Here is a 113,400-nt window from a genome sequence, read left to right on the forward strand (position 1 = left end):
CGCCAGCACATTGACCGACACCGCTTCCGGCATCGCCCACCTCCACAACATCATCCTCGCGGGGTGACACCAGCACCCATGCCGGGCAACGCCTTCACCGAGTTACGAGACATCCTTTAGGGCGCCTCGGTCGGCGATGGTCGCGGTGCTTGACGGTCAGGGGCGGCTGTTGCTGATGCGGCGGCACCGGTTCGTGTTCGACCGGTGGGTGTGGGAGTTGCCCGGTGGCTACGTCGATGAGGGCGAGGATCCGGCGGCGTGCGCGGTCCGGGAGGTTGAAGAGGAGACCGGGTGGCGTCCGGGTGAGGTAGAGCCGTTGCTGTCGTTCCAGCCGTGGGTGGCGACCGCGGACGCGGAGAACCTGCTGTTTCTTGCCAGGAGCGCGGAGCACATCGGTGCGGCGGTGGATGTCAACGAAGCCGAGCAGGTCGCGTGGATTCCGTTGGAGGAGGCTCGGCATCTCGTCTTCCAGGGTGAGATCGTGGGTGCCGGTACGGTGATCGCGGTGTTGGATCTGGTCGCGCGCAAGGCCCGGGGCGAGTTGTAGTCAGCGGCGTTGGCCGAGAGCCGCGTCGATGCGGGTGATGAGGTGTCGTACAGCTGGTCGGCGGCGGTGTGGCATGAGGTCCGTTTGTAGGTCGCGGATGTAGCGGACGGCGCGGGCGGACTTCAGTTGGGTGGCCAGGGTGAGGGCTTGCCCGCCGATGATGCTGGCGCGGTCGGGTTCGTCCTGGCGGGCTTGGGAGGTCGCCAGTAGTGCGAGGTTGAAGGCTTTGCCGCGTACGTAGCGTTCGTCCATCTGTAGGGATCGGGCGGCGAAGCGTTCGGCTTGGCTGTGTTGGCCGAGGGCGTTGAAGCAGTGGCCGAACTTGGCGGACAGGTATGCCTCGTCGAAGTAGCCCAGCCACTGCGGGTCGCCGCTGCGGTCGGCTCGGTCGAGGGCGTGTTCCGCCTGGTGTAGTGCGGTGGCGCAGGCATGTTCTTCGCGGGCGGCGGCGTGGGCGTGGGCTTCCATGACCAGCGCCTCGGCGGTCAGCACGGTGATGCCGGCGCGCTGGGCGGTCTGTCGGGCGGCCCGGGCGAGGTCGACGGCGGTGGCGGTGTGGCCGAGGTAGGTGGCTTGGTGGCTCATCGCGGCGAGGATCTCGGCACCCAGGCCGGCGTCGTCGGCGTTCCGGGCCAGGTCGAGGGCATGCGTGAGGTAGCGCTGGGCGAGGCCGTGTTCGGCCATGTCGTACGCCTGCCAGCCGGCGAGTTGCGTCAGCTCGGCGACGGCGGCGAGCAGCTTGCGGCCGGTTGCCGGATCGTATCGGCCTTCAGTCACCAGGGGCGTGACCTCGTGGTGGAGGTAGCGGGTGACGTTGGCGCGGGCGTGGCCGCCGCCGTGCTGGTTGTCGAGTCGCCGGTAGGTGGCGGTCATCTCGCGGATGGTGTCGATGTCGGGCTGACCGACCGTTCGGCGACCTTCTTGTGTGACGGGTTGGGTGCTGGTTGCGGTGAACCAGCGCAGGGCGGGCAGCGTGTACGCGGCGGAACTGAATACGGTTTGGCGGAGTAGTTCTCGACGGTTCACGTCGCCTTCCCATAACTGCGTGGCAGCGCAAACGTCCTCGCGCCAGGAGCGGTTGGCCGGTAGATCACTGTGGCGGGTGTTCCGGTGGTCGGCCATGGCGGCGCGATATGACCGCTGGCGAGGCGCGAGGCCGAGCGTCATCCGTGCCTCGTCAGGCATGGCGCAGCCGTCGGCGATGCGCTCCAGCACGTCGATGGAGGACACCTTCCGGCCGGCGATGATCCGACTGACGTAGCCCTGCTCCAAGCCGACGGCGGCCCCGATGCGCGTCTGACTCGCGCCGGTGTGCCGAGTAAACAGCCGGAACAGGGCACCGATGTCGCGGGCAGCAAGAGCCGCACATATGTCCTGGCGCGACCAGAGGTCTTCGGGGATCCGTAAATGATCGAACGGCACAGCGGCTCCAAGCGTCGTCGGACGACTACTCATGGTGCTCGATCTGGAGCCTAGGGATGTTGTCCGGGCAGGTCGAGGCCGCCCATGTCACGGTGACATGACCAGCCGACATGGCCGCCGCGCCTAGTCCGGCGGAATCGTCTCGGACATGTTCTTCGATGCCGACAACGTGCTGGGGCTGGCGTGGGCAGGCACCCTCCACGATTCAGAAGCTCCCGTCGAGTCCGCCCTGTCGGCACTTGGCGAGGAGGCGGGATCGTGACGCTCCGACCGAACCTGTACGTGCTGATCCGGTGGCTACTGCGGCAGCCCGAGCCACCACCGCCGCCGGGGACCGGACAGCAGTACCAAGACGCCGAGCAGGCGGCAGCCCAGCGACGGCTGCTCGACCAGGCCGCACGCCTGCGCTCCCACGACAGCCACAGGCCAACGTGGGGCCTGCCTACCGATCGATACAACAAGCCTGGGCCGGGGAGACTCTCATGAGCCGAACCGTGGCCGGTACAGCAGGCCGGGCAACTCCCAGCAGCCGGCGGGTCTCGTACGACGAATACCTCTCGGCCACCGCGTTGACTTTCGCGCGGCGGCACCGGCCGGTCTGGTCCTGGCAGCACTGGCGGCGAATCTGCTGCTGCGGAGCCGATCTGCCCTGCCACGCTCGACACCGCATCCCCATCAACCGTGGCCACTGGCCGGGAGAGGAGGAGCAGTGAAAGACGACCAGGAGCACGCAATCCTGGCCGTACACATCCGAGGGCTCGACGGCATGTGTGCTGGTTGCCGGGCGTGGTGGTCGCGGCTGGCCCCGTACCCGTGCTGGCAGGTGGAGTGGGCGACCAGCCGGCGGGCCCGCGCGAGCGTCGCCCGGTTCCTGGGCGGTGTGCAGTGACCACCCACGGCCCGGTCATGCCGATCTGGCACTGCGGCGGCTGCGACCTGCCCTGGCCCTGCCCGACCCGACGCCGGGAGCTACGCGCGGAGTACGCCGACGCGCCCGTGTCGCTGGCCCTCTACCTCGGTGCCTACCTCGTCCGGGCCGCCGAAGACATGCCCTGGGCACCGGCCGGCGCGCTCCACCGACGCTTCATCGGCTGGACCAGACAACCGCCAGCAGTACAGCAGCGAAGTACAGCAACCGTGCCAGCCGAACCCGGCCGTGAAGCACCACAGCAGGACGGTTGACCTCGAATCAGACCGCAGAAGCCCGGCTCGCCGGCAATCCATAGGTTCAGGGTTCGGATCCCTGACAGACCGCTGCGGACCTGCGCCTGAGAGGCGGGCGAGCGAGTATGAGTGACTGGTCACTTATCCGCTACTCGCTGTTGACCAGGCGAACATGGGAAGATCAACGAAACAGCTGCTCGTTCGATCGCTCGGCACGGCCATGACGAAGCGATGGGCCGGATGCGAGGTGGACGGAGATGACGGCCGGGCTGGTAGGGCGTACCGATGAGTTGCTCCTTCTCACGAGCTTCCTCGATGACGCCGCCGGGAACGGCGCTGCTCTGCTTCTTACCGGCGAGCCCGGTGTCGGCAAGACGGCGCTTCTGGACGCCACTGCCGAGCTCGCTACCGCCCAGGGGATACGGGTGGTGCGCGGCAGCGGTGTCGAGTACGAGACGGAGATCAGCTTCTCCGGCCTACACCAGCTCGTCGGTCCACTCTCCGCAGAGCTCGCGTCTCTGCCGCCACCGATGCGTTCGGCGCTCGAGGTCGCGCTCGGTTTCGGCACCGGGCCTGCGCCGGCCGAGATGACCGTCCTGCACGCGGCTCTCTCGCTGTTCGGCGAGGCTGCCCGGGAGAAGCCTCTGCTGCTGATCGTCGATGATCTGCATGTGCTGGACCGGGCGAGCCGGTCAGTGATCGGCTTCGTCGCCCGCAGGGCCGGTGGTCGTCGCATCGGAGTGCTGGCGGCCGTCCGCACCGAAACCACGGGGTCGTCGGGCATCGGTCTGCCGGAGCAGGAGATCCTGCCGCTCTGCGAGACGGACGCGCTCCGGCTGCTGTCCGACCGGTTCACCCGCCTCCCTTCCCGCGCGCAGCATGCGGTGGCACAGCAGGCGCAGGGTAATCCGTTAGCGTTGCTGGAGTTCGGCGCCTTCGCCGGCACCGATGATCCGTTGCCCGGCACCGGACCCGCCAGGGACGTCCGCGCCCTGTACGCCGCTCGTGTCGCGCGGCTTCCGTCGCGTACCCGTGAACTGCTTCTGCTTGCCGCCCTGGAAGGTTCCGGGGACATCTGTGTGCTGGAAGCTGCCAGCGGTCTCGAAGGACTCGACGGGTTCGACGCCGCGGAGCGGGACGACCTGATCATCGCCGCCGCGGACGCGCGCACGGTGCGTTTCCGGCATCCTCTGGTCAGGTCCGCCGTGGTGGAGGCTGCCACCCTCGACCAGCGGCGGTCGGCTCACCAGCGGCTGGCCGACGCGCTTGTCGATCAGCCCGAGCGCCGCGCGGATCACCTGTCGATGACGACTGCGGCGCCGGACGAGTCGATCGCCCAGATCGTCGAGGACAGCGCCCACAGCAGCATGCGTCGCGGCGATGTCCTGGGCGCCGTGGCCAGACTGCGGCGCGCTGCCGCGTTGAGCTCCGACCGTGTCGCCGGGAGCCGTCGCCTCGCGCACGCCGCCTACATCGGCGCGTCCGTGGCCGGGCACCTCGCGTTGTCCCATCAGATCATGGCTGAGCTGCGCGCCAAGACACCGACGGACCGATCTTTACCTGCTGCTGCCGCTGCGGGGTGGCTGTGCCTGATGGACGGCGATGTCGTGACGGCTCACCGACTGCTGGTCGACGCGATCGAACGGAATGCCGTCGACTCCTGCCCGAACCTCGACGAGCTCACACCGCCCCTGCTCACTCTCACGCTCGTCTGTCTGTACTCCGGGCGCGCGGACTACTGGGTGCCGCTACGCAAACTCGTGGCGACGCTGCCGGATGTTCCCGCCAGCTCGCCCATCTCCCTGGTCCGGATCCTGGAAGACCCGGGTTCCATACCGGACGCGCTGCTGCGGGATCTCGACGAAGGGCTGGCGCAACTCGACGAGGTGACCGACGCCGACGTGATCCACCGGACCGCGCTGGCCGCCTCCAACCTAGATCGCCTCGCCTACTGGCGCAAGCCCCTCGCCCGATTGATCGGCGACGCGCGGGACGCCGGGACGCTGGGCGGGGCCATCCCCGCAATGATCATGAGTGCGCTCGCCGACCTCTACGCCGGTCATTGGGACGATTCGCAGACCACCGCCGACGAGATCCGCGAGGTCGGCCACGAGACGGGGCATCACACTCTCGCCCATGTCGGCCACTACCTCGCCGGCCTCATCGCTGCCCACCGCGGTGACTCGCACACGTGCCACGCGCACTGCACGGCGCTCTTGGACTGGGCGGCGAGCCGCGGTCTGGGTCGCCTGGAGCACTGGGCGCACCATGCGCTCGCCCGCGCGGCGCTCGGCTCGTCCGACTTCGAAACCGCCTTCGTCCATGCCTCGGCGATCACTGCGCCGGGTGTGCTGTCGCCGTTCAGCATCGAGGCGCTCTGGAGTGCCCTGGACCTGACCGAGGCAGCGCTCTACTCCGGTCGGGTCGAGGATGCGCTGCGGCATGCTGCCGCCATGCGGGACGCGCAGGTGAGCCGTATCTCACCGCGCTTCGCGCTCCTGACCGCCGCGATGACGGCGATGACCTCGGCTCCTGAGGACGCGCCTGCGCTGTTCGAGGAGGCGCTGGCGTTGCCGGGCATCGACCAGTGGCCGTTCGAGGTGGCCCGGGTGAACCTGGCCTACGGTGAGCGGCTGCGCAGGCTGGGGCACAGCCGCGAGGCACGGGTCCAACTTTCCACCGCCCGCCAGAGCTTCGAGCGACTCGGAGCGGTGCCGTGGACGGCCCGAGCCACGGCCGAGCTACGTGCGACCGGGATGACCCGAATGCCTCGTGGTGACGCCGGAGCTGGCCTCACCCCGCAGGAGCTGGAGGTTGCCCGGCTGGCCGCCTCCGGGCTGTCCAACCCGCAGATCGCCGCCCGTCTGGTGCTCTCGCCGCGTACCGTCTCCACCCACCTGTACCGGGTGTTCCCCAAGTTGGGCATCACCTCGCGCGCGGCCCTGCGCGACGCCTTGGCCGACTGCGCGGAGGGGTCAGGAAGCCGGGGACCGGCCTGACTGACGCGGTGTCGTACGTACGTGGGCGATGCGCAATGTCAGTCAGTCGACGGACGCTGCAGGCCAGGCGGTACCGCCAGGCTATCGGGGCAAGACCAACCCGATCAGATGTCCGAGGAGGACCACATGTCCGCAAACCCGCACAACGTCTCGCTCGAGCCGGCCGCCCAGGCGTTCGCCGAGGCCACTGTGAATCCGCCCTACCTCTACCAGCTCGACCCCGAGGAAGGTCGCAAGACCGTCGATGGGGTCCAGGACAGCCCCATCTTCAAGCCCGACGTCGAGGAAAAGTGGATCACCGTCTCGGGCGGGCCGACCGGCTCGGTGCGGACCCGTATCGTCAAGCCGAGGGGCACGACCGGTCCACTGCCGGTCGTGATCTACACGCACGGCGCCGGGTGGGTGTTCGGCAACGCCCACACTCACGACCTCCTCGTACGTGAACTCGCCGTCGGCACCGGCGCGGCCGTGGTCTTTCCCGAGTACGACCTTTCGCCCGAGGCGAAGTACCCGGTGGCGAACGAGCAGTCGTACGCGGTTGCGGCCTGGGTCGCCGCGCACGGCGCCGACGAGGGCCTGGACACTTCGCGCATCGCGATCAGCGGCGACTCGGTCGGCGGGAACATGGCCATCGCCCTGACCCTGATGGCCAAGGAACGCGGCGACGTCGACTTCCGGGCGCAGGTGCTGTTCTACCCGGTCACCGACGCCGGGTTCGACACCGACTCGTACCATCGCTGGGCCGAGGGCTACTGGCTGACCCGTACCGGCATGAAGTGGTTCTGGGATCAGTACACCACCAGCGAGCAGGACCGGGCGCAGATCACCGCGTCGCCGCTGCGCGCCACCCCCGACCAACTGCGCGGCCTGCCGCCGGCGCTGATCATCAACGCCCGTGAGGACGTGCTGCACGACGACGGCGCCGGGTACGCCGACAAGCTGCGCGCCGCGGGCGTACCCGTCACCCACGTGACGTACTCGGCGATCATCCACGACTTCGTGATGGTCAACGCGCTGCACGACACGAACGCCGCCAAGGCCGCGGTCGCGCAGGCGGTCTCCTTCCTCAAGGAGGCGCTGCAGGCGTGAGCAGCGAGGTCCCGACGCTGCGCAACGTGCCGGTCGCCCTCACGGCGACCGGCACCCGCCGCGAGTTCGACAGCATGGGCACGGTCGAGGTGCCCGCCGATCGCTACTGGGGCGCGCAGACGCAGCGCTCGCTGGCGCACTTCTCGATCGGCGACGACCTCATGCCCAAGGAGGTGTACCACGCGTACGGCTATGTGAAGAAGGCCGCAGCCCTGGTCAACCAGGCTGCCGGCCGGCTGCCTGAGGGCAAGGCGCGCGCGATCGTGCAGGCGGCTGAAGAGGCCATCGCCGGCCAGCTCGACGACCACTTCCCGCTCTACGTCTGGCAGACGGGCTCGGGCACCCAGAGCAACATGAACGTCAACGAGGTCCTGTCCAACCGGGCTATCCAGCTGCTCGGCGGCAGGTTGGGCTCGCAGGAGCCGGTCAGGCCGAACGACGACGTCGACATGGGACAGTCGAGCAGCGACTCGTTCCCGACCGCCATGCACATCGCCGCGATCACCGAGCTCGACGATCGACTGCTGCCGCAGGCCCGACGGCTGGCCGAGGTCATCGAGCGCAAGTCCGAGAAGTGGATGGGTGTCGTCAAGATCGGCCGTACGCACCTGGGGGACGCGGTTCCGCTGACGGTGGGCCAGGAATGGTCCGGCTGGGCCGCCCAGCTGCGGTCCTGTATCGCCGAGATCGAGCACAGCCGGCAGGGTCTGTACGAGTTGACGCTCGGCGGCACCGCGGTCGGCACCGGCCTGAACGCGCCGCAGGGTTTCAGCCGGGACGTGGCGGCGAAGCTCGCCGAGCTGACCGGCAAGCCGTTCGTCACCGCGCCGAACAAGTTCGCCGCGCAGGGCTCGTTGGACGCGATGGTGCGCGCTCACGGTGCGCTGCGGGGCCTTGCCGTCGCGCTCATCAAGATCGCGAACGACATGCGCTGGCTCGCGTCGGGCCCGCGGGCCGGCCTTGCCGAACTCCTGCTGCCGCAGAACGAGCCTGGCTCGTCGAGCATGCCCGGCAAGGTCAACCCCACGCAGTGCGAGGCGATCGTGATGATCGCGGTCCAGGTGCTCGGCGCTGACAGCGGCGTGGCGTTCGCCGGCTCGCAGGGCAACCTGCAGCTCAACGCGATGCGACCGCTCATCATCAACAACTTCCTGCACTCCGCCCGCATCCTCGGCGACGGCATGGAGAAGTTCCGCACCTTCAGCGTCGAAGGAACAGAACTCAACACCAAGAGGATCTCCGGGTACGTCGGGGAGAGCCTCATGCTGGTCACCGCGCTCAGCCCGCTCATCGGGCATCAGAACGCGGCGCGGATCGTCGAGATGGCCCTGGCGAACGACCTGACGCTGCGTGAGGGCGCCCTGGCCTCCGGCAAGGTGACCGCCGAGCAGTTCGAGCAGATCGTGCAGCCGGAGAAGATGGTCGGCCACGGCGTGGACGGCGCCTGACAACGGCCACCCCGACGGCATCTGGACGCCGCGCTGATCGATCGCACGCTCGAACGTGCGCGGCCAGATCGTCCAGGCTGTCGGGGTGGCTGCGCGCTCGCAGTTATCCTCTTCAGGTGCTGGCCCGTGTGGAGATCGTTGACGCGGGTCCGGCGCTTCGAAGGGACTAGCGACATGCCCCGTGTGGTACCGGCAGTCAACCGCGCACTCGACGTCCTCGAACTGTTCCTGGACCACCCTCAACTGTCGGCCCGTCAGGTGATGGAGCGGCTCGATCTGCCCCGTACCACGGTCCACGAACTGCTCGTCACGCTTGAGGCCCGCTCGTACCTGATCTCCGTCCCGGGCCAGCCGGTGCAGTATCGGCTGGGCATGCCGTTGTTCCAGCTCGGCGCGGCGTTCTCCGGCCGACTCGACTTGGTGCGTGAGGCGCAGTGCGTGGCGCGGGACGTGGCCGCCGCGTGTGACGAGGCTGTCCACGTGGCAGTCCTCGACGGCGCCGATGTCATCTACCTCGTTAAGTTCGACAGCACGCACCCGGTCCGGATGGTGTCCGCGGTGGGTCGGCGGTTGCCTGCCCACTGCACGGCGGTCGGCAAGATCCTGCTGTCGGGTCTCGACAAGGCAGGCCTGGACGCCGTATTGGCGAAGGGCGACCTGCTCGGCATGACGCCGGCCAGCATCACCGATCCGGATCTGCTCCGCGAGCATCTTGATCGTGTCCGGGCTGAGAGCGTCGCGGTCGACGTGGGCGAGTCGGACACCGCCATGCGTTGCGTCGCCGCGCCGGTTCGGGACCATTCCGGCGCGACCATCGCCGCTATGAGCCTGTCCGCGCCGATCATCCGCTGGACTCCTCAGGCGCACGTGGAGTGGGCCGGACTGGTTCGCGAGGGCGCTGCCGCGCTGTCCGCCCGGATGGGCTACCGGGCCCCGACCCGATAGAGCGCCGCCGCGACGAGCACTCCGACGCCCGGTAACGCGGCGGCGAGTTGCGCCGTCCCACTGATCCGGGCGCCGGTTTGCCGCCTTCCGTCGGAAACCGCATCGAAACATTGACATCACTTGCGCCGTTGCTCTAGCGTCGCGTCCACCCGATACGGTATCTCGAACTCGGTTCGAAATTTCGAACGGCGACGGCCCTCGCGGTCGACCGAACTGGCACCTCAGCACCGCTTTCTCAGCTCGACCGCGCCACGCACGTGATGGGTCTACGCGAACTCACTGATCGATGCGGGTGACTCAACTGTGGTCGCCCGGACAGAGACAGACAAGCAGGGGCATCGCGACGTTTCGTCAACTACGCCAACTGCGCCATCGGCGTGCAGCGATGCCGGGAGATGAAGGAGGCACATGTCCATGAAGGACAACCCGGTCTGGTCTCGGCGCGGCTTCCTGGGAGTAGGGGTGGGGGTGCTCGGCGCGACCGGTCTGGCCGCGTGTGGGGGCACCTCCGAATCGCCCACCAGGGTCCAGCCGGAGGTTCCACAGGAGCTCATCGACGCCGCCGCGGCGATGAAGGGCTCCTCGATGGGGATGCTGTCGCAGAAGCTGTATTCGACGGCGGCGAACGAAGCCCTCGACAGCTCGATCAAGAAGTTCGCCGACACCACCGGCACGAAGATCGAGAACAGCCTGGTTCAGGCCGACGCCGGTGACGTGGTGGCCAAGATCGACGCCGAGGTCAAGGGCGGGGTCGCGCGTGACCTGGCGTTCATGACCGACTCACGGTTCGTCGCGCAGTTCCAGGCGCTGGGCGACCTGGAGGACGTGACGGACGTCGTCCAGGCGCTCACCGCGAAGTATGGCGAGCCCTGCGCCGAGGCCAAGAACTTCTGCGTCTTCGACGGCAAGTGGTTCGCGATCCCGTACCACTTCATCGGGATCGGGTCCTTCCTGCGCAAGGACTGGATGCAGGACAAGGGCATCACCCCCAAGGACATCTACAGCTGGGAAGAGCTGCGGGACCTGTGCCTGGAGATCTCCGACCCGGCCAAGCGCCGGTTCGGCTGGGGCATGACGGTGAACCGGTCCGGTGACGGCAACGGCATGATCGAGGCGCTGATCAACGCGTACGGCGGGTCGATCGCCTCCAACGACGGCCGGAAGGTCACGTTCGACTCGCCCGAGACGGTGCAGGCGGTGACCTTCCTGGGCGACATCTACACCAACCCCAAGTACAAGCCGATGCTGCCGCCGGGGATCGCGAGCTGGACCGACACCAGCAACAACGAGAACTGGCTCGCCGGGATCCTCGGCTACACCCGCAACCAGTTCAGCGTCTACGCGGACTCCAGGACCAAGAAGAACCCGGTGTACGAGAAGACCCACGTGTTCTCGGACTGCATCGGGCCGGCGACCAACAACCCCCTGCTGCTCGGCCAGTCGCAGGGCTTCGTCGTCTTCAAGGGTGCCAAGAATCCCGCCCTCGCCAAGCTCCTGGCGCAGTACCTGGTCAGCGCGCCCGCGCTGCTCGGGGTGGCGAAGGAGGCCCCCGGCCTGGTCATGCCCGCCTGGGAGAAGGTCTGGGACGCCGACCCGTTCTTCACAAGCGGCGACCCGGCGTTCCCCATGCTCCGCAAGATCACTGAGCTGAAGCTGCCGCTGAACACGAAGAACGGCCTGTCCTTCCCGCAGAAGGCAAGCGCGGGTCAGCAGGCGGTCGGCGCAGCGTACGTCCTCACCGACATGATGCAGCAGGTCGTTCAGGGGACGGCTCCTGCGCAGGCAGTGAAGGCCGCCCACACGAAGATGGTGCAGATCTTCAACCAGCAGGGGCTGCCGCAGTGAGAACGGTTCGCCCTGCGCGGGTCCCGACGGCGAGGATTTCCCCGCCGTCGGGGCCCGGCTCACTCACGCCGACCCAGCGGCGGCTGGGTCGCGACTGGCGGCTCGCGGCGCTGTTCCTGGCGCCCATGGCCCTGCTGGTCGGCAGTCTCGTCATCGTGCCGATCGGCCGGTCGATACTCACCAGCACCACGGAACGGCACGGGCAGGACACCGTGTTCGTCGGCCTGGACAACTACCTCGCCCTCGTCGGCGACGACCAGTTCCACACAGGCGTGGTGAATTCGTTCGTCTTCACCGCGTACGCCGAGATTTTCAAGGTTGTCCTGGGTCTGGCCGCGGCCCTGCTGCTGCACCACAGGCGACGCGGGCGGGCCGTGCTGGCCGGGTTGCTGCTGGTGCCGTGGGTGGTGCCGACGGTGGTCACGGCGTTCAGTTGGCGTGCGCTGCTCGACCCGATCTTCGGCAGCGTCAACACGCTGCTCACCACTACCGGGATCGGGCCGCTGCTCGTCGACCTGCACCTTGTCGACAGTTGGCCGGCGGGCTGGCTGTCCGACCCGAATCTGGCCATGCCATCGGTGATCCTCGTGAACGTCTGGAAGGGCGTGCCGTTCTTCACTGTGTGTTTCCTGGCGGGGTTGAAGGCCATCCCGGCGGACCTCTACGAGGCGGCGACCATCGACGGCGCCTCGTCGTGGCAACGGTTCGCGAACGTGACGCTGCCCGGACTACGCCACGTGCTCACGGTGACGGTGACCCTGTCGTCGATCTGGACGTTCAACAACTTCGACCTCGTCTGGCTGCTGACGCAGGGTGGTCCGGGCGACGTGACCGCACCGTACGTGCTCGTCGCGTACTCGAAGGCGATCCTGCAACTCCAGTACGGCGCTGGCGCGGCGGTCACGCTCGTCATGCTGCCGATCATCGGCGGGCTGGTGTTCGTCCTGGTCCGGTTGTTGCGCCAGGACTCGGGTGCCAAACTCCCCCGAGGACGCCGGGCAGCGCGGTGGATCGAGGCGCAGCGGTGGGCCGGGACGGCGCGCAGGGCGATGCCGTGGGTCGTCACCGCATTGGTCACCGGTCTGCTGCTCTGGGCGTCGCCGCAGATCTTCTGGAAGGCGGCAGTGGTCCTCGGCGTGATCCTGCTGATCGCGGCGGCGGTCGGCCGGGTGGTCTCGGCCCTGAACTCCCGGGGCGGTCGCCGATCGTCGTCAGTCGTGTCGGGCGTCGGGTCCTGGGTCGCGCTGGCCGGGTTGCTCCTCTTCGTGCTGGGCCCGCTGTACTGGATCGCCGTCACGGCCTTCAAGTCCGAGGGTCAGGTCGTCATGCGCACTGACGACCTGTGGCCGACACCGTGGACGATGGAACAGTTCACAGCGCTCTTCGCCAACCAGCCGTTCGGCCGCTGGTACCTGAACACCATCCTGGTGTCCGCCGCCTCCACGACGGTGGCGCTTGTCTGCGCCGCCCTCGCGGGTTACGCGCTGGCCCGGCTGCGGTTCCGTGGGGCGCAGGGCTTCACCGTCACGGTGCTGCTCACCTACGTGATGCCGGGCGCCCTGCTGTTCATCCCGCTGTACCAGATGCTCATCGGCGCGCGGCTCACCGACTCGTTGTGGTCCCTTGTGGTCACGTACCCGACCTTCACGCTTCCGTTCGCCACCTGGCTGCTCGTGGGCTACTTCTCGTCGATCCCCATCGAGTTGGAGGAGGCCGCGCTTGTCGACGGCTGCACCCGCCTCCAGGCGTTCGGCCGGGTGGTGCTGCCGCTGGCCAAGCCGGGTCTGCTGGCGGTCGCGCTCTTCACACTGACAAACGCCTGGAACGAGTTCCTCTTCGCATTCGTGTTCATCACGAAGGACGAGTACAAGACGCTCCCCGTGGGGATGCAGTCGATGATCGCCGGAGACGTCGTGCCGCAGGGCCAACTCGCTGCGGCGTCGCTGCTCGTCAGCATCCCCGTGGTGATCATGTACGCCCTCGGGCAGCGCTTCCTGACCGAAGGGCTCACCGCGGGCGCGGTGAAGGGCTGAACCCACCCCCAAAGGAGCCGGTCACTGTCCTAACGTCTTCTCGAACCAGTGGTGGGCGTAGTGCTCGGTGTTGTACGCCTCGATCTCCCGGTAACCGGTCGCCCGGTACATGGCGATCGCCTCGGTGAGGTTGCGATTGGTGTCCAGTCGGACGGCGGCTGCTCCATGCTCGGCGGCGTAGCGTTCCAGCTCGCCCAGCAGCCGCCGTCCGACGCCGAGCCCTCGGACGGCGTCGGCCACCCAGACGCGCTTGATCTCGGCGGGTGCGTCGCCGTGGAGTTTGACGGCACCGCAGCCGACGGGCTCGCTGTTGAGGGTGGCGAGCAGGAGCACGCCGTTGGGTGGGACGAGCGCCTCGTCGTGCACCGGGTTGCTGAGCGCGGGGTCGAAGCCGTCGTCGAATCGTCGTGCGATGTCCCGGGCGTACGCGCGCAGGCACCCCCTGGCCCGTGGGTCACTCGGCGGGCACGGCTCGATGACGACCATCGAGCCGATGAGCAGTCGTTCGACCTCGGCCATGGCGGCGACGAGTCGTTCGCGGCGGTGGTCGGTGAGAGGTTCGAGGATCGAGGCGGCGAGCGCGTCGGACCGCTTGTCGAGTTGGTTCCACTCAGCCCGGCCGGCGTCGGTGAGCTGGGCTGTACGTACCCGGCCGTCGCCGCCCGCGTGGTCGGCCGGCCCCACGGTGATCAGCCCGTCGTTCTCCAGGGCGCGCAGGAGTCGGCTCAGATATCCCGAGTCCAGACCGAGGCGGGCTCGCAGTGCCGCGACCTCGGCGCCGGCGGGGCCGATCTCCCAGAGCAGGCGGGCCTGCCCCAGCGGGCGCCCCTGGGCCATGTATTCGTCGTCGAGGGCGCCGACCCGTTGGGTGACAGTCCGGTTGAACCGCCGGACGGCGGCGATGAGCCCAGAGTCCATAAGCCTGACTTTAGTCAGAGGATCGTGTGCGGCGGTAGGACATGATGCCGGCGCGGTCCAGCACGACCACCACGAGCAGCACACTGACGGCGGTCGCGCTTACCGCCACCAGGGGCAGCCGCAGGACGACCGACGCGCTGGCCAGCACGAACAGGGCGGCCACCCGCGACCACGAGAGCCGCCGGTGGATCGCCAGCGAGAAGAGGATCCGCCCGGCCAGGAACAGCATCGGACCGCCCACGATGACGACGACAGCCGTCGTGTCGCCGGCCTGCGTGGGGTGGGCGATGCTCAGTTCCGCCCCGACGGCGGTGACCACCAGCCCGGCGATCATCACCAGGTGCAGGTACGCCGTGATGACGCCGAGCCGGGACGGGTCGGCATGCTCGATGGCCGTACCCAGACGCAGGCCGGCGGGCGTTACGTAGAGCAGACCGATCAACACGGCGGTGGCGAAGACCAACAGGAAGGCGGCGGTCGCCGGGAGGTGCAGGCTTGTGTCGGCGTACGTGAGGCCGGCGACCAGCACAAGTTCGCCGAGCGCGATGATCATGATTTGCTGGTACCGCTCGGCGTAGTGCTCGCCGGCGAGGTGTAGTTCCCGCTGCCGGGCGCGTCCCAGCATAGGAGTGTGCCAGCCCAGCCGCGGCCCGACGAGGTCGAGCGCGAGGGCGAACACCCACAGCGGCACCCGCCAGGCCGGCAGGAACGCGCCGGCCAACCACGGCACGGCGGAGACGCTGAACCAGCAGAAGATCCGCAGGGTACGGCTCTGTAACGGATGGCCGCGCAGCGCGAAGGTGGTGACCGCGCCCCGGGCGACGTGAACCGCGACGTACGCGCCAGCGAAGAGCACGGCCCGCCCGTCCAGCGCCTGCGGAGTCGCCACCCCGGCCAGCAGGCTGCCCAGCGTGGCACCGATCAGCAGCGACCGCACCGCCGGGCTCTCCGGGTCGTACCAGTCGGCGAACCAGGCGGTGGTCACCCAGATCCACCAGATCCCGGTCAGCAGCAGCGCGGTACGCAGCGCACCGGCCACGGTGAGGTCGTGCAGCAGGTGCTGGGCCAGCTGGCTGAGGGCCAGGACGAACGCCAGGTCGAAGAACAGCTCCAGGAACGAGGCGCTGAGCGGGGTGTCGCTTCCCCGCAGCAGCCGGTCGGGCCTGCTCGCCATCGGCGCTCCTCCCGGGTGGCACGCACGCCCTGCGTCCGTCGTACCACCCGGAGTTCGCCGTCGACGGCGAAACGGTCAGCGGCGGACGCCGACCCCGGCATAGCCGTGCGAGTCCACGAGATCCGGCTCGGTGTCCGGCCGCCACTGGGTGGTCTCCACCAGGCCGGGCTCCACCAGGTCGTAACCGGCGAAGAAACGCAGCGTCTCGGCGTGGGTACGGGGCACCAGCGGAGCACTGCTGTTGCGGTAGATCGCCTTCCCCCGCTCGGCCAACTCCGGCGGAATGCCGTCCAACGTCAGGTGCGACAGCGCCAGGTGGCTGCCGGGCACCGTGGCGTCCCGCAGCCGGGCAACGGCACCCCACGGGTCGTCGTCATCCGACACGAAGTGCAGCACCGCGAGGAGCAGCACCGCCACCGGGCGGTTCAGGTCGAGCGTGCCGCGTAACGCCGGGTGGTCGAGCAGGTCGTCGGGCCGCCGCAGATCGCCCCGCACGACAGCAGTGCCGGGCACGTCGACCAACAACCTGCGGGCGTACGCGACAGCGACCTCGTCGTAGTCGACGTACACCACCCGGGAGTCGGGTGCCACGGCGCGCACCACCTCGTGCACGGTGCCCTGGGTGGGCAGGCCGGCACCGATGTCCAGGAACTGGCGTACGCCCTGCTCGGCGGCGTAGCGGACGGCCCGGCGCAGGAAGTGCCTGTTGGTCTGTGCGGCGGCCCCGGTCTCCGGAAAGATCTCCAGGACCCGTTGGGCGGCGGCCCGGTCGACGGCGAAGTTGTGGCTGCCACCGAGGAAGTAGTCGTACATCCGGGCGACGTTCGGTTGGGCGGTGACGTCGGCTGTGTCGGGTGCCTGATCGCTCACGAGGGGTCCCTTCGACGCGGTCCGAACTCGATGTCTAACACCCGAGGCGACGACCCGCTGACCCCTCGTGTCGTTGATCCGGCTGCACCCCTGGTCAACGCCGACCACCTTGGGGGCACCGCCGCACCGGGGAGGGACGCCGATGACCACTCAGCGGGAGACCGTGCGGGTCGACCACGACCTGTTCCGCGCCGTGTACGACTCGCCCGCCTCGTTGCCCGGCCGACACCGGTGGACCACACCGGAGTCGGACGTCCGGCGGCTGGAGAAGTTGCTCGGCATGCCGGCGCGCAGCATCGGCGCACCGCTCTGGGTAAGCGGCGACGAACCGGACTGCCCGAAGTGCGGCAGGCGGGTCACCTGGTACGACATCGTCTCGTCGGCGCTCTCCGGCCTGCACGACAAGAACATGATCGCCACCGTCATCCTCGGCGAACACAAGTACGTCAACACCGAGGTGCCGGCCGCCATCCCCGGCGTACGCTGCTCCGACTGCCACACCGCAATCGACGGTCTGCGCAGCTTCAAGTGCCACAACTGGGCGTACGCCTTCGAGGCGCTGGAGGCCGTCCGCGAGCGGATGGCCGGCGGCCTGCCGCCCGCCTGAGGGCGGGCGGCGAGGCGGTCAGGCGGCCGAGCGGCGGTCGGGGCGGCGACCGGGCGGGGAGGGCGGCTCCGGCCCGGGGTCGGGCACCGGCGGCATCGGCCGGGTGACCGGTTCCGCGCCGGTGACCCGCAGGTGCTCACCGTGGTGCCACAGCTCGACTGTGGCATCGGACGCGGCGTCGGGCAGCTCGTAGCGGACCTCGGCCGGCGTCAACGTGACCCGTAGCCGGTGGCCGCGCCAGCGCAGGCTGAACGCCAGCCGATCGATCCGCGAGGGCAACCGGGGGTCGAAGGAGAGCACCCCACGGTCGTCGCGCATTCCACCGAAGCCCTGCACCAACGCCAGCCACGCCCCGGCCAGCGAGGCCAGGTGCAGCCCGTCGGCGGTCTTGTCGCCAAGGTCGGCCAGGTCCTGCGTGACGGACTCGGCGAACAGGTCGTACGCCAGGTCGAGGTGCCCGACCTCGGCGGCAAGCACCGCCTGCGGGGCGGCCGACAGGGACGAGTCGCGGACCGTACGGGCCTCGTAGTAGGCGAAGTTGCGGGCCTTCTCCTCGGCGGTGAACTCGCCCGGGCAGTGCTGCATGGCCAGCACCAGGTCGGCCTGCTTGACCACCTGCTTGCGGTACAACTCCAGGTAGGGGAAGTTCAGGAGCAGCGGGTAGTCGTCCTCGTCGGTGTCGACGAAGTTCCACTCCGGCTGCCTGGTGAACCCGGCGGCCTGCTCGTGCACCTCGCGCTCACTGTCGTACGGGATGAAGACCGCGTCGGCGGCGGCCCGCCAGCCGGCGATCTCGGCCGGGTCGACGCCGAGCCGCCCGGCGGCGTCGGAGTGGCGCTCGGCGGCGTCCGCCGCGCCCCGCAGGTTGCGCCGCGCCATCAGGTTTGTGAAGACGTTGTCGTCGACGAGCGCGGAGTACTCGTCCGGGCCGGTCACCCCGGGCAGGTGGAACGCGCCGGTGTCCGACCAGTGGCCGTAGCCGTGCCAGAGCCGGGCCGTCTCCACAAGCAGGTCCAGCCCTGCCTCGGCGAGGAACCGCTGGTCGTCGGTGGCCGCCACGTAGCGCAGCACCGCGTCGGCGATGTCCGCGTTGACGTGCAGCGCGGCGGTGCCGGCCGGCCAGTAGCCGGAGCACTCCCGGCCGCCGATGGTCCGCCACGGGAACGTCGCACCGGTAAGCCGCAGCTCGGCGGCCCGCTCCCGGGCCTCCGGCAGGTGGCTGTGCCGCCAGGCCAGCGCCGAGCGGGCCACCGCCGGTGCCAGGTAGGTGAGCACCGGCAGCACGTACGTCTCGGTGTCCCACATGACGTGACCGTCGTAGCCGTTACCGGTCAGGCCCTTGGCCGAGATCGTGCGGTCGCCGTCCGGGCGGCCCGCCTGGATCAGGTGGAACATGGCGAACCTGATCGCCTGCTGGAGTTCCGCGTCGCCGTCGAGCAGCACGTCGGCGACCTGCCAGGCGGCATCCAGGCTGGCCCGCTGGTCGGTGAGCAGGGCGTCGAAGCCGTCCGCACGGGCGGCGTCCGCCTCGGCGACCACCATGTCGGCCAACTCGTCGACCGGCGGCCCGTCGACAGGCCCACACTCGTACGCGGCGAACTTCGTCAGCCGTACCCGCTCGCCCGGGTGCAGCCGACCGGCCACTGTCAGGCGCACCCGGTCGGGGATGTCGTCGCAGGTGGCGGCCACCGTGTCCGGTGCGTCCAGCAGGTGGCTGACCGCCACGGCGACGCGCTGCTCACTGCGCCCGGTGCGGTGCACGAGCACCCCGTCGAGGCCGTTCGTGTGATGCGCCTCGGCGGTAAGCGGATCGGTGGGCACCGAGGCTGCGCGCGGGTCGTCCGAGCGTTCCGGCACCCGCTCGTTGGCCAGCAGGTCCGAGCAGACACGCAGCTCGACGGGGGCGTCCAGTGGCTCGACCTCGTACCGGACGGCGGCAACCGGCCGACGGGGCAGGGACACCAGCCGGGTGCTGCGGATCAGCACCCTCCGCCCGGCGGGCGAGGTCCACTCGGTCTCCCGGCGCAGCACACCGGTGCGCAGGTCGAGCACCCGCTCGTGTCGGTGCAGCGTTCCGGTGCTGATGTCCAGCAGCTCGTCGTCCACCCACAGCCGGATGAGCGCGGCGTTCGGCGCGCTGATGACTGTGTCGTTGGCCTGCGGAAACGCGTACCCCTCCTCGGGGTAGGTCTGTTCACGCCGCTCGTGCAGGCCGTTGACGTAGCTGCCCGGCATCTCACCGGGCGCCCCCTCGTCGAGGACGCCTCGCCAGCCGACCCACCCGTTGCTCAACGCGAAGATCGACTCCGTCTCGCCGAGCCGGTCCAGATCGGCCCCGCTACGCCTGATCTGCCAGGTTTCGTCGTCCACCGTCCCAGCGGTGGGCGGCGGTTGGTCGGTGGCCGAACTGGTGTGCACGAAGCCTCCTGGGTGCCGACATCTTCTGACGAGCCAAGCAGAGACGCCTGTGCGGTTGCTGGACGAAGGTCGTGGGGTTGGCCTGACCTTCGGCTCCTGCGGTGCCCGCTGGCGCGTTCCTACGTTGTCTCCAACATCAAGGCGGTATGAACATCAGGTGAGGTGATTCATGGCCGACACCGGCAGCATTGACGTTCCGAAGATCAGCGAGGAGTGGTACCACGACGTGGTCGACGCCGCCGCCGACAGCCCGCAGGCGGTGCAGTGGTTCGTCGGGCACGCCACCGAGGGCGTGATCCTGCTGCTCGGCGCGCTGCTGTTGGTCGCCGCGCTGGGCCGCCTGGCCGGCGGCCCGCACAACCGGGCACTCGCCCTTGTCGCGCCGCTGCCGACCCTCCTGGCGTACGCGGGCAGCGAGTGGCTCAAGACCGTGGTGGACGAGGACCGGCCGTGCCGGACGATCGGGCAGGCGATCATCGCGAACGCCTGCCCACCACCCGGCGACTGGTCGTTTCCCAGCAACCACGCCACAGTCGCGGGAGCCCTGGCGGTCACCACGCTGCTGCTCTCCCGCCGACTCGGCCTCCTCGCACTGCCGCTGGCAGCGCTCGCCGCCTTCTCCCGCGTCTTCGTGGGCGTGCACTACCCGCACGACGTGGTCGCGGGTGTCCTGCTCGGCGCCCTGGTCGCCGCGGTGGTGACCCCGTTGCTGGCCCGCCCGGCCGCCGAGGCGCTACGCCGTAGGGCCGACCGCGCCCGCCGCCCGGAACCCGACCTGGCAGGCCGATCACACCGCTGACCCTCCCCGGGCCGCCCGATCCTGGTTGCCGCCCGATCCTGGTTGTAGTGGCTTTAGCCGCGAGCGATGCCACTGGATCCTGGATCGAGGGCGGTCAGGTGGACCGAGGTGGTCAGGTGGACCGAGGTGGTCAGGTGGACCGAGGTGGTCGGGCAGATCGGGGGTGGTCAGGTGACCAGCAGGAGAGCGCCCGCCGTGCCGAACAACAGGAACGGGCCGAACGGCAGGTGGGTGGACCAGCACGCTCGCCGGGCCGCCAACAGACCGATGCTGACCAGGGCGGACAGCCCGAAGGCGAGCAGCAGCCCGAGCACCACTACAGGCCAGCCGTACCAGCCCAGCAGCGCGCCCACACTGAGCGCCAACTTCGCGTCGCCGAGCCCGAAGCCGCGCCGACCGAGCAGCAGCGTGCTGGTGGCGAAGAGCAGTGCCAGCCCGGTGCCGGCGGCGACGGCCCGCAGCCAGGGTGCCGGCTCAGCGGCGACCAACGCGGCAGCACCGAGCAGCAGCCAGGTGCCGGCCGCCGCTGGCAGGGTGAGCCGGTCGGGCAACCGGTGCACGGCCAGGTCGACGAGCACCGCCGGGATCGTCCACCCGAGCCACCAGGCAAGCGCCGGCAGCGCCCCGGCGGCCGGGCCGACAAGCACCAGCAGCACCACAGCGGCGAGCGCGGCCACCTCGACGATTCCGGGCGGCGGTCCGACAGGGGCTCGACACCGACCGCAGCGGCCGACCGGGGTGAGCGCCGGCCAGGGCCGGGTCAGCCCGACCGGTTCGCCGCAGGCGTCGCAGCCGGTCCGGCTTGCGGTGCCCGACGGTACGGCGTAGCGCAGGGCGGCCAACCGCAGCAGCGGGCTGAACGACAGGACGGCCAGAACGGTCGAAAGCCGGACGGCCGGGCTCCGATCGGGCCGACGGTGCTGGCCCGGTGCGGCCGTCGAAGGGCCGGTCAGTGCCATGTCGGTCCCACCGACGGGTCGACATGCCCCGCGAAGGCGAACACGTATCGTGACGCAACGATCGCTCTGGTGTAGCGGATGGCGCGGAAAGCGACCTTGAACTTCGGGCGGCCGACGACACCGTGGACCGGGTCGACGCCGGCCACCGAGCCGGACCGACCCCCTCGCCGATCGACCCCCAACCCCGTCGGGATGCCGGGATGAGGGCGCGATGTCCCACTCCCGAGCCCACCGGAGATCGTCCGGCAGACGACTCCGACCCGGCAAGGCCCGAGCGCGGCCCGACCTCCTGCCGACCGTTGCCCGCAGCGCAGCACGGACACCCGCCACCACCACCCATCATCACGCAGCGTGTTCACTTGAATTGCCTCTGTTGCATCAGCGGACGTCAGCTTATGCTCGCCCCTTGAGTGTGACGCAAGCCTCACTCCATCGACCGAACAGCACGGGACATTGCATTTGTAAAGATCCGTAACGGTGAATGTGGAAGCGCAATGAACGGCTTCGGATGGGCTCATCCGGGCGCGCTCCCGCATGCCCTGCGGCGGTGACCCCCTCGCCGCAGGGCGATCACGAGGAGGGCTCGACGGTGCGCGGACGGCAGCTCAGAAGAGCGGCAATCTGCCTGCTAGTGGCCGCCGCAGCGGTGCCGACCGCCGCCTGTGGCAGCGAACGGGAGACCGTCGAACGGCCGACGGTGCCACGAGGCGCGGACCGACAAGCAGATTCGGGCGCCGATCGACTCGCTGCGGAAAAGGCGGCGCTCGACGCATATGCCGGCTATCTCGCGGCTTCACGCGCGGCGAGTGGGCGCAGCGATCCACATGCGCCGGAACTGTCCCGCTTTCTCGCTGATCCACTACTGACCCGGGTCCAAATGTCCATTCTCCAGGCCAAGGAGCACGGCGCGATGCGTACCGGGACGTTGAAATCCGACCCGACCGTCACCTCGGTCAGCCTGGACTCGAAGCCGGCCACCGTGGAGATCCAGGACTGCCTGGACGCGACCGGCTACCGACTGGTCTACGCCAAGGACCGACGGGTCGTCCCCGGCAGCGGCGGCGGCAGGCACCTGGCCACCGCCACTGCCACCCGCTACCCGGACGGCCGATGGCTGATCAACTCCGGCGCCGCACACCAGGACCAGCCGTGCTGACCCGGGGAGGAAAGGGCACCCCGGTCGGTCGGATGCTCGCCGGCGTCGGCCTTGCGCTGCTGCTGGTGGTCGGCACGACCCTGCCGGCTGCCGCCGCCCGGCGCGCCGACCCCGGCGTGGAGTGCCCACCCGGCCAGCCCGACTGCAACGTCTGGGACGACGAGCCCGGCACCCCCGGCGGTCCCGGTGGCGGCGGCGACAACGGCGGCGGGGACTCCGGCGGCGGCGGAGGCGGAGGTGTCTGCCAGTGGGCGGGCCGGACCATCCCCTGCTACCACGAGACGCTCGGCTGGTTCGACAACGGCAGCGGCTGCTACTACAAGCTCGCCCAGCCGCAGAACGAGGCGCCCGAAGGTCAGCAGTGGTACGTCGAGACCTGCAACGGCGGCGACCTCGGTGCCCAGAACGTGGTGCTGCGCAGCACCCCGCCCCCCGGGTTCGGCGCACCACCCGACCCGGAGGAGTTGGCCCGCAGGGCACTCGCGTCGATCAAGCTGCTGCCCGCGCGGCTGCGGGTGGCACCCCGCAAGGACATCGGGCCCGGCCTGGTCGGCCTCCCGGTCTGGATGTGGGCCACCCCGAGCGAAAGCTACTTCGGGCCGCTACGCGCGTCCGCGTCCGACAGGGGGTTGACAGTCACCATCGAGGCGAAGGTCGACCGCATCGTCTGGGACATGGGCAACGGCGACAAGGTCACCTGCACCGGCCCCGGCACCCCGTACGACGCGAAGGGCAAGCACGCAGGCCGACCCTCCCCGGACTGCGGCTACCGCAACGGCTACCCGAAGGCCGACACGTACCAGGTGGGTGCCACAACGTTCTGGACGGTGCGCTGGTGGACCGGTAGCGGCGTCGAGGGCGAACCGATCGCCCAGACCCGGACCAGTGGCACCGTGCCGGTCCAGATCAACGAGCTCCAGGTGGTGACCAGGTGACAAGCGAGCGAACGGAGCATGACCGGTGAGTCTGGCGACGCGTAACGGGGCCGGGCAGGTGGACGCGCCGGTCAGCCCGCCGAAGGTGGTACGGCAGCGCCGGGTTCGCCCCGGGCTGCTCGGCCTGGCCGTACTCCTGATCGCCCTGGGTGGTCTGGGCGCCGCGTTCGCGGTCACCTCGGTCCGGGCAACGGGCAGTTACCTCGCGGTGGCTCGGCCGGTGGAGGTGGGGCGGGAGATCAGCGCCGACGACCTGATCACCGTCCAGGTCGCCGGCGGGCAGGGGCTGGACCCGGTGCCCGCCGCCCGGCTGGACGAGGTGGTCGGCAAGCGGGCCGCCGTGGCCCTGCTGCCCGGCACCCTGCTCACCCTCGGGCAGGTCACCGACGCCCCGCTGCTCGGTCCGGGTCAGCAGCAGATCGCGCTGGGCCTGAAGCCCGCTCAGGTGCCGGCGCGTGAACTGCACCCCGGCGACAAGGTCCTGCTGGTCAGCACGCCGGACGACAACGCCACCGGGGCGACCGCCACGGGCACCCGGTTCGCAGCCACCGTGATCGACATGATCAGCCCGACGGACAACGAGAGAGTGCTGTACCTGGCGCTTCCCGTCCGGGACGTACCCGCGGTGGTGGCGCTGGCTGCCCAGGAGCGGCTCGCCGTCGTGCTCACCGAGGCGGCCTGAGGATGGCGATCATCGCGCTGGTGTCCGCGAAGGGTTCGCCCGGGGTGACCACCTCGGCGCTGGCCTGCGCGCTGGCCTGGCACCGCCGACTGGTCCTCGCCGAATGCGACCCGGCCGGCGGATCGATCCTCGCCGGATACCTCGGCGGCCAGTTGGACGGGCCGCGCGGGATCGGCGAACTGGCCGTCGGGGAGCTGCGGGACGGCAACCTGGAGACGGCGTTCTGGTCGCAGCTTGTCGACCTGGACGCGCCCCGCCGGGAACGGCTGCTGTTGCCCGGCATTGTCGACCCGGCCCAGGCCGGCAGTGTCACACCGCTCTGGCAGCGCTTCGCGGACTACTTCACCGCCCTGGACCGCGGCAACCCCGGCTACGACGTGCTCGTCGACTGCGGTCGCCTGCATGTCACCGGCCCACCGTTGCCACTGCTGCGGGCCGCCTCGGTGGTGCTGCTCGTGACCCGCGCCCACCTGCCGGACCTGTCCGGAACGCGGGCCGTGGCCACCGCCCTCGAACGGGACTTCGCCGACCACCGGGTGCCGCCGGGCACGCTACGGCTGCTGCTGGTCGGCGACGGGCACGGACGTACCGAGATCAGCCGCGCGTTGAAACTGCCGGTCATCGCCCGACTGCCGCACGATCCGCGTACCGCGCAGGTGCTGGCCCTTGGTGGCACGGTGCGGTCCGGACGGCCGCTGCTGCGCGCGGCCGCCGGGTTGGAGGTGCCGGTCGGCGCGCTGCTGGAACGACGGCGGGCGCGACTGGCCTGGCCGGTACAGCAGGTGGTGCCCGATGCGGTTTGAGCCGGTCTCCGCCGACCCGCGCCAGCAGCCGCCGGGTGCGACGTCCACGGCACCGCCGCTGCCCACGCCGAACGGCCGGCACCACCCGCCGATGCCGACTCCGGTCCCCGCCGTCACCGCGCCGCCGGAGCAACCCCGGCCGCGGACGGATTTCCAGGTGGTACGGGAGCTGCGCCGCGAACTGACCGAACGCCTCACCCTGTGGCAGCGCGGCCGGGAGTTCACAGTCGACGAGGAGGACACCGAACGGGCGCGGCTGGCCGTCGCGGTGGTCGCCGAGTACGCCGACGCGGTCCGCCGGGCCGGTACGCCGATGGCCGCCGGCGAGGAGCGCCTGCTGCTCGATCAGGTGACGGCCGAGCTGGTCGGGCTGGGTCGGCTACAGACCCTCCTTGTCGACGACACCATCGAGGAGGTACACATCCTCGGTTGCGACCAGGTGCGCATCACCAGGCACGGCGGTGGGGTGGACTGGGCCGAGCCGATCGCCGACAGCGACGCCGAACTGGTGGAGATCCTCCAGGCGGCGGCCCGGCGAGCCGGCGCGACCGAACGGTCACTGTCCACTGTGAAACCGACACTCGACCTGCAACTGCCCGACGGCAGCCGGCTGGCCGCGGTGTTCCTGGTCAGCCACCGCCCGTACGCGGTGATCCGCAAGCACAACACGCTCGACGTGAGCCTGGACGACGTGGCCGGCGCCCGGGGCGACCTGGACGAGATGATCGATCCGCTGCTGCGCGACTTCCTCCGTGCGGCGATGCGCGCCGGGCTGAACATCATGGTGGCCGGGTTGGCCGGTGCCGGAAAGACCACGATCATCCGGGCGTTGATGAACGAGATCCCGCCCGACGAGCCGTACGTGCTGCTGGAGGAGAGCCGGGAGCTGTTGCCGGCCCGACGCCGGGAGCGACACCGGGCGGTGATGAGCTTCGAAGCCCGTGAGGGGCACGGCGAGCGCGGCTTCGACGGCCGGCCGGCGGGCGAGGTGACGATCGCCGACCTGATCCCGCTGTCGCTGCGGATGGGCGTACTGCGGATCATCGTGGGCGAGGTGCGCTCCCGGGAGATCGTGCCGATGCTCCAGGCGATGACCACCAGCCGGGGTTCGATGTGCACGATCCACGCCCGTACGGCCTCCGGGGTCGGTGAGCGGATCGTCGAGCTGGCGCTGGCCCACGGCCGCGAGATGACAGTCGACCAGGCCCGGCGGATGGCCGGCAACGCCCTCGACCTGATCGTCTACGTCACCGTCGAGGACGAGACCGCGATCGGTGGACGCAAGCACCGGTTCGTCTCCCACGTGGAGGAGGTGATCGGGGCCGGTGAGGCCGGACGGATCACCACCACAACAGTGTTCGGGCCGGGCCCGGACGGCCGCGCGGTCCCCCGGCACCTGCCCGAGCGGGTCCGCGACCAGTTGCTGCGGGTGGGCTACGACGCACGGCTGCTGACCAGGTGGATCGAGGCCGGCACCGGAGCGTGGCGCCGCCCCCGACAGACCCGACTGGCACGGCGGTGACGTGATGGGAAACAGCCTGGAGTTGATCGCCGTGGTCTCCGGGGCCGCCTGTGTCGCCGGACTGCTGCTGGCCGTTGTCGCGCTTGTGGGCACCCGCCGGCCCGCCGGCCCCGGTCCCGGCGCGGGCCCCGGCCTTGGTCGATTGTGGCGCGGATCCAGCCCCAACCCCGCCGAGCAGCGCGCCCATCAGGCATTGCTGCTCGCCGCAGTGGTGGCCGGCGCGCTTGCCTTCCTGCTGACCGGGCTGCCGGTGGTGGGTCTGCTGGTGGCGGTGGCGGTACCCGGCACGCCGTGGCTGTTCGCGGTGGGCAAGGCCGAGCAACGCGCCATCGCCCGGATCGAGGCGGTCGGCGAGTGGACCCGCCGCCTCAAGGACGTCTCCGGCATCGGGCAGGGCCTCCAGCAGTCGATCATCGGCACGATCGGCAGCGTGCCACCGGGCATCGAGGACGAGGTACGGCTGCTCGCCGCCCGGTTGCAGGCCGGCTGGACGGCGCGTACCGCGTTGCTGGCCTTCGCCGACGAGATCGGCGACCCGGTCTGCGACCAGGTGGTGGCGGCCTTGATCCTGCACCTGAGCGACAGAGGTGAGCGGCTCGGTGACGTGCTCGGCTCGATCGCCGGCGCGGCTGCGGCGGAGGTCGCCACCCGCCGGGAGATCGAGGCCAAGCGCACCCAGCCCCGGTTCGCGGTCCGCTTCCTCACCGGCATGACCCTGGCGACCCTGGCGTACGGGCTGATCAACACCGAGTACATCAAGCCGTACGGCACGACGACCGGCCAGGTGGTGATGGCAGCCCTCGGCGCGGCCTTCATCGGTCTGCTGGCCTGGGTCCGTTCGATGAGCCAGCCGCAGCGCCCGGCCCGGTTCCTGCCGGCGCCGGACCCGCAGGAGGTGGTGGCGTGAACGCGAGCAGCACGGGCCCGCGCGGCGGAGGTGAGCGCCGATGATCGTCGTCAACTGGCACCTCGCCATCGCCGTGTGCGGTGGGGCCACCATCGGGTTGGGCCTGTTCCTTGTGATCCGGGAACTGGTGCCGGCGACCCCGGCGCTCGGGCCGGCGCTGCGCAGGTTGCACCAGCCGCCCAGCCTCGGCCGGGTCGCCGCTCCCACGTCCCGGCAACCGGACTGGTTGACCGGGCTGGCCCGCTGGCTGCGACCGCCGCACCGACAGCTCGCCCTGATCGGGCAGACCTCCGAGCAGTACGCGCTGTCGGTGCTGCTCTCCGCGCTGATCGGGCTGGCCACGCCGACCCTGCTCGGCGTCGCGCTGTTCGTACTCGGCATCTCGTTTCCCCTGGTCATACCGGTGCTCGGCAGCCTCGGCATGGCGCTGGTCGCCGGGCTGCTGGCGCACCGGTCGGTGCTGAGCAAAGCGGATGCCGCCCGGGACGAGTTCCGTCAGGCCGTCTGCACCTACCTGGACCTGGTGGCGTTGCAACTGTCCGCCGCGCACGGGCCTGTGCAGTCGTTGGAAAGGGCCGCCGCGGTCTGCGACGGCTGGGTCTTCGACAGACTCCAGGAGGCCCTGCGGATCGCCCAGATGCAGATGCACGCGCCCTGGGACGAACTGCGCGACCTCGCCGACAAGATCGGCATTCCGGAGCTGGGGGACGTCGGCGCCATCATGCGGTCCTCCGGCAGCGAGGGCGCGCAGGTGCACGAGACCCTGCGCAGCCGGGCCGACTCGTTGCGCGACCAGATCCGCACCGACAACCTCGCCCGCGCCGAGGGCGTGACCAGCCGACTCGACATCCCGGGCGCACTGCTCGTCTTCGTGCTGCTCGGCTTCGTCGTCTATCCGTTCCTCGCCCGAGTCTGACCACACCCCGAGAAGGAGTACGCCATGTCCCTCATCAGCTACCTGCACGTCGTGCTGACGACGCGCCTCGCCGAGGTGCGCCGCGACGGCGAGCGCGGCGACAGCCCGGTCCCGACCGCTGTGATCATCTTCGGTCTGGTCTTCGTGGCGACAATCGTCACCGGACTGGCCCTGAGCAAAGCCAACGACTGGATGACGAACATTCCGACCCACACGAACCCGAAGTAGCAAACATGCGCGGAGCCGCGTACCCGTGCTGGCGCCGGGCGGTGTCGACCGCCCGGCGTCGGCTCGTGGCCGGTGACCGGGAGCGGGGTGCCAACCCTGTGGAGTTGGCAGTGGTGATGCCGCTGATCCTGCTGCTGTTGTTCGCGTCGATCCAGGTCTCGGCCGTCTTCCTGGCCCGCTCCACGGCGTTGAACGCCGCGCAGAGCGGGGTCAACGCCGAGCGGCTGTATCAGGCGCCCGAGGGCGCCGGGGCCGCCAGCGCCACACGGTTCCTGACCGCCACCGGCGGCTGGCTGGTGGGCTGGGACAAGAACGGCCCGAGCTGCGTCACCACCGAGGTCGAGGTGACCTGCACGGTGCGCGGCCGGTCCCTGTCGGTGGTGCCCGGCGTGGACTTCGCGGTGCAGCAGACCGCCCACGGGACGGCGGAGCGGGTGACCCAGCCGTGAACCGTCCCGCCGAGCGCGGCTCGGTCTCCATCGAGGTGGCGGTGCTCGCGCCCGCGTTCATCGCGCTCATGGTGCTGGCCGGTGTGGCCGGGCGCAGCGCGGTGGCCGCCGAGGCGATCGACGCCGCCGCGCACGACGCCGCCCGCGCCGCCTCGATCTCCCGGGACGCCGGCACCGCCCGCGCCCAGGCGCGTGATGCCGTCAGCAAGCAGCTTGATTGGCGAGGGCTGGCCTGCACCGACGCCCCCACGCTGACGTTCACCGGCTCGGTGCAGGGCCGGGCCAGCAGCTTCGACGACGCCTTCCGCAGCCCCGTCGGGCAGGACGCCACTGTCACCGTCCGGGTCGCCTGCCGGGTGTCCTTCCGGGACCTGCGGCTCGCCGCGCTGCCCGGCATGCCTACCGACAACCGCATCGTGGCGAGCTTCACCTCACCCCTGGACCGCTACCGGAGCCGGCGATGAGCACCCCGACAGCTGTACGTCCGCTGACCGACGACCACGGCCGGGTCAGCATCTTCCTGGCGGTGGCGATGATCGGCGTACTGGCCATCATCGGGCTCTCCTTCGACGGCGCCGGGCAACTACGCACTCTGCAACGCGCTGACAACCTGGCCGCCGAGGCGGCACGCGCGGGCGGGCAGGCCATCGACCGGGCAACAGCGATCGAAGGCGGGCCGAAGCGGATCAACGAACCACAGGCACGCGTCGCGGTCGCCAACTACCTGTCCGCCGCAGGCACCAACGGCCACACCGTGAGCTTCCCGCGCATCGCCGGGGAGACCGTCGTCCAGGTACGCGTCACGATCACCTACCGCCGCTCGATGCTCGGGCTGTTCGGCTTCGCCGACCGGGTCACCGTCACCGGCGAGGCCACCGCGCGGGCCATCACCGCAGACCCGTAGGAAGGGAAGGCAGCCATGTCCGCATCGGATCAGTCCGCGGTACGCCGGACCGGACGTATCCTCACCGGCTTCGGCGCGCTTGTCGTGCTCTGCGCCCTGGTGGTCGGCGCGCCGATCGCGCTGCTCGCCTTCGCCGGCAATCCCCTGCCCGATCACCTACCCACCTTCGCCGAGGTGGGCACGGCGCTGACCAGCCGGGACGACGGTCAGCTCTTCCTGCGGGCGTTGGCGCTGGCCGGCTGGTTCGGCTGGGCCACGTTCACCTTCTCCGTCCTGGTCGAGCTTGGCGCGCAGACCCTGCGCCGGCCAGCGCCGAAGCTGCCCGGAATGAGCCGCCAACAGAAGGCCGCCGCCGCGCTTGTGGGCTCGGTCGCGCTGATCCTTGCGGCCAGCCCGGCCGCCGCCAGCGCCGCAGCCGTTTACGGCACCCCGGCCTACGCGAGTCCGGACGCAGCGGCCGCCGCCACCCTCTCCCCGCCGAACCGTCCGAGCGCGACCCACGACACGGCGGTCCCGCTGACCCGGACCGGGTTCACCGCCCCCGGTGACTCCGTCGCGGGCGACGAAGCTGCGCCGATGTACCGGGTGGCACGGGGCGACTACCTCGGCACGGTGGCCGAGCGTTACCTGGACGACTTCGGCGACTACCGGCAGCTCGCCAAGCTGAACAAGATCGACGACCCGGATCGCATCCGTCCCGGCCAACTGCTCCGGCTTCCCAGCGAGGCCGCCGACCAGGGCACACGGCGACACGCCACCGGAAAACTCGTGGGCCCGCCCGCCGCCCCCAAGCCGCCGGCACCGCGACCGGCCCCCGAACAGACCACACCGGAGCAGGCGGCACCGGAGCAGCCGGCACCGGAGCGGACGGAGACGACACCCCGCAGCGGTACGGAGCCGGCAGGCCAGGCACCCACGATGACGGTCGGCGCAGCCCGGGCCGGTGACACCGACGGGGTCAACCGACCGCTGGCGGTGTCCGCCGTGTTGGCCGTCGCGAGCATCGTCGGAGCCCAGATCGGTGCGGTGCTCGGACTGCGGCGCCGCCCGGCCACCGCCGGGGCGACTCCCCGGTTGGCCACGTCCTCCCGCACACCCCGCGCCAAAGCACCAGCAACGCGCTACAACCGCACAGCGATCGGCAGCGGCGCGGCAGCCCGCGACGGCAGTTCAGCGTCCCGCGACGGCAGCGCGAGGGCTCGCAGCGGCCGTGCAGTGTCGCGCGATAGCGCGGTAGCACGCGACGGCCGTGCCGTATCCCGCGATGGCGGCGGGGTAGCTCGCGGCGGCGGCGCGGTGCCGAATGGCGGCGGGATCGCACCAACCGGCAGCACGGCACCTGCCGGCCGCGGCACGCCGCCCACCGGTGCGCCGAGTTGGAATGGTGACGACGGTTGGGCTGGCGACAGTGCCAGAGGCGAACTGTTCGCCACCGGGCACGACCTGGACTCCGTACCGGACGGACCATCGGTCGGCCGCCACCGACGCAGCTGAACGGATCGTCGACCCGTCGGCACCGACGCAGCTGATCGAACGCTGAAGCCGGCGACGGTGCAGACCGCCCGCCGAGGGGTCCCGGGGCCAGGTGTCTGGAGAGCGTGATGTCTCTGAGACATACTCATGTCTCACAGACATCATGGCCATCGACAACACCGCCGCCCCGGCGCAAAGCGCCAGCGTCGGGCAGGGCAAGGCCAGCCAAGCCGGCCGTGCAAGGGCCAGGCGGTGCAAGGGCCGGCAGGGCCAGGCAAGCCAGCCAGGGGCCAGGCCGGGTCGGGTCAGGGCAGGCGGGTCTGGAGCACGCCGTTCTGGACGCGGGTGGGCAGGATCTGCTGGTCACTGCCGGAGGGTCCCTGCACTACCTCGCCTCCGTTGAGCCGGAACGCGCTGCCGTGCCACGGGCAGACCACGCAGGCGTGGCCGTCGATCTCCTGCACCTCGCCCTCGCCGAGCGGCCCGCTCTGGTGCGGGCAGCGCTCCAGCATCACTGTGACCTCGTCGCCGTGGCGGTAGAGGATCACCGAGACGTCGTCGACGTCGCGGGTGACCAGCGTGCGCTGCGGCAGCGTGGCCATGTCGACCAGCGAGTGCCAGCCGTCGCTCATCCGGTGCAGCTCGGAGATGCTCTGGTTGACCTGGGCTCCCTGCTTGTACGCGAGGTGGCCGCCGATGTAGGCGCCGAGGCTCACGGCCGAGAGCCCGAGGAAGCCGAGGGCCCTGCCCACGCCGTGCCGCCCGGCGAGGCGCGCCGCCAGTGAGCCGGCGTAGAGGCCGACGCCGACAGTGTTCGCGGCGGCGTGCACCAGGCCCACCCGACGCTGGTCCCGGGAGAGCGCTGCCCAGTCGTTCAGCCCGGCGACCGCCGCGGGCAACGCGCTCACGGTGCCCAAGCCGACGAGCACGGTGGCCGGCCGGCGCTGGCCCGGCATCAGGTCCAGCACTGCGGAACTGATCCACGCACCTACCGGCACCTGCACCATCGCCGGGTGCAGTGGATGCCCCAACGGCACACCGTGCAGCAGGTCCCGCAGCCGCCGCGGACGCAGCGTGCTCAGGACCACCCGCTGCAACCGGTCACCCGTCCGGTCCAAGCCGGCTGCCTGCTCAACTTTCGTCAGAAGTGCTCGCACCCGTACCGACTTCCCAGCGAACGCGGTCGCAAACCGCCCAACAGCGGCAATCCCCCACCCCTGCCACCCAGTCCTCGTCGGTCTTGCAGTTGCTGCCCCGACATCACGTACACCTCGGGCATTTGGGCGACCGGAACTGCAAGATCAGCGTGGGTGGGGGTGGGTGCCTTGCGGACGGGGTGGGCATGCTGGGTTTATGGGTGTGGTTGTCGAGCGTTCGGGGCCGGTTACGACTGTGGTGCTGGACCGGCCGGAGGCGCGAAACGCTGTGGACGGGCCGACCGCACGGGCTCTCGCTGACGCCTTCCGCGCCTTCGACGCCGACCCGGACGCGGCGGTCGCCGTGCTCTGGGGAGCGGGCGGCACGTTCTGCGCCGGTGCCGACCTCAAGGCGATCGGTACGCCGAGCGGCAACCGGGTCGAGCCGGAGGGCGACGGTCCGATGGGCCCTACCCGGATGGTGCTGGGCAAGCCGGTGATCGCGGCGATCTCCGGGTACGCGGTGGCCGGCGGGTTGGAGTTGGCGCTCTGGTGTGACCTGCGGGTCGCCGAGTCCGACGCCACGCTCGGGGTGTTCTGCCGCCGTTGGGGAGTGCCGTTGATCGACGGTGGCACGGTCCGGCTGCCCCGGCTGATCGGGGAGAGCCGTGCCCTGGACCTGATCCTCACCGGACGTCCGGTGCCGGCCGACGAGGCGTACGCGATGGGGTTGGTCAACCGGTTGGTGCCGCCGGGCCAGGCGCGGGCGGCGGCCGAGGAGTTGGCTGCCCTGATCGCCAGGCACCCGCAGTCCTGCCTGCGCAACGACCGGGCGGCGGTGCTGGCCGGCGCGGGTCGGCCTGAGTCGGAGGCGCTGGCGACCGAGTTGGCGTACGGGATGGATTCGCTTGCCACCGACGCGGCGGCCGGCGCGGCCCGGTTCGCCGCCGGCGCCGGCCGGCACGGCACCCCGGCGGACTGACGCCGGACCAGCGGCGCGGCGCAGCGGCGGACTGACGCCGAGCCGGGCGATGCGGCCACCGCATGTCGAGTGGCCGCACCGCCCGGGAGATCAGCCGCCGATGAGGGCGACCGGCTGGATCAGTTGCGGTTGATGGTGAACGTCGAGGTCGGGTTCTGGATGTCCACCGCGTTGTTGCTCAGTCGCAGGTTGTTGAAGGTGACCGACCCGACGGCTGGACCCTGCCCGGCCTCCGGCATCGGGTTGGCCCAGATGGCGAAGCCGGACTTCGCGTCGTAGGCGTCACCGCTCTTGCGCGCCCCGCTGATCGACACGTTTGTGAAGACCGTGTCGGTGATGGGGTTCTGCGGCTGCCCGCCGACGTAGTTCGTCTGGAACATGATGCCGCTGTAGGTCGGGTCGACGATGTCCACGTCGCTGACCCGGATGCCCTGGAACACCTTCGAGGCGGAGAAGACCCAGATCGCCGGGAAGGTCTGCGCGCCCCAGAAGTGCCCACCGGCCCTGACGATCGAGATGTTCTCGAACCGGGTGGGCGGGCTCGCGCCGAAGCCGTTCATCGGGTAGCCGAAGTCGAGCGAGCTGATGGTGATGCCGGAGTAGACGAGCGTGTCCGCGATGTAGATGTTGCGGAACGTGTTGCCGTAGCCGCCGTAGACGGCGACACCGGCGGCCCGCCAGGTCAGCGTCGACGTCAGGTTCTCGTAGACGTTGTCCCGCATGTCGGCGCCGCCCGCGTCGATGGCCGAGAACAGCGCGAAGCTGTCGTCGCCGGTGGCTCGGGCGTCGTTGTTGCTCACCAGGTTGTTGGTGCTCCCGTTGGTCATGTTGATGCCGTCGGCGAACATGTTCCGGATCCGGGAGTTCTTGATCGTCATGTAGTCGGTGTTGGCGCCCCAGTAGAGGCAGACCATGTGCTCGTTCCAGATGTTGTCGATCACGATGTTCGACACGTTGGCGAAGTCGAAGACCTTGCCGGGGCCGTCGATCCGCGAGGTGTAGTTGCCGAAGTAGGCGAAGTTCGCGAAGGACGATCCGGCCGCCGAGTTCTCGGCCCGGAACCCGATGTCGGTGTTGTCCTGCCCGGACGGGGCGTTGAACCGGGTGTACCAGGGGCCGGCGCCGGTCACCTTTACCGCCTTGCCGTACACCTGGAACTTCGACGAGGTGGAGTAGTTGCCGGCCGGCAGGTACACGCCGATCAGGTTGCCTGTGGTGTCCATCCGCACCCGGTCCAGGGCGTTCTGGACGTCCTGGTGGGTGAAACCGGTCGGCGTGGTGTAGCGCGCCGGGTCCGGGTTCGCGATCGGTGCCACCTGCTCGGTGTTGATGAAGTCGATGGCGTACGTGGTGGTGTTGGCCGGATCCTTCTGGAGGCGGATCGTGCTGCCGGCCGGGATAGTCGAGTTGAGCATGACGTTTGCTTCGTCGTAGATGTGCCGTGGGCTGCCCGCGCTCGGCGAGTTGCCAGGGCTGGCCTCGTTGCCGTAGAGCCAGGCGTACCGGGACGTCAGGTCGATGGCCTTGTGGAACGTGCCGTTGACGTAGACGTTGAGCGTCGAGTTGATCCCGCCGCCGCCCGGCGCGTCCGGAATGGAGAACCGGGTGACAAGGGTGTTGGTGCTGGCCCTGGTGGTCCACTCGACGTAGCTGCCTGTCGAGTTGAGGGTCACCGCGCGCCGGCCGGACGCCTCACCGGCCAGATCGCCGACGGTACGGTTCGGGCCGACGACCGTCGCGCCGCCGCCGACCACGCCATCCTCGGCCTCGTACATGTCGTACGGCATGTTGGCGCCGCGCCCGACGAAGAGCGGACGGTCACTTGTGTTGTTGCCCTGCTTGACTGGCAGTTCGTTGCCGTCGGCGGCGAGTACCACCCGGACCGTGTACTTGCCGTTCACGGCGGTCCAGGTGCCCAGGTTGACAGGGCCGACGGTGGCCCCGGCGTTGATCACCCCGGAGTACGAGCCGGTCAGGTTCCGCACCGCTGTGCCGGCCTCGTTGAGCACCGTGAGCGTGATGCCGTGTGCCCCGGAGGCGGACGCCACGCTGCCGGCGTTGCGTACCGACACCGAGAAGGTGACCGTGTTGCCGGCTGCCGGGTTGCCCGGTGACCAGGCGACCGCCGTGGCGACCAGGTCGGAGGAGGCGACCGCGCTGACCACGAGCGGGCTGGGGTTGGTGTAGCTGTTGTTCGTGTCGTCCTGCTCGACGACTGTGTTGCTCTCGTCGACCTTCGCGCTGAGCGGGTAGCTGCCCGCGTCACGGGTACCGATGTTCGCGCTGACAGTTGCCGACGCGCCGGCCGCGAGGCCAGCGACGGACGCGGTGCCGACCCGGGTCGCACCGAGGTAGAAGTTGACGTTTGTGGCGCCGGAGGCCGCCGAGCCCGCGTTGCGTACGGTTGCCGACAGGGTGACCGCACTCGTCTCGACAGGCGCGGACGGGCTGAACGACATGCCGGTGACGGTCAGATCCGGGTTCGGTGCGGGAGTGCCGATGACCTGGAACTCGGCCACCTGCCCGGCCGGCGCGCCGGTGTTGGAGGCGATCGAGAGCCGTACGTCGGCAGCCGCGCCCGACACCGGGATGGTCACCGTGTTGCCGGTGGCCGGGTTGAAGGTGTAGTTCGCGGCGCCCACCAGCGTGGTGAACGTCGACGAGCCCTGGTCCCGGCCGAGGACCGTGATGTTCTGGGTACGCGTGCCCCAGGCCGAGTCCGGGTTGAGCTTCAACACGACCTGGCTGAGGCTGGCGTTCGCGCCGAGTTGCACGGTGAGCGTGCTCGGGTTGCCGTTGCCTTCCCAGTAGGTGGCCGTGTTGTTGTCGTTGGCGTTTGTGGCCACGAACGTGTGGACGTACCCGGAGGCGGTGATCGGTTTGCCGACCGCCAGGTTGGTGCCGACCGGGTTGCCGGTGCCCGTCCGGGTAACGGTGTTGCTGTTCGCCGACTGGTTGCCGGCCGCGTCCCTGGCCCGCACGTAGTACGAGACGGTGGCGCTGTCGGGCTGGCTGTCGGTGTAGGTGAGCGTCGAGCCGCTGACGCTGCCGCGCAGCGCGCCGCCCGCGTAGATGTCGTACCCGGTCACCGCCACGTTGTCGGTGGACGCCGACCAGGTGAGCCGGATCTGGCCGCTTGCGGGCTGGGTGTAGGCGAGGTTGCCGGGGACGCTTGGCGCCTGGGTGTCGGGGCTGCCGGCGGCGCCGTACACCTCGACCTCGGAGAACTGGGCGGCGGGCCAGCCGGTGTTGCCGGTGACCTGGACCCGCACGTAGCGGGTGCTGGCCGCGGTGAAGCTGGCGGTCGCGGTGTTGCCGGTGCCCGGGTCGAAGGTGTAGCTGCCGGACGCCTTCAGTGTGGTGAAGGTCGAGCCGTTTGTGGAGCCGAGCACGGACAGCGTCTGGGTACGGGTCTGCCAGGCCGACGACGGCGGCAGCTTGAGCACCACCCGGTCGACGCTGACGGTGGCGCCCAGGTCGGCCTGGATCCACTGCGGGAACGCGTTGTTCGCGCTCTCCCAGTAGGTGTCGGCGTTGCCGTCGTTGGCGTTGGCCGCCACGTAGTTCTGGCTGTAGCTGCTGGCGCTCATCGTGGCGGAGAGCCCGGCGAGCACTGCCGCGCGTGCGGCGGACGCGGACGCGTCGACAGCGGGGGCCGCGCTGGCCACTGGGGTGAGGGCCGGGGCGGCGGCGAGGAGCATCCCGGCGAGCGCGCCGGCGAGCAGCCGGCGGTGAACGGGTCGCCAAGCCGTGTGGGTGGTGCGGGGACCGGGCGTACCGGTCGGTGGGGTGCCTCGTCTGGTGCCGTTTCTGGACATGGGGTCGCTTACACCTCTTTCGGGGGTGGTGGGGTGCGTTGCGTTGCCCGGTGACGGGTGCAGGGGTACGCCCGTCGTGCCGCGACAGGTGGAGACGGTGCGATGTTGGGTGGGCCCGTGTCGGTGCGGCGTCGCAGGTTCCTCGGCTCTCCTCTCTCTCGATGGGTCCGCCGGCCAGGTCAGGTCGAGGCGGTACCGTCCGCCGCGCGCGTCCCGCCAGCCAGTTCGGGGGTACGCAGCCAGACGGCCGTGTCGGACGGCAGCAGCCCGTCGTCGAGTGGGCCGCTGGCCAGCAGCAACTCCCCGTCCGGTGGCAACGGCACAGCAGTGTCGGAGAGGTTGACCAGGCAGCGGAAGCCTTCGCCGCGGCTGAAGGCGAGCACACCGTCCGGGGCGGGCAGCCAGGTCAACTCGCCGTCGCCGAGCGCCGGTTCGGCCCGCCGGAGGGTGAGTGCCGCCCGGTACAGCTCCAGCATCGAGGTCGCGTCGCCGGTCTGCGCCCGGACCGTCCGGTCCTTCCAGTCGGCCGGTTGGGGTAGCCAGGGTGCCGCCGCGCCTTCGGGGCTGAACTCGAACGGCGGCTCGTCACCGGCCCACGGCAGCGGCACCCGGCAGCCGTCCCGACCTGGGTCGACCCGACCGGAGCGTTCCCACATCGGGTCCTGGCGCAGCGCGTACGGGATGTCCTCGACCTCCCACAGTCCCAGCTCCTCGCCCTGGTAGACGTAGGCGGCGCCGGGCAGCGACAGCGACAGCAGCGCGGCGGCCCGCGCCCGGCGGGTGCCCAACTCCAGGTCGGTGGGGATCCCCTCACGCTTGGCGGCGAAGCTGAACGTGGTGTCCGCCCGGCCGTAGCGGGTGACGTGCCTGGTGACGTCGTGGTTGGACAGCACCCAGGTGGCGGGCGCGCCGACCGGGGCGTGCGCGCTAAGCGTCCCGTCGATGCTCTCGCGCAACGCCGAGGCGTCCCAGGCGCAGCCGAGGAAGTCGAAGTTGAACGCCGCGTGCAGCTCGTCGGGGCGCAGGTAGTTGGCGAACCGTTGCCGGTCCGGCAGCCACACCTCGCCGATCAGCGCCCGGTCGCCGGGGTACGAGTCGGCGACCCGCCGCCAGCCCCGGTAGATGTCGTGTACGCCGTCGAGGTCGTGGAACGGGTGCGGCTGGTCCGGCCGGACCTCCGGCAGCGTCCCGTCCTTGACCAGCAGCCCGGCCGAGTCGATCCGGATGCCGTCGACCCCCCTGTCGAACCAGAACCGCAGGATGTCCTCGAATTCGGCCCGCACCCGGGGGTGGTCCCAGTTGAAGTCCGGCTGCTGCGGGGCGAACAGGTGCAGGTACCAGTCTCCGGGGGTGCCGTCCGGGTTGGTGGTGCGGGTCCAGGTCTCGCCGCCGAACTCGCCGACCCAGTCGGTGGGCCGCTGATCGCCGTTCGGACCACGGCCGGGGCGGAACCAGAACAGGTCCCGCTCAGGTGCTCCCGGGCCGCCGGCCAGCGCCGCCTGGAACCACGGGTGCGCGTCGGAGCAGTGGTTTGGCACCACGTCGACGATCGTCCGGATACCCAGCTCGTGCGCCTCCGTGATCAGCGCCTCCACCTCGGCGAGGGTGCCGAAGACCGGGTCGATGTCGCGGTAGTCGGACACGTCGTAGCCGGCGTCCGCCATCGGCGACGGATACCAGGGGCTGAACCAGATCGCGTCGACGCCGAGCGCGGACAGGTGGTCGAGCCGGGACCGGATGCCGGCGACGTCGCCGATGCCGTCGCCGTTGCCGTCGGCGAAGCTCCGCGGGTACACCTGGTAGATAACCGCCCCACGCCACCACGGACCTCTGTCTGCTGTGGACACGAGCACCTGCTTTCTGCGTCAGTACGTCGACGTGCTCGCCGACCTGTCTCTGTCTCGGAGCGGACCACCGTTGGTCGCCGCGGTGTTGCGGTGGTGGTCATCCCTTGAGGCTTCCCGCGGTCAGACCGGACATGATGTTCCGCTGGAAGACCAGGAAGATGATGACGGTCGGGATCGCGGCGATTACCGACGCGGCGATCACCACGTTCATCGGCGTACCGCCCGCGAAGGTGTAGATGCCGACGCTCACCGTCCTGGTCTCGGGTGACGGCATGACCAGCTTCGGCCAGAGGAAGTCCTTCCAGACCGCCGTCACGGCGAAGATCGAGACGACCCCGAGGATGGGACGCGACAGCGGCAGGATGATCGACCAGAGCGTACGCAGCGGCGTCGCCCCGTCCACCAGGGCCGCCGCCATCAACTCCTCGGGAATCGAGTCGAAGAACCGCTTCAACAGGAAGATGTTGAACGCGTTCGCGACCATCGGCAGCCAGATCGCGAACGGCGAGTCGAGCAGGTTGATGTGCAGGATCGGCAGGTCGAGCACTGTCACGTACTGCGGCACGATGAGCACCATCGCCGGGATCATCAGCGTCGCCAGCATGAGGGCGAGGATCGTGTTGCCGAAGATCGGTCGGAGCTTGGACAGTGAGTACGCCGCCGCGCTGTCGAAGACGAGTTGGAACAGCACCGCGCCGGCCGCGTAGTAGAACGTGTTGAACAGCAGCTTGGCCAGGGCCAGGTTGTTCCAGGCGTCGATGTAGTTCTGCGGCTGGGGGTCCTTCGGGAACAGCGTCGGCGGGGTCTGTGCGATCTCCTGGCCGGACTTGAGCGCGCCGGTGACCATCCAGTAGAGCGGGCCGAGGAAGACGAGCGTGAAGCCGGCCACGACGATGGCCAGCAGTGCCCAGTAGATGACCCGACCGCGCCCCCTGCTGAGCTGGGCATGGGAGATGAGGGTCCGGGTCCCGGAGTCCTGTGCCATTCTCGCCGTCCTAGTCCTGTTTCGCGGTCAGCCGCACGTACACGGCGGAGAAGCCGGCCAGCACCACGAGCATGATCACGCCCAGTGCGGCGGCGCCGTTGAGATCGTTCTGGAAGAACCCGTGCTGATAGATGAGGTACGCCACCGATGTCGCGGAGTCCTCCGCGCCCGCGCCGTTGGCGAGAATGAGTGGCTCGATGAACACCTGCATGGTGGCGACGATCTGGAGCATCGCCAGCAGCGCGAGGATCAGCCGGGTCTGCGGGATCGTCACATGGCGGATCCGCTTCCAGATCCCGGCGCCGTCCAACTCGGCAGCCTCGTAGAGCTCGCCGGGGATGTTCTGCAACGACGCCAGGTAGATCAGCACGGCCCCGCCCATGTTCATCCAGGTCGACGCGAGCACCATGGCGGGCATCGTCATCCCGGGCGACTGCATCCACTGCGACGTGGGCAGGTGCAACGCCTTCAGGATCGCGTTGAACAACCCCGCCTCGCTGGGGTCGTACGCGTAGAACTTGAACAGGAACAGCGCCGAGGCCGGGGGCAGCATCACCGGCAGGTAGACCAGGATCCGCAGGTATCCCTTGGCGTGGCGGAACTCGTTGAGCAGGATCGCCACAAAGAACGGCACCACGTACCCGAGGGCGAGCGCGAGGACCGTGAAGTAGGCGGTGTTCTTCCAGGCGGTCCAGAAGCTCGGGTCGTCGACGATGCGCAGGTAGTTGTCCCAGCCCACCCAGGTCGTCTCGCCGCGCCGGGTCCGCTGGAAGCTCATGACGATGCCGCGGATCATCGGGTACCAGGAGAAGACCACGAAGCAGAGCACCGCGCCGATCAGGAACGCGTGCCCGGTGAGGTTGTCCCGTACCTTGCGGCCGAGGCTGGTGCGCTGCGGCCCCACCGGGTACGGCGACGTCGGGCGGCCCGGTTTGCTGGGGGTCTCCGGGACGGTGGTGATCGTCAAGGCAACTCCAAGTCAGTGACGCGGACGGTGCGGCACGGGGTGTGGGGGCCGGGTGCCACGGCCCCCACACCTGCCGGTCAGCTCTGGGCGGACAGGAGCTGGTTGACCTTGTCCTCGGCCGTCTTGAGCAGCGCGTCGATGTTCGAGTTCGGGTTCGTGAGCACCCCGGACATCGCGGCGTCGAGCACCGCGTAGATCGCCTGCGCGTTGCGGGGCTCGCCCTTGATCGGGATCGGGGTCGCCTCGAAGATCGCGAAGTTCGCGGTGTCGACGTTCGCGTTCGCCTTGCGCAGTTCGAGTTCCTGCTTCTGCGCGTCACTGCCGTTGGCGAAGAGCAGCGGCTGCGGCAGACCCACCGGGTAGTTCTGCGGCTTGGCCCGCACGTAGTCGAACTGCCCCTTGCCCGGGGTCAACTTCTGGTACGCGATCCACTTCAGACCGGCCTTTACCTGCTCGGGGGTGAGGCCCTTCTTGAAGAAGTAGCCCTCGCCGCCGCCGAGAGTGCCCTTCGCCAGGCCGTCCTGGCCGGGCAGCGGGCTCATCGCCCAGTCCTGGAACTTGCCCTGGAACTGGCTGACGATCGCCTGGGTGGCGTCCGGTGCGCCGATGAACATGCCGACCTTGCCCGCACCGGCGTTGGTAAGCAGGTCACCCCACTGGAGGAGCTGGCGGGCGCCCATGCTGTTGTCGCCGTACCGCATGTCCTTGAGGTTCTGCAGGACCTGCTTGCCCATGGCGTTGTTGAAGTCGGCCTTCTTGCCGTCCTCGGTCAGCACCCGGCCGCCCTGCGAGTAGAGCAGGGAGGTGAAGTGCCAGCCGCCGGTGTTGCCGGCGCTGTATTCCGAGTAGCCGGCGATGCCGTTGCCGAGCGCGGAGATCTTCTTGGCTGCGGCCCGGACGTCGGCCCACGTCTTGGGCGGGTTGTTCACGTCGAGCCCGGCCTGCTGGAACAGGGCCTTGTTGTAGACCAGGCCCATCGAGTAGTTCTTCACCGGGACGGCGTAGAGCTTGCCGCCGTCGCTGAAGACCTCTTTGAGCGCCGGGTCGATGCTGTCCCAGGTGGGGACGGTGTCTTTATTCGCGTACTCGGAGATGTCCATCGCCTGACCGGAGTCCAGCACCTGCTGGAGATCGGTCATGTACCCGTAGAAGACGTCCGTCACGGTGCCGCCGGCGAGGCGGGCGGTGAAGTCCGGCGGGTTGTTGCACTGCTCGCCGACGCTCACGCTCTTGATGACGATGTCCGGGTTCTGCCGCTGGAACTCGGCGACATCGTCGTTCCAGTTCTTCAACAGCTCTTTCTGCGCGCCGACGGGCTGGCAGTCGACAGTGATGGTGACCTTGCCGCCAGCGGTCGTGTCCTTGTCGTCGCTCTTCGTGGAGCACGCCGTGAGGCTGAGCCCCAGGCCGGCCACGAGCGCTAACGCCGCAGCCCTTCGGTATTGCGGTACGGACATCTGTCCATCCCTTCGGGAACGGGTGTCTCCATGACGTCGCTGAATCTGCGGTGGTGAGACCTGACGCCTTGTAGCTGCGCCGGTGCCAGGTGTGAGTGACGTCACTGTAGCGATGAGAACTCGCTTCAGCAAGAGTGCGACTGCAACATGAAAAGACACGACATCTGAGTGACAGATAGGGATAGTGATGCGGGGCTGGGGTGACCTTGAGAGCTTTTGCCGCTCTTTGACCAGGTGGCGCTCAGGCTGCTGCCGGCGAGGGCCGGGCAACGACGAAAACGGCCGCCGACCGCTGGTGAGCGGTCGACGGCCGAACGTCGTCAGATGGGTACGGGTCGGTACCCCGGCAGCGTCAGCGCACGGGCGTGGTCAGCGACCCGGGGCCGGTGCGGTGGAGCCGCGAACAACCAGCTCCGGTTCGAACAGCAACTCGTCCTGAAGGACGCCGACGCCCTCGATCTGGGTGACGAGCAGGTCCACAGCGGCCTGACCCATCGTCTCGATGGGCTGCCGCACCGTGGTCAACGGCGGGTCGGTGCAGGTCATGAACGCCGAGTCGTCGAAGCCCACAACCGAGATGTCGGTCGGCACCGCACGACCCAGCCGCCGGGCGGCCCGGATGGTGCCCAGAGCCAGCACGTCGCTGGCACAGATGATGCCTGTCACGCCACGTTCGACAAGTTTGGTCGCGGCGACCCGTGCGCCCTCCATCGAAAAGCTCGAACGCTCCACGCACTCACGCTCGGCGTCACCCCAACCGGCGGCCTGGACCATCGCGTCCAGCTTGCGGCGCGACGGCACGTGCCCCTCCGGGCCGAGCACCATCCCGATCCGCTCGTGACCGAGCGAGCGCAGATGCCCGTACGCCTGCTCCACCGCCACGGCGTCGTCTGTGGAGACCCGCGGAAAGCCCAACTCGTCGACGCCGGCGTTGACAAGCACCACCGGAAGGCCCCGATCGGTCAGCCGGCGGTAGTGGTCGTGGCGGGCGTCGGCCAGCGCGTACGAGCCACCGGCGAAGATCACGCCGGAGACCTGGTGGTCGAGGAGCATCTCGACGTAGTCCATCTCGGACACACCACCGATGGTGCGGGCGCAGAGGGCGGGCGTGTAGCCGCGCTGGGCGAGGGATCCGGTGACCACCTCGGCGAGCGCCGGGAAGATCGGGTTCTGCAACTCGGGCAGCACCAGCCCGACCAGCCGGGCGCGCTCGCCACGCAGCTTGGTCGGTCGCTCGTAGCCCAGCACGTCAAGCGCGGTCAGCACGGCCGTCCGGGTCGCCTCGGAGACCCCGTCCCGACCGTTGAGCACCCGGCTGACGGTGGCCTCGCTGACGCCCGCCTTCTTGGCAACTTCAGTCAACCGCTTGGTCACGGCCGCAATCGTACGTCACATTACTGAAAGAAATGAACAGCAGGATCGTCGGGATTTGCCGTTCCGCTGCGGTGTCTTGCCGCCTTCACCAGGCAGCGCCTCCGCGCCTCCGCGCCGGATATCGGTCAATGCTATGAGCTTGATACCTCAGAGTCATCAATATGACTCTGAGGTATCACGCTCATCAGAGCACTCCAGGGCCGCGTGCGAGCAGAACGTGGGCCAGAGGCACGGGGAGCGGCAACTCCACTTACGGTGGCCTGATGCACGCGCGCTTCGCCCCGGTCCGGGACTGCTTCCACGACCTGCTCAGCTCCGGTCGGGAGACCGGGGCCAGCCTGGCCATCTGGTACGACGGTCACCCGGTGGTCGACCTGGTCGGCGGGTCACGGACCACCGACAGGCCCGACGGCGGGTCACGGACCACCGCCGGGAACGACGGCGGGACGTGGCGGCACGACACGCTCGTGAACGTCTACTCGGTCGGCAAGCCCGTCGCGGCACTCTGCCTGCTGATGCTCGTCGACCGGGGACGGATCGACATCGACGCGCCGGTGACGCGGTACTGGTCGGAGTTCCGTACCCCGGCAACCGTGCGCCAGGTGTTGTCGCACACCGCCGGACTGCCGGCCTTCCCGGTGCCCCGGCCGGCCACGGCGATCACCGACTGGGCGCTGCTCACCGGCGATCTGGCCGCCGCCGACCCCGAGTGGACGCCGGGCTCGGTGGCCGGTGAGCACGCGTGGACGTACGGCCACCTGGTGGGCGAGTTGGTCCGCCGCGTGGACGGTCGGTCGGTGGGGCGTTACCTGGCCGACGAGATCGCCGGCCCGTGGCGACTCGACCTCGGCTTCGGGTTGGCCGCGGCGGATCAGCGGCGCTGCGCTGACCTGCGCTACGGCGACCCGCAGTGGCCGACCCGAGCGCTCGGTACGCCGGGCTCGTTGCGCGCCCGCGCCATCGGCAACCCCGCGGGTGGGCTCGACCTGGCCGTGTTGAACAGTCCGCTCTGGCGGGGCGCCGAGGTGCCGGCGGTCAATTTGCACGCCACCGCCGCCGGCCTGGCCCGGCTCTACGCCGGTCTGCTGGCCGGCGGTGTCCTGGACGGCGTACGCCTGGTCAGCCCGGACCTGGTGGCGGAGGCGACGAGGGTCCAGTACGACGGGCCGGACCTGGTGCTGGACCGGGTCGCCCAGTGGACGCTGGGCATGCAGTGGGAGCCGGACGGCAGTTGGGGCATGGGTGGCATCGGCGGCAGCAGCGCGTGGGCCGACCCGGGCCGGGGCTACACCTTCGCGTACGCCACCGCCACGCTGGCCGAGCACGATCGTGTCGACGAGTTGGCGGAAGCCCTGCACTCCTGCCTCTGACCGCTTGTTAGGAAGGGCCCCTTCTACAACACCAGGCGTTAATAAGGTGCCCTTTCTTGCAGTGCAGCTGGCGGTTAGCGGGCGGCCGGCTGGATCGTCGGCCCGGGAATCGTGACGGGGGTGCCGGTCGGGGTGAGCAGTGCGCGGGCGGCCACCGCCATCCGCCGTCGCTGCGGCACGAGGGCACGCCGAGCGAAGACGTCGTAGTTCTGCGCGGCCACCTCGTCGAGGATGCCGCCGTAGAGCGCGTACGCGGTGCGCATGCAGGCCTGCGAGGCAGGGGCGAGCATGGTGATGCCCGGTGCGGCGGCGGCGTAGTGCGCCTGGGCTCGGGTCACCTCGTACTCGATCAGCTCTCTGATACGGGGCGTGCCGCGCCCTCGGTTGCGGGCCTCGAGCAGGTCGTCGCGGGTGACGCCGAACTTCGCAAGGTCCTCGTCGGGCAGGTAGGTGCGGCCCCGGTCGAGGTCCTCGGCGACGTCCCGGATGAAGTTGGTGAGCTGGAAGGCGAAGCCGAGCTGCCGGGCGGGCTCGCGGGCAGCGGCCGGGTCGGAGCTGCCCAGGATCGGCAGCATCATGGTGCCGATGACGGCCGCCGAGCCCTCCATGTAGTCGAGCAGGTGGTCGTACGTCGGGTACGCCGTGACGGTCAGGTCCATCGCCATGCTCTTGAGAAACGACGCGAAGTCGTCCCGGTCGAGATCGAAGATGGCGATCGTGTGCAGGACGGCCGGCAGCAACGGGTCGTCGACCTGCGCGCCGTGCAGACCGGCCACGAACTGGCTGGCCCAGTCGTCGAGCAGGGCGGCCCGCTCGGCCGGCGGAAGGTCCTCGGTGCGGTCGACGATCTCGTCGGCGTACCTGGTGAAGCCGTACAGCGCGTGCACGTGTCGCCGTTTCCAGGCGGGAAGCAGTCTGGTGGCGAGATAGTAGGTGCGGCCGTGGCGTTTGTGCAGCTCACGGCATCGGTCATAGGCAGCGGTGAGATCCGTGTCCACCGGACCCTCCTCAATTATCGACGCACCAATCGACGCAACTCGTAGCCTAGGGTACGCTCGCCCACATGGCCAACGACGCAGCGACGGGCAACGCGATCCGTGTGGCTCCGACAGAGCCGGGCGACAGGGACGATCCGGTCCGTGCCGTCCTGGCTGCGTACACCCACGATCTGAGCACCGCCGTCAACGACACCCTCACCACTTTCCTCACCGCCGAGGTCGAATCCCTCGCTCAGATCGACGCAGCGATGGGCGAATTCGCGGCAGCCGCACGGGACGCAGTCCTGGTCGGCGGGAAACGTCTCCGGTCCACGTTCGCGTACTGGGGCTGGCGGGGCGCGTCCGGCGGCAGCGAATCACTCCCACCGGTGTTGCCTGCGCTGGCCGCCCTCGAACTGCTGCACACCTTCGCGCTGGTGCACGACGACGTGATGGACGACTCCGCCACCCGGCGCGGCCGGCCCACGGCGCACGTCGCGCTCGCCGCCCAGCACGTCGCCGCCGGCCACCGGGGCGATCCAGACCGCTACGGCGAGGCTGCCGCTGTGCTCATCGGCGACCTCTGCATGGTCTGGGCCGACCGGCTGCTGGCGCACGCCGCAGTGCCGCCGGCACGGCTGCTGGAGGTCCGCCGCTGCTACGACCAGATGCGGGTGGAGACGATCGCCGGGCAGTACCTGGACGTGCTCGGCGAGAACGACGCGGCCAACTGGACTGTCGACCGGGCGCTGCGGGTGGCCCGCTACAAGACCGCCAGCTACACGGTGCAACGACCGCTGCTCTTCGGCACCGCCCTGGCCGGAGTGAGCACCGACGCCCCGCTCGTCGCCGCGTACACCCGCTACGGCCTTGCCGTCGGCGAGGCGTTCCAACTCCGCGACGACCTGCTGGGTGTCTACGGCGACCCGGCCACCACCGGCAAGCCGGCCGGCGACGACCTGCGCACCGGCAAGCCCACCACACTGCTCATGCTGGCCCGGCAACTGGCCACGCCCGCCCAGCGCAGAGCGTTGGATCAAGCCGACACCGGGCCGGTCGACGAGCTCGCCGAACTGGTAGCCGACACCGGCGCGGTGGCGCGGGTGGAACGGATGATCGCCGAGCGGGTGGGCGACGCGCTGGCCGCGCTCGACGCCGCGCCCGTGGACCGGACGGCGCGGACCGCGCTGACCGGGTTGGCCACCGCCGCCACCGACCGGCGGGCCTGATGAGCGACTTTTTCAAGGAGGTCACGTGCGCACGGTGACGGGACGAACGGATCGGGTGGTTGTCGTCGGCGCCGGGCTGGGTGGGCTGGCCTGCGCGCTGCACCTGGCCGGCAGCGGCCGGCAGGTGACAGTGCTGGAACGCGAGCCGGTGCCCGGCGGCCGGGCGGGTCGGCTCTCGGTGGACGGCTACGACTTCGACACCGGCCCGACGGTGCTCACCATGCCCGACCTGATCGCCGAGGCGCTCGGCGCGGTCGGTGAGGAGCTGCACGACTGGCTCGACCTGACCCCGCTCGACCCGGCCTACCGGGCGTACTACCCGGACGGCTCCACGCTTGACGTGCTCACCGACACCACGCGGATGGCTGCCGAGATCTCCCGGGTCTGCGGGCCGCGCGAGGCCGACGGCTACCTGCGCTTCGTCGACTACGCGCGGGAGTTGTGGCGGCTGGAGCGGACCGACTTCATCGAGCGCAACCTGGACGCCCCCACCGACCTGATCACCGGCAACCTGCTCAAGTTGCTCACCGGCGGTGCCTTCCGCCGCCTCCAGACGAAGATCAACCAGTTCTTCCGTGACCCGCGTACCCAGCGGATCTTCTCTTTCCAGGCGATGTACGCCGGCCTCGCCCCGCACGACGCGCTGGCCATCTACGCGGTCATCGCGTACCTCGACTCGGTGGCCGGTGTCTACTTCCCGCGCGGCGGCATCCACGCGGTCTCCCGGGCCATGGCCGGCGCCGCCGAGAAACACGGCGTGCAAATTCGGTACGACACCACAGTGACCCGCGTGGAGACCGTGAACGGCCGGGCCACCGGCGTGCTCACCGCCGACGGCGAACTGGTGCCGGCGGACGTGGTGGTGCTCAACCCGGACCTGCCGGTCGCCTACCGGGATCTGCTACCCGCCGCCCCCTCGCGCCGCCTCACCTACTCGCCGTCGTGCGTCGTCCTGCACGTCGGCTCGCGGCAGGGATATGCGAAGATCGCCCACCACAACATCCACTTCGGCCGCGCGTGGAAGGGCACCTTCGATGAGGTCATCCGCAGGGGTGAGCTGATGACCGACCCGTCATTGCTGGTCACCAACCCGAGCCGGACCGACCCGTCGGTTGCCCCACCGGACCGGCACACCTACTACGTGCTCGCACCGGTGCCCAACCTCGACCGGGCGCCGTTCGAGTGGCGTGGCGACCTGACCCGGCGCTACGGCGACCAGTTGATCGGCACCCTCGAGGAGCGCGGCTACGTCGGCTTCGGCGACGGGGTCGAGGTGCTCCAGGCGATCACCCCCGCCGAGTGGGCGGAGCAGGGAATGGCCGCGGGCACCCCGTTCGCCGCCGCGCACACGCTCTTCCAGACCGGTCCGTTCCGCCCGTCGAACCTGCACCGCGACCTGGCGAACGTGGTCTTCGTCGGCTCCGGCACCCAACCGGGGGTCGGTGTGCCGATGGTGCTGATCTCCGGCAAGCTGGCCGCCGGTCGGATCACCGGGGAGGGCCGATGAGCAGCCGCGAGGAACACCTCGTCGAACTGGTCGACGACGCGGGCCAGGCCCTCGGTGCAGCCACGGTGGCAACAGCCCACCAGCCGCCGGGGCAGCTCCACCGGGCCTTCTCGGTGCTGCTTGTCGACCCGGACGGCCAGGTGCTGCTGCAGCGCAGGGCCGCGGTCAAGACCCGGTTTCCGCTGCGGTGGGCCAACTCCTGCTGCGGCCATCCCCAACCGGACGAGTCGCTCACCGAGGCCGCCAACCGGCGGCTACGCGAGGAGCTGGGCACCGGCCCGGTCGAGCTGACGGAGGTCGGCGTCTACGTCTACTACGCCGAGGATCCGACCACCGGTCGGGTCGAATTCGAGTACGACCACGTGCTGCGCGGCGAGTTCCTGCCCGCCGCCCCACTGCAACCGGACCCGGACGAGGTGGCCGAGCTGCGCTGGGCAGATCCTGCCGCCCTCGAAGCCGAGCTGGACCGCGACCCCCGGTCGTACGCACCGTGGCTGGGTGGGGTGGTGAACCGGCTGTTGCGCCCCTCTGGCGAGACGCCGGGCGCACCCGGCCCGGCCGTGACCCCGTCCGGATCGTCGGCGGATGACGCGGCGGAGCGGTCGGGTGGCCGATGAGGCGCTGAGCGCTGGCGCCGTCGCGCGGCGGCTGGGGGTGGCAGTCACCACGCTGCGCACCTGGCACCAGCGCTACGGGCTCGGCCCGAGCGAGCATGTCCCGGGCCACCACCGCCGGTACACGCCCGCCGACCTGGCCCGCCTCGAGATCATGCGGCGGCTCACCGCCGAAGGTGTGAGTCCTGCCGAGGCGGCCCGGTGGGCACGCCAGGCACCGAACCAGGTGGCCGCCGACGTCGCTCGTAACGGAAATCGGCTCCGCCCGCCCCACCGGGACGGCGGCGGATCCATCCCGGTGGGTCGCGCCGGCCCGGCCGCCCGAGGGCTGGCCCGCGCCGCCATGCGACTGGACGCCGCCGCCATCAACGAGACGATCGCGCACGCCCTGACCGCCAGCGGTGTCGTCGCCACCTGGGAGAACCTGCTGCGTCCCGTACTCGTCGGCGTCGGCGAGCGGCACGCCGCCACCGGCGCCCTGGTCGAGGTCGAACATCTGATTTCCCGCTGCGTGTCGGAGGCGTTCGCGGCGACCAGTCGGGCCCACGCGCCCACCGGCCCCGCCCGCATTCTGCTGTCGTGCGCCGACGAGGAGCAACACAGCCTGCCCCTGGAGGCGCTGGCCGCCGCGCTCGCCGAGGTCGGGATCAGCTACCGGATGCTTGGTGCGCGGGTACCGCTTGCCGCCCTCGTCGAGGCGGTCACGCGAACCGGCCCGGCCGCCGTGGTGCTCTGGTCGCACACCCGGGCCACCGCCGATCCGGCCCAGCTCGTCGCCCTGCTCGCCGCGCCCCGACGCCCACTGCTGATCCTCGCGGCCGGCCCCGGCTGGCAGGCCGACACACTGCCCGCCGGGGTGGTGCGACCGTTCGACCTGGCCGAGGCGCTCTCCCTCGCCGTCGCGGTACGCGACTCGCTGGACCAGTCGACGGGGACCTGACCGGCCCTGTCGGCTCGGGGTGGCTTCCACTACCGTCGGTGGTCCGCCTGCCCCGACCCCCGGGAGCGAACAGATGCAAGCCCGCGCCGCCCTGGCGTCCGTCCTCGCCGTGGTGCTGGCCCTGTCCGGTTGCGCGCAGCCGCGCGGCAGCATTCACGCCGCCGGCGGGCCACAGCCGATCGAGTCGACCACGCCGCCCACACCGACGCCGCGCCCCACACGTACCAAGCCGCCGAAGCCGCCGCTGCGACCGCTGCCGTCCACCCTTCCGTCCGGCCTGCGGCGCACCACCGGTGTGAAGCCGGTGGCCTTGACCTTCGACGACGGCCCGAACCCCACCTGGACTCCCAAGGTGCTCGACCAACTGCGGGCTGCCCGGGTGAGCGCCACCTTCTGTGTCGTCGGCCACGAGGCCCAGCGCCACCCCGAACTGATTCGACGGATCGTCCGGGAGGGACATCAGCTCTGCAACCACAGCTGGCGGCACGACCTCGATCTGGCCCGTCGACCGGTCGCCGAGATCCGGGCCGACCTGACCCGGACCAACAAGGCCATCCGGGCGGCCGCCCCGAACGCCCCGGTGCCCTTCTACCGCCAGCCAGGCGGCCGCTGGACAGCGGAGGTGCTGACGGTGGCGAAGGAACTCGGCATGCGCCCCCTGCACTGGACCGTCGACCCGCAGGACTGGAACAAGCCGACCGCCAAGACGATCGCCAAGCGCATCCACTCCGCCGCTCGCCCCGGAGCCATCGTGCTGCTGCACGACGGCGGCGGCGACCGGGCTGCGACGCTCGCCGCCTGCCCGCACCTGATCGCCGACCTGAAGCGCCGCTACGGCATCGCCCGACTCCATTAGAACGCCCTGACCTGCGGTTATTCGCCTCGCTGGAGCTCCTGCGATACCGGTTTTGTCGACCGACCAGGCATCACGTATGCTTTCCAAGCCTCCGGCGGGGCCGGATGGGAGCAAGTCCGCTTGAAGTTGCGAGTGTGCAATGATGGCGGGGCCGCCCTCATCGTCTAGCGGCCCAGGACGCCGCCCTTTCAAGGCGGTAGCACGGGTTCGAATCCCGTTGGGGGCACGACCGGCGCAAGCCGGAGCAACACAAGCTAGGTCCTGTGGAGCAGTTGGAGTGCTCGCCGCCCTGTCAAGGCGGAGGTCGCGGGTTCAAGTCCCGTCAGGACCGCAGCGCTGACGCCGCGCCCCGCGCGGCGTTCTGCGTATCGGAGCGTGTGACCCTGCCGCTGATTCGTCAGGTCGGCGGGTAGCATGAGCCGAGTAACACGGCCAGGTAGCTCAGTTGGTACGAGCGTCCGACTGAAAATCGGAAGGTCGGCGGTTCGACCCCGCCCCTGGCCACATAGCCTTTCGCCGGGCTACAGAGATCCCCACCAGCGGAAACGCAGGTGGGGATCTTGCTTTTTGTGCTCCTGCCATATCGGCCACCGTTGGCCGTGGTTCACCGCCCTCGCTCCGTGATCACCGCCACAAGTTGCACGCCCGCTGCACGGCGTCCGCGGCTCTCCAGGCTGATCGTTTCCGCACGCGCGCTGAGCTGACACCCCCTACGCCTGAGCCTGCCAGACCTAGCGCCGCGACCGTGTGCACGCTTGACGCGCATGGGCCACTGATTTACCCTCGGATTCCTACCTAAAAATCTGGGGTAAAGATGCTGTCAGGGTTGAGTCCAGGCGACCGGCTCCCCCGCCGTGAAGTCCATGCCCGCTTCGGCGGCCGGAGACAGGGAGGGATTTCACCCTCTCGCGAAGCCCCCGTCGTAATGTTCTTCACCGACCCCCGAACTGGGCATCAGCACGGGTACTACGACGGCTGGGATGAAGAGGGCCTGCTGAACTATGTCGGCGAAGGCCAGCAGGGGGATCAAAGGTTTACTCAGGGCAACAAATCGATCTTGCTTCATCGGGAAGAAGGGCGAACGCTCGAAGGATTTCTCGCCAACAGCCCGGAGGTTACTTACCTCGGGGAGTTCGAGCTCGTTGACACCTATCTGCGAGACGCGCACGAGACGGGCAACGAAGACGCCCTTCGACAGGTGATCGTCTTCCGGCTCCGCCCCCGCAACAAGGTCCCCGTCGAGTTGCCCAGCACACCCATCACGCCGACCGCGGCACCAGTCGTCGACACGGTGCCCGTCGAGGAGCAGCACACTGAGCGTAGCTTCGTGACACCCAACCGGGAGCCGTACGAACTTGAGCGGCTCGAAGCCAGCTTGGTACGCCGCTACCGTAACCATCTACAGAGCCAGGGACACTCGGTGGGGCGTTTGCGAATCATCCCGCCTGGCGAAGGATCACCTCTCTACAGCGACCTGTGGGACGAGACAAGGCGCGAACTTGTGGAGGCCAAGGGCAGCGTCACTCGTGAACAGCTACGTAACGCCGTAGGGCAGCTGCTCGACTACGGCCGCTTCGTCGACGCCTCAGTTTCCAGCGTCCTCGTTCCATCCCGTCCCCGCCGAGACCTACTCGACTACCTGCGGCACGCCGGGGTCAACGTGATCTATCCCGATGGTGACCGCTGGGTTCGCGAATGAAAACTCCATTCAGTCCCGGCAGGCGGCGCCCCCATGGCTGAGATCGCGGTACTGATTGCAAAGATCGCCGCGCGGCCGCCTGTCTTGTGGCGCCTCGCCTGGCTCCTCTTTTGCCTGCTCGTTCTCCTACTCTTCGGTGCTCGGACGCTCCAATTGATCACTCCATCGGTCATCGCCGGGGCTACCGGCTCTTCATCGAAGGCGGTGTTATCAGCTTCGCCCGACCCGCGACTTGAGGGCTTTGGTCCGATGGCTACCTACGTTCTGCCATCGATCGCCTGGCTCTTAATCGTTGTCGCTGGCGCCATGCTGATCTTCTAGGCTCCTGAGAAGAGCTGGCGCCTACCGGCTGGGCTCCGCATGGCGGCGCCTGAGAAGTTGGCACGCTGACAGCAGTAGGAAGTAGGTCGCCTTCGCCGCGTTCACAAACTCCTGGTCATTGATAACGAACTGCACGTTGGCACCACCCGGGATCTGGGCCTCGACCTTCCGGGTGCTGCCACTCAACAACGCCCACCCGAGGCCGTGCTCGAACCCAGAAAGCAGGCGCCACGTCGCCTCGAACAACGGAGCCGTCTGACGTTGGCCCTTGACGAAGGTCAACTTGGGTAGCTCATCCGTGACGTTAATCTTCTGGTGCACCCTGTCCCATCGCTGTCCGAGCGCAGCCGCCTCCTCCCGATAGGTCTTCAGCGAGCCGCGCTCGGCATCCTCGCGGTCGCTCTGCTCAATCAACTTTTTGGCCTCAGGAAAAGCCACGAAAGCCGCACGATGCTTGCGTCGCTCGTAGTAGTCGTAGACCTCGCACCGAAGCCCACGCGTCCGACGCTCTCGACCATCCTCAGGGTCCAAGAGCCACGATGCAAAGAAGGATGTCTCAAAGGTTGGCCGAAGCAGACTCCACGGCGCCCACAGGGTCGCGCCGTGGTGCTTCAGCAGCGCGAGCAGTGCCACGTGATTGTCCCTGGCAACACCCAGGTATCGGGTGGCCGCCATGTATGGACGATGTCCAGCTACCTGCGACTGGTCGAACGCCCGCGCAGACAGCAGGCGCTCCGACTCCAGAGAGGGCAGCTGTTCGATCGCCTCAAACTCCTGCTCAATGAGCTGCCAGTACATGTCCAGATTGCCGAGGTCCATCTTCTCGCCGGTGGGGAAAGGCTCTCGCACGCCGCACAGCGTAGGCGTTAGCCCTCTCCCTGGCCTACCCGGTTACGCCAGGCCAGCTGCGGCTGGCTGCTCGCCGTGTTGCTCTATGCAGGGCCGCCTGGGCAAGTCCGCCAGCGCTGCCAGCCGCGCGGTCAAAACTTGGAAGCCACATGGTTCCCCGACTAGCCCGAGGCTTCGGTGATCGGTACGCTACGAAACGTGTCGGGGGAAGAGACTCAAGCCAAGGGGGCAGATGGCGCCCGACGCGCGAAGGTCTGGCTAGAGTCAACCACGCGCGTAAACGTTCAATGGGTCAATCCTCACCCTGTCGCCATACCGAAACTCACATTCAAGTGGCACACCGGCTCGCCTTTCTCATTTGATCTCGGCGGGATACTTCTGGGCGAGGAACTCCACGGACAAGAGTTTCTAGCCGAATGCAAGAAATACGAGAAGCCGTCGGATCAGGGAACGCTATACGTCAAGTATCTGGCGCAGTGCTATCGCGCATACAGTGAGCGCCCTGACCGGTGTGACAATTTTTTCTGGATCACCTGGTCGCCCTTCAGCTCCACTCGCTGGGATGAATTAATGACAGCGAGTTACGTTCGTGAAGCTGTGCTTGCACATCACAAAAGAGCGCTTGGCACGGAGAGTGCAGACGAAGCCAGGGATGAAGTGAGCGACGATCTATGTAAGGATGTCGCAAACAGGCTGTGGATGATAGTCTTGACGGATCGACAAGAGAAGCTCCAGCTCACTCGGGAGCACCTCGGCGTAATCCGAAAGTTTGACACCGAGAGGGGGTTGTAGTGAGACAGCTCGAGTATTCAGGCCAAATTGCGCAGGCTCTTTCTCTGGAGCAGCCCAGCGATAGTGTTGAGGGCGTCAAAGAGACCGTCATTCGTGAACTCACTACACTTGACCCTCGCATGGTCATCCGACGGACTGACTACTTCAATCACTCCTTCATTCCAGACCTAGTGGCGTCTTGGCCTGACAACGCTCGGGCAGGCGAACGGTACATTTACCTGAAGTTCAACGACGAGATTGACTATCTCCTTGACGACATGACTCTAGTCAAGGATAGCCAACCAATAATTTTCGGATTAAGCGATACGCCTCGTGAACCAAACGGAAGTCGAGCCCAGGATCTCTTCGAGACATCCGCACAGAGCAACACCTTGGTCACGGACGCGGCTGGCGTCGAGACGCTCATTGACCGCGGCAACTCCCGCTTTCTAGACCTCGCTACCTCCACTTTGACGCGAGGTGGCCGGGGCCTTGTAGATGCCCCTATAGCTGCTAGTGCGGTCGAAAACCTGGCCGAGGGATTCGAGGGTGCGCGCCACACTGACAAGCTCCTAACTCGACGAGCGACCAGTACAGTAGAACTGCTTTTCGACCCGACTCATGCGGATCGTCTAAATCGTCTACTGCAAGCGGTTTGGATTGGATCCGGCGGCCATCTCGAAGACTTCCCAGGTCGCCGCAACGAGACGGCAGAGCTTCCGGACGACATCCTTCAGTTTCTACTCGACTACGAGGAGATCCCGGATGATGATTTCTGGCGTAGGCTCGGCAGGCGGGTAACCGTTGGGCAACTTTGCAGGCTAGCAATTCCGGATGGCTCACGGAACCTCGACCGCCTAATGGGCGTAAACGCAAAGACGTACTGGTCTCGCGCGTGTCGGATTAGGCGGCATGGGGCGGCTCTTCTTACCAGTAAAAGTAGTTCCCCGCACTGGGCAGTCGACCGCGGGTTGTTGGCATATCGCGCTTCGCTCTATGCTGCATACCTGGCGGAAAGCATCGAGCACTTGGATGAAGTCACGCCGGATCAAAATCCCGGCATCCTGGTGGAAGAGCTAAGACGTCGCGCCGATGGCATCGCCTTGAATGCCCTAGATTTCTCGGCAGGAGGCAGAGTCGTTAAGTACTCCTCAGAGTCGGAAGAGGATATTGCCGACGACGATGCAATCGAAGAAATTGAGAGATCGCTGCACGGTGATGTTTTGATCAAGAGGGCGAGCGTTACCTTGAAGAACGGTCGCCGCCTCTCATGCGACTTCACCACTAACACGATTACTGGTCGCACCACAAGCAAGCCTAAAATTCCCGAGCTGCTCCACGCGGCAATCATACTTCTCCGTGGGAATGATCCAGCCGAGCAGGCTGTGCTTGATTCCATCCCAGGACTAGATGAGGACGAACAACTTAGTTTTGATTTCGGCAAACCGGCTGACCTATAGGCGGCGTCTATACCATTGTTGCCATCCCGTCTGCCGCCGACCCACACACTGTGGAGCGGGCCAGGGCCAGGGTGACAAGGTGGAGCGCCCTACCGGACGAACGACCTTGTCGCCCTGGCCCTGGTCTGCTCGGCTTGCCTGGGTCGGTGGCTGGCGGGATGGCATCCCACCTCAACCACCCTCGGACCTGGACCGTTCGGCAACTCCATCTCGGAGTCGTCTGGCCCCCGCCGGAGGCACAGCTCTAACCCGCCCTCTCCCTCACCTCCCACCCCCACACCACCTCTACCCATTCCCTGGTGCCTGGGCGACCGTGCGAGCCGTTCGGCAACTCGTCCGCCGCGGTCGGCCCGTCGGATCTCGTGCTGCTCCGAGATCGTCGAAACCGCGTGAAAACGTGTCCGCCTGGCCCTGGTCGTCCTTCGGAACTCGTCACTGGGTCCTTCACTGACCCCAGGTGTGACGCGCGGGGCGGGGCGTGGGGCTCGGGCCGGCTGACTTTCCGCCCCGGCGCCGTAGGTGCCGGGGCGGCGGCTCCGCAGGAGCCGTTTGCCGCGCCCCGGCCCGCGCCGCGCGGAGCGCGCTTGATCTAGTACAGGCCAATTCGGCAACAGATCACAGGCAGCTCTGTCCCGTCACGGGACATGCTTGACACTCGCGTCCCACCACATGCTTGACACCGCTGACTGAGAGCGTGTGAAGTCGGCCCGGCTCGTCGGTGCGACCCGGAGGTGATGCGTGGACTCTCGCCAGCTGGAAACCTGGCGCGAGGATCTGCGGAAGGCCATCGCCTCCGCGGTGCTCGACTTCGAAGGTCGCTACGGGTACCCGCCTGGCGAGAACGCCGTCAGCGAGCCCGACACAGCCGCTGCCACGCGGCTCGCTGCTGTCCGCCCCGATCTTCCCCCCGACCTCGTAGACCTGTACGCCGCAATCGGCGCCGTAGACCTACCGGACATCGGTAACGGGTTCTTCCTGCACACGGCCTCCGACGTGGCTTACGCCCACAAGTCACGGGACCTCTGGCACGTAGGTGGCCGCCACGACGCCGATATTGTCGTCTTCGCCAGCGATGGCGGCGGCACCCAGTACGGGCTGGCCATGCCGGCAGGATCTCCCGTCTACCGCCTCCCACCGGACGCTCTCCTCAACGGCGCCTACACCTCGGAGGACCCGCGCTTCGACGTGGCCGCCCCCGACCTGCCAACCTTCCTCGACCGCTTGCTCCAGGCCGTGAAGACGTTCGCTGCATCGAGCACAACGCCGAGCCTGTGATCGATTACCTAGGCCAAGCGTCAAGCATGTGCCGGGACGGATCCGTCAAGCATCAGGTGGGACTAGACAATCACAGGCAGCTCCTATCCTCCGTCCCTGATGTGCGACAGGCGTCCGCCGACTGATCCGCGACACCTACGCATACTGATCGCGGCACGAGAGTTCACAGGAGATGCTGCGTGGTCGTAAATCAGGACCACACATGAAGGATCAATAGGATGCTTTAGGCGTTTATCACATACTGGAATGAATTGGGCAACTGTCTATCGAATCGACTTGTCGCGCATCCCATTCAGCTGGTCGTTGACTCGCGAAACTCCGGCCTGCTTGCGCTAAGATCGAGCGATTCGTGACGCGCATCTGCGCTGGTGCGAGCGGTGGCGCACTAAGGCAATGGAGAGGGAGCCGGTGGATCCGATCGATGAATTCATTGGGCGGTACCTTCGAGAGTATGATTTCTATGCCGAGGCTGCTCGGCTTGCCTCCGATGCAATCAAGCTTGACTTGGATGCTGCGGGAGTTCGTGCAATCGTAACGCACCGAGCAAAAGAATCTCGACGGCTGGAGGCAAAATGTCGGCAGCGCGATCTCGCTACACCGTACGAATCGGTCGCTGATATTTACAACGATATCGTGGATCTAGCGGGCATCCGGATTGCGCTCTACTTTCCTGGGGAGCGCGACCAGGTGGATAAGTCCGTGCAGAAGTTATTCAAGCTTGCGGAGGCGCCGATATTTTTCCCGAAGCCGGGTAAAACTCGGGCCGGAAAGCGCTTCACAGGATACTCTGCAGTGCACTACCGGGCTCACCTGCGAGAGGATTCGTTGACCGAATCCACTCGCCGTTACTCTACTGCGCGGGTGGAGATCCAGGTGGCGTCCGTCCTGATGCATGCGTGGTCCGAGGTAGAGCATGACCTTGCATATAAGCCGCTGGAAGGTTCGCTTTCCGAAGAAGAAGAGGCGATCCTCGACGAACTGAATGGGCTTGTTCTGGCCGGAGAGATAGCGCTTGAGCGACTGCAAAAGGCAGGAAAGGCGCGAAGTTCAATATCGGATCGCAGGTTCGCCAACCATTATGACCTGGCAGCTTTCCTTCTCGACCGGGCGACAAAGCACCTGGATGGACCCGTAACCGATTCAGGCTTGGGTCGAGTCGATCAACTTTTCGAGCTCGTCAGAGCTTTGGAGCTTGACACGCCTAGAAAGCTTTCGCCTTATCTTGGAGCCTTGCACGGAAACGTGGACGTTCGCCCTCTGGCGGAGCAAGTTGTTGATGAGTTGCTGACCGAAGACGCTACCCGCTATGAACTCTATCGCTCTATTCAATCTAAGTACACGGGTCGCGACCGCGCGTACGGCGGAAATGCGGCCCGGCTCGAACTGGGGCGGTTCGTTGCAACATGGATCCTGTTCGAGGAGACCCTGCGTAACCTCCTGCCAGGGAGCAGCCAGATAAGCGCGCCCATGAGCATGCTGAAAGAGTTGACGATATCCGGGATCATCAACAGGTCGCAGGCACGCGAGGCCAATTCGCTAAGGCAGTTCAGGAATCAACTCGTCCATGGGCGCAATGTGCCGCCGGCCGACGTTATTGCGTCCGCAACTGATGCCTTGGCTCGCCTCAATGAGAGTATCCGGTCGGGAAGTTTAGGGAACGGCGCAGGCCAGGGATCAAACGAGGACTGAGCCTATCTCTATCCCTTTGCGAGAGGCGCGCGCCCGACACCCTCTCATCGGCCAGAGCCGTACGTCCCGACGCCCACTGATGCGCCCTAGGTTCATCGCGCTGTCGCGCGCCACGTGGCGAAGATGTGTCGCGCATCAGTTGTCGGATCACAATCACAGGCAGCTCCGAGCGACCAAGGCCAGCGCGACGCAGCTCACCCGATCGAGCTTTCTACCGGCCGCGACGTGCCGCCCGGGCCACGCTCCGGCGCAGTCGACTGAAACAGCCGCGACGAGGTCACTCAGCGTTCCGGCGCCCCGACCCGCTCACATCGAGATCCTGCCGGCTCACCAAGCCCCAGTTCCCTGCTCCTTCACCCCTTCTCTTCGCTGGTGAAGGATGGCCGCATGCTTCGTACGCCTCGCGCACTCCTGCTGGACTTCGGCGGCGTCCTGGTTGACGCCCCTCCGCAGCCTTCGGCCCCGCCCGAGCTGGTTCGCCAGTTCGCCCGGATCGTGGAAGGCGCGGTATCCGATGAGCAGATCGCCGCTGATCTGAGCCAGGGCGCACGGGCGTACGCGCTGTGGCGCGATGAGGTGGGCAAAACCGGCGACCCGATTGAACTTCCGCACGGGCAGGTGTGGGCTAACTTCGTCTCTCCCACCTGGCCTCGGCCAGCGCGAGACGCGGTCGAGCGGGAAGCCACCGCGCTGGCATACGCCTGGACCTGGCGGGCCGAATGGAAGGTACGTCCCGGCGTCCCGGAGGCACTGCGCCACGCTGCCGACGCCGGGCTCTTTCTGGCCGTGGTCAGCAACACCCTGTGCGGTGCCGCCCATCGCGACTACCTCGCTACAACCGGCCTGTCCGACCTGTTCACCGCCGAGTTCTACAGCGACGAAGCTGGCCCCCGCAAACCCAACCCCGAGTTGGCACTTTTGGCAGCTGACGCCGTTGGCGTACCTATCGGAGACTGCTGGTTCATCGGTGACAGCTTGCACCGGGACATCGCCTGCGCCCGTCGCGCTGGTGCTCAATCCGCCATTCTGATGCGTTCACCTCGCACGGACCGTGAGCCACCGAACCCCGACCTGGCCCCCGACGCGACGATCCAGGACGGTCACGGTCTGCTCGAACTGCTCCGTCAGGCGGTCGGCACGGTTGATCGACCATCAGCCAGGACGTGACGGTGGATCCGCTCGGCAGCAGCTTGCGGCGACACCTCTGCGGTGTCGATGGTGAGATCCGCGTCGGGTAGCGGTTCGGTCTCATCCCATGCCCGCAGACGCGCATCCGCGTCGCCGGTCTGCCGCGCCAGAATCCTCCGCTCAGCCACGTCACGGGGACACCAGAGGTAGACCACACACCAGCTGGCATCGGGGACGGCCCTCGTGACAGCCGCGACGGCTTGGCGTTGCCCTAGGTGCACGACAGGCACCGCGGCCGACAGCCGCTGCGTCAGGAACGGGCGGTCGACCACGTACCGGGCGCCATATCGATGGTTCTCCCAAATGACATCGCCGCTGCGGTGCAACTGGTGGAGCGTCGTCTCGTCAGCCATGCGATAGCCCCTCGTGCGGCCTGATCCCACCTTTAGCCGCTCGAACAAGACATACCGGGGGTCGAGGTCGCGCAACGCAGTGGTCACGGTGTCCTTGCCGGCCGCTGGTGGTCCGTAGAGGATCACACCCCGCATTACAACCCCTCGCCCGCGAGGATCCCCTTTACCAGTTCCTTGGCCTGCTCCTGCAACGGCCGGCTCGAAGCGCAGTTGTCCACCACCAGGTGAGCGTCCGCTGGGCGGAAGCCAAGGTTGATGGAGGCAACGTATGCCGGCCAGTCGGCAAGTTTGAATCCATCGCGGGCAGCACCGCGCCGACGTACGTAAGTCAGCATCGTGTCGGCGTCGCAGTACACCCACACCACAGTGACAACGGCGTTCGCCGTCTCATAGAACGCGCGTGTGCGGGCCATCCATGCGGGATCCCCGAACTCTCGGATGAAGGGCGCTGTCACAACGACGCTGTTACCGCACTGCAAGTTCTCACTAGCCGCGTCTTGCAGGGCTTCGTACTCGCGCGGGCGGATGGTGCTCAAGTACGTCTGCGACTCGCGATCGTTCGGCGAAAGTCCCAGCGTTTCCAGCGCGGCCTCAACTACTGGCCGAGTCAGAGTGTCCTTATCGAGCATCGGCCACCCCGTTTCGCGCGCCAAGATGCGGCCCAACTCGGTCTTACCGCTACCTGCGTAGCCACCGATCAACAAAACTCGCGGACGGTCCGGGCGCACCTCGCTGCGGCGCAGCTGGTCTGGCGCGTGAACCACCCGCTTCGAGCGGGACTCGTTGATGACGAGCCCTTCATCGGCCAGCACCTTCATGGCTTCGGTGATGGTAAAGACGCTGACGCCCCACTCTTCCGCAAGCTTCCTGGTCGATGGCAGGGCGGTGCCGTGCACCAGTCGACCCGCCTCAATCTCGTTGCGGATGTTCCGAGCCACCTGCTGATGCCGGGCCTCCGGCCGCTCAGTGCGGCCCTGCGGAGAGGTCATCGCGGTGCTCCCTCTGGTTGACGTCGCGTATCGATTGCAGGCTACCAGCGGCCTAACAGATGACAGGTGCTCTGACTGCTCGCATGCGCTCCACGAGAACCTTGGACCTAACAGTTGACTGGTGTGCATATCAGTTGTTAGGTTAGGTGCATCACAGAGACCGGAGCGCCGGTCAAGTCGCAGCAGCGAAGGAGATCGACATGGCCCTCAGGGGTGGTACTCGGTTCTCGGTTCCGTTCGAGGCGGTCTTTCCGCACGGTTGTGTGTTGGTGCCGGACTCGATCGCGGAGGCGCAGGACTTCAACGAGGCGACCCGACAGCGGACGCCGTCGAAGGACAAGCTGACGGGTCAGCGGGTGTGGCAGTGCCGGGTGATGGACATGGACCCGGAGTTGGGTTCTCGCTCGCGTGAGGTGTCGATCAAGGTTCTGGCGGATGTGCAGCCGGTGCCGCCGGTGGGTCCGTTCCAGCTGGTGGAGTTCGAGAACCTGATGGTGACGCCGTACGTCGGCAGCAACGGCCGGTTGGCCTACTCCTACCGGGCGACCGCGTTGACGGCGCCGAAGACCTTGGCGGAGTCGCGCGGCAAGGCTGCTTGATCCCTTTTCTGGCGCGGGGCGGTCCGCTTCCGACGGCCTGACCGCCCCGCTGCCCTCACCAATCCTCTCGGCCTGGAAGGGCAGGTTCATCATGCCAATTTCCTTGGACTGGACTCGCGGCGGTAGTGCCGGCGCTCCGGTCCCGTGTGTGATCTGCGGGAAGCCGGCGATCTGCCGCAGCCCTGCGGGCAAGCCGGTGCACAAGACCTGCGCGGAAGCGTGGACCGAGCAGCACAGCACCCGTAAGGCGGTGGCGTGATGCGCGCCCCGCTGGTCAACTTCCGCCGCCTCCAGGTCGCCACCCCGTGGCCGCTGGTCTGGACGGTCACAATCGCCTTCCTCCTGGCTCGCCTCGCCGTGGCGGTGGTGCGCTTCGCGGTCTGGGCGCTGCGGCACTGGCGGGCCTGGCCGGGCGTCGCCCTGGTCCTGGTCGCCGTCGACGTTTACCAGACGCGGGGCTGGTGGCCTCACCTTCTGGTCCTGCTCGCCCTCGCCGTTGCCGGCGGTGTGTGGTTCTGGCGCGGTCGGGACTCGTTTCACCGCCTGGTGGTCCTGCGTGCCGTCACTGTGTGGCGGCGGCTGTGGGTCTACCGGCGTCAGTGGCACGAGGCGATGACGCTGTGCGGCTTGGTGAAGAAGTACGACGGTGGAGAGAAGGTCCCTGACCTGCTCTCGGTGCGCTGCTCCTACGCCACCGACGAGGTGGTGCTGCGGATGCCTCGGGGGCAGAACCCGGAGGCGTATCACAAGGCGGCTCGGGATCTGGCGTACTCGTTCGGCACCCGGCACTGCCGTGTGTTCTCCGGCCGCCGGCAGGCACCGCCCGAGCGCTGGGGTCGGTTGGCGTGGCTGCTGCGCCGGGTCGACGCGATTCGGTTCCGGGACCGGCCTCGGCATGTGTGGTTGGTGTTCATCCGCCGCGACCCGCTGACCCGCATCGTGGCGCCGCTGCCCGTGCCGGCCCGCCCCGACTTCACCGCCCTACCGCTGGGGCTGCGCGAGGACCTGGCCGTGTACTGCCTGCGACTCCTGGCGACGCACGTGCTGATCGGCGGCGCGACCCGGATGGGCAAGGGCTCAGTCATCTGGTCCCTGCTGCGGGCGGTCGCCGCCGGCATCCGCTCGGGCCTCGTGAAGGTGTGGGCGATCGACCCGAAGGGCGGCATGGAGCTGTCCATCGGTCGGCCGTTGTTCTCCCGCTACGTCGATGACGACTGGTCGCGAATGGCGGATCTCCTGGACGACGCAGTTGCCCGGATGCGTGCCCGGCAACGGCTGCTGCGGGGCAAGGTCCGAGTGCACACGCCGACCGTGGACGAGCCGCTGATCGTCATCGTCATTGACGAGATCGCCGCCCTGCTGGCCTACCTGCCCGACAGCGACATCCGTAACCGGATCGCCCAGAGCTTGGGGCTGCTGCTGTCGCAGGGTGCCGGGCTCGGCGTCCTGGTCGTCGCCGCCACCCAAGACCCCCGCAAGGAAGTCGTCTCGGTGAGGGACCTGTTCCCGACCCGCATCGCCCTCGGCCTCACCGAACGCGGCCACGTCGACCTCCTGCTCGGTGACGGCGCCCGCGACCGCGGAGCACTCGCGGATCAGATCCCGCTGTCGGCCAAGGGCGTGGCCTACGTCCTGCTCGACGGCCAGCCCGAACCTGCCCGGGTCCGGTTCTCGTACGTCGATGACGACCTGATCCGGGACATGGCCGCGACGTTCCCCGCCCCGCCCGAGATGGCGCCGGAACCGGTCGAAGCCCCGGCCCCGGTGAAGCCGACCCGCACCAACGGGCGGCACACCTACCGGCCGGCCCCACCGCGGCAGGCCGCTCCGCTGCTGCCGCCGTCGCTGCTCAACGCCCTGGACCTCAACACCACCCCGAACGGCGGTGACCCCCGATGACCGAACTGCCCGAGGACGTTCCGGTGCGGATGCCTTACGCCGACGAACCCGACGAGCAGACCCCGGAGCAGCGCCGCTTCTACCGGCTACGCGCCCCGCACGTCGACAAGGCGTCCGTGCCGGTCACGGTCCGGGTCACCCCCGACGCCGACCTGTACGTCGCGGTCGGCTCCGGACGGCGCCGCATGTACCTGACCCCGGCTGAGGCGTGGGCGCTGTGGCGCTGCCTGTCGGAAGCCGTGGCCTCGACCGGCGAGCCGCCGGAGTGGATCCGCGTGCACATCACCCCCACCCACCGCTGACTTCTCCCGCTTGGAGTTCGTGATGCGTACCCGTCGACTCAACCGCCGGCCCATCCGCCGGACCTGCCTCGATCTCGCCCACACCGACCCCGACCAGCAGTGCCCCTACTGCGCCCCCGACACCACTGCCGACGCGATCCTCGCCGCGGCGCTCGCCCGGCACGCCGAAATCGCTGCCGACGACGCCGAAGCGTGGGGGTGGGCTGCATGAACCCGCAGCTGTGGTCCTGGCTCCTGATGGCCGTCGGTGTCACCGGTCTCTACCTCGCCGGTAAGCGCTCCTGGACCGGCTGGGCCGTCGGCCTCGCCGCCCAACTCCTGTGGCTGGCCTACTCCCTGACGACCGAGCAGTGGGGCTTCCTCGTCTCCTGCTTCGCCTACGGCGCCGTCTACATCCGCAACCTGCGCGCCTGGCTGCGCCCGGCACCGCCGGTCGTGACCAATCGGGAGGTGACTGCTCGTGTCGACCACTGACCCGGCCACTGTCACCGAGCAGTTCGCGGCCGAGTACGCCCGCAACGCGGTGCCGACCATGCTCAAGGCAATCAACTCGATTAAGCGGTACAACCGATTCGTTCTGCTCGGCGCGCTCCTGACCAGCTACCTGCACCAAGCCCACTACCTGTGGACCCAGAACGCCGGCTACTTCGCCTACCTGGTGCCGCTGATCTTCGACGCCGCGATGGTGTCGATGCTGACCGTCGTCCGCACCTCGGGCATCGCCCGTGACGCCAAGCGCGGGGCCATGGTCGTGTTTGCCGCCGCCGCCATGCTGTCGGCCACCATCAACTTCGCCTCCCCGGGAAGCCTCGGCCTGCGCCTCATCTTCGCCCTGGTCGTCGTCCTCGTCATCGGCGTCGAACTCGTCGCCGGACGCATCCGACCTGACTTCGCCGCGATCGAAGCCGAAGCCACGGCCCTCCTCACCGCTGCCCGCGACCTGGCCGCCAAGAATCAGCCAGCCACCGAGGACACCGAACCTGCCAACTCCCCGGCCCCCGACCCTGTTCCGCCCGTAGACCTGGCACCGGCCGTCGCCGCACCCGCCCTGCCGACGTCGATGCGGTCGGCGCTGGTGTCGTCCGTCGTCCAGGCCCCCCGCAACGGCCACGTCTTCACCTCGGAGGTGACCCGATGACCCGCACCCAGCTCGCCCGCGTCCAAACCCGCCGCCCCGCCGTTGTCGCTCGCCGGATCGTTGGCACCCCTGCCGAAGTCGCCGCGACCGTCGCCCTGGTCCGCGACTCCAACCGGCTGCTGTCGATGAGCGAGCCACGACTGATCCCTGGGGATTCCCGGGTGACGGTCACGGTGCGGTTCCTCGACACCACCTGGCCCGCACCCGCCCCGGCCCGCAGGGTCAACCGTGGTCGAGTCGCCGTTGCCATCGTGGTCCCGGCCGTGGGCGCCCTCGCCGCTGTCGGCTATCTCGCCGCGCAGCTCGTCCAGACGATCCGGGCTGCGTTCCCCGCTGTCGCGGGCGTCGTCCTGGTCCTGATCGTCATCACCCTGCTGCTGCGCGGCTCGGGTCGCTGCTGCCCGGGTCTGCATTGCCCCGGCTGCGGCCACTGACCGCCATGGCTACCGGCTGGCCCACCTACTGCGCCCGCTGCGGTGGGCCAGCCACCGCCCTGATCGAAGCCGGCCAACCCGGCACCGGCAGCTACCGCGCCGAGACCACCTGCGCCCGGCACACCGCTGCTGCCCATCGCTGGGCGAGCGCCGCCGGACCGACCCGCACCATCCCGATCGGTGACACCCAACCCACCCTGTTCGACCTCCCGGAGGTGACCCGTTGACCGCCCCGACCTTGCCCGGCTTCACCCCCGACGCCACCACCGAACCCAACCCCGCCCCGGTGACCATTGCGCCGGCGAGCGGGTCTCGTGCTGCCCGCCTCGCGCTGCCCATGTCGCGTCAGGTGCTCACCGAGATGGCCGCCGAGTACGGCGTGTGCCTGCGCCCGGTCACCCTGCGCCGCACCGACCTGCACACCGGCCACACCGAAGTCATCGACCTGCCCTGCGGCACTACCCGGGAGGACAAGTGCGAGCCGTGCGCCAAACGCGCCCGCCGGCTACGCCAGACCCAGATCCGGGAAGGTTGGCACCGCACCGACGAACCCGCCCCCGCCCCCAACCCCGCCACCGACGCCCAACGGGAGTTGATCCTCCTGCGGGCGCACCTGGAATTCGCCCGCGACGAAGCCCAACGCGCCGCACAGTTCGACCAGCTACCCGGCATCGACCATGCCATCGCGGAGGTAGAGGAGGCCATCGCCGCCGAAGGGCTACGCGGGCAAGTCGCCCCACCCCACGACGACGAAGACGCTGAGGGCACCCGGCGCAAGCGGTCCACCAAGCGTCGCCAGGACGCCCCCGACCTACCCCGCAAGAAGGTCGAGCGCCGCACCGTTGGTCGGGTCTACACCGCTCCGGACGGCACCGAACATCGCCCCTCGATGTGGCTGTCGCTCACCCTCGACAGCTACGGCCGCGTTCGACCCGACGGCACACCCGTCGACCCGGACACCTACGACTACCGGCGCGCTGCCTGGGACGCGGTGCACTTCGCCCGGCTCCTCGACCGGTTCTGGCAGAACCTGCGCCGATGCGCCGGCTGGAACGTCCAGTACGCCGGGTGCGTCGAGCCCCAACGCCGCCTCGCGCCGCACGCGCACTTCGCCATCCGAGGAACCATCCCCCGCGCAATGCTGCGGCAGGTCGCCGCCGCCACCTACCACCAAGTCTGGTGGCCACCCGCTGACGAACCCGTGTACTCCCTCGACCGGCCGCCCCTCTGGGACAACGACCGCGGCGAGTGGGTTGACCCCGACACCGCTGAATCGCTGCCGTCGTGGGCTGACGCCCTGGACCTGATCGACGCCGACCCCGACGCCGAACCCGTCCACGTCGTCCGCTTCGGTCGTCAGGTCCACGCCGAAGGCGTCACCCCCGGAACCGTGCACGCCGACCGCACCATCGGCTACATCACGAAGTACATCACCAAGAGCGCCGCCGACTGCCACAAGACCGACACCGACCGGCAACGCGAGCACCTCGACCGGCTATGGCACCAACTCCGGATCACGCCGTGCAACGAACGGTGCGCCAACTGGCTGCTCTACGGCATCCAACCCAAGAAAGCACACGGGCGGCTGCAAGCGGGACGCTGCAAAGGCAAAGTCCACCAACGCGCCACCCTCGGCATCGGCGGCCGACGCATCCTCGTCTCCCGCGACTGGTCCGGAAAAACCCTCGCCGACCACCGCGCCGACGCCCGCGCCTGGGTCCGCAACCTCCTCGGCATCACCACCGGCGCCGACGACGCCGACCCCGCCGGACCGGACCAACCCGCCGCCTACGCCTGGGAGATGGCCCGCCCCGACGACCCGGACATCCCACCCCTGCAACACCGGCTCCTGCGGGCACTGTCCCAACGGGCGCAATGGCGGGCGGCCCTGCTTGCTGCGCGGGACCGTGCGGACGCGGGTTCACCGGACGATTCGGCCGTACTACTTCGCCGAGGACTGCTACCAGCAGTACCTGGCCCCGACGAAAAGCTTCCCTCGGCTCGGAAGGTGGTCCGGTAATGGATCGGCTGATGACTGTGGCTGAGGTCGCGGTCCGCCTCGGGACCACCGAGCGTTTCCCGCGCCGGCTGATCGCTGAACGGCGCATCCGGTTCGTCAAGGTCGGCGCTCACGTCCGGATTCCCGAGTCAGCTCTCACGGAGTTCATCGCTGCTGGCACGGTCGAGCCGATCACCGTTGAGTGGTCGAATGGGAAGGCGGTGGCCTGATGGGTAAGCGCCGTTTCGGCATGGTCCGCAAGCTGCCTTCCGGGCGGTTCCAAGCCTCGTTCATACCCCCGGGCGGTGGTGCTCGCCAGACCGCGCCGCACACCTTCAAGACCAAGACAGACGCTAACCGTTGGTTGACGCTGGTCGAGGCAGACATCTCGCGCGGTACCTGGCTGGACGACCGTGCGGCCTCAGAGACATTCGGTAACTACGCGCGGGCCATCCTGCGGGACAGCCCGAAGATCGGCATCCGATGGCGGGAGACGTGCGAACGTAACCTCCGGCTGCATCTGGCACCGCTGGTCGGTGTGTCGCTTCGTGAACTCAGCGCGAGTCGGGTTCGGGAATGGCACGCTGCCGCCCTCCGGGGCAAGGGTGGCCGTACCTCTATCTCTCAGTCATACCGCTTTCTGCGCATGGTCATGAACACCGCTGTTCGTGAGGGGATCATCGCCCGGAACCCGTGCCAGATCCCCGGCGCTGGAACGGTCCGCGTCGCTGAGCGACCAGTTGCTACGCCCGCTCAGGTCGTCGCCCTGGTCGACGCCATCACCCCGCGATACCGCACCGCTGTTCTCATCGCCGCCTGGTGCGGCCTGCGGCGCGGCGAAATCGCCGGTCTACGCGTCGCAGATGTGGACCTGACCCAACACACGATCACTGTCCGGAAGGCCCGCGTCGAACCCTTGCACGCACCCGGGCAGGCATTCGACAAGGACCCGAAGTCGGAGGCTGGGAAGCGAACCATCACCATTCCACCCCACGTCGTGCCGCTGGTCCGGCTGCATCTGGACACGTACGCGGGCAAAGATCGCCTGTTCGTCAGCCGTGATGGAACGCCGCTGCGGGGCAACACCCTCTACCAAGCGTTCGTCCGGGCACGGAAGAAGGTCGGTCTAGATGATCTGGCCTTCCACGACCTGCGGCACACCGGGCAGACCCTCGCCGCGCAGACCGGCGCGACCCTGGCCGACTTGATGAAGCGACTCGGGCACTCGTCCATGGCTGCCGCTCGCCGGTACCTCCACGCCGTCGACGGACGGGATCGCGAGATCGCCAACGCGCTGTCCGAACTCGCCGCGCACGGCGACGTTGCACGACTGCCCCGGCACATCACGATGCGCAACTAGATGCACGTTGGTTGCACGACACCCCTCGGCGCCTCCCTGACCTGCGGAAATGCAGGTGCCTGAAAATCGGAAGGTCGGCGGTTCGACCCCGCCCCTGGCCACATAGCCTTTCGCCGGGCTACAGAGATCCCCACCAGCGGAAACGTAGGTGGGGATCTTGCTTTTGTGCCCGCCGCTGCGGCCTCATTGTCGACTGCGCACCAGGCACCGTCGCTAATCCCGGCGGTCCGGCGGGCGGTGCTGCGCCAGGCCGCCCTGGATCGCCTCCCACACGCTGCGCCCCGCCTGCCGCAGAGTCTCACCCGCCTGCTCGGCGAACTGCGTAGCGCTCTGAGCGGCAGCCTGAGCCCCGCCCGGCCCGCCACCCTGACCGCTGTCACCAGGACCGCCACTGCCACCGGGACCGCCGCTGCCCTGGCCACTGCCACCCTGACCGCTGCCGCCCTGACCGCTGCCGCCCTGCCCGCCGCTGCCACCCTGACCGTTGCCGCTCTGATCCTCGGGCACCCGGTCCGCAGGGCCGCGGCCCGTCGGTCGGCGCTCGCCCGGACGCGATCCCGCTGGCCCGGTAGCCTCCGCTCGGCCCCGGTCTGGCGTACCGGTCCGCTCGGAACCCGGTCGGGTCGGGCGCGCAATGGTTCCCGGCGTTGCTGATCGCCGGCGCAGTTCGTCGCGTACCCCGGAGTGCTGTGCCGAGGCGCTGCCTTCGGCGACCCTGACGGTCACCTGTTCGGTGCCGCGGCTGAGGTCGTCGATCGCGGGGACGGCCGACCGGCCGATGGCTTCGACCACCTGCGGGTTGTTGTCGATCGTGTCGAGCGCCTTGCTCAGCAGCGCCACCAGCTGCTCCAACCGCACGCGCAACTGCGCCTCGGCCTGCACGCCGTCGACGTCCAGTTCGACGCCGCGCAGGTGCACCCGTACGCCGGCGTCGATGTGGAGCAGGTTGGCCAGCCGTGCCCGCAGCGAGAGTTCGGCGTCCAACCCGTCGACGGCCAGCCGCAGCGTGTCGACCGATACCTTCGGAATGTCGAGCAGGACGTCGGGGTCGTCGACGTTCCGGTCCGGCTTCCGCTGCTGCGCGCTCTCGCTCATGCTTCCGCTCCACCCCGTACACCGCCCGGTCGTTCGGACGTCCGGCGCGGTTACCCGCTTTCCGGCGGGGCATCCCATCTGTGACCGCTCGGCAACTCACTGTCTGGAAAAGGCACTGCGCGAAGCTGCACACCCGGGCATCAGCCGGTATGGTCCGGGCCTATGGGACAGGAGATGACTGATCCGGCCGGCATCCGTCAGGACCTGGAGCGTTTCTCCTTGCGGTGCAGCCTCCTCGTCCCAGGGCCGCCGGAGCACGCGTTCGCTGTCTTCACCGACGAGTTGAGCGACTGGTGGGTCACCGAATACACCTGGTCCGGTCCGGAGGCGCTCGCCAAGCTGGGTATGGAGCCGCAGGCCGGCGGCATGCTGTACGAGATCGGGCCGCACGGCTTCCGCGCCGACTGGGGACGGGTGCTCACCTGGGATCCGCCCCGCCGGCTGGTCTTCGCCTGGCAGATCGGCCCGGACCGGGTGCCGGTGCCGGATCCGGCTCGGGCCAGTGAGGTCGAGGTGCTGTTCCTGGCGGACGGGCCCGAGCGCACCCGGGTCGAGCTTGAGCACCGGCACTTCGACAGGCACGGTGAGGCTGCCGAGGGATACCGCAAGGCGCTCACAGCAGGCTGGCACGAGCTGCTCTCCCGCTACCTCGCCACCGTGGCTCGCCGCCACCCCGCCAGCCCCGCCTGAGCCAGCCGCCGCGCCTGGCAGCGCGGCAGCTTCGACGGCCGCCGCCCCCGGCAGCGCAGGGGGATCAGCCGCCGCCGAGCTGTCGAGCGGCGGATGAGCGGGTGTTGAGGTCACGGCCGCCCAGGTTCGCGCGTTGCCCGGCCTCCGCCCCGGAGTCGAAGCCGGTGCCGGCCAGCCGGCGCGGCAGGGCGGTACGCAGTCGCGGGTACTCCTCGGCGAGCCGCCGCTGCACCCGGTCTGAGCGGTCGGCCAGCACCAGCGCCACGGACGGTGTGCCCGGCTCGCTGGCTGCTGCCCTCTCGGCCGCCCAGAGTCGACCTCCGATCACCTCTGCGAAGCCGGCGAGCCAGGACCGGCGGAAGGCGGCCAGGTGCTCGCCCTCGGGCACCGTCGTGGCAGCCAGCCCGTGTGCCGCTTGGACGAGCAGCGAGGTGAAGAGCAGGTCGACCCGTTCCAGGTCGCTGGCGAAGCCGAAGAGGTGCAGCGTGAACCCGTTGCCCCGCGGGCGACGGACACAGCGGCAGCGCAGTGGTTCGGCGACGGCGGCGAGGAGGCCTACCTTGTCGCGGGCGTACGGGGCGACGATGTCCAGCACCCGGTCGCCCACCGGGTCGGTGGTGGGGTCGCGGACGGCGAGCAGCGCCCTGTCGACGCCGTAGCGGGCGATCAACTCGGTCGCCTTGGCGGTGAACGCGGCCGACTCGGCAGGCGTGCAGGCCGGGTCCTCGGCCTGGGCCAGCAGTTTGCGCACCTTGCTGAGCATGGCCTCGGACATGCCTCCAGAGCTATCACACCCGACCGACAGCGACGGGACCACAGGCAGATCAATCGATGAGTATCATCGTCACGATCGGCTCGCCCGTCCGGTACGGACGGTCAGTGAATCGTTTCCGGAGGCCCGCATGTCATCCCCGATTGCTCGCCTGCTCGCCGTCGCCACGGCCGCCACGCTGCTCGCCGTCGGCGCACCCGCTCAGGCCGCCCAGGCCACTTCCGCCGCCCAAGCCACAGAGGTCAACCAGGTCAAACCGGCCGGTCCGGAGGTCTCGGGGCCGAACCTCTACGCCACGCTCGCCACCTGCTACGGCGGTGCGGTCCGGTCGTTCTTCCAGACCGGCGGTTACGGCGGCCAGGCCGGCACCTACCGCACCACGAGCCGGTGCCGTGACATCAACGTGCGCAACGCCAGCGCGTACGGCACGGACGCCTGCGTGATCTTCGTCGACAAGACGGGGAGCTGCAACTACTGGACCTACCTGCCGGCCAACTCCGGCTGGATCACGGTTGCGACCAATGTCCGCGACGGCGTCAACTTCCGGGTCCGCTTCGAGAACCTCCGCTACGAGTACGAGCCACTTGTGGCGTACCACGCGTTCTGAGCGGTCCGGATGGGCGCGGCGCCCGGGTCCCGACGGGCGCCGCGCGAAGCGTCAGCCGGCGCGGCTGCGCAGGGTGGCGATGGTCGAGCCGGCGAGCGTGAGCAGACAGTCGGAGAGCAGCCCGTCGGCAGCGGCCGCACCGAACAGCGCCTCCCCGGTCGGTACGTCCTGGTTGGCGTACGCGCTCACGAACCGCGCCACCCAGCGGGCGTCATAGGCCGCCTGTTCGATTCCGGGGAAGTCCAACGCGCATCCGGTGGTCGATGGCGTGTCACCGACCATCGTCGCGGCAAGGCACCAGGCGACCCCGTACGCGCCGGGCAGGCCGGCACGGTCGACAACCGCGTCGAATGCCCCCACCACCGCGTCTCCATCGCCAGAGAGTGCCGAGCTGAGCACGGCGGCCGCGTCGTCGAACGTCTGCTGTGGTAGGTCGGTCACGCAGCGCACAGTAGGACCGGAGGTCAAGGCCCCGCAGGCTCGTCACTCTGCGTGTTCAACCTGGGTGGCCTGCGCATTACAGCACCTCCACGGTCCCGCTGCCAGGCCCGGCACGCTAATGTGCGCAGCGGACCTTCGCCGGAGGAAGGACGACCATGCTCGTATCACGCCGTTCGCGGGTGGCCACACTGGCCGCCTGCGCGACGATCCTGCTCGCCACAAGCGCTTGCGGGGATGACAAGGCCGAAGAGGGCAGCGCCCAACAGGTGCGCCTCTATGGCACGGATGGCAACATGCTCAACTCCTACCCAGCGGAGTTGAAGGAACGCGCGGATCTCGTCGATGGGATGAAGGGGACCACGCCGCTCACACCTCTGCCCGACGACTTCAAGAGCCGGCTACGGTCCGTCAATCCGGCGCTGACGGACTTCCTCTACTCGGCGGAGACGTACGACGCTGTGGTGATCGCGGCGCTCGCCGCCCAGCTCGCCGGGAGCACCGACCCGGCGGCCATCGCGAAGCAGATAGTCGGCGTCACGAACAACGGTCAGCGCTGCGAGGACCCGGCCACCTGCCTGACCCTGGCCCGTGCCGGACAGGACATCGAGTACCGCAGTGTGTCGCTGACCCGTGCGGGCTTCACCGACAAGGGTGAGCCGGCCACGGCGAGCTACGCCACGCTGACGTTCGACGGCCAGCAGATCAACGACGGCAAGACCGAGTTCGTCGGTGCGGGCGCCGAGTCGGCGGCGAGCACCAAGGCTCCGCCGAAGGCGCGCAAGGCCCGCCCGGGCGACGACGACAAGCAGAAGCCTCTGATCATCGGCGGCCTGCTGCCGAAGACCGGCGACCTGGCGCTCGCGTACCCGCCGATGGCCGCTGGCGCCGCTCTGGCGATCAAGGAGATCAACGCTGCCGGTGGTGCGCTGGGCAAGCCTGTGACGTGGATGGACGGCGACGACGGCACCAGCCCGGCGGTGGCCAAGGCGACAGTGGCCAGGCACGCGGCGGAAGGCGTGAGCGTCATCATCGGCGCCGGCGCCTCGGGCATCTCCCGCGAGGTACTGCCGGACGTGGTGAAGGCCGGCAGGATCCTCTTCTCGCCGTCAAACACCGACGCCAGCCTGACCGATGTCGAGGACAACGGCCTCTACTTCCGTACCGCCCCGCCGGACAGCCTCCAGGGCCGGGCGCTTGCCGACGTCATCCTTCGCGACGGATCGCAGAAGATCGTCATCGTGGCTCGCAAGGACTCCTACGGCGAGGGCCTTCAGGCCACCGTCCGTGGCGAGCTGGAGAAGGCCGGAATCGCCGGTGACCGCCTCAAACTGCTCACCTACGAGCCGCCGCCGGACCCGGATTCGCCTCCGGTGGACTTCACGAGCGGCGCGAAGGAGATCAAGGAATTCGGCGCGGACGCCGTACTGATCATCGGGTTCGGCGAGTCCGCCCAGGTGATCCGTGCGCTCGCCGACTCCGGGGTGCAGATCCGGCACTGAGCATCGACCGCGGACCGCGACGGCCGCACCGGCTTCCCGCCGGTGCGGCCGTTCCGTCTGAGGCGGCGCCCGTGATCAACTCGCTCTCCTGCAGATCGCGGTATCCGAGCGCGTCCGATGCCCCGATTTCAAGGAACCCGAGTCGATCGTGGCCGAGCAGCGCCGCGCGCCGGCAGACGGTGGGTGTTTCACCTGCGTCAGCGGGCGCGACGACGTTGCAGGAACTCGGTCATCCGGCGGTGCTTCTCCTCGTCCTCGAACAGCACCGCCTGGCTGACCAGATCGAGCTGCGGGTGCGCGGCGGCCGGCGCGTCCACAGCCAGCTTGGTCAGCCGCAAGGCCAACGGTGAGCCCTGGGCCATCTCGTCCAGCAGCCCGTGCGCAACTGCCAACAGCTCACCCGGCTCGTCCACCACCCGGTTCACCAGGCCGATCCGCAGCGCCTCGGCGGCATCCACCCGGCGGCCCGTGAACAGCAGCTCCTTGGCGCGGGCCTCGCCGATCAGCGCCGGCAGCCGGTGGGTCGCGCCGGCGCCGGCCAGGATGCCCAACCGCACCTCCGGCTGGCCGAAGACCGCCCGCGCCGTGCACACCCGCAGATCGCAGGCGTACGCCAGCTCCGCGCCGCCGCCCAGCGCAGGGCCGTCGACGGCGGCCACACTCGGCATCGGCAACGCCCTGATCCGTGCGAAGGCCGCCGAGTTGATCGCGGCCAGGGCATCGGTGCGCCCCCGCTCGCGGAGCTGGCCGATGTCGGCGCCGCCGGCGAAGATGCCCTCCGCGCCGCCGGTAAGCAACAGCAGCCGGGGACGCGCCTCCAACTCGGCGCAGACCTGGTGCAGTTCGGCGACGAGGTCGGCGTCGATGGCGTTGCGTTTCTCCGGTCGGTCCAGCGTGACCACGAGCCGGTCCGGCAGCTCCTCGATCCGCAGCCCGCTCACCGCTTCACACCGCCGTCCCACGTGTAGAAGCCCTGCCCCGACTTCTTGCCCAGACGTCCGGCGGCCACCATCTCCTCTAGCAGCGGCGGCGGCGCGAAGCGGTCCCCGTACGCGGCCTGGAGGGTCCGTGCGATGTCCAGCCGCACGTCAAGGCCGACCAGGTCGGTGAGTTCCAGCGGCCCGATCGGGTGCCGGTAGCCCAACACCATCGCCTTGTCGATGTCGGCAGGGCTGGCCACCTCGTCGGCGACCATGCGGATCGCCTCCAGCCCCAGGGTGACCCCGAGCCGGGAGGTGGCGAAGCCCGGCATGTCGCGTACGACGACGGGGTCCTTGCCCAGCCGACCGGCGAGCGCGACGGCCGCGGCGGTGGTCTCCTCGGCGGTGGCCGGGCCGACCACGATCTCCAGCAGAGCCATCGCCCAGACCGGGTTGAAGAAGTGCAGGCCGACGAAGCGCTCCGGCGCCTGGAGGCCGGCGGCCAACTCGCCGATGGCGATGCTTGAGGTGTTGCTGCCCAGCAGGGCCGGGGTCAGAGCGGCGGCGTCGCGCAGCACGGCCCGCTTCAGGTCGAGCCGCTCCGGTACGGCCTCCACGATCACCGCCGGGGCGGGGTCGACAGCGGCGAGCCTCGGGCGCAGCGTCACCCGCTGCCGGTTGGCGGCGGCCTCGTCGGCGGTCAGCTTTCCGCGCTGCACAGCCCGCTCCCACAGGTCGGCGAGCCGGTTCAGCGCGGTCGCGCCCCGCTCCGGGTCCACCTCCACCAACTCCACTGCATGCCCGGAGCCAGCCGCCACGTACGCGATGCCGAGCCCCATCGTGCCCGCACCGACGACCACGAAACGATCGTTCATCACGCCTCCCTGTCCGGCCCGGTGGCGCGCGGGGTCCCCGCCGCGTCGACCCGGGTGCTCCGTCGGATCCGCTCGGTCATGGTGCGACCCTAAACAGCACGACGGCCCGGCCCATGCGTGGGGGAGCGCGGGATCGGGTACGTACGGCCTGTCAACTCAAGGGAAGGACCAGTCGACATGAGCCAGGCACCGGAGAGCGTCACCGACCCGGGCAGCACCGACTCGGAGGTCGTGGAGACCCGGGGCGACGAACGGGTCGACCTGTTGCGCGCTGACACCAACAACGACGGTCGAACCGACGTGTGGGTGGTCGACACCGACGGCGACGGCAAGGCCGATCTGTTCCAGTTCGACACCGACGGTGACGGCAAGGTGGACATCACCATGGTGGACATCGACGAGGACGGCACCCCCGACGAGGTGGTCGACGGCGACGGTGGCCTGCCGCCCGAGCAGCTTCCTCCGACCGTCCAGGTCTGAGGTGTAAGGAAGGGCCCCTTATTAACGCCAGGCGTTAATAAGGGGCCCTTCCTTACACCCACAAGGTCATTCGGCGAGACGCAGGGTGGCCAGGTAGTAGGGGGCGTCGCGGTCGTCCACATCGGTAAGCCGCCAGGCGCTGCCGTGCACCAGTTCGGCGAACTCGTCGGGCGAGCAGACCAGGTAGTCGAACCAATCCGTGCCCAGTTCGCGGTAGCGCAGTCGCAGCCTCAACTGGCCGCCGAGCCGACCCCGACTGCGGTTGCGCTCGTGATAGCCGGTGTGCAGTGGATCGCGGGTGCCGTACGGGTTGGTGCCGTGCGCGATGATCTGCGCCCCGGGTCGTGCCAGCGCGGCGAGCGCGGCGAGGAAGCCGGGTGCCCGCTGCCGCCCCTCGATCAGCCCGAGGTTGTTGCCGAGCAGCAGGAACGTGTCGTACCGCCGGCCGTCGGCGACGTGGGTGTCCACGGTGCCGTGCACCAACCTCCGTACGCCCCGACGTCGACTCACGGCCAGCGCGCCCGCGGAGGTGTCCAGCCCGGTGACCGGTACGCCGCGCTCCTGGAGCAGCAGCGCGATCCGGCCGGCGCCGGTGCCGACGTCAAGGGTCTCGCCCCGCGCCCGGTCCACGGCCCGGTGGTCGTAGGGCTGCCAGTCGGCCGGTCCGTCCAGGTAGTGCGCGGCCGGAGCGCCGTTGATCAGCCCGTCGTCCCGCTCGATGATCTCGATGACCGGTCGGGGCAGCCGTCCGCCGACCAACGGCCGGGGTCCCACCCCGGTGGCTACGGCGAGCGCGTCCCGCAGCAGCTCGCCGACCACGTCTCCGATGAGAGGCTCGCCAGTCACAATGTTCACGCTATCTGGCCACTCAGTGGCCGTGCCCGCCGTATCCTTGCGGCGTGACGATGCTGGACCGGCTGGCGGCCGAGAAGTACATCCTGCTCACGACCTTCCGCAAGGACGGCCGAGCGGTGCCGACGCCGGTCTGGGCGGTCCGGGACGGCGACGCGTTGGCGGTCTGGACCCGGGCCGACTCGGGCAAGGTCAAGCGCATCCGCCGCAACGGCGAGGTGACAGTTGCGCCGTGTGACGTGCGGGGTCGACCGCACGGTGCGGAGGTGCCCGCGCACGCGACGATCTACGCCGGCGACATCGGCCGGATCCGTGACCTGCTCAAGCACAAGTACCGGCTGCTCGGCCGGCTGAGCCTGCTCGGCAGCCGGCTGCGCCGGGGCGAGGGCGGCACTGTCGGCATCCGCGTGACGCTTGCCGAGGCACAACACTGACAGTGGACTGTCGACGACCGGTAACGGGCGTGGAAAGGGGCGGCGGATCGAGATCCACCGCCCCTTTCCGGAAAAGCTGATGCTGCTCAGTCGCCCTGCCGCTGCTGCGGGATCTGACCCTGCAGCAGCGCCCTGACCTCCGACTCGCGGTATCGACGGTGGCCACCCAGAGTGCGGATGGCGCTGAGCTTGCCCGCCTTGGCCCACCGGGTCACCGTCTTCGGGTCGACCCGGAACATCGACGCCACCTCGGCCGGTGTGAGTAGCGGCTCTGGTTCGTGCGTTCGCGATGCCATCGGTCACTCCTCCACATGTATAGACATCGGCCGGGGTCCCGCCGGCCGACGCGTCTCCCATGGTCCGGCTAGTCCCCGATGTCCGACATGGGCCGAACGGATGAAGGTCCCTAGACGGACGGATGAACCATGCCCGATTTTTACGACTTTTACACGGCAGAAAGTACCTTATTCGGACTCATGATCACGGTTCGTGATGCGTCAACTACGAGCACTGCTCGACTTGGGAGCGTTCCTCGGGCTATTTGCCCTAGTTGCACCGCTCCAACAGCTGCACCGCACGCCACCGGGCCACGAGCTTGTCGTACGCGGCGGACGCCTCCTCGGCCTCGCCCCGCGACAGCCCGGCAAGGCCGCTGGCGACCAGCTCTGGAGAGTCGTCAGCCTCGAGGGTCTCGTCGGAAAGCAGGTCGACGAGGCCGCCGTAGTCCAGCTCCACCACCGAACGCGGATGGAACTCCTCCAGCCAGCGGGCCGCCTCCTCCACCGCATCGGTGATCGGCGCCTCGCCCACCGACTTGCGCAGCACCGACAGCGCCCGGGACGACCGGCGGCGGGCCTTGGAGATCTCGGTGCGGTAGCGCATCGCGCGCCGGCCAGCCTCGGTCACCAGGTCCCGCTCCGTCGGGTCGAAGAGCACGAACCACCGCAGCGGTACGCCCCAGGTGGCGATCTGCTCGTGCACCCGCGGCACCCCGTGTTCCAGGACCCGGGCACCACTGCGCCAGTCGTCCACCACGGCCCTGGCCTGCCCGGCGAGCACCGGCGGCACGAAGGCGTCGGCGAGCACCGAGGGCACCCCGTCCCGGGCGCTGAGCGCCGCCTCGGCGACACGGATCCGCAGGTTCCAGGGGCAGACCAGCAGGCTGTCGTCCGTCTCCAGGACGTACGCCTCCTCGGGCAGGTCCGGTAGCCGCGTCCAGCCCGCGCCGAGCGCTTCGATCACCGCCGTCCGTTGCCGGCCGGGCCCCTCCATTGGAGCGACCGCGCGCCCTTCGGAGACGTAGCGGCGCCAGTAGCTCTGCCGATCGCGGTCGAATGCGGTCAGCGGCTCGTACACGCGCAGGTATGAAGCGAAGAGCGACGGCACCGCGCGATCCTCCCACGAACCGCACCCGTACGCGGTCAGAGGCCGGACCCACGCGCGCCGCAACGTGGGACGACAGCGGCGCGTCGGGCACCTGCGCGGCGGCCGATACTAGGCTCGAACCCACCGGCAGCATCCCCGCCGGAGGTCCACCAGGTCCGCACCCCACAAGGGCGCACACCATCTCAGGAGCCAGCCATGGGCGTATTCGCGAGCACAGACGACCCGGGATTGACCGGTCACGAACAGGTCGTGTTCTGCCAGGACAAGCAGAGCGGCCTGAAGGCGATCATCGGGATCTACTCCACCGCACTGGGGCCGGCCCTCGGCGGCACCCGCTTCTACCCGTACGCGAGCGAGGAGGACGCGCTCGCCGACGTGCTCGACCTGTCCCGCGGCATGGCGTACAAGAACGCGCTCGCCGGGCTGGATCTGGGTGGCGGCAAGGCGGTGATCTGGGGCGACCCGGAGCAGGTCAAGAGCGAGGCGCTGCTGCGCGCGTACGGCCGCTTCGTGGAGTCGCTCGCCGGCCGCTACTACACGGCGTGCGACGTGGGCACCTACGTGGCGGACATGGACGTGATCGCCCGGGAGACCCGGTACGTGACAGGCCGCAGCGTCGAGCACGGTGGTGCCGGTGACTCCTCGATCCTCACCTCCTGGGGTGTCTTCCAGGGCATGCGGGCCGCCGCCGAGCACGTCTGGGGCACGCCCAGCCTGCGCGGCCGGCGGGTCGGCGTGGCGGGCCTGGGCAAGGTCGGCAGGTACCTGGCCGGGCACCTGTTGGAGGACGGCGCCGAGGTGGTCGCCACCGACGTCAACCCGAAGGCGCTGGCCTGGGCGCGCACCAACCACCCGCAGATCACCCTGGTGGACGACGCCTCCGCGCTCGTCGCCGCGGACATCGACGTGTACGCGCCGTGCGCGCTGGGCGGCGCTCTGAACGACGACACCGTGCCGGTACTGCGCGCCAAGGTGGTGACGGGGGCGGCGAACAACCAGCTCGCCCACCCGGGCATCGAGAAGCTGCTGGCCGACCGGGGCATCCTGTACACCCCTGACTACGTGGTCAACGCCGGCGGCGTGATCCAGGTGGCCGACGAGATCGACGGCTTCAACTTCGATCGGGCGAAGCTCCGGGCAACCCGGATCTACGACACCACCCGCGAGATCCTGCATCTGGCGGACGCCGACGGCGTACCGCCCGCGGTCGCGGCGGACCGGCTGGCCGAGCGGCGGATGGCCGAGGTCGGCCGCCTGCGCACGATCCACCTGCGCTGAGCGTCTCCCCGGGGGCGGATCGACCGGGATCCGCCTCCGGGCCTCGGAGGTCGGTAGTGCTCGGTACGCTGAAGCCGAGTCAGGTTTGTCACGCTTTGACTGGTGTCACGGGCGGTCTCCGCTTCGCTCCTTACCGGGTACACTGGGTGATGGCCGGATCAACGCGACGCGCAGAGCCGGCTGACGGTAACCCGAGGTGCCGAACGATGGCATCCCCATGTACCGTAAGAGCTACGAGAGATGCCTGACGTCATCGGGGCCCGCCTTCGGGCTGCCCCGCATTCTGTGCGAGGGGGTCGAGCCATGGGGCGCGGCCGTGCTAAGGCCAAGCAGACAAAGGTGGCCCGGGAGTTGAAGTACCACTCCCCGAACACCGACCTCACCGCCTTGCAGCGCGAACTGGCGGGTGCTGGTAAGTCTGAGCACCACTTCGACGACGACTCTAAAGAGTTCGTCGACGATGATGATGAGAATCATGCTGACGACGACCCGGATCCCTGGGTACGTCCGACCCGCTGACCTCTCGACGCAACTGAGCACGCGGTAAGCCCCGCGTGCTCACGCATGTGCCCGTCGGGAAGACACCGGTGCCGATGATCAGGGGCCTGCCCCAGCCGGAGAACACCTACCGGCCGACAGGCCCCTGATCGGGGTCGACCTCAGCGCGGGCGGTTGTTCCAGTTGTAGAAGGTCGGGATGTTCTCGAAGTGGTTCCAGGCGCAGACCGCGCTGGCGCCATCCCCGCCCGACACCTCCGCCCGCAGCCGCCGTGCGTCCGCCGCCTCCTGGAGCAGAGCGACAAGCCCGGGGGCAGCCTCCCGCACCCGCTCGGTGACGCTGTCCGGGATGGCATCCGCTTCGTGCTCAGGCCGCCGGTGACTGGTGGTCTCGGGCATGCTCCAACACTCCCTCCAATAGGCGGATCTTGCTGTTGCGGCAGTGCTCGGTCTCCGTACCGTCGAAACGCCCCAGCTCGAAGTAACGGTTGGCGGCATGACCACCGCCACAGAAGCCGAAGTACGGGCAGGCCGCCCTGCACGCCTCCACCCCGGCCAGGAACTCGCCCACCCACGGCGTGGACGCCGCGTCGACGAGGATCTGCGCCAGCGGCGTGGCCAGGACGTTCCCACTGCTGAAGTCGCCGTAGCGGGCGTCGGTGAAGCCCGCCAGCTCCGGCGAGAGCACCGTCACCGAGCCGTCGTGCCCGATCGTCGGGATCGGATCCAGCCGGCGCGGCAGCACAACGTCCGCCGCGTCGTCGAGCACCGCCGCCGTGTACCGCAGCGACCACTCGACCTCCCGCAGGTGGATCCGGGGCTCCCGCCGCCAGGCCGACACCAACTCGGCCCAGAACGCGGTGACAGCCCCCGGGTCGTGACTGTTGTCGCGGGTGTTGACGCCTTCGGTCTCCTCGATGTTGATGCCGAGCACGTCACAGCCCAACCCGAGGAAATAGTCGTACAACTCGGCGGCGAGCCCGGGAACGGGCCGGGACACCACAGCCAGCGCCGAGAACGGCAGGCCGTGCCGACGCAGCGCCGCCACACCCCGCAGGATCCGGTCGTACGCCGGCTGCCCACCCCTGTTGACCCGCTCGCTGTTGCGCTCCCGGGGCCCGTCCACGCTCACGCTCACGCGCATCTCGTGCCGGGCGAAGAAGTCGCACCACTCGTCGTCGATGAGCGTTGCGTTCGTCTGCACATGGTGCTCGACCTCGGGACCGAACGGCGCCATCAGGTCGGCAAGGTGCTCCCGACCCGCGGCCAACGGCTCACCGCCGTGCCACACCACCGAGAACCGAGCGGACGTCGCCCACGGGTTGACCGCCGCCGCCACCGCCTCGGCCACCGGCACCGACATCCGCTGGTCCGCAGCCCGGAACGGCAGATAGCAGTACGCGCAGTCCAGGTTGCACAGGGTCGTGGGCTGCATCACGACGTACGACGGGACGACGGCCAAGCCGCGCATACCGCTGAACGTCTGTCCCCGAGCAGCCATCGCCCTCCTCCGCCGAGCCTGAGCCCTTCAGGCTAGGCGGCATGGGCCACTCGGGTGAAGCCCTCATCAGGTGCTCGTACGATAACCAGAGCGTGATCAACCGCGGGTGTGCTGGCCAACCATCTGCACGTTGCCCGTGCCCTCGATGATCTCGCCAGCCTGCCACGCCTCGATGCCACGGCCGGTAAGCGTGGCGAGCGCCCGGTCGGCGTCCTCCGCCGAGACGATCGCGAACATGCCGACGCCCATGTTGAAGGTCGACTCCATGTCCTGGTCGTCGATCCGCCCCTTCGACTGGATCAGGTCGAAGATCGGCTGCGGCTTCCAGGTGGACCGGTTGACCACGGCGTCGACGTGCTCCGGAAGCACCCGGACCAGGTTGCCGGGAATACCGCCGCCGGTGACGTGGGCGAGGACCCGCACCTCGGCCTCGGCGATCAGCTTCAGGCAGTCCTTCGCGTAGATCTTGGTCGGGGTGAGCAACTCCTCACCCAGGGTCCGCTGCCGACCGAAGTCGTCGATCACGATGTCCAGCCGCATCCGGGCCGCGCCGAGCAGCACGTGCCGGACCAGCGAGTAGCCGTTGGAGTGCAGGCCGGAGGAGCGCATCGCGATTACGACGTCGCCCACCTCGACCCGGTCCGGGCTGAGGATGTCGCTCTCCTCCACCACGCCCACGCCGGTCGCGGAGATGTCGTACTCGTCCGGGCGCAGCACACCCGGGTGCTCGGCGGTCTCCCCGCCCAGCAGCGCGCAGCCCGCGTACCGGCAGCCGTCGGCGATGCCCGCGCCGATGTCGGCCACCTTGTCCGGGACGACCTCGCCGGTGGCGATGTAGTCGAGCAGGAACAGCGGCTCGGCCCCACAGGCCACCAGGTCGTCGACGACCATCGCCACGAGGTCGATGCCCACCGTGTCGTGGATGTCCATCTGCTGGGCGATCACCAGCTTGGTGCCCACACCGTCGGTGGAGGACGCCAGGATCGGGTTCTTGTACTTCGTCGTGTCCAGCCGGAACAGCCCGGCGAAGCCGCCGAGGTCGCCAAGCACCTCGGGGCGGCGGGTCTGCCGCACCTTCGACTTCAGCAACTCCACGGCGCGGTCACCCGCGTCGATGGAGACCCCGGCATCGGCGTACGAGACTGAACGCTTCCGACCCTGACGGCCAGCGCCAGCCGTCCAGGGCTGACGGTCGCCGCCGCCGGTCGGGCTGCTTCCTGCGCCGCTGCGCTCGGACACGTGCGTCACGGTTCTCCCCTTTGGTTCTCGGTGCCGCGCCGGCGGTGGCCGGGCCGCGCCGGTTGGTGCTACGGGCGGTTTGCGGTCACGCCACCCGGAGTGGCGACGAACGAGCCGTTGGTGTGCGGTGCCTCCGGCGCCGAGTTGGCGACCCGTCGGCCCACACCTTCGAGCACGTGCTTGCCGATCAGGTTGCCGGCCGGCAGCTCGATCGGGTACTCCCCATCGAAACATGCCCGACACAGGCGAGTCTTCGGCTGCTCGGTCGCGGCGATCAGGCCAGGAAGTGAAACGTAGCCCAGCGTGTCGGCGCCGATGGAACGCCGGATGCCGTCGTTGTCCAACCCGTTGGCCAACAGCTCCGCCCGGGTGGCGAAGTCGATGCCGTAGAAACACGGCCAGCTGACCGGCGGAGACGAGATCCGGACGTGCACCTCGAGCGCCCCCGCCTCGCGCAGCATCCGCACGATGGCGCGCTGCGTGTTGCCGCGGACGATCGAATCGTCCACCACCACGAGCCGCTTGCCCCGGACGTTCTGCCGCAACGGGTTGAGCTTGAGCCGGATGCCGAGCTGACGCAGGGTCTGCGACGGCTGGATGAACGTACGGCCCACATACGGGTTCTTCATCAGGCCCGCGCCGTAGGTGATGCCGGACGCCTCGGCGTACCCGATAGCGGCCGGCGTGCCCGACTCGGGCACCGGGATCACCAGGTCGGCCTCGACCGGGTGCTCCTTGGCCAACTGTCGGCCGATCTGCACCCGCGCCGCGTGCACGTTGCGCCCGGCGATCGTGGCGTCCGGGCGGGCGATGTAGACGTACTCGAAGAGGCAGCCCTTCGGCTCCGGCGACGCGAACCGGGTGGAGCGCAGCCCCTCCTCGTCGATCGCGATCAGCTCGCCGGGCTCGACCTCGCGCACCACGCTCGCGCCGACGATGTCCAGGGCGGCGGTCTCGCTGGCGACCACCCAGCCGCGCTCCAGTCGACCGAGAACCAGCGGGCGTACGCCGTGCGCGTCGCGGGCCGCGTAGAGCGTGGACTCGTCCATGAAGACGAAGCTGAACGCACCGCGCAGCTGCGGCAGCACCTCCATCGCGGCCGCCTCGACAGACAGGTCCGGGCGGCTGGCCAGCAGCATCGTCACCAGCGACGTGTCGTTTGTCGAACCGTCGGCGACTAGGCCGCGCTCGGCGACCTCCTTCTCCAGCTCGGCGGTGTTCACCAGGTTGCCGTTGTGCGCCAACGCGATTGTCGTGCCGGAGCTGGTCGACCGGATTGTCGGCTGGGCGTTCTCCCAGTTGGAGGCGCCTGTCGTCGAGTATCGGGCGTGCCCGATCGCCAGGTGGCCGCGCAGGCTGGCGAGGGTGGGCTCGTCGAAGACCTGGGCCACCAGGCCGAGATCCTTGTAGACCACGACGCCGGAACCGTCGCTCACCGCGATGCCCGCAGCCTCCTGGCCCCGGTGTTGCAGGGCGTAGAGGCCGAAGTAGGTCAGGTTGGCGACCTCTTCGCCGGGGGCCCAGACACCGAAGACGCCACAGGCATCCTGGGGGCCAGGTCGTTGGGGATCAAGGTCGTGGCTCAGCCGGCCGTCGCCTCGGGGCACTACCGCTCCCTCATGCTGGTCTGGACCGGCCTGGTGGAGATCACGGGGCGGATCCACACTCCTCGGCCGGGACCACTGTCGTCGCCTGACAGTGTACGCGAATCAGTGTCTATACAGATAGTCACGATTTCCCTGCACAGCGTCACCCTCACCTGGGCATTCGGGTAGCTAGAGGGGCAGATACGCCGAGAGGTCCGCCCGGATCCCGCTCACCTGGACGCGACCGCCGGCGACCGCCTCGTCCCACCCGACCCGGCCGCTGGCCAACTCCAACCAGGTCAGCGGGGACATCTCGACCACGTTCGGAGGGTTTCCCCTGGTGTGTCGAGGACCAGTAACGCACTGGATCGCACCGTATGGTGGAACCCGCACCTCCACCGATCGGCCGGGGGCGCGCTCCGCGAGGACGGCCAACAACGACCGGACCGCCTCCCGGAACACCGGCCGTTCGGGCGTACGCCCCTCGTCAAGCGCCGACAAAGCCGCTGCTATGGCGGCGGATTTACTGTGCGGAGAGGACACGACGGGACGATACGACCCGTAGCCGGAGCACCCGACGCTGGCCCTGGGTCGCGCCGATCCACTCAGACAAGGCATAGTGGCCGACGGCGTATTCGTACCGTGATGATCCCCGGCCCGGCGCCCCGCCGGTCAAGGGAAGTTCAGCCCGGAAGGCGGTGGACGTGTCAACACACCGACGTGCCTGGAAGCAGCGGGCCGGTGTGGTCGTAGCGCTGGTTGCCGGCGCTCTGCTCGCCGTCCCCGCCACACCAGCAATGGCCGCTGATGTTGAGGTTTCCCCCAACTCGATCTCCGTAAACGCTGGCAGCGATGCCACACTCACAGTGCGCGTCACAGCTGGCAACGGCGACGACAAGGCCAAGATCAGCCTCTCCGGCCTGCCGTCCGGTGTCAGCTGCGCCAGCGGTTGCGGCGACGTCAATTTCCCCGGCCTGGGCAACCCGACACGGTCGGTGCTGGTCAGGATCGCCGCGAACGAGAACGCCGGCGACGCTACCGCCACCGTCACGGTGGCTGTCGAGGCCGAGTCCGGCCCGGACACCGCCACCGTCGCGTTGACCGTGCGGGGCAGGGCCGCGCCGCCTACGCAGCAGCAGCCACAGACCGTCAAGTCGGTTTCCGGCAAGGTCGTCGTGAAGGCAAACGGCGACGCGGTGCCGAACGCGATCGTGATCCTCCAGGACAGCGCCGGCCACCGTTACGACACGATCGCCGACGGCAGCGGGAACTTCCGGTTCACCGGTAGCAACGACAAGCCGATCGCGCCTGGTCGGATCGACGTGGGCGCGTCGTCAAACAACATCAACGCGGTCAGAAGCTTCAACGCGAACGCAGGACAGTCGATCACCGGGCAGCGCATCAGCCTGGAGATCAAGGTCGAGGTGACACCGAGCGCCACCCCGTCCCCCACCGTCGAGGCCACCCCCACCGACGAGGCGACCGAGGAGGGCACCGAGGAGGAGCCGTCCACGGAGGCCAGCCCCGGTGCTCCCGCGAACGCCGCGAACGAGGATGACGGCGGCGGCTTCGGCTCGTACCTGATCATTCTGCTCGGCGGCCTGCTCGTCGCGGCCGGCGTCGGCACGATCGTGCTGCTCTGGATGAAGCGCAAGGAGAGCGGCGACGACGATGACGAGCCGGCGGCTGCCGGCGCGGCTGGCGCGGTGCCGGCGGCGCGGGGCGGCTTCCGCGGGGCGGACGACCAGACCCGGGTGGTCAACCGGCCCGGCGGTGGGCCCGATCCGACGATGGTCGGCGGGGCTGCGCTGAGCGAGGCGCCGACGATGATGCACCGCCCGGTCGTCGACGACGTGCCACCGGACCCGTACGGCGCGCCTCCGCAGCCGTACGGTGCCGCTGGTCAGCAGGGTTGGGGCGGCGCCGGCTACGGCGACGAGCCCGCGACCGGCGGTTACGGCGCAGGCGGCTACGGCAACGCGCCGTCTTCGGGCGGCGGCTACGGCACGGCGGGTACCCCCGACGGCGGCTACGGCGCGGCGGACGACGGCTACGGTGCCGCGCCCGGATCCGGCGCGGGCTACGGCGGCGCTCAGGGGGCAGGTGGCGGCTACGGCAACGCCCCGGCCTCGGGCGGCGGCTACGGCAGCGCACCCGCCTCGGGTGCCGGCTATGGCAACGCGCCCGCCTCAGGCGGCGGCTACGGCAACGCGCCCGCCTCGGGTGCCGGCTATGGCAACCGCGACTACACCGCCCCGGCCGGTTCCGCCGGTTACCCACCGGCTCCCGCGGGTGGCGAGCGCTTCGACGAGCCGACCGGCCGGTACACGGGCGACAGCACCCAGTACCCGGCCCCGGCCGACCCGTACGCCACAGGCGTCTACCAGCCCGAGCAGGGCCAGGGCTACGGCCAGTCCGACGCTGCCCCGTACGGCGGTGGGCGGTCGACCGAGCCGACCGGTGGCTACGGTCAGCAGGCCGGTGGATACGACCAGGGTGGCTACGGTCAGCAGGCCGGCGGGTACGACCAGGGTGGCTACGGCCAGGAGCCCCCGCAGCAGCGCGGCGGCTACGACGACCGGGGCTACGAGCAGGGCGGCTACGGCCAACCGACGGGCGGGTACGAGCAGGGCGGCGGCTACGGCCAGCAGGCCGGCGGCTACGGCCAGGAGCCCCCGCAACAGCGCGGCGGCTACGACGACCGGGGCTACGACCAGCAGGGCGGCCGCGCCCGGCCGGACAGCCCGCCACCGACCGAGCGGGGCGGCCGTCGCCTCGACTGGCTCGACGACTGACCCGACACCACCGACACACCGCGAACGGCCGTCCGGACCCTCGGGCGGCCGTTCGCGTGTCCGGCTCACCGCTCCGCCGAGCGCGCGATGCGCAAGACCTACTCGGGTTCCTTGAAATCGGGGTATCACCCGCGCCCGGACACCCCGATTTCAAGGAACCCGAGTCGATCATCGCCGGCGCAGACCGCCGGGCGGCCCTCCTGAGCACGGACCGCCGGGGCACCCGGGTCGACGGTTGAGGACTCAGGTCAGGCGGCGGAGAAGACGCCCTGGCGGAGGACCGGGACGACCGTCGACGCGTCGACCTGGACGGCGACCTCCACGTCTTCGGCGAAGCCGCCCTCGGTCAACTCCCGACCGGAGACACTGCCCCGGACCGCGGCCGGCACGTCAGGGGTGCTGGCCAGCGCGGCGAGCGCCACTGCCGCCTCCACGGAGAGGCCGCCCGGTACACCGGACAGGGCGTCGAGCACGCTGGCCGCGCCCAGTTGGTCCTCCACCGACGGACGCAGTGACCCGTCGGGCCACCGCTCCCCCGAGGCGATGACGCCGATCGGGGCGTCCGTGGTGCCGTACCCCTGGCGGCGCAGCCAACGCCCGACGGCGGGTGCGTTACGCAGGCACGCCGCGACCACGGGCAGTCCGGTGGCGCTGGCGGCGGCGCTGATGGCCGAGCCGTTCGGTGATGGCAGCACCAGGTCCGGCACCACGGGTGCGGTGCTCAGCGCGGCCGGCGAGAGGGACCACGGATGGTCGGCAGTCATCCGCCGACGGCCCACTGCGGCCACCGCGCCGACCCGAACCGCGTACTCGGCGGCCTGCTCGCCCCACGGGAACGGGTGCACCCGCATGCCGCGAGCGACAGCCACCTCCACGGCGGTGGTGAACGAGAGTACGTCCACCACCACCAGGGCGGCGCAGACCCGACCGAGTTCGGCCGCGCCGCTCAGGCCCCAGTCGAACCGGGCACCCGATCCGGGCTGGCCGTGGACGACGGCCGCCAACGCCTCAGCGCTCGTCAGGCGACGGGTCGGTGGCACCGGAGTCAGACTCGGACGAACCGGCGGCCTCCGCCGGCCCGGTGGTGCTCGACTGAGCCGACGCGTTCGGCTCCGACACGCCCGACACGCCCGAGTCGCCCAGCTGACCAGACGTGTCCGGCTGACCAGACGTGCCCGGCTGACCGGACGCGCCCGACTCGACCGGCTCGACCGCGCCGGTCTGTGGCACCGGGCCGGCCGACGCGATCGGCTCGGAGACGACAGTCGCCGGGTCCAGGGGCGCGACAGGCGTGCCCTCGGCTACCGGCAGGGGCGCCGCCTCGACAGCGCCCGCCACGCCAGCGGCCGGCGCGGGCACCTCGACGGCGGCGGCACCGCCGAAGAGGCGCGGCAGCGTCTCGGTGTGCGCGGCGCGCAGCTCGTCCAGGCCGATCCGGAACTGGCCGTGCACCTCAAGGGCGCCGCTGCCCGGGTCGGTGACGCCGATCAGCTCGAACGGCACCCCCCGCTCGGCGCAGAGCGCCGCGAACGCCTTGTCGTGGCCACGCGGCACCGACACCAGCGCCCGCGTGGCGGACTCGCTGAACAGGTAGACGAACGGCATCGAGCCACCGGCGAACTGCTCCGGCACCGCGATCCGGGCACCGACGCCCCGCCGCAGGCAGGACTCGACAAGGCTCTGGGCGAGGCCACCGTCGGACAGGTCGTGCGCGGAGCTGAGGTGACCCACCCGGGCAGCCTCGGCCAGCAGGTCGGCAAGCAGCTTCTCCCGGGAGAGGTCGACCTGCGGCGGGATGCCGCCGAGGTGCTCGTGCGTCACCCAGGCCCACTCCGAGCCGGACAGCTCGACGTTTGTCTCGCCCAGCAGGTAGATCTGGTCGTGCTCACCGCTCGGACGCGGGACGAAGCCCATCGGCACCCGGTCGGCCACGTTGTCCAGTACGCCGAGCACACCGACCACGGGGGTCGGGTGGATGGGCGCCGCGCCGGTCTGGTTGTAGAAGCTGACGTTGCCGCCGGTGACCGGGATGCCCAGCTCCAGGCAGCCGTCCGCCAGGCCGCGAACGGCCTCGGCGAACTGCCACATCACGCCCGGGTCCTCCGGGGAGCCGAAGTTGAGGCAGTTGGTCACGGCGATCGGCTTCGCGCCGGTCACCGCCACGTTCCGGTACGCCTCGGCGAGGGCCAGCTTGGTGCCGTTGTACGGGTCGAGCCGGGCGTACCGGCCGTTGCCGTCCACCGACAGCGCCACGCCGAGCCCGGTCCGCTCGTCGATGCGGATCACGCCGCCGTCCTCCGGCTGGGCGAGGATGGTGTTGCCCAGCACGTAGCGGTCGTACTGCTCGGTGACCCAGGTCTTGTCGGCCAGGTTGGGCGACGCGATCATGCGCAGCACGGTCTCCCGCAGCGCCTCCGGGTCGGCCGGTCGGGGCAGCGTCTCGGCCCTGTCGGCCTGGAGCAGGATCAGGTCGGCCGGCTCGCGCATCGGCCGGGCGTACACCGGGCCGTCGTCGACAAGCGAACCCGGAGGTACGTCGACGACAAGGTGGTCCTGCCACGTGATCAGCAGTCGGCCGGGGCGGCCGTCCGGCTCGGGCGCGGTGACCTCGCCGATCGCGGTGGCGAGCACGCCCCACTTCTCGGCGGTCTTGAGCACCGCGTCGAGCTTGTCCGGCTCGACGACAAGCAGCATCCGCTCCTGGGACTCGCTGGCAAGGATCTCGTGCGGGTCCATCGAGGGCTCACGCAGCGGCACGCGCTCCAGCCAGACCCGCATGCCGGTGCCGGCCGCAGCGGCGGTCTCGGTGAGCGCGCAGGTCAGACCGGCGCCGCCGAGGTCCTGGATGCCGACGACCAGTTGGCCGTCGTACAGCTCAAGGCACGCCTCGATCAACAGCTTCTCGGTGAACGGGTCGCCGACCTGCACGGCGGGGCGACGGGCCTCGCTGCCCTCGTCGAAGGTGGCGCTCGCCAGCACCGACACGCCGCCGATGCCGTCCCGGCCGGTCTTGGCGCCCATCAGCACGACCACGTTGCCGGGGCCTGCGGCAGCCTTGTTCTGCAGCCGGTCGACCGGCAGCACGCCCAGGCAGAGCGCGTTGAGCAGCGGGTTGCCCTGGTAGGAGGGGTCGAAGACCAACTCGCCACCGATGTTGGGCAGGCCGAGGCAGTTGCCGTAGCCGCCGACGCCGGCGACCACGCCGGTCAGCACCCGTGCGGTGTCCGGGTGGTCCGCCGCACCGAAGCGCAGCGGGTCCATCACGGCGACCGGGCGGGCACCCATGGCAAGGATGTCGCGGACGATGCCGCCGACACCCGTCGCCGCACCCTGGTACGGCTCGACGAAGCTCGGGTGGTTGTGCGACTCGACCTTGAAGGTCACGGCCAGGTCGGCGGAGATCTGCACCACACCGGCGTTCTCACCGATGCCGGCGAGCAGACGGTCGCTGTGCGGGGCCTTCTCACCGAACTGGCGCAGGTGCACCTTGCTCGACTTGTAGGAGCAGTGCTCGCTCCACATGATCGAGTACATCGCCAGCTCGGACTGGGTGGGCCGGCGGCCGAGGATCTGCCGGATCCGGTCGTACTCGTCGTCGCGGAGCCCCAGTTCGGTGTACGGCTGAAGCTCGCCCGGGGTGCCGTTGGCGCGCGGCACGGTGTCCACGCCGTCGGTCCAGTCGGCAGTGGCCGGCTGGGCGGGAGCGGTCGCCGTGTAGGCGGGTTCCGCCGAGCTCGGCTCGGCCGGCTGCGCCGGGGCGGAGTACGCCTCCGGAGTGTCCCGTACCGGGTCCGGATGGGTGGTCATGACCTCTCCTCGCTGCGCTCGTGCCCGCCCGACCGACTCCTCGCGTTCACGCTGGTGCCCCCACCAGGTGCTTGAGGACCGAGGTGAAGAAGCCGAGGCCGTCCAGCGAGGGGCCGGTGAGCGCCTCCACGGCGTGCTCGGGGTGCGGCATGATGCCGACCACGTTGCCGGCGGCGTTGGTGATCGCGGCGATGTCACGCTGCGAACCGTTGGGGTTGCCGCCGACGTAGCGGGCGACCACCCGACCCTCGGCTTCGAGCTGGTCAAGGGTCGCGGTGTCGGCGACGTAGCAGCCCTCGCCGTTCTTCACCGGGATGAGCACTTCCTGGCCGGGCTGGAACGCGTTGGTCCAGGCGGTGCCGGCCGACTCGATACGCAGGATCTGGTCCCGGTTACGGAAGTGCAGGTGCTGGTTGCGGGTGAGCGCGCCGGGCAGCAGGTGCGCCTCGCAGAGGATCTGGAAGCCGTTGCAGATGCCGAGCACCGGCAGGCCACCCTGGGCGGCGTCCACGATCGTCTCCATCACCGGCGCGAACCGGGCGATGGCGCCGCAGCGCAGGTAGTCACCGTAGGAGAAGCCGCCGGGGAGCACTACCGCGTCCACCCCGTGCAGGCTCGGGTCACCGTGCCAGAGCCGGACCGGCTCGGCGCCGGAGATCCGGACGGCACGGGCCGCGTCCCCGTCGTCGAGTGAGCCGGGGAAGGTGACGACACCGACCCGGGCGGTCACGAGCGGGCGTCCGCGGTCTCGTCGGCCTCGACCAGGCGGACGGTGAAGTCCTCGATGACCGGGTTGGCGAGCAGCTTGTCGGCGATTTCCCGGGCACGGTCCAGGTCGGGTTCACCTGTGAAGTCGATCTCGATCCGCCTGCCGATCCGAACTGAGGCGACGTCGCTGACGCCGAGCCGGGGCAGCGCGTTTGCGACGGCCTGGCCCTGCGGATCGAGGATCTCGGGCTTGAGCATGACGTCGACGACGACGCGAGGCACTGGGCACTCCTGACTGTGTACGCAGTTGGGTGCCGACCCACAACGGGCGAGCGCAGCCAGCCTACCTGGCAGATACCGCCGCGGACGCACCGGCCGGGCGCAGTTCAGGCAGTGATCAACATAACTGATGGCCGAACCCGCCCAGGATCCGGGACACACGCTCCCACCAGGGCGTATACGGCGTTCCGGGTAGCTGAATCGTTACATTGGCGCATCTCTATCAGATTCTTGAAAACAACTCCCGGTCGTCCTACTCTACATCGACGTAATTCGATGCCAGCGCCGGCGGGGACCTCTGTCGGCGCCCTCCCGCACCCGGCGACCCCGGGTCCGCCCCGTCCAAGGAGTCCCCCGATGCGCATCCGTCCCCTGCTCGCCATGCTCGGCGTCGCGCTCGCCGGCGCCCTCGGCAGCGCCTCCGGCGCGGTCGCCGCCCCGGCCGGCCCCCAACCCATCATCGGCGGCAGCACCGTCTCGTCCGCGCCCTGGGCCGCCGCGGTGCTCAGCAACGGCTCGTTCACCTGCTCCGGCAGCGTGATCGCACCGCAGTGGGTGCTCACCGCCCGACACTGCATCAGCGGCACCATGTCGGTACGGGTCGGCAGCGTCTACCGGGCCTCCGGCGGCGTCACCCGCACTGTCAGCGCTACCTACACCCGCAACGACCTGGCCCTCATGCGGCTCTCCAGCACCGTCAGCACCTCGACGGTGAGCCTCGCCAGCAGCAACCCGCCGATCGGCTCCACCAACTCGATCTACGGCTGGGGCATGACCTGCTACAGCGGCTGCTCCGCGTCCAGCCAGCTCAAGACCGCCACCGTCCGGGTCACCAGCAACAGCGCCACCGACGCGTACGGCGGGCAGGCCATCCGCAGCAGCCGGATCAGCGGCAACGCCTGGCGGGGAGACTCGGGCGGCCCGCAGTTCTACAACGGCCAGCAGGTCGGTGTGGCCTCCACGGCCGACGGCTCCAGCATCCAGAACTACGGAAGTGTCGCGTACAACAGGGCCTGGATCACCTCGACGGCCGGTGTCTGACGGTTAGAGCCCCGCGCGGCGCGGATGGTCGGCAGCGTGCCGGCCGTCCGCGCCGCGTCGTTTTGCAGCATCCGATCAGGTGAACAATGCACACGATCGGGTCGCCCCACTCCTGACAGCATCGGAAACGTGCTGGTCGTGACGACGGAGCAACTGCCCGGCTACGAGATCCGCCAGATTCTCGGTGAGGTGGTGTCATCGATGGCCAGGACGCGTAACCCGTACCGCGAGGGGGTCAAGAACCTGCGCGGGGGCGCGTACGACCCGATGGCGCCCGACAACCTCACCCGCTGGCGTACCGACTCGGTGTCCCGCCTCGGCGAGGAAGCCCTGCGGCTCGGTGCGAACGCGGTGATCGGAATGCGGTTCGACAGCCGTGACTGCGGCGAGATGTGGATGGAGATCTGCGCGTACGGCACGGCGGTGATCGCCGTACCCACGATGGCCGAGGTCATGCCGGCCGACCAGCCGGCGGTCGCCGCGGACACCGCGCACGACCCGGCCTTCGCGGAGTCCCTCGGCGGCATCGCCGAACCCGCGAGCGCCCCCAACCTCCGAACAGCCGCCGAAACCCCCACCCCCGAGTAACGCCCCCCACCCACCCACGCCGCCCACCCCCACCTCACGCGGTGATCATGAGGTTGGCGGGCGATCCGGGCCCGAATCCACCCGTCAACCTCATGATCAACGGCTAGAGCGGGGAGAGCGGGGGCCGGGGGCGGGAGGGTGCGGGCGGGAGGGGTTACAGGATGGGGGGTGGGCTGTAGGTTGCGGCCTCGGGGTGGGTTTCTACCACCTTTGTGATTCGGCGGGTCAGCGCCTGCACCTGGGCGGGGGCGGCGCCCACGAAGGCGGTGCGGTCGGCTACCAGGGTGTCGATGTCGGCGCGGGACAGGCCGAGGCGGCCGTCGGCGGCCAGCCTGTCGAACAGGTCGTTCTCCGGGGCGCCCTTCTCGCGCATGGCCAGCGCCACCGCTACCGCGTGCTCCTTGATCACCTCGTGCGCGACCTCACGGCCGACGCCTCGCCGCACCGCCGCCACCAGGATCTTGGTCGTCGCCAGGAACGGCAGGAACCGTTCCAACTCCCGGTTGATCACCGCCGGGTACGCGCCGAACTCGTCGAGCACCGTGAGGAACGTCTGGAAGAGCCCGTCGGCGGCGAAGAACGCGTCCGGCAGGGCAACCCGGCGGACCACCGAGCAGGACACGTCCCCCTCGTTCCACTGGTCACCGGCCAGCTCGCCGACCATCGACAGGTAACCCCGGATGATCACCGCGAAGCCGTTCACCCGCTCCGACGAACGGGTGTTCATCTTGTGCGGCATCGCGCTGGAGCCGACCTGGCCCGGCTTGAAGCCCTCGGTGACCAGCTCCTGGCCGACCATCAGCCGGATCGTGGTGGCCAGCGACGACGGCGCGGCGGCGGTCTGCGCCAGCGCGGCAAGCACGTCGAAGTCAAGCGAGCGCGGGTAGACCTGCCCGACGCTGTCCAGCACGCGGGAGAAGCCCAGGTGCTCGGCGACCCGGCGCTCCAGCTCGGCGACCTTGTCGGCGTCGCCGTCGAAGAGGTCGAGCTGGTCGGCGGCCGTGCCGACCGGCCCCTTGATCCCGCGCAGCGGGTAGCGGGCGATCAGCTCCTCCAGCCGCTCGTACGCGATCAGCAGTTCCTCCGCCACCGACGCGAACCGCTTGCCGAGCGTGGTGGCCTGCGCGGCGACGTTGTGCGAACGGCCGGTCATGACCAGCTCGGAGTGCTCGTGGGCCAGCCACGCCAGCCGGGCGAGGGTTGCCACCACCCGGTCCCGGATCAGCTCCAGCGAGGCGCGCACCTGCAACTGCTCGACGTTCTCGGTGAGGTCCCGCGAGGTCATGCCCTTGTGCACGTGCTCATACCCGGCGAGCGCGCTGAACTCCTCGATCCGGGCCTTCACGTCGTGCCGGGTGACCCGCTCCCGCTCTGCGATCGAGGCGAGGTCGACCTGGTCGAGCACCCGCTCGTACGCCTCGACCACGCCGTCGGGCACCGGCACGCCCAGGTCGCGCTGCGCGCGGAGCACGGCTAGCCAGAGCCGCCGCTCCATCCGGACCTTCTCCTCCGGCGACCAGAGGGCGACCAGCTCGGGCGAGGCGTACCGGTTGGCGAGCACGTTCGGGATCGTCGTCACGTACCTCATTGTCCGTCACCCACCCGGACCGCCCAGGACCGGGCCGGGTGGATGTGACGTCCTGTGCGGGCAGGTCAGGGACGATCGCCGCGACCGGACTCAGCGCTCCAGGATCGCCGTCACTCCCTGACCGCCGGCCGCGCAGATGGAGATCAGCCCGCGGCCGCTCCCCTTCTCGGCAAGCAGCTTGGCCAGGGTCGCCACGATCCGGCCGCCGGTGGCGGCGAACGGGTGCCCGGCTGCCAGCGACGAGCCGTTGACGTTGAGCTTCTCCCTGTCGATTGCACCCAGCGGGGCGTCCAGGCCGAGCCGGTCCTTGCAGAACTCCGGCGACTCCCAGGCGGCGAGGGTGGCCAGCACCTGCGAGGCGAACGCTTCGTGGATCTCGTAGTAGTCGAAGTCCTGCAACGTCAGCCCGGCACGGGCCAGCATGCGGGGCACCGCGTACGTGGGGGCCATCAGGAGCCCTTCGTCGCCGTGCACGAAGTCCACGGCCGCTGTCTCCGACCAGCTGAACCAGGCCAGCACCGGCAGGTTGTGCGCGGCAGCCCACTCCTCGCTGGCGAGCAGCACGGTGGACGCGCCGTCGGTGAGTGGCGACGAGTTGCCGGCGGTCATTGTGGCGTGCTCTGCGTCCGGGCCACGGGTGCCGAAGACGGGCTTGAGCGAGCCCAGCTTCTCCACGCTCGTGTCCGGGCGGAGGTTCGCATCGCGGGTGAGCCCCAGGTACGGCGTCATCAGGTCGTCGAAGAAGCCCCGCTCGTACGCGGCGGCCAGCCGCTGGTGCGAGCGCAGCGCCAGCTCGTCCTGGGCTCGCCTGTCGATCTGCCAGCGCAGGGCGGTCTGAGCGGCGTGGTCCCCCATCGACAGGCCGGTACGTGGTTCGGCGTTGCGCGGGATCTCCGGCTTGAACGGCTGGAGCGGGCGCAGCTTCGCGGCGATCTTCATCCGTTCGCCGAGGGTGCGGGCGGAGTTGAGCTTGAGCAGGGTGCGACGCATGTCCTCGTTGACGGCGAGCGGCGCGTCGGATGTGGTGTCGACACCGCCGGCGATGCCAACGTCGAGCTGACCGAGGGCGATCTTGTTGGCGACCAGGATCGCGGCCTCCAGGCCGGTGCCGCATGCCTGCTGGATGTCGTACGCGGGGGTGTGCGGGTCGAGCCGCGAGCCGAGCACCACCTCACGGGTGAGGTTGAAGTCACGGGAGTGCTTGAGCACCGCGCCGGCCACCACCTCGCCGACCCGCTGCCCGGCCAGCCCGTACCGGGCGATCAGGCCGTCCAGCGCCGCGCCGAGCATGTCCGCGTTCGACGCCTGCGCATAGCGGGAGTTGGAGCGGGCAAAGGGGATGCGGTTGCCGCCGATGACCGCTACCCGTCGGATGCTCTGCACGATCCGCCTCCTTCAAGATGTGTTGCACCAACCCTACTCGCCAGTAGGCTACGCCCATGAGCGACAGGTACGCGAGCTTCGTCCAATCAGCCGCCGGCCGCGCGCTGGTCAAGCGTCTCGGGCTGCCCGACCCGCCGCGACTGCGCCGACACCACCCCGGCGATCCGCTGCTGCCCGGGCCGTTGCTGCTCGGCGCGGCCACCGGCGGACGGCTCGCCGAGCCGATCGCCAAGATCCTGACCGCCGCCGGTGTCGAGCTGGCCGACCAGGCCACCGCCACCTCCGACGACACCCCGCAGCGGTACGGGGCGCTGGTGTTCGACGCCACCGGGATCACCGACTCGACCGAGCTACGCCAGCTCTACGACTTCTTCCACCCGCAGGCCCGGGCCCTGGTGCCCAGCGGTCGGGTGATCGTGCTCGGCACCCCGCCGTCGGAGTGCACGACCCCGCGCGAGGCCACTGCCCAACGCGCTCTGGAGGGGTTGGTCCGCAGCATCGGCAAGGAGTTCGGCAGGGGCACCACTGCCCAGCTCGTCTACGTGACCCGCGAGGCCAGCGCCGCCGGCACCCGTACCAGCCTCGAATCGACGCTGCGGTTCCTGCTGTCCGGCCGCTCCGCGTACGTCTCGGGGCAGGTCATCCAGGTTGGCGATGGCACGGCGAGCGCACCGGCGGACTGGGATCGCCCCCTGGACGGGCAGGTAGTGCTCGTGACCGGCGCGGCCCGGGGCATCGGCGCGGCGCTGGCCCGGGTCCTGGCTCGCGACGGCGCACAGGTCGTGGCGCTGGACATCCCGGCCGCCGGGGACGCGCTGGCCGCCGTGGCGAACGACATCGGCGGTACGGCAGTACAGCTCGACCTGACCGCGCCGGACGCCCCTACCCGGCTCGCCGACCACCTGGCCAGCCGCCACGGCCGGGTCGACGTGGTGGTGCACAACGCGGGGATCACCCGGGACAAGACGCTCGGCCGGATGGACGCCGACCGGTGGGACCAGGTGATCGACGTCAACCTCTCCAGCCAGGAGCGGATCAACGACGTCCTGCTGGAACGCGAGCTGATCCCGGCCGGCGGGCGGATCGTGTCGGTCTCCTCGATCGCCGGGATCGCCGGCAACCGGGGGCAGACCAACTACGCCACAAGCAAGGCCGGCGTGATCGGGCTTGTCGACTCCCTCGCCCCGGCCCTGCACGAGCGGGGGATCAGCGTGAACGCGGTGGCCCCCGGCTTCATCGAGACCCGCCTGACGGCGCGCATCCCGCTTGTGGTCCGTGAGGCGGGTCGACGGATGAACAGCCTGGCGCAGGGCGGGCTGCCGGTGGACGTGGCGGAGACGATCGGCTGGTTGGCGTGGCCGGCGTCCGGCGCGGTCAGCGGAAACGTCGTACGCGTCTGCGGCCAGAGCCTGCTGGGGGCGTGATGGCGAGAAGAGGACAGCCCAGCGAGGAGCCGGACGACCTGTCGGTTCACGAACTGATCGACGGCCCCACCGAGATCCTGTCGCGGGAGAGCCTGAACGCGATCCGCCGTCCGGGGCCCGCCGGCAACGACCTGAGCGTCGAGCGGACACACGACCTGAGCGCCGCCGCGACCGAGGTGACCCGCGACCTCTCCAGCGCCGGCCCGGCCCGCCGCAGCCGGAAGCGCGTCGAGTTGCCTCGGATGCCGGCGGCCGGGCCGCTGTACCGGCGGGCGCTGCTCGGTGCGCTGCCGGGCCTCGGCGGTAGGCGGCGCGGGAACGCCCTGCCGGCGGTCGAGCTGGCAGTGGGCGGCGTGAGCGTCGACCGGACGCACCTGGCCGACTACGACCGGGTCTGCGGGTTCCGGCTCACCGACCGACTGCCTGCGACGTTTCCGCACGTCATGGGCTTTCCGCTGAGCCTGCGGCTGATGACCGCGCCGGACTTTCCCCTCCCGCTGACCGGCCTGGTGCACATCGACAACCGGATCACAGTGCACCGCCCGATCACCGCCGACGAGACCCTCGACTTCACGACGTACGCCCAGGATCTGCGCCCGCACGACCGGGGGCGGCAACTGGACGTGGTGCTTGTCGGCTCGGTGGACGGGGAGGAGGTCTGGCGCGGCGTCTCCACGTACCTGGGTCGGGAGCGCACGGCCGGCGGCGGTGAGCGGCGCGACCGGAGCGGGCGCACCGAGGCGCCGGCCGGTACGGCCCGCTGGCGGGTCGAACCCCGGGTGGGCACCGAGTACGCGCGGGTCTCCGGGGACCACAACCCGATCCACACGTCAGTGCTCGGGGCGCGGTTGTTCGGCTTCCGCCGGCCGATCGCGCATGGCATGTGGAGCAAGGCGCGGTGCCTCGCGGCGCTGGAGAACCGGCTGCAGGACGCCTACACCGTCGAGGTCGCGTTCAAGCTGCCGGTGCCGTTGCCGAGCACTGTGAGCTTCGCGCTTCTGCCGGACGGCGGGTTCACACTGCACGACTCGCGCGGCCGACCGCACCTGGTGGGCCTCCTGCGCTGACACGCCAGTGCCGATCCCGGATCCGGGCTTGGCACTGGCGTTCTCGTGCGCTAAGTTGTTCTCACAGCGAGATGTTCTCAAAGTGAGGTTGACGCGATGAACGAGCAGGAGTTCCTGGAGGCGTACGACCCCCGGGCCTACCCGTCGGTCGCCGTGACCGTCGACGTGGTGGCGCTGACCATCCGCGACGGCGCGCTGCACCTCCTGCTGATCCAGCGGGGCCAGCCACCCTTCGAGGGGCACTGGGCGCTGCCCGGCGGCTTCGTCCAACCCGACGAGGACCTCGCCGCCGGCGCCCGGCGGGAGTTGGCCGAGGAGACCGGGCTCGGCGGCGAGGGACTGCGCCGCGTACACCTTGAGCAGTTGGGCAGCTACGGCGCTCCCGACCGCGACCCGCGGATGCGCGTCGTCTCGGTCGCCCACCTCGCGTTCGCCCCCGACCTGCCCGACCCGGCCGCAGGCAGCGACGCCGACGCGGCGACCTGGCTGCCGGTGACCGTGCTGACCAGCAGGCAGCTCGCCTTCGACCACGGCCGGATCATCGACGACGCGCTTGAGCGCGCCCGCTCCAAGCTGGAATACACCCCACTGGCCACGCGCTTCCTCGCCGCCGAGTTCACCATCAGCGAGCTACGCGCCGTCTACGAGACGGTCTGGGGTCACCCCCTGCACGCTGGCAACTTCCACCGCAAGGTGCTGTCCGTGCCGGGCTTCGTGGAGAGCACCGGCGCCAGCACCGAGCGCGGCGGCTCGCGGGGTGGCCCCCGCGCCCGGCTCTACCGGGCCGGCGACGCCCGGCTGCTGCATCCCGCGCTGCTGCGTCCCGCCCGCGAGGAGACGGTGCGATGAGGACCGCGGAGGCCATCGGCCTGGTCACTGCGGCCCGCACCGACACCGACCTGTTCGGCACGGACCAGCCGGCCAGGCGCTACCGCGAGCTGGTCGCGGCCCTGCACCCCGACCGCCTGTCGGCCGACCCGGCGGTACGCGCCGAAGCCCTCGACGCGTTCATCCAGGTCACCACCCGGTGGCAGGCCCGGCAGGTGACAGTCCTCGGCGACTACCGCCTCGGCGCGCTTGCCCACTCCGGCGACCTTGCCGACCTCTACGACGTCGGAGACGACAGGCTGCTCAAGCTGCCCCGACGGCCCACCGACAACGACCTCATGGCCCGCGAGGCACACGCCCTGCACACAATCGCCGAGCGCGGCGACCCGCGCTACCTGCCGTACGTGCCCCGGCTCGTCGACGAGTTCCGGCACTCCGACGCCGCGACCGGTGCCGAACGGCGGATCAACGTGCTCGCCACCGCGCCCGGCCTGCACGACCTCGACGCGGTGCAGCGCGCGTACCCCGACGGGTTGGACGCCCGCGACGTGGCCTGGATGTGGCGGCGGCTGCTCGTGGCGCTCGGCCTGGCCCACCGGGCCGGCATCGTGCACGGCGCGGTCCTGCCGCAGCACGTGCTGATCGAACCGGACGCCCACGGCGTGGTGCTCGTCGACTGGTGCTTCTCGGCCCCCGTCGGCAGCACGATCCCGGCCATGGTGCCCGACCACCAGGACGGGTATCCGCCCGAGGTCTTCCAGAAGCGGGCCTGCGGGCCGGGCACCGACATCTGGATGGCAACCCGCTGCATGACCTCGCTGCTGAACCGCCACGCGCCGCGCGAGCTACTCACCTTCGCCCAGGGCTGCCGGCAACGGTTCCTCAAGGACCGGCCCGACGACGCCTGGCGCCTGCTACGCGAATTCGACCAGGTGCTGGACCGGCTCTACGGGCCACGCACCTTCCGCCCCTTCACCCTCACCCCCTAAGGAGCTGTCATGGGCAGTGGAATCTGGTCCACCGACGTGTACGACGCCGCCGACCGCTACCGCCGGTCGACAGGCAAGAGCGCCTTCTCCTACAGCGACAGCGGGGCCCGCACCGTGCACCCCGCACTCGACCCCCGCGACGCGGCCCGCGAGAGCCGCGACTCCGACGAGCACCCCCGGTCGACGCCCGTCGCGGTGCTCTTCGACGTGACCGGCTCGATGCTCAAGGTGCCCCGCGTCCTCCAGACCAAGCTGCCGCAGCTGCTCGGGCTGCTGCAACGACAGGGCTACGCGAGCGACCCGCAGATCATGTTCGGTGCGATCGGGGACGCCACCTGCGACCGGGTGCCGTTGCAGGTCGGCCAGTTCGAGTCGGACAACCGGATGGACGACGACCTCGGCCGGATCGTCCTCGAAGGCGGTGGCGGCGGGCAGATGACCGAGTCGTACGAGCTGGCCATGTACTTCATGGCCCGGCACACCGCCACCGACAACTGGGACAAGCGCGGCCGGCGCGGCTACCTGTTCATCATCGGCGACGAGCTTGCGTACCCGACGGTGAAGGCGCGGGAGGCGGCCCGCGTGATCGGTGACAACCTGACCGAGGACGTGCCGCTGCGGCACATCGTCGACGAGGTGACGAGCCGCTGGGACACCTACTATCTGCTCCCCGCAGGCAGCCACTACGCCGGCAACGCCAAGGTGCTCGACTTCTGGCGGGACCTGCTCGGGCAGAACGCGGTGGTCCTCGACGACCTCGACGCGGTCTGCGAGACCATCGCGCTCACCATCGGCCTCGGTGAGCAGGCCATCGACCTTGACGAGGGCCTGCGTCACCTGGACCGCGCCGGCTCCACCGCCACCGGCACCGTGTCGAAGGCGCTGGCCCGCCTCAACCGGGGGCGGCGCGCCGAGGTGTCCACGCTGCCGGCCTTCCGCGACACCACAGGCGGGGTGACCCGACTGTGAGGCACGTGGCGGTGGTCGACCTCGGCTATGGCGATGCCGGCAAGGGCACTGTCGTGGACTGGCTCTGCGCGACCCGACCCGTGCACACGGTCGTCCGCTTCAACGGGGGCGCGCAGGCGGCACACAACGTCGTGCTGCGCGACGGGCGGCACCACACGTTCGCACAGTTCGGCGCCGGCACCTTCCACCCGGGCGTGCGTACGCACCTGTCGCGGCACGTGGTGGTGGACCCGCTGGCCCTGGCCGCCGAGGCCGACCATCTCGCCACGGTCGGGGTACCCGACGCGCTGGACAGGTTGACAGTGGACGGGGCGGCTCTGCTCGCCACCCCGTACCACCGGGCCGCCAACCGGGCCCGCGAGATCGCCCGGGGAGCCGACCGGCACGGCTCCTGCGGGCTGGGGGTGGGCGAGGCCGTCGCGTACGGTCTCGCCCACCCCGACGACGCGCCACGGGTCGATGACTGCCGCCGCCCCGAGGAGCTGCGCCGCCGGCTCACCGCCCTGCGGGACCGGCTGACCGCCGAGCTCGGCCCGCTGGACGCGCCACCGGTGGACGACTGCCTGCCCGCGTTCACCGGGTTCGCCGACCGGGTGGCGATCGTCGACGGCAGCTGGCTCACCGGGGCGCTGCGCTCCGGGACCTGCGTCTTCGAAGGCGCGCAGGGGGTCCTGCTGGACGAGTGGCACGGCTTCCACCCGTACACGACGTGGAGCACCACCACGTTCACGAACGTCGACGGCCTGCTCGCCGAGGCGGGCCTGCCCGGCGAGGTGACCCGACTCGGGGTGCTGCGGATCGTCACCACCCGGCACGGGGCCGGCCCTCTGGTGACCGAGGACCAGGCGCTGCCGTTCACCGACCGGCACAACGCCACGAACCCGTGGCAGGGCCGGTTCCGGTTCGGCCACTTCGACGCTGTCGCCCACCGGTACGCCGTCGCCGCAGCCGGCGGCGTCGACGGCCTGGCGCTCACCCACCTCGACCTCGCCGGCCCCGACCTGCGGATCTGCCGCCGCTACGACACCACCGACCGGATCACCCCCGGCCCGCCCGGCAACCTGGACCGGCAGGCCGCGCTCACCGCCCGCCTGCTGCGCTCCCGCCCGGTGTACGACGCCCCGCCGTCGGACTGGCCGGAGGCGGTACGCGCCGAGCTGGGCGCGCCTGTGGTGCTGACCTCGCACGGCCCCACCGCCGGGGACAAGACAGCGCACGGGCCGCTGCTCGCGGCACCGGCCCTGGCCCGGTCGGTCTGATGTTCCTGACCCGGTCGGCCTGACGTGCGGACCGAATGCGGATGATCCGCCCGACTCGGCCTCCGGGGGGATCGCACCCGGCGAGCATGGGGGCATGGAAGCCCTGCTCGACCTTCTCCGTGGGACCGTCACGTCACCGTGGGTGTACCTGGTGATCTTCGGCCTCACCGCGGTCGACGCGTTCTTCCCGGCGGTACCCGGTGAGGCAGCGGTGATCACCGCAGCGGTGCTCGCCGCCGACGGCGGGCACCCCGATCTGACTCTGGTGATCGTCAGCGCCGCCCTCGGCGCGCTGATCGGCGACCACATCTCGTACGCCATCGGGCGGGGCGGCGGCGCGACCCGGCTGGCCCGCCTACCCGACGGCAGTCGCCGGCAGGCCGGCTCCGAGTGGGCGCGCCGCGCCGTGGACCGGCGCGGCGGGATAATCCTGACCACAAGCCGGTACGTGCCCGGCGGCCGGACCGCCGTCACCCTCACCATGGGCGCGGTGCGCTATCCCCGCCGGGCATTTCTGCTGTACGACAGCATCGCGGCGGTCACCTGGGCGCTGTACTGCGGGCTGCTCGGCTACTTCGGCGGGCTGGCCTTCGAGCGCGACCCGGTGAAGGGCGTCCTGGCCGGCATCGGACTCTCGTTGATCGTCACCTTCGGTCTGGAAGGTGTGCGATGGCTGCGCCGTCGGGCGCACCGCCGCGCCGCCGCCGGCCGCTGAAACCGCTGCTGCATGTCCGGTCCGGTCGCCTACACGGTATTTCTCACTCCGGCGGGCGCCAGGTGACGCCGTGCAGGAGTTGGGCGGCACCGAGCCAGGCCACGTTCATCATCCGCGTTGCGGTCTTCTCCGGGTCGGCCTCCGGACGGTCGGCGAGCCAGTCGGCAAGCGACTCGGTGGCCCCCACCAGCGCGTACGCGACGACCTCCAGGTCGACGGCGCCGACCTCGTGACCCTCGGCGCGCAGCGCGTGGTCGAGCATCCCGGCGACCACCTCGACGAGCCGGGCCCGCATGGTGGCCAACTCGCCGGCGAACGGCTGCTCGCCCCGGGCCTGCCGGTAGAGCACCGCCCAGCCGTCGCGGTGCGCGCCCACGAAGCCGAAGAACGCCCGCAGGCCGCGCCAGAGCCGGACGTCCGCAGGCAGGTCGGGGGCGGCGGCACCGGCGATGGCCTGCATCATCCGGGTGCCTTCACGGTGCAGACAGGCGACGAACAGCTCTTCCTTCGTCCCGAGGTACGCGTAGACCATCGGTTTGGAGATGCCTGCGTACTCCGCGATCTCGTCCATGCTGGCGTGGTGGAAGCCTCGCCGGGAAAAGACCTTCACTGCCGCGTCGAGCATCTGCTGCTCGCGGACGGCACGCGGCAGGCGCTTGAAGGCGGGAGCTGAGGACACCTTGCGAGCATACCTACTGGTGCGTAGGGTTACGCACCAGTAGGCAATCTCCCCGGAAGGCACATCTCATGACTGACTTCGACCCGGCCAGCTTCGCCAACGTCGGCCCCAAGGAGTTCGCCCAGCTGGTCAAGTCCACCCCGGACGACAAGATCGCTCAGGTGATGTCCGGTGACATGCGTGGGAAGATCCTCGGCGAGGTGTTCAACCGGATGCCGTCGCTGTTCCGCGCCGACCGGGCCGGCTCCACCAACGCCGTCATCCACTGGATCGTCACCGGTCGCCCGGACGGCGGCAACGACACCTACGAGGTCGTCATCGCCGACGGCAAGTGCCACGTGAACGAGACCCCGCAGCACGACCCGAAGCTGGCCCTCACCATGGGCCCGGTGGAGTTCCTGAAGATCGTCTCCGGTGGCGCCAACCCGGTCATGATGTTCATGACCGGCAAGCTGAAGGCGAAGGGCGACCTCGGCCTCGCCGCCAACATCGCCAACCTGTTCGACATCCCCAAGGCCTGACATGGCCGAGTTCTCGCTCGACCTGAACGAGGAACAGCGGGACCTGCGGGACTGGGTGCACGGCTTCGCCGCCGAGGTCGTGCGCCCGGCCGCCGCCGAGTGGGACGAGCGCGAGGAAACCCCGTGGCCGGTGATCCAGGAAGCCGCAAAGGTCGGCCTCTACGGCTTCGAGTTCCTCGCCACCTGCTGGGCCGATCCGACCGGACTCTCCCTGCCCATCGCCAGCGAGGAACTCTTCTGGGGTGACGCCGGCATCGGGCTGAGCATCTTCGGTACCTCGCTCGCCGTCGCCGCCATCTACGGCGCAGGCACCCCCGACCAACTTGTCGAATGGGTGCCGCAGTGCTTCGGCGACGTCGACTCGCCGGCCGTCGCCGCGTTCTGCACGAGCGAACCGGAGGCCGGCTCCGACGTCGGCGCCATGCGCACCCGGGCCGTCTACGACGAGGCCACCGACGAGTGGGTCCTGTCCGGGCAGAAGGCGTACGCCACGAACGGCGGCATCGCCGGAGTGCACGTCGTCACCGCCTCGGTCGACCCCACGCTCGGCTCCCGCGGCCAGGCCGCGTTCGTCGTACCGCCCGGCACCCCCGGCCTGACCGCAACCCGCAAGCTGCGCAAACTCGGCCTCCGCGCCTCGCACACCGCCGACGTCTTCCTCGACGACGTACGGGTGCCCGGCCGCTGCCTGCTCGGCGGTCGGGACGCGCTGCTGCAACGACTCGACCGGGCACGCTCCGGACAGCGGTCCACCGGGCAGGCAGCGATGCGCACCTTCGAGCTGTCCCGACCGACGGTGGGCGCGCAGGCGCTCGGCGTGGCCCGGGCCGCCTACGAGTACGCGCTGGACTACGCCAAGGACCGCGTCCAGTTCGGCAGGCCGATCATCGAGAACCAGGCGGTGGCGTTCGCGCTGGCCGACATGCGGATGGAGATCGACGCGGCACGGCTGCTGGTCTGGCGGGCCTCCTGGATGGGCCGCAACAACCGCCCGTTCACCGCCGGCGAGGGCTCGATGTCCAAGCTCAAGGCCGGCGAGGTCGCGGTCTCGGTCACCGAGAAGGCCGTACAGTTGCTCGGCGGGGCCGGTTTCCTGCGCGACCATCCGGTGGAGCGCTGGTACCGGGACGCGAAGATCTACACCATCTTCGAGGGCACCTCCGAGATCCAGCGACTGGTAATCTCCCGCGCGATCTCCGGGATGCAGATCCGCTGACCGACGACGCCCGGGCCTGCGCCGTGACCCAGGCCGCGTCTCGAACCCGTCGGTTTCCTGGCCCGGCTCGCCTTGGCAGGGGCCGGGCCAGGAGACCGGCGCCACCACCCCACCTCCCCAGCCCCACGATGCGTGCCGCCTTCGTCACCCTACGTTGACGCCAGCTGAGCCCGTCGCCGCGCCCGGATGCATGATCAAGGAAGAAGCCCGCCGGACAGGAGGCCAGCGCCCCGTCCGCGTACCAACCCCAAGGAGGTCTGCGGCATGGACCTGCCGTTCGTCGTTGCCACGCTGACCCGTCGCGGCCTGCTCACCCCCGGCCGGCCCATCCGGATCGTCTCGCAGCTCAACGCGTTACGCACCTGGGGGTGGAGCCTCGCCGGTGAACTCCGCCAGGCAGCCGCCCGAGACCCCGACCGTCCGGCGATCATCGACGAGGACGGCATCGAGCTGACCTACCGGGACCTCCTCGAACGGGCCGAGCGAACGGCCCGTTCGATGCGCGCCAGGCACGGACTGCAGCCCGGCGACCGGATCGGTGTGCTCTGCCGCAACCACCACGGGCTCATCGAGACGATCGTGGCGGCCACCCTGCTCGGCGTCGACGCCGTCCTTGTCAACACCGGGCTCTCCCCAGCCCAACTGGGTACGGTCGCCGAGGAACAGCAGCTGCGGTTGCTGGTGCACGACGACGAATTCGCCGAGCGGGTCCTCACACTCCCCGCCGAACTGCCCCGCCTCGACGAACGCGCCCGCGAGGAACTGGTCGCCGGGGCGCTGCCAGGCGAACTGCGGCCACCGGAGCGCGACGGCCGGATCATCGTGCTCACCTCCGGCACCACAGGCACACCCAAGGGCGCCCGCCGGCCCACCCCGCACGGCTTCGGTCCCCTCGTGTCCATCATCGACCGCATCCCGCTGCACGTACGGGACCGCGTCATGATCGCCGCACCGATCTTCCACACCTGGGGATTCGCCGCCCTCCAGGTCTGCTTCGCGCTGCGGGCGACAATCGTGCTGCACCGCCGCTTCGACCCGGCCGCCACGCTCGACGCCCTGGTGGCGCACCAGTGTGACGCCCTGTTCGCCGTACCCGTGATGGTCCAACGGCTGATGGAGGTGCCCGCGCCGGACCCGCGCCCATCCCTCAAGGCCGTAGCGGTGAGCGGATCGGCACTGCCGGGTGGGCTCGCGCCGAAGTTCATGGACGTCTACGGCGATGTCCTCTACAACCTGTACGGCTCCACCGAGGTCTCCTGGGCGTCCATCGCCGGCCCGGACGAGCTGCGCCGGGCCCCCACCACCGCGGGCCGGCCACCGCACGGCACCCGCGTGCAGATCCTCGACGACGACGGTCGGCCCGTACCGCAGGGGCGAGTCGGTCGGATCTTCGTCGGCAACGAGATGCTCTTCGAGGGCTACACCTCCGGCGCCAGCCGGGAGAGCCGCGACGGTCTGCTCGACACCGGTGACCTCGGCCGGCTCAACGCCGACGGGCTGCTCTTCGTCGACGGCCGGGCCGACGACATGATCGTCTCCGGCGGCGAGAACGTCTTCCCGTCCGAGGTGGAGGACCTGCTCGCCGGGCTCCCGCAGGTACGCGAGGCAGCAGTGATCGGCGTGCCCGACCCCGAGTACGGCCAACGGCTCGCCGCGTTCCTCGCCCTGCACCCCGGCGAGACACTCGACTCCGACGCGGTCCGCGAGTACGTCCGGCGCTACCTGGCCCGATTCTCCGTACCCAGGGACGTGGTCTACGTGAAGTACCTGCCCCGCAACGCCACCGGCAAGGTGCTCACCCGGGAACTACGCCGCTACGTCAGCTGAAACGGTCCCGGCCGGACCGGCCGACCGCCGCACTGCCGGACCGCCCACGGTCCGGCAGCCGGATTCAGCTGGGGATCGTGATCCGGTTGTCGACGGCTGCGACGGCGATGTCGGTGCGGTGCTGCGAGCCGGCCAACTCCACCCCGTCCACGAGCGCGTACGCCGCGTCCCGGGCGGCGGCCAGGTCGGAGCCGGTGGCCGTACCGCAGAGGACCCGGCCACCGGCGGACAGCAACGCGCCGTCGCTGGCCCGGCGGGTGGTCCCCGCGTGGATGATGCCCGGACGGTCCGCGCCGGTGATCACGTCACCCGTGCGCGGCGCCGCCGGATAGCCCTGCGCGGCGACCACAACAGTGACGGCGGCGCCGTCGCGCCAACGCAGCGGCGGATGCGCGGCAAGCGTGCCGGTTGCCGCAGCGTGCAGCAGCGCGCCCAACGGGGACTCCAGCAGCGCGAGCACCACCTGGGTCTCCGGGTCGCCGAAGCGGGCGTTGAACTCGATCACACGAGGGCCCGCGGCGGTGATCGCCAGCCCGACGTAGAGCAGACCGGCGAACGGCGTGCCCCGACGGCGCATCTCGGCCAGGGTCGGGTGGACCACGTCGCGCATGACCTCGTCGACAAGGCCGGGCGGTGCCCACGGCAGCGGTGCGTACGCACCCATGCCGCCGGTGTTCGGGCCGGTGTCGCCGTCGCCGATGCGCTTGAAGTCCTGTGCCGGCAGCAGCGGCAGCGCAGCCTCGCCGTCGGTGACCACGAAGAGGCTGACCTCCGGGCCGTCGAGGAACTCCTCGACCACGACACGGCCGCACTCCTGGGCGTGCGCCAGGGCGGCGGCCCGATCGTCGGTCACCACCACGCCCTTGCCGGCGGCGAGCCCGTCGTTCTTCACCACGTACGGTGCGCCGAACTCGTCAAGCGCGCGGCCGGTGCTCTCCGGGTCGGCGCACGTGTAGGCCCGCGCGGTGGGCACACCGGCGGCCGTCATCACGTCCTTGGCGAAGGTCTTGGAGCCCTCCAACTGGGCGGCCTCGCCCGAGGGGCCGAAAGCGGCGATGCCCTTGGCGCGTACCGCGTCGGCGACACCGGCGACCAGCGGCGCCTCCGGCCCGATCACCACCAGGTCAGCAGCGGTCTCCACGGCGAGCGCGGCCACTGCGGCCGGGTCAGTCGCGGTCACCTCCCGCAGCTCGGCCACCTCAGCGATACCGGGGTTACCCGGTGCCGCGATCAGCCCGGAAACAGCCGGATCGGAAGCCAACCCGAGCGCGAGCGCATGCTCCCGCCCACCACCACCCACCAAAAGAACGCGCACGCCCGAGATCCTACTGCCCCCACCTTCTCGCCCATGTTGATCATGAGGTTGACGGGTCCCAGGGTGATTCACTGGCCCGCCAACCTCATGATCAATGCAGACGATCTGTGCGGGATCAGGGGAGGAGGGGGTGGAGGAGGACGTTTTCTTCTCGGCCTGGGCCTACACCTACGACGCTGACCCTGGTGTTGCAGAGTTCCTCTACCCGGGCGATGTAGCGGCGGGCGTTCTCCGGCAGGTCGTCGACGGTGCGAGCCTTCGTGATGTCCTCCCACCACCCGTCGAGTTCCTCGTACACCGGCTTGGCGTGGTGGAAGTCCGTCTGGCTCATCGGCATGTCATCGACCCGGACGCCGTTGATCTCGTAGCCGACGCAGATCGGCACCTTGGGCAGCCCGGTGAGCACGTCCAGCTTGGTGATGACAAGGTCGGTGACACCGTTGAGGCGGCAGGCGTACCGGGCCACGACCGCGTCGAACCACCCGCAGCGGCGCTCCCGCCCGGTGGTCGTTCCGTACTCGCCACCGACCTTGAGCAGGTGCTGGCCGTTCTCGTCGAAGATCTCGGTCGGGAACGGTCCGGAGCCGACCCGCGTGGTGTACGCCTTGCTCACGGCGATCACCTTGTTGATCGCGGTGGGCGGGATGCCGGCGCCAACGCAGGCGCCGCCGGCGGTCGGGTTGGACGACGTCACGAAGGGGTACGTGCCGTGGTCCATGTCCAGCATGGTGGCCTGGGCGCCTTCCAGCAGCACAGTCTCGCCCCGGTCCAGGGCGTCCCAGAGCATGGCCCGGGTCTCGGCGATGTACGGCTTGAGCCGCTCCGCGTACTCCAGGTACTCCTCGACTGTGGCTTCCAGGTCGATCGCCTTGCGGTTGTAGACCTTGAACAGCATCTGGTTCTTCTCGCGCAGTGCGAGTTCCAGCTTCTTGCGCAGGATCCCCGGGTCAAGCAGGTCCTGGAGTCGGATGCCCATCCGGGCGACCTTGTCGCCGTACGCCGGGCCGATGCCTCGCCCGGTGGTGCCGATGCGGGACGAGCCGAGGTAGCGCTCTACCACCCGGTCCAGCGCCCGGTGGTGCGGCATGATGAGGTGCGCGTCACCCGAGATCCGCAGTCGGGACACGTCGACGCCGCGCTCGGCCAGGCCGTCGATCTCGGCGAGCAGCACCTTCGGGTCGACCACCACACCGTTGCCGATGACGATCATCGCGCTCGGCGAGAGCGCACCGGACGGCATCAGGTGCAGCGCGTACTTCTGGCCGTCCGGGGTGATCACCGTGTGGCCGGCGTTGTTGCCGCCGGAGTAGCGCACGACGTAGTCGACCCGCTCACCGAGCAGGTCGGTAACCTTGCCCTTGCCCTCGTCGCCCCACTGAGCGCCGAGGAGCACGATCGCTGGCATCTTTTCCGCCTCCAGAAGGCTCGGGTGCCAGGTGGCGACCGGTTGGCGAGCCCGGGGTGTCAGGTTAACAAGTAGTGACGGCGCGGCCGGCAGGGGTCGCGGCGAGAGTCAGGAGGCCCTCCGTGTACGACGTGGTGCTGCTCACCCTCGGTTCGGAGCGGGACGCTCCCGGGGGCTGCGGCAGCGGCGGAGCCTGCTGCGGTGGCACAACCGAAACCGACACAAAATCACCAGCCGAAACCGAGGCCGGCACGCCGATCGAAGGCGGCACACCGACCGGGGCCGGCACCGACCAGCCGGCTGGGGCCGGTGACGGCGCGGGCGGGCAGGGCACCGCCGACGGATGCTCCACCGATCGGCCGCGGGTGCCGGTTCTCGCCTGCGCGGACGCGCTGACCGCCCGGGGCGCCCGGGTGCAGACCGTCACCGCCCGCTCGGACGCCGAGATCGACGCGGTGCTGGCACAACTCGACGGCCCGGTCCGCCCGGACGGCCTGACCTGGCCCGATTCGGACGGCAAGACCCGGCTGGTCGTCGCCACGGCGAGCGACGCGCAGTTGCGCGCCGTGCTGCGCCGGATGGTCCGCCGGTACGCGCCACCGCCGAGCCGCCGCCCGGCGGACCTGCCCGGCGACCGGACGCTGCCCGACCTGCCGCCGGTTGCCGTACTCCCGCTCGACCCGGCGCGCGGTGGCACCCACCGCGACCTGGCCGCGCAGCTCGGGTTGCCCCGCGACCCGGCTGCCGTGGCCGCCGCCGTGCTGGACGGCACGCCCCGCCGGCTGGACCTGCTGCGCAACGACGGCGGCTCGGTGACCCTGGACGGCGCTCTGCTCGGCGCCGCCGACGACCAGGGCCGTCCGCTGCATTGGCGGGCCCGGGTGGAGGTGGACGACGCCATCCTCACCAATGGCGAGGAGCCGCTGCTGGCGTGCGCGATCGGCAACGCCGGCGGGTACGCGTCGCTCGACGACGTGACGTTGCTTCCCGCGCCGGACCCGGCCGACGGTCAGGTCGAGGTCGCGGTGGCCGTCCCGGTGGTCGTCCGCTCGACGTTCGGTCGCAAGCGGGTACGCCTGGAGGTGCGGCGCGCTCGCGGCCGGGCCGTGTCGGTGGTGCCCCGGGAGGGCAAGGTTCCCTACCTGGACGACGGTGTCGAGGGCGAGTTGACCCGCAAGCGTTCCTGGTGGATCGAGCCGGGCGCCTGGGCGGTCTGGGTGGGCTGACCCCGGCTGCGCCACGCGGCCGA

Annotated in this window: 106 protein-coding genes, 3 tRNA genes and 2 pseudogenes; 72 read left to right on the forward strand and 39 right to left on the reverse strand. The window is 69.7% G+C overall.

Translation table 11 applies throughout. The annotated features are described in order from the left end of the window. Window positions 1-118: 118 nt before the first annotated feature. A pseudogene (locus ACPXB1_RS06125) lies at window positions 119-547 on the forward strand (NUDIX hydrolase); the annotation flags it as partial. Here ACPXB1_RS06125 and ACPXB1_RS06130 read toward each other — a convergent pair. Beyond that, window positions 548-1,969 (reverse strand): helix-turn-helix domain-containing protein, encoded by a 1,422-nt coding sequence (locus tag ACPXB1_RS06130; RefSeq protein ID WP_377674899.1) that lies wholly within the window; start codon window positions 1,967-1,969, stop codon window positions 548-550. A gap of 550 nt (window positions 1,970-2,519) precedes the next feature. On the opposite strand from ACPXB1_RS06130, the gene ACPXB1_RS06135 reads away from it, so the two are divergent. The 8 genes from ACPXB1_RS06135 (at window position 2,520) to ACPXB1_RS06170 (ending at window position 13,492) form a co-directional block, all read left to right on the forward strand. Continuing rightward, window positions 2,520-2,858, forward strand: coding sequence for a hypothetical protein (locus ACPXB1_RS06135; RefSeq protein WP_425735020.1), 339 nt, complete (start codon window positions 2,520-2,522; stop codon window positions 2,856-2,858). Beyond that, the gene (locus ACPXB1_RS06140) at window positions 2,855-3,151 is read left to right on the forward strand and encodes a hypothetical protein (protein ID WP_425734902.1); all 297 of its coding nucleotides are present in this window, start codon (window positions 2,855-2,857) and stop codon (window positions 3,149-3,151) included. Before ACPXB1_RS06135 ends, ACPXB1_RS06140 begins: the two co-directional genes overlap by 4 nt. A 239-nt stretch (window positions 3,152-3,390) precedes the next feature. Further along, a complete protein-coding gene (locus ACPXB1_RS06145; RefSeq protein WP_425734903.1) occupies window positions 3,391-6,132 on the forward strand; it encodes an AAA family ATPase in 2,742 nt (913 codons plus the stop codon). Between the two features lie 126 nt (window positions 6,133-6,258). Beyond that, window positions 6,259-7,221: an alpha/beta hydrolase gene (locus ACPXB1_RS06150; RefSeq protein ID WP_355627420.1), complete on the forward strand. Its 963-nt coding sequence runs from the start codon at window positions 6,259-6,261 to the stop codon at window positions 7,219-7,221. Then, window positions 7,218-8,669 carry a class II fumarate hydratase gene (gene fumC / locus ACPXB1_RS06155; RefSeq protein ID WP_425734904.1) on the forward strand — a complete coding sequence of 484 codons (1,452 nt, stop codon included), beginning with the start codon at window positions 7,218-7,220 and terminating at the stop codon, window positions 8,667-8,669. The genes ACPXB1_RS06150 and fumC overlap by 4 nt, the downstream gene beginning before the upstream one ends. 174 nt (window positions 8,670-8,843) lie before the next feature. Beyond that, a complete protein-coding gene (locus tag ACPXB1_RS06160; RefSeq protein ID WP_355627414.1) occupies window positions 8,844-9,614 on the forward strand; it encodes an IclR family transcriptional regulator in 771 nt (256 codons plus the stop codon). 408 nt (window positions 9,615-10,022) lie between these two features. Then, a complete protein-coding gene (locus ACPXB1_RS06165) occupies window positions 10,023-11,459 on the forward strand; it encodes an extracellular solute-binding protein (protein WP_355587888.1) in 1,437 nt (478 codons plus the stop codon). Next, complete coding sequence (locus tag ACPXB1_RS06170) at window positions 11,456-13,492, forward strand: ABC transporter permease subunit (RefSeq protein WP_425734905.1); 2,037 nt, start codon at window positions 11,456-11,458, stop codon at window positions 13,490-13,492. Before ACPXB1_RS06165 ends, ACPXB1_RS06170 begins: the two co-directional genes overlap by 4 nt. Window positions 13,493-13,513: 21 nt before the next feature. On the opposite strand, the gene ACPXB1_RS06175 is transcribed toward ACPXB1_RS06170, so the two are convergent. The 3 genes from ACPXB1_RS06175 to ACPXB1_RS06185 all read right to left on the reverse strand — a co-directional run bounded on the left by ACPXB1_RS06175 (window position 13,514) and on the right by ACPXB1_RS06185 (window position 16,454). Next, window positions 13,514-14,410 (reverse strand): GNAT family N-acetyltransferase, encoded by an 897-nt coding sequence (locus ACPXB1_RS06175; RefSeq protein WP_425734906.1) that lies wholly within the window; start codon window positions 14,408-14,410, stop codon window positions 13,514-13,516. 10 nt (window positions 14,411-14,420) lie between these two features. Continuing rightward, on the reverse strand, window positions 14,421-15,584 hold the full coding sequence (locus ACPXB1_RS06180) for a low temperature requirement protein A (protein ID WP_425734907.1): 1,164 nt from the start codon (window positions 15,582-15,584) through the stop codon (window positions 14,421-14,423). Between the two features lie 75 nt (window positions 15,585-15,659). Further along, entirely contained in the window at window positions 15,660-16,454 is a 795-nt protein-coding gene (locus ACPXB1_RS06185; protein WP_425734908.1) for an SAM-dependent methyltransferase, read from the reverse strand. Window positions 16,455-16,596: 142 nt separating this feature from the next. Here ACPXB1_RS06185 and ACPXB1_RS06190 point away from each other — a divergent pair, with 142 nt between their 5' ends. Then, window positions 16,597-17,061, forward strand: a complete 465-nt coding sequence (locus ACPXB1_RS06190) for a hypothetical protein (protein ID WP_355627400.1) — start codon at window positions 16,597-16,599, stop codon at window positions 17,059-17,061. Window positions 17,062-17,079: 18 nt separating this feature from the next. Here the strand turns inward: ACPXB1_RS06190 and ACPXB1_RS06195 are convergent, their stop codons facing one another. After that, a complete protein-coding gene (locus tag ACPXB1_RS06195) occupies window positions 17,080-19,479 on the reverse strand; it encodes a glycoside hydrolase family 65 protein (protein WP_425734909.1) in 2,400 nt (799 codons plus the stop codon). Window positions 19,480-19,648: 169 nt separating this feature from the next. Between ACPXB1_RS06195 and ACPXB1_RS06200 the strand changes: the two genes are divergently transcribed. Continuing rightward, window positions 19,649-20,278 (forward strand): phosphatase PAP2 family protein, encoded by a 630-nt coding sequence (locus ACPXB1_RS06200; RefSeq protein ID WP_355587874.1) that lies wholly within the window; start codon window positions 19,649-19,651, stop codon window positions 20,276-20,278. 167 nt (window positions 20,279-20,445) lie between these two features. Here the strand turns inward: ACPXB1_RS06200 and ACPXB1_RS06205 are convergent, their stop codons facing one another. Continuing rightward, on the reverse strand, window positions 20,446-21,237 hold the full coding sequence (locus ACPXB1_RS06205; protein WP_425734910.1) for a prepilin peptidase: 792 nt from the start codon (window positions 21,235-21,237) through the stop codon (window positions 20,446-20,448). A gap of 589 nt (window positions 21,238-21,826) precedes the next feature. On the opposite strand from ACPXB1_RS06205, the gene ACPXB1_RS06210 reads away from it, so the two are divergent. From ACPXB1_RS06210 to ACPXB1_RS06265, 12 genes and pseudogenes are all read left to right on the forward strand, one after another. Continuing rightward, window positions 21,827-22,393, forward strand: coding sequence for a hypothetical protein (locus ACPXB1_RS06210; protein ID WP_425735021.1), 567 nt, complete (start codon window positions 21,827-21,829; stop codon window positions 22,391-22,393). Then, a complete protein-coding gene (locus tag ACPXB1_RS06215) occupies window positions 22,387-23,328 on the forward strand; it encodes a hypothetical protein (protein WP_425734911.1) in 942 nt (313 codons plus the stop codon). The genes ACPXB1_RS06210 and ACPXB1_RS06215 overlap by 7 nt, the downstream gene beginning before the upstream one ends. Before the next feature lie 25 nt (window positions 23,329-23,353). Continuing rightward, window positions 23,354-24,010, forward strand: coding sequence for an SAF domain-containing protein (locus tag ACPXB1_RS06220; RefSeq protein ID WP_355627394.1), 657 nt, complete (start codon window positions 23,354-23,356; stop codon window positions 24,008-24,010). Window positions 24,011-24,012: 2 nt separating this feature from the next. Beyond that, window positions 24,013-24,813: a ParA family protein gene (locus ACPXB1_RS06225; RefSeq protein ID WP_355627391.1), complete on the forward strand. Its 801-nt coding sequence runs from the start codon at window positions 24,013-24,015 to the stop codon at window positions 24,811-24,813. Then, window positions 24,803-26,335 carry a CpaF family protein gene (locus tag ACPXB1_RS06230; RefSeq protein WP_355627388.1) on the forward strand — a complete coding sequence of 511 codons (1,533 nt, stop codon included), beginning with the start codon at window positions 24,803-24,805 and terminating at the stop codon, window positions 26,333-26,335. Before ACPXB1_RS06225 ends, ACPXB1_RS06230 begins: the two co-directional genes overlap by 11 nt. 4 nt (window positions 26,336-26,339) lie before the next feature. Continuing rightward, complete coding sequence (locus tag ACPXB1_RS06235; RefSeq protein ID WP_053652354.1) at window positions 26,340-27,242, forward strand: type II secretion system F family protein; 903 nt, start codon at window positions 26,340-26,342, stop codon at window positions 27,240-27,242. 40 nt (window positions 27,243-27,282) lie between these two features. After that, window positions 27,283-28,158: a type II secretion system F family protein gene (locus ACPXB1_RS06240; RefSeq protein ID WP_053652062.1), complete on the forward strand. Its 876-nt coding sequence runs from the start codon at window positions 27,283-27,285 to the stop codon at window positions 28,156-28,158. Window positions 28,159-28,182: 24 nt separating this feature from the next. Beyond that, a complete protein-coding gene (locus ACPXB1_RS06245; protein ID WP_053652060.1) occupies window positions 28,183-28,386 on the forward strand; it encodes a hypothetical protein in 204 nt (67 codons plus the stop codon). Between the two features lie 5 nt (window positions 28,387-28,391). Next, window positions 28,392-28,835, forward strand: a complete 444-nt coding sequence (locus ACPXB1_RS06250; RefSeq protein ID WP_355587862.1) for a TadE/TadG family type IV pilus assembly protein — start codon at window positions 28,392-28,394, stop codon at window positions 28,833-28,835. Further along, window positions 28,832-29,299 (forward strand): TadE/TadG family type IV pilus assembly protein, encoded by a 468-nt coding sequence (locus ACPXB1_RS06255; RefSeq protein ID WP_425734912.1) that lies wholly within the window; start codon window positions 28,832-28,834, stop codon window positions 29,297-29,299. The genes ACPXB1_RS06250 and ACPXB1_RS06255 overlap by 4 nt, the downstream gene beginning before the upstream one ends. Continuing rightward, on the forward strand, window positions 29,296-29,739 hold the full coding sequence (locus ACPXB1_RS06260; RefSeq protein WP_355587858.1) for a pilus assembly protein TadG-related protein: 444 nt from the start codon (window positions 29,296-29,298) through the stop codon (window positions 29,737-29,739). The genes ACPXB1_RS06255 and ACPXB1_RS06260 overlap by 4 nt, the downstream gene beginning before the upstream one ends. A 15-nt stretch (window positions 29,740-29,754) precedes the next feature. Then, a pseudogene (locus ACPXB1_RS06265) lies at window positions 29,755-30,870 on the forward strand (LysM peptidoglycan-binding domain-containing protein); the annotation flags it as partial. Between the two features lie 647 nt (window positions 30,871-31,517). Here the strand turns inward: ACPXB1_RS06265 and ACPXB1_RS06270 are convergent. After that, window positions 31,518-32,369: a Rieske 2Fe-2S domain-containing protein gene (locus ACPXB1_RS06270; protein WP_355587856.1), complete on the reverse strand. Its 852-nt coding sequence runs from the start codon at window positions 32,367-32,369 to the stop codon at window positions 31,518-31,520. A gap of 196 nt (window positions 32,370-32,565) precedes the next feature. Between ACPXB1_RS06270 and ACPXB1_RS06275 the strand changes: the two genes are divergently transcribed. After that, on the forward strand, window positions 32,566-33,330 hold the full coding sequence (locus ACPXB1_RS06275; protein ID WP_355587854.1) for a crotonase/enoyl-CoA hydratase family protein: 765 nt from the start codon (window positions 32,566-32,568) through the stop codon (window positions 33,328-33,330). A 119-nt stretch (window positions 33,331-33,449) separates the two neighbouring features. Here ACPXB1_RS06275 and ACPXB1_RS06280 read toward each other — a convergent pair whose 3' ends face one another. The 6 genes from ACPXB1_RS06280 to ACPXB1_RS06305 form a co-directional block, all read right to left on the reverse strand. Then, entirely contained in the window at window positions 33,450-37,148 is a 3,699-nt protein-coding gene (locus tag ACPXB1_RS06280) for a discoidin domain-containing protein (RefSeq protein WP_425734913.1), read from the reverse strand. A 179-nt stretch (window positions 37,149-37,327) separates the two neighbouring features. Then, complete coding sequence (locus ACPXB1_RS06285) at window positions 37,328-38,995, reverse strand: glycoside hydrolase family 13 protein (RefSeq protein ID WP_355587851.1); 1,668 nt, start codon at window positions 38,993-38,995, stop codon at window positions 37,328-37,330. Between the two features lie 97 nt (window positions 38,996-39,092). Next, window positions 39,093-39,980: a carbohydrate ABC transporter permease gene (locus tag ACPXB1_RS06290; protein ID WP_425734914.1), complete on the reverse strand. Its 888-nt coding sequence runs from the start codon at window positions 39,978-39,980 to the stop codon at window positions 39,093-39,095. Window positions 39,981-39,990: 10 nt separating this feature from the next. After that, the gene (locus tag ACPXB1_RS06295; protein WP_425734915.1) at window positions 39,991-40,947 is read right to left on the reverse strand and encodes a carbohydrate ABC transporter permease; all 957 of its coding nucleotides are present in this window, start codon (window positions 40,945-40,947) and stop codon (window positions 39,991-39,993) included. Between the two features lie 77 nt (window positions 40,948-41,024). After that, window positions 41,025-42,404, reverse strand: a complete 1,380-nt coding sequence (locus ACPXB1_RS06300; RefSeq protein ID WP_053652046.1) for an ABC transporter substrate-binding protein — start codon at window positions 42,402-42,404, stop codon at window positions 41,025-41,027. A gap of 369 nt (window positions 42,405-42,773) precedes the next feature. Beyond that, entirely contained in the window at window positions 42,774-43,778 is a 1,005-nt protein-coding gene (locus ACPXB1_RS06305) for a LacI family DNA-binding transcriptional regulator (RefSeq protein ID WP_053652044.1), read from the reverse strand. Between the two features lie 263 nt (window positions 43,779-44,041). Here ACPXB1_RS06305 and ACPXB1_RS06310 point away from each other — a divergent pair, with 263 nt between their 5' ends. Beyond that, a complete protein-coding gene (locus ACPXB1_RS06310; protein WP_425734916.1) occupies window positions 44,042-45,148 on the forward strand; it encodes a serine hydrolase domain-containing protein in 1,107 nt (368 codons plus the stop codon). A 74-nt stretch (window positions 45,149-45,222) separates the two neighbouring features. Here ACPXB1_RS06310 and ACPXB1_RS06315 read toward each other — a convergent pair whose 3' ends face one another. Continuing rightward, window positions 45,223-46,146, reverse strand: coding sequence for a phytoene/squalene synthase family protein (locus ACPXB1_RS06315; RefSeq protein ID WP_355587843.1), 924 nt, complete (start codon window positions 46,144-46,146; stop codon window positions 45,223-45,225). A gap of 65 nt (window positions 46,147-46,211) precedes the next feature. Between ACPXB1_RS06315 and ACPXB1_RS06320 the strand changes: the two genes are divergently transcribed. From ACPXB1_RS06320 to ACPXB1_RS06365, 10 genes are all read left to right on the forward strand, one after another. Beyond that, the gene (locus ACPXB1_RS06320) at window positions 46,212-47,354 is read left to right on the forward strand and encodes a polyprenyl synthetase family protein (RefSeq protein ID WP_355587841.1); all 1,143 of its coding nucleotides are present in this window, start codon (window positions 46,212-46,214) and stop codon (window positions 47,352-47,354) included. Between the two features lie 25 nt (window positions 47,355-47,379). Beyond that, window positions 47,380-48,861 (forward strand): phytoene desaturase family protein, encoded by a 1,482-nt coding sequence (gene crtI, locus ACPXB1_RS06325; protein WP_355627373.1) that lies wholly within the window; start codon window positions 47,380-47,382, stop codon window positions 48,859-48,861. Beyond that, window positions 48,858-49,478: an isopentenyl-diphosphate Delta-isomerase gene (gene idi, locus ACPXB1_RS06330; RefSeq protein ID WP_355627370.1), complete on the forward strand. Its 621-nt coding sequence runs from the start codon at window positions 48,858-48,860 to the stop codon at window positions 49,476-49,478. Before crtI ends, idi begins: the two co-directional genes overlap by 4 nt. After that, window positions 49,468-50,415 (forward strand): MerR family transcriptional regulator, encoded by a 948-nt coding sequence (locus tag ACPXB1_RS06335; RefSeq protein ID WP_425735022.1) that lies wholly within the window; start codon window positions 49,468-49,470, stop codon window positions 50,413-50,415. Before idi ends, ACPXB1_RS06335 begins: the two co-directional genes overlap by 11 nt. A gap of 73 nt (window positions 50,416-50,488) precedes the next feature. Continuing rightward, window positions 50,489-51,271 (forward strand): polysaccharide deacetylase family protein, encoded by a 783-nt coding sequence (locus ACPXB1_RS06340; RefSeq protein WP_355587836.1) that lies wholly within the window; start codon window positions 50,489-50,491, stop codon window positions 51,269-51,271. 153 nt (window positions 51,272-51,424) lie between these two features. Beyond that, window positions 51,425-51,497 (forward strand) — tRNA-Glu (locus ACPXB1_RS06345). Window positions 51,498-51,528: 31 nt separating this feature from the next. Next, window positions 51,529-51,602, forward strand: a tRNA-Asp gene (locus ACPXB1_RS06350). 99 nt (window positions 51,603-51,701) lie between these two features. Next, window positions 51,702-51,775, forward strand: a tRNA-Phe gene (locus ACPXB1_RS06355). A gap of 421 nt (window positions 51,776-52,196) precedes the next feature. Then, window positions 52,197-52,970 carry a hypothetical protein gene (locus ACPXB1_RS06360; protein ID WP_425734917.1) on the forward strand — a complete coding sequence of 258 codons (774 nt, stop codon included), beginning with the start codon at window positions 52,197-52,199 and terminating at the stop codon, window positions 52,968-52,970. Between the two features lie 33 nt (window positions 52,971-53,003). Next, window positions 53,004-53,291, forward strand: coding sequence for a hypothetical protein (locus tag ACPXB1_RS06365; RefSeq protein WP_425734918.1), 288 nt, complete (start codon window positions 53,004-53,006; stop codon window positions 53,289-53,291). 21 nt (window positions 53,292-53,312) lie between these two features. On the opposite strand, the gene ACPXB1_RS06370 is transcribed toward ACPXB1_RS06365, so the two are convergent. Then, on the reverse strand, window positions 53,313-54,140 hold the full coding sequence (locus ACPXB1_RS06370) for a hypothetical protein (RefSeq protein ID WP_425734919.1): 828 nt from the start codon (window positions 54,138-54,140) through the stop codon (window positions 53,313-53,315). A 198-nt stretch (window positions 54,141-54,338) separates the two neighbouring features. On the opposite strand from ACPXB1_RS06370, the gene ACPXB1_RS06375 reads away from it, so the two are divergent. From ACPXB1_RS06375 to ACPXB1_RS06395, 5 genes are all read left to right on the forward strand, one after another. Further along, complete coding sequence (locus tag ACPXB1_RS06375) at window positions 54,339-54,932, forward strand: hypothetical protein (protein WP_425734920.1); 594 nt, start codon at window positions 54,339-54,341, stop codon at window positions 54,930-54,932. Beyond that, window positions 54,932-56,371 carry a hypothetical protein gene (locus ACPXB1_RS06380; protein ID WP_425734921.1) on the forward strand — a complete coding sequence of 480 codons (1,440 nt, stop codon included), beginning with the start codon at window positions 54,932-54,934 and terminating at the stop codon, window positions 56,369-56,371. The genes ACPXB1_RS06375 and ACPXB1_RS06380 overlap by 1 nt, the downstream gene beginning before the upstream one ends. Window positions 56,372-57,109: 738 nt before the next feature. Further along, window positions 57,110-57,646 carry a hypothetical protein gene (locus ACPXB1_RS06385; RefSeq protein ID WP_425734922.1) on the forward strand — a complete coding sequence of 179 codons (537 nt, stop codon included), beginning with the start codon at window positions 57,110-57,112 and terminating at the stop codon, window positions 57,644-57,646. A gap of 408 nt (window positions 57,647-58,054) precedes the next feature. Further along, on the forward strand, window positions 58,055-59,335 hold the full coding sequence (locus tag ACPXB1_RS06390) for a hypothetical protein (RefSeq protein ID WP_425734923.1): 1,281 nt from the start codon (window positions 58,055-58,057) through the stop codon (window positions 59,333-59,335). Window positions 59,336-59,722: 387 nt separating this feature from the next. Continuing rightward, window positions 59,723-60,502 carry an HAD family hydrolase gene (locus tag ACPXB1_RS06395; RefSeq protein WP_425734924.1) on the forward strand — a complete coding sequence of 260 codons (780 nt, stop codon included), beginning with the start codon at window positions 59,723-59,725 and terminating at the stop codon, window positions 60,500-60,502. Here ACPXB1_RS06395 and ACPXB1_RS06400 read toward each other — a convergent pair. Together ACPXB1_RS06400 and ACPXB1_RS06405 are read right to left on the reverse strand one after the other, a co-directional pair. Then, window positions 60,460-61,011: a kinase gene (locus ACPXB1_RS06400; protein ID WP_425734925.1), complete on the reverse strand. Its 552-nt coding sequence runs from the start codon at window positions 61,009-61,011 to the stop codon at window positions 60,460-60,462. The two genes, ACPXB1_RS06395 and ACPXB1_RS06400, sit on opposite strands and share 43 nt — an antisense overlap. Then, on the reverse strand, window positions 61,011-61,865 hold the full coding sequence (locus ACPXB1_RS06405; protein WP_425734926.1) for an AAA family ATPase: 855 nt from the start codon (window positions 61,863-61,865) through the stop codon (window positions 61,011-61,013). Before ACPXB1_RS06405 ends, ACPXB1_RS06400 begins: the two co-directional genes overlap by 1 nt. A 200-nt stretch (window positions 61,866-62,065) precedes the next feature. Between ACPXB1_RS06405 and ACPXB1_RS06410 the strand changes: the two genes are divergently transcribed. The 11 genes from ACPXB1_RS06410 to ACPXB1_RS06460 all read left to right on the forward strand — a co-directional run bounded on the left by ACPXB1_RS06410 (window position 62,066) and on the right by ACPXB1_RS06460 (window position 69,596). Continuing rightward, the gene (locus tag ACPXB1_RS06410) at window positions 62,066-62,464 is read left to right on the forward strand and encodes a transcriptional regulator (protein ID WP_425734927.1); all 399 of its coding nucleotides are present in this window, start codon (window positions 62,066-62,068) and stop codon (window positions 62,462-62,464) included. A 258-nt stretch (window positions 62,465-62,722) separates the two neighbouring features. Continuing rightward, the gene (locus ACPXB1_RS06415) at window positions 62,723-64,363 is read left to right on the forward strand and encodes a type IV secretory system conjugative DNA transfer family protein (protein ID WP_425734928.1); all 1,641 of its coding nucleotides are present in this window, start codon (window positions 62,723-62,725) and stop codon (window positions 64,361-64,363) included. Then, complete coding sequence (locus tag ACPXB1_RS06420) at window positions 64,360-64,665, forward strand: spread protein (protein ID WP_425734929.1); 306 nt, start codon at window positions 64,360-64,362, stop codon at window positions 64,663-64,665. The genes ACPXB1_RS06415 and ACPXB1_RS06420 overlap by 4 nt, the downstream gene beginning before the upstream one ends. 22 nt (window positions 64,666-64,687) lie before the next feature. Next, on the forward strand, window positions 64,688-64,876 hold the full coding sequence (locus ACPXB1_RS06425) for a hypothetical protein (protein WP_425734930.1): 189 nt from the start codon (window positions 64,688-64,690) through the stop codon (window positions 64,874-64,876). Further along, window positions 64,873-65,139, forward strand: a complete 267-nt coding sequence (locus ACPXB1_RS06430; RefSeq protein WP_425734931.1) for a hypothetical protein — start codon at window positions 64,873-64,875, stop codon at window positions 65,137-65,139. The genes ACPXB1_RS06425 and ACPXB1_RS06430 overlap by 4 nt, the downstream gene beginning before the upstream one ends. Further along, a complete protein-coding gene (locus ACPXB1_RS06435) occupies window positions 65,126-65,803 on the forward strand; it encodes a DUF2637 domain-containing protein (protein ID WP_425734932.1) in 678 nt (225 codons plus the stop codon). Before ACPXB1_RS06430 ends, ACPXB1_RS06435 begins: the two co-directional genes overlap by 14 nt. After that, window positions 65,800-66,237: a hypothetical protein gene (locus ACPXB1_RS06440; RefSeq protein ID WP_425734933.1), complete on the forward strand. Its 438-nt coding sequence runs from the start codon at window positions 65,800-65,802 to the stop codon at window positions 66,235-66,237. Before ACPXB1_RS06435 ends, ACPXB1_RS06440 begins: the two co-directional genes overlap by 4 nt. Window positions 66,238-66,242: 5 nt before the next feature. Further along, a complete protein-coding gene (locus tag ACPXB1_RS06445) occupies window positions 66,243-66,464 on the forward strand; it encodes a hypothetical protein (protein WP_425734934.1) in 222 nt (73 codons plus the stop codon). Continuing rightward, window positions 66,461-68,257, forward strand: a complete 1,797-nt coding sequence (locus ACPXB1_RS06450; protein ID WP_425734935.1) for a replication initiator — start codon at window positions 66,461-66,463, stop codon at window positions 68,255-68,257. The genes ACPXB1_RS06445 and ACPXB1_RS06450 overlap by 4 nt, the downstream gene beginning before the upstream one ends. An 11-nt stretch (window positions 68,258-68,268) precedes the next feature. Further along, window positions 68,269-68,466 carry an excisionase family DNA-binding protein gene (locus ACPXB1_RS06455; protein ID WP_425734936.1) on the forward strand — a complete coding sequence of 66 codons (198 nt, stop codon included), beginning with the start codon at window positions 68,269-68,271 and terminating at the stop codon, window positions 68,464-68,466. Continuing rightward, the gene (locus tag ACPXB1_RS06460) at window positions 68,439-69,596 is read left to right on the forward strand and encodes a tyrosine-type recombinase/integrase (RefSeq protein ID WP_425734937.1); all 1,158 of its coding nucleotides are present in this window, start codon (window positions 68,439-68,441) and stop codon (window positions 69,594-69,596) included. Before ACPXB1_RS06455 ends, ACPXB1_RS06460 begins: the two co-directional genes overlap by 28 nt. Window positions 69,597-69,809: 213 nt before the next feature. On the opposite strand, the gene ACPXB1_RS06465 is transcribed toward ACPXB1_RS06460, so the two are convergent. After that, on the reverse strand, window positions 69,810-70,691 hold the full coding sequence (locus tag ACPXB1_RS06465) for a hypothetical protein (RefSeq protein ID WP_425734938.1): 882 nt from the start codon (window positions 70,689-70,691) through the stop codon (window positions 69,810-69,812). Between the two features lie 162 nt (window positions 70,692-70,853). Between ACPXB1_RS06465 and ACPXB1_RS06470 the strand changes: the two genes are divergently transcribed. Next, window positions 70,854-71,381, forward strand: coding sequence for an SRPBCC family protein (locus ACPXB1_RS06470; protein WP_355587830.1), 528 nt, complete (start codon window positions 70,854-70,856; stop codon window positions 71,379-71,381). Window positions 71,382-71,445: 64 nt separating this feature from the next. On the opposite strand, the gene ACPXB1_RS06475 is transcribed toward ACPXB1_RS06470, so the two are convergent. After that, entirely contained in the window at window positions 71,446-72,156 is a 711-nt protein-coding gene (locus ACPXB1_RS06475; protein WP_425734939.1) for a DUF2786 domain-containing protein, read from the reverse strand. Window positions 72,157-72,283: 127 nt separating this feature from the next. Here ACPXB1_RS06475 and ACPXB1_RS06480 point away from each other — a divergent pair, with 127 nt between their 5' ends. Further along, window positions 72,284-72,760 carry a hypothetical protein gene (locus ACPXB1_RS06480; protein ID WP_355587827.1) on the forward strand — a complete coding sequence of 159 codons (477 nt, stop codon included), beginning with the start codon at window positions 72,284-72,286 and terminating at the stop codon, window positions 72,758-72,760. Window positions 72,761-72,811: 51 nt separating this feature from the next. Here ACPXB1_RS06480 and ACPXB1_RS06485 read toward each other — a convergent pair whose 3' ends face one another. After that, a complete protein-coding gene (locus tag ACPXB1_RS06485) occupies window positions 72,812-73,201 on the reverse strand; it encodes a hypothetical protein (protein ID WP_355587825.1) in 390 nt (129 codons plus the stop codon). 155 nt (window positions 73,202-73,356) lie between these two features. Between ACPXB1_RS06485 and ACPXB1_RS06490 the strand changes: the two genes are divergently transcribed. Continuing rightward, window positions 73,357-74,700: an ABC transporter substrate-binding protein gene (locus ACPXB1_RS06490; protein WP_355587823.1), complete on the forward strand. Its 1,344-nt coding sequence runs from the start codon at window positions 73,357-73,359 to the stop codon at window positions 74,698-74,700. A gap of 197 nt (window positions 74,701-74,897) precedes the next feature. On the opposite strand, the gene ACPXB1_RS06495 is transcribed toward ACPXB1_RS06490, so the two are convergent. Together ACPXB1_RS06495 and ACPXB1_RS06500 are read right to left on the reverse strand one after the other, a co-directional pair. Beyond that, window positions 74,898-75,641, reverse strand: coding sequence for an enoyl-CoA hydratase/isomerase family protein (locus ACPXB1_RS06495; protein WP_355587822.1), 744 nt, complete (start codon window positions 75,639-75,641; stop codon window positions 74,898-74,900). Further along, on the reverse strand, window positions 75,638-76,495 hold the full coding sequence (locus ACPXB1_RS06500; RefSeq protein WP_425734940.1) for a 3-hydroxyacyl-CoA dehydrogenase family protein: 858 nt from the start codon (window positions 76,493-76,495) through the stop codon (window positions 75,638-75,640). The genes ACPXB1_RS06495 and ACPXB1_RS06500 overlap by 4 nt, the downstream gene beginning before the upstream one ends. A gap of 177 nt (window positions 76,496-76,672) precedes the next feature. On the opposite strand from ACPXB1_RS06500, the gene ACPXB1_RS06505 reads away from it, so the two are divergent. Then, window positions 76,673-76,975, forward strand: coding sequence for a hypothetical protein (locus ACPXB1_RS06505; RefSeq protein ID WP_355587818.1), 303 nt, complete (start codon window positions 76,673-76,675; stop codon window positions 76,973-76,975). A 66-nt stretch (window positions 76,976-77,041) separates the two neighbouring features. Here the strand turns inward: ACPXB1_RS06505 and ACPXB1_RS06510 are convergent, their stop codons facing one another. After that, entirely contained in the window at window positions 77,042-77,821 is a 780-nt protein-coding gene (locus ACPXB1_RS06510) for a class I SAM-dependent methyltransferase (RefSeq protein WP_355587816.1), read from the reverse strand. Window positions 77,822-77,874: 53 nt separating this feature from the next. On the opposite strand from ACPXB1_RS06510, the gene ACPXB1_RS06515 reads away from it, so the two are divergent. After that, on the forward strand, window positions 77,875-78,261 hold the full coding sequence (locus ACPXB1_RS06515; RefSeq protein WP_355587814.1) for a PPOX class F420-dependent oxidoreductase: 387 nt from the start codon (window positions 77,875-77,877) through the stop codon (window positions 78,259-78,261). A gap of 86 nt (window positions 78,262-78,347) precedes the next feature. Here the strand turns inward: ACPXB1_RS06515 and ACPXB1_RS06520 are convergent, their stop codons facing one another. Both ACPXB1_RS06520 and ACPXB1_RS06525 read right to left on the reverse strand, forming a co-directional pair. Then, the gene (locus ACPXB1_RS06520) at window positions 78,348-78,557 is read right to left on the reverse strand and encodes a BldC family transcriptional regulator (RefSeq protein ID WP_007073996.1); all 210 of its coding nucleotides are present in this window, start codon (window positions 78,555-78,557) and stop codon (window positions 78,348-78,350) included. A 250-nt stretch (window positions 78,558-78,807) separates the two neighbouring features. Next, window positions 78,808-79,647 carry a hypothetical protein gene (locus ACPXB1_RS06525; protein ID WP_355587812.1) on the reverse strand — a complete coding sequence of 280 codons (840 nt, stop codon included), beginning with the start codon at window positions 79,645-79,647 and terminating at the stop codon, window positions 78,808-78,810. A gap of 195 nt (window positions 79,648-79,842) precedes the next feature. On the opposite strand from ACPXB1_RS06525, the gene ACPXB1_RS06530 reads away from it, so the two are divergent. After that, window positions 79,843-80,925, forward strand: coding sequence for a Leu/Phe/Val dehydrogenase (locus ACPXB1_RS06530; RefSeq protein ID WP_355587810.1), 1,083 nt, complete (start codon window positions 79,843-79,845; stop codon window positions 80,923-80,925). Between the two features lie 303 nt (window positions 80,926-81,228). Beyond that, window positions 81,229-81,444 (forward strand): DUF3073 domain-containing protein, encoded by a 216-nt coding sequence (locus ACPXB1_RS06535; RefSeq protein ID WP_007454329.1) that lies wholly within the window; start codon window positions 81,229-81,231, stop codon window positions 81,442-81,444. Between the two features lie 140 nt (window positions 81,445-81,584). Here ACPXB1_RS06535 and amcA read toward each other — a convergent pair whose 3' ends face one another. The 5 genes from amcA to ACPXB1_RS06560 form a co-directional block, all read right to left on the reverse strand. Further along, window positions 81,585-81,821, reverse strand: a complete 237-nt coding sequence (amcA, locus tag ACPXB1_RS06540) for a multiple cyclophane-containing RiPP AmcA (protein WP_355587808.1) — start codon at window positions 81,819-81,821, stop codon at window positions 81,585-81,587. Beyond that, complete coding sequence (amcB, locus tag ACPXB1_RS06545) at window positions 81,790-82,893, reverse strand: cyclophane-forming radical SAM peptide maturase AmcB (RefSeq protein ID WP_355588476.1); 1,104 nt, start codon at window positions 82,891-82,893, stop codon at window positions 81,790-81,792. The genes amcA and amcB overlap by 32 nt, the downstream gene beginning before the upstream one ends. A gap of 126 nt (window positions 82,894-83,019) precedes the next feature. Beyond that, on the reverse strand, window positions 83,020-84,171 hold the full coding sequence (purM, locus tag ACPXB1_RS06550; protein WP_355587806.1) for a phosphoribosylformylglycinamidine cyclo-ligase: 1,152 nt from the start codon (window positions 84,169-84,171) through the stop codon (window positions 83,020-83,022). A gap of 59 nt (window positions 84,172-84,230) precedes the next feature. Then, window positions 84,231-85,769 (reverse strand): amidophosphoribosyltransferase, encoded by a 1,539-nt coding sequence (gene purF / locus ACPXB1_RS06555; protein WP_053651995.1) that lies wholly within the window; start codon window positions 85,767-85,769, stop codon window positions 84,231-84,233. A 168-nt stretch (window positions 85,770-85,937) separates the two neighbouring features. Continuing rightward, window positions 85,938-86,261, reverse strand: coding sequence for a sterol carrier family protein (locus ACPXB1_RS06560; protein ID WP_355588474.1), 324 nt, complete (start codon window positions 86,259-86,261; stop codon window positions 85,938-85,940). A gap of 191 nt (window positions 86,262-86,452) precedes the next feature. Here ACPXB1_RS06560 and ACPXB1_RS06565 point away from each other — a divergent pair, with 191 nt between their 5' ends. Then, window positions 86,453-88,543, forward strand: a complete 2,091-nt coding sequence (locus tag ACPXB1_RS06565) for a hypothetical protein (protein WP_355587803.1) — start codon at window positions 86,453-86,455, stop codon at window positions 88,541-88,543. Window positions 88,544-88,791: 248 nt separating this feature from the next. Here the strand turns inward: ACPXB1_RS06565 and ACPXB1_RS06570 are convergent, their stop codons facing one another. From ACPXB1_RS06570 to purS, 4 genes are read right to left on the reverse strand one after another with little or no spacing between them, the layout of a single operon-like run. Beyond that, window positions 88,792-89,547 carry a 2-phosphosulfolactate phosphatase gene (locus tag ACPXB1_RS06570; protein ID WP_355588471.1) on the reverse strand — a complete coding sequence of 252 codons (756 nt, stop codon included), beginning with the start codon at window positions 89,545-89,547 and terminating at the stop codon, window positions 88,792-88,794. A gap of 4 nt (window positions 89,548-89,551) precedes the next feature. Then, window positions 89,552-92,350: a phosphoribosylformylglycinamidine synthase subunit PurL gene (gene purL, locus ACPXB1_RS06575; RefSeq protein ID WP_425734941.1), complete on the reverse strand. Its 2,799-nt coding sequence runs from the start codon at window positions 92,348-92,350 to the stop codon at window positions 89,552-89,554. A gap of 46 nt (window positions 92,351-92,396) precedes the next feature. After that, window positions 92,397-93,080, reverse strand: coding sequence for a phosphoribosylformylglycinamidine synthase subunit PurQ (gene purQ / locus ACPXB1_RS06580; protein WP_355587799.1), 684 nt, complete (start codon window positions 93,078-93,080; stop codon window positions 92,397-92,399). Continuing rightward, window positions 93,077-93,340 carry a phosphoribosylformylglycinamidine synthase subunit PurS gene (gene purS, locus ACPXB1_RS06585; protein WP_053651986.1) on the reverse strand — a complete coding sequence of 88 codons (264 nt, stop codon included), beginning with the start codon at window positions 93,338-93,340 and terminating at the stop codon, window positions 93,077-93,079. Before purS ends, purQ begins: the two co-directional genes overlap by 4 nt. Window positions 93,341-93,694: 354 nt before the next feature. On the opposite strand from purS, the gene ACPXB1_RS06590 reads away from it, so the two are divergent. Then, on the forward strand, window positions 93,695-94,378 hold the full coding sequence (locus tag ACPXB1_RS06590; protein ID WP_355587796.1) for a S1 family peptidase: 684 nt from the start codon (window positions 93,695-93,697) through the stop codon (window positions 94,376-94,378). Between the two features lie 24 nt (window positions 94,379-94,402). After that, window positions 94,403-94,966: a YbjQ family protein gene (locus ACPXB1_RS06595; RefSeq protein ID WP_355587794.1), complete on the forward strand. Its 564-nt coding sequence runs from the start codon at window positions 94,403-94,405 to the stop codon at window positions 94,964-94,966. Window positions 94,967-95,120: 154 nt separating this feature from the next. Here ACPXB1_RS06595 and purB read toward each other — a convergent pair whose 3' ends face one another. Both purB and ACPXB1_RS06605 read right to left on the reverse strand, forming a co-directional pair. Then, complete coding sequence (gene purB, locus ACPXB1_RS06600) at window positions 95,121-96,545, reverse strand: adenylosuccinate lyase (protein WP_425734942.1); 1,425 nt, start codon at window positions 96,543-96,545, stop codon at window positions 95,121-95,123. Between the two features lie 99 nt (window positions 96,546-96,644). After that, a complete protein-coding gene (locus tag ACPXB1_RS06605; protein ID WP_355630593.1) occupies window positions 96,645-97,937 on the reverse strand; it encodes an acetyl-CoA C-acetyltransferase in 1,293 nt (430 codons plus the stop codon). 56 nt (window positions 97,938-97,993) lie between these two features. Between ACPXB1_RS06605 and ACPXB1_RS06610 the strand changes: the two genes are divergently transcribed. The 7 genes from ACPXB1_RS06610 (at window position 97,994) to ACPXB1_RS06640 (ending at window position 105,188) form a co-directional block, all read left to right on the forward strand. Further along, window positions 97,994-99,361: a 3-oxoacyl-ACP reductase gene (locus tag ACPXB1_RS06610; protein WP_425734943.1), complete on the forward strand. Its 1,368-nt coding sequence runs from the start codon at window positions 97,994-97,996 to the stop codon at window positions 99,359-99,361. Further along, complete coding sequence (locus ACPXB1_RS06615; RefSeq protein ID WP_425734944.1) at window positions 99,361-100,428, forward strand: MaoC/PaaZ C-terminal domain-containing protein; 1,068 nt, start codon at window positions 99,361-99,363, stop codon at window positions 100,426-100,428. The genes ACPXB1_RS06610 and ACPXB1_RS06615 overlap by 1 nt, the downstream gene beginning before the upstream one ends. 96 nt (window positions 100,429-100,524) lie before the next feature. Further along, entirely contained in the window at window positions 100,525-101,277 is a 753-nt protein-coding gene (locus ACPXB1_RS06620; protein ID WP_425734945.1) for an NUDIX hydrolase, read from the forward strand. Then, window positions 101,274-102,245, forward strand: a complete 972-nt coding sequence (locus ACPXB1_RS06625; protein WP_355630600.1) for a serine/threonine protein kinase — start codon at window positions 101,274-101,276, stop codon at window positions 102,243-102,245. Before ACPXB1_RS06620 ends, ACPXB1_RS06625 begins: the two co-directional genes overlap by 4 nt. Window positions 102,246-102,254: 9 nt before the next feature. Continuing rightward, window positions 102,255-103,214: a hypothetical protein gene (locus ACPXB1_RS06630; protein WP_355630603.1), complete on the forward strand. Its 960-nt coding sequence runs from the start codon at window positions 102,255-102,257 to the stop codon at window positions 103,212-103,214. Continuing rightward, window positions 103,211-104,473: an adenylosuccinate synthetase gene (locus ACPXB1_RS06635; protein WP_355630606.1), complete on the forward strand. Its 1,263-nt coding sequence runs from the start codon at window positions 103,211-103,213 to the stop codon at window positions 104,471-104,473. The genes ACPXB1_RS06630 and ACPXB1_RS06635 overlap by 4 nt, the downstream gene beginning before the upstream one ends. 94 nt (window positions 104,474-104,567) lie before the next feature. Continuing rightward, window positions 104,568-105,188 carry a DedA family protein gene (locus tag ACPXB1_RS06640; RefSeq protein WP_355630609.1) on the forward strand — a complete coding sequence of 207 codons (621 nt, stop codon included), beginning with the start codon at window positions 104,568-104,570 and terminating at the stop codon, window positions 105,186-105,188. Between the two features lie 43 nt (window positions 105,189-105,231). Here the strand turns inward: ACPXB1_RS06640 and ACPXB1_RS06645 are convergent, their stop codons facing one another. Beyond that, entirely contained in the window at window positions 105,232-105,867 is a 636-nt protein-coding gene (locus tag ACPXB1_RS06645; RefSeq protein WP_355630612.1) for a TetR/AcrR family transcriptional regulator, read from the reverse strand. Between the two features lie 68 nt (window positions 105,868-105,935). Here ACPXB1_RS06645 and ACPXB1_RS06650 point away from each other — a divergent pair, with 68 nt between their 5' ends. The 3 genes from ACPXB1_RS06650 (at window position 105,936) to ACPXB1_RS06660 (ending at window position 109,431) form a co-directional block, all read left to right on the forward strand. Further along, window positions 105,936-106,388, forward strand: coding sequence for an SCP2 sterol-binding domain-containing protein (locus tag ACPXB1_RS06650; RefSeq protein ID WP_355630615.1), 453 nt, complete (start codon window positions 105,936-105,938; stop codon window positions 106,386-106,388). A gap of 1 nt (window position 106,389) precedes the next feature. Next, the gene (locus tag ACPXB1_RS06655) at window positions 106,390-107,604 is read left to right on the forward strand and encodes an acyl-CoA dehydrogenase family protein (RefSeq protein WP_167946302.1); all 1,215 of its coding nucleotides are present in this window, start codon (window positions 106,390-106,392) and stop codon (window positions 107,602-107,604) included. 264 nt (window positions 107,605-107,868) lie between these two features. Next, entirely contained in the window at window positions 107,869-109,431 is a 1,563-nt protein-coding gene (locus ACPXB1_RS06660; RefSeq protein ID WP_425734946.1) for an AMP-binding protein, read from the forward strand. Window positions 109,432-109,495: 64 nt separating this feature from the next. Here the strand turns inward: ACPXB1_RS06660 and purD are convergent, their stop codons facing one another. Both purD and ACPXB1_RS06670 read right to left on the reverse strand, forming a co-directional pair. Further along, window positions 109,496-110,746 carry a phosphoribosylamine--glycine ligase gene (gene purD / locus ACPXB1_RS06665; RefSeq protein WP_425734947.1) on the reverse strand — a complete coding sequence of 417 codons (1,251 nt, stop codon included), beginning with the start codon at window positions 110,744-110,746 and terminating at the stop codon, window positions 109,496-109,498. A gap of 115 nt (window positions 110,747-110,861) precedes the next feature. Further along, complete coding sequence (locus ACPXB1_RS06670; RefSeq protein WP_425734948.1) at window positions 110,862-112,151, reverse strand: adenylosuccinate synthase; 1,290 nt, start codon at window positions 112,149-112,151, stop codon at window positions 110,862-110,864. 122 nt (window positions 112,152-112,273) lie between these two features. Between ACPXB1_RS06670 and ACPXB1_RS06675 the strand changes: the two genes are divergently transcribed. Beyond that, complete coding sequence (locus tag ACPXB1_RS06675) at window positions 112,274-113,377, forward strand: hypothetical protein (RefSeq protein WP_425734949.1); 1,104 nt, start codon at window positions 112,274-112,276, stop codon at window positions 113,375-113,377. Window positions 113,378-113,400 lie beyond the last annotated feature (23 nt).

Source organism: Micromonospora sp. DT68 (assembly GCF_049847245.1).
Taxonomy (GTDB): Bacteria; Actinomycetota; Actinomycetes; order Mycobacteriales; family Micromonosporaceae; genus Micromonospora; species Micromonospora profundi.

What these genes read in the sequence shown, in the direction of transcription:
- ACPXB1_RS06310 (WP_425734916.1), top strand. Translation starts at nt 44,042, where the DNA reads ATGCACGCGCGCTTCGCCCCGGTCCGGGACTGCTTCCACGACCTGCTC.
- ACPXB1_RS06630 (WP_355630603.1), top strand. Translation starts at nt 102,255, where the DNA reads ATGGGCAGTGGAATCTGGTCCACCGACGTGTACGACGCCGCCGACCGC.
- ACPXB1_RS06660 (WP_425734946.1), top strand. Translation starts at nt 107,869, where the DNA reads ATGGACCTGCCGTTCGTCGTTGCCACGCTGACCCGTCGCGGCCTGCTC.
- ACPXB1_RS06275 (WP_355587854.1), top strand. Translation starts at nt 32,566, where the DNA reads ATGGGTGTGGTTGTCGAGCGTTCGGGGCCGGTTACGACTGTGGTGCTG.
- ACPXB1_RS06595 (WP_355587794.1), top strand. Translation starts at nt 94,403, where the DNA reads ATGGTCGGCAGCGTGCCGGCCGTCCGCGCCGCGTCGTTTTGCAGCATC.
- ACPXB1_RS06455 (WP_425734936.1), top strand. Translation starts at nt 68,269, where the DNA reads ATGACTGTGGCTGAGGTCGCGGTCCGCCTCGGGACCACCGAGCGTTTC.
- amcA (WP_355587808.1), bottom strand. Translation starts at nt 81,821, where the DNA reads ATGCCCGAGACCACCAGTCACCGGCGGCCTGAGCACGAAGCGGATGCC.
- ACPXB1_RS06655 (WP_167946302.1), top strand. Translation starts at nt 106,390, where the DNA reads ATGGCCGAGTTCTCGCTCGACCTGAACGAGGAACAGCGGGACCTGCGG.
- purL (WP_425734941.1), bottom strand. Translation starts at nt 92,350, where the DNA reads ATGACCACCCATCCGGACCCGGTACGGGACACTCCGGAGGCGTACTCC.
- ACPXB1_RS06180 (WP_425734907.1), bottom strand. Translation starts at nt 15,584, where the DNA reads ATGGCGAGCAGGCCCGACCGGCTGCTGCGGGGAAGCGACACCCCGCTC.
- ACPXB1_RS06360 (WP_425734917.1), top strand. Translation starts at nt 52,197, where the DNA reads ATGTTCTTCACCGACCCCCGAACTGGGCATCAGCACGGGTACTACGAC.
- ACPXB1_RS06505 (WP_355587818.1), top strand. Translation starts at nt 76,673, where the DNA reads ATGAGCCAGGCACCGGAGAGCGTCACCGACCCGGGCAGCACCGACTCG.
- ACPXB1_RS06415 (WP_425734928.1), top strand. Translation starts at nt 62,723, where the DNA reads ATGCGCGCCCCGCTGGTCAACTTCCGCCGCCTCCAGGTCGCCACCCCG.
- ACPXB1_RS06430 (WP_425734931.1), top strand. Translation starts at nt 64,873, where the DNA reads ATGAACCCGCAGCTGTGGTCCTGGCTCCTGATGGCCGTCGGTGTCACC.
- ACPXB1_RS06320 (WP_355587841.1), top strand. Translation starts at nt 46,212, where the DNA reads ATGGCCAACGACGCAGCGACGGGCAACGCGATCCGTGTGGCTCCGACA.
- ACPXB1_RS06425 (WP_425734930.1), top strand. Translation starts at nt 64,688, where the DNA reads ATGCGTACCCGTCGACTCAACCGCCGGCCCATCCGCCGGACCTGCCTC.
- ACPXB1_RS06260 (WP_355587858.1), top strand. Translation starts at nt 29,296, where the DNA reads ATGAGCACCCCGACAGCTGTACGTCCGCTGACCGACGACCACGGCCGG.
- ACPXB1_RS06340 (WP_355587836.1), top strand. Translation starts at nt 50,489, where the DNA reads ATGCAAGCCCGCGCCGCCCTGGCGTCCGTCCTCGCCGTGGTGCTGGCC.
- ACPXB1_RS06520 (WP_007073996.1), bottom strand. Translation starts at nt 78,557, where the DNA reads ATGGCATCGCGAACGCACGAACCAGAGCCGCTACTCACACCGGCCGAG.
- ACPXB1_RS06620 (WP_425734945.1), top strand. Translation starts at nt 100,525, where the DNA reads ATGAACGAGCAGGAGTTCCTGGAGGCGTACGACCCCCGGGCCTACCCG.
- ACPXB1_RS06615 (WP_425734944.1), top strand. Translation starts at nt 99,361, where the DNA reads ATGGCGAGAAGAGGACAGCCCAGCGAGGAGCCGGACGACCTGTCGGTT.
- ACPXB1_RS06470 (WP_355587830.1), top strand. Translation starts at nt 70,854, where the DNA reads ATGGGACAGGAGATGACTGATCCGGCCGGCATCCGTCAGGACCTGGAG.
- ACPXB1_RS06490 (WP_355587823.1), top strand. Translation starts at nt 73,357, where the DNA reads ATGCTCGTATCACGCCGTTCGCGGGTGGCCACACTGGCCGCCTGCGCG.
- amcB (WP_355588476.1), bottom strand. Translation starts at nt 82,893, where the DNA reads ATGCGCGGCTTGGCCGTCGTCCCGTCGTACGTCGTGATGCAGCCCACG.
- ACPXB1_RS06300 (WP_053652046.1), bottom strand. Translation starts at nt 42,404, where the DNA reads ATGTCCGTACCGCAATACCGAAGGGCTGCGGCGTTAGCGCTCGTGGCC.
- ACPXB1_RS06530 (WP_355587810.1), top strand. Translation starts at nt 79,843, where the DNA reads ATGGGCGTATTCGCGAGCACAGACGACCCGGGATTGACCGGTCACGAA.
- ACPXB1_RS06475 (WP_425734939.1), bottom strand. Translation starts at nt 72,156, where the DNA reads ATGTCCGAGGCCATGCTCAGCAAGGTGCGCAAACTGCTGGCCCAGGCC.
- ACPXB1_RS06535 (WP_007454329.1), top strand. Translation starts at nt 81,229, where the DNA reads ATGGGGCGCGGCCGTGCTAAGGCCAAGCAGACAAAGGTGGCCCGGGAG.
- ACPXB1_RS06235 (WP_053652354.1), top strand. Translation starts at nt 26,340, where the DNA reads ATGGGAAACAGCCTGGAGTTGATCGCCGTGGTCTCCGGGGCCGCCTGT.
- ACPXB1_RS06160 (WP_355627414.1), top strand. Translation starts at nt 8,844, where the DNA reads ATGCCCCGTGTGGTACCGGCAGTCAACCGCGCACTCGACGTCCTCGAA.
- ACPXB1_RS06395 (WP_425734924.1), top strand. Translation starts at nt 59,723, where the DNA reads ATGCTTCGTACGCCTCGCGCACTCCTGCTGGACTTCGGCGGCGTCCTG.
- ACPXB1_RS06400 (WP_425734925.1), bottom strand. Translation starts at nt 61,011, where the DNA reads ATGCGGGGTGTGATCCTCTACGGACCACCAGCGGCCGGCAAGGACACC.
- ACPXB1_RS06150 (WP_355627420.1), top strand. Translation starts at nt 6,259, where the DNA reads ATGTCCGCAAACCCGCACAACGTCTCGCTCGAGCCGGCCGCCCAGGCG.
- ACPXB1_RS06290 (WP_425734914.1), bottom strand. Translation starts at nt 39,980, where the DNA reads ATGGCACAGGACTCCGGGACCCGGACCCTCATCTCCCATGCCCAGCTC.
- ACPXB1_RS06650 (WP_355630615.1), top strand. Translation starts at nt 105,936, where the DNA reads ATGACTGACTTCGACCCGGCCAGCTTCGCCAACGTCGGCCCCAAGGAG.
- ACPXB1_RS06190 (WP_355627400.1), top strand. Translation starts at nt 16,597, where the DNA reads ATGACCACTCAGCGGGAGACCGTGCGGGTCGACCACGACCTGTTCCGC.
- ACPXB1_RS06480 (WP_355587827.1), top strand. Translation starts at nt 72,284, where the DNA reads ATGTCATCCCCGATTGCTCGCCTGCTCGCCGTCGCCACGGCCGCCACG.
- idi (WP_355627370.1), top strand. Translation starts at nt 48,858, where the DNA reads ATGAGCAGCCGCGAGGAACACCTCGTCGAACTGGTCGACGACGCGGGC.
- ACPXB1_RS06590 (WP_355587796.1), top strand. Translation starts at nt 93,695, where the DNA reads ATGCGCATCCGTCCCCTGCTCGCCATGCTCGGCGTCGCGCTCGCCGGC.
- ACPXB1_RS06420 (WP_425734929.1), top strand. Translation starts at nt 64,360, where the DNA reads ATGACCGAACTGCCCGAGGACGTTCCGGTGCGGATGCCTTACGCCGAC.
- ACPXB1_RS06245 (WP_053652060.1), top strand. Translation starts at nt 28,183, where the DNA reads ATGTCCCTCATCAGCTACCTGCACGTCGTGCTGACGACGCGCCTCGCC.
- ACPXB1_RS06410 (WP_425734927.1), top strand. Translation starts at nt 62,066, where the DNA reads ATGGCCCTCAGGGGTGGTACTCGGTTCTCGGTTCCGTTCGAGGCGGTC.
- ACPXB1_RS06165 (WP_355587888.1), top strand. Translation starts at nt 10,023, where the DNA reads ATGTCCATGAAGGACAACCCGGTCTGGTCTCGGCGCGGCTTCCTGGGA.
- ACPXB1_RS06670 (WP_425734948.1), bottom strand. Translation starts at nt 112,151, where the DNA reads ATGCCAGCGATCGTGCTCCTCGGCGCTCAGTGGGGCGACGAGGGCAAG.
- ACPXB1_RS06365 (WP_425734918.1), top strand. Translation starts at nt 53,004, where the DNA reads ATGGCTGAGATCGCGGTACTGATTGCAAAGATCGCCGCGCGGCCGCCT.
- ACPXB1_RS06640 (WP_355630609.1), top strand. Translation starts at nt 104,568, where the DNA reads ATGGAAGCCCTGCTCGACCTTCTCCGTGGGACCGTCACGTCACCGTGG.
- ACPXB1_RS06205 (WP_425734910.1), bottom strand. Translation starts at nt 21,237, where the DNA reads ATGGCACTGACCGGCCCTTCGACGGCCGCACCGGGCCAGCACCGTCGG.
- ACPXB1_RS06440 (WP_425734933.1), top strand. Translation starts at nt 65,800, where the DNA reads ATGACCCGCACCCAGCTCGCCCGCGTCCAAACCCGCCGCCCCGCCGTT.
- ACPXB1_RS06240 (WP_053652062.1), top strand. Translation starts at nt 27,283, where the DNA reads ATGATCGTCGTCAACTGGCACCTCGCCATCGCCGTGTGCGGTGGGGCC.
- ACPXB1_RS06225 (WP_355627391.1), top strand. Translation starts at nt 24,013, where the DNA reads ATGGCGATCATCGCGCTGGTGTCCGCGAAGGGTTCGCCCGGGGTGACC.
- ACPXB1_RS06625 (WP_355630600.1), top strand. Translation starts at nt 101,274, where the DNA reads ATGAGGACCGCGGAGGCCATCGGCCTGGTCACTGCGGCCCGCACCGAC.
- ACPXB1_RS06230 (WP_355627388.1), top strand. Translation starts at nt 24,803, where the DNA reads ATGCGGTTTGAGCCGGTCTCCGCCGACCCGCGCCAGCAGCCGCCGGGT.
- ACPXB1_RS06405 (WP_425734926.1), bottom strand. Translation starts at nt 61,865, where the DNA reads ATGACCTCTCCGCAGGGCCGCACTGAGCGGCCGGAGGCCCGGCATCAG.
- ACPXB1_RS06250 (WP_355587862.1), top strand. Translation starts at nt 28,392, where the DNA reads ATGCGCGGAGCCGCGTACCCGTGCTGGCGCCGGGCGGTGTCGACCGCC.
- ACPXB1_RS06145 (WP_425734903.1), top strand. Translation starts at nt 3,391, where the DNA reads ATGACGGCCGGGCTGGTAGGGCGTACCGATGAGTTGCTCCTTCTCACG.
- ACPXB1_RS06610 (WP_425734943.1), top strand. Translation starts at nt 97,994, where the DNA reads ATGAGCGACAGGTACGCGAGCTTCGTCCAATCAGCCGCCGGCCGCGCG.
- ACPXB1_RS06500 (WP_425734940.1), bottom strand. Translation starts at nt 76,495, where the DNA reads ATGAACGATCGTTTCGTGGTCGTCGGTGCGGGCACGATGGGGCTCGGC.
- ACPXB1_RS06465 (WP_425734938.1), bottom strand. Translation starts at nt 70,691, where the DNA reads ATGAGCGAGAGCGCGCAGCAGCGGAAGCCGGACCGGAACGTCGACGAC.
- ACPXB1_RS06175 (WP_425734906.1), bottom strand. Translation starts at nt 14,410, where the DNA reads ATGGACTCTGGGCTCATCGCCGCCGTCCGGCGGTTCAACCGGACTGTC.
- ACPXB1_RS06200 (WP_355587874.1), top strand. Translation starts at nt 19,649, where the DNA reads ATGGCCGACACCGGCAGCATTGACGTTCCGAAGATCAGCGAGGAGTGG.
- ACPXB1_RS06445 (WP_425734934.1), top strand. Translation starts at nt 66,243, where the DNA reads ATGGCTACCGGCTGGCCCACCTACTGCGCCCGCTGCGGTGGGCCAGCC.
- ACPXB1_RS06280 (WP_425734913.1), bottom strand. Translation starts at nt 37,148, where the DNA reads ATGTCCAGAAACGGCACCAGACGAGGCACCCCACCGACCGGTACGCCC.